Source organism: Pantoea dispersa (genome assembly GCF_019890955.1).
Taxonomy (GTDB): domain Bacteria; phylum Pseudomonadota; class Gammaproteobacteria; order Enterobacterales; family Enterobacteriaceae; genus Pantoea; species Pantoea dispersa.
The window spans coordinates 1-115,343 of record NZ_CP082348.1; the positions used below are offsets into that span (position 1 = coordinate 1).

At 52.3% G+C, this 115,343-nt stretch carries 107 protein-coding genes, 15 pseudogenes and 1 riboswitch; of the genes and pseudogenes, 63 read left to right on the top strand and 59 right to left on the bottom strand.

What is annotated here, in order from left to right:
• Positions 1–139 precede the first annotated feature (139 nt).
• From K7H94_RS22000 to K7H94_RS22040, 9 genes and pseudogenes are all read right to left on the bottom strand, one after another.
• Positions 140–532, bottom strand: coding sequence for a hypothetical protein (locus K7H94_RS22000; RefSeq protein WP_222952475.1), 393 nt, complete (start codon positions 530–532; stop codon positions 140–142).
• A 201-nt stretch (positions 533–733) separates the two neighbouring features.
• Positions 734–1,303, bottom strand: coding sequence for a hypothetical protein (locus tag K7H94_RS22005; RefSeq protein ID WP_222952476.1), 570 nt, complete (start codon positions 1,301–1,303; stop codon positions 734–736).
• Positions 1,300–1,449, bottom strand: a complete 150-nt coding sequence (locus K7H94_RS23085; protein WP_059012506.1) for a hypothetical protein — start codon at positions 1,447–1,449, stop codon at positions 1,300–1,302. The genes K7H94_RS22005 and K7H94_RS23085 overlap by 4 nt, the downstream gene beginning before the upstream one ends.
• Positions 1,450–1,532: 83 nt before the next feature.
• Positions 1,533–1,895: a hypothetical protein gene (locus K7H94_RS22015; protein WP_222952477.1), complete on the bottom strand. Its 363-nt coding sequence runs from the start codon at positions 1,893–1,895 to the stop codon at positions 1,533–1,535.
• An 897-nt stretch (positions 1,896–2,792) separates the two neighbouring features.
• A complete protein-coding gene (locus K7H94_RS22020) occupies positions 2,793–3,179 on the bottom strand; it encodes a DUF1380 family protein (protein ID WP_222952478.1) in 387 nt (128 codons plus the stop codon).
• Between the two features lie 43 nt (positions 3,180–3,222).
• Complete coding sequence (locus K7H94_RS22025) at positions 3,223–3,660, bottom strand: antirestriction protein (protein ID WP_222952479.1); 438 nt, start codon at positions 3,658–3,660, stop codon at positions 3,223–3,225.
• A gap of 450 nt (positions 3,661–4,110) precedes the next feature.
• Complete coding sequence (locus tag K7H94_RS22030; protein ID WP_222952480.1) at positions 4,111–4,332, bottom strand: hypothetical protein; 222 nt, start codon at positions 4,330–4,332, stop codon at positions 4,111–4,113.
• 20 nt (positions 4,333–4,352) lie between these two features.
• Positions 4,353–4,582: pseudogene (locus tag K7H94_RS22035) on the bottom strand (DNA methyltransferase); the annotation flags it as partial.
• 434 nt (positions 4,583–5,016) lie between these two features.
• Positions 5,017–6,024, bottom strand: coding sequence for a helix-turn-helix domain-containing protein (locus tag K7H94_RS22040; RefSeq protein ID WP_222952482.1), 1,008 nt, complete (start codon positions 6,022–6,024; stop codon positions 5,017–5,019).
• Positions 6,025–6,330: 306 nt separating this feature from the next.
• On the opposite strand from K7H94_RS22040, the gene oxdA reads away from it, so the two are divergent.
• The 11 genes from oxdA (at position 6,331) to K7H94_RS22095 (ending at position 15,079) form a co-directional block, all read left to right on the top strand.
• Positions 6,331–7,377: an aliphatic aldoxime dehydratase gene (gene oxdA, locus K7H94_RS22045; RefSeq protein ID WP_222952483.1), complete on the top strand. Its 1,047-nt coding sequence runs from the start codon at positions 6,331–6,333 to the stop codon at positions 7,375–7,377.
• 39 nt (positions 7,378–7,416) lie between these two features.
• The gene (locus tag K7H94_RS22050) at positions 7,417–8,283 is read left to right on the top strand and encodes a transporter (RefSeq protein WP_088516863.1); all 867 of its coding nucleotides are present in this window, start codon (positions 7,417–7,419) and stop codon (positions 8,281–8,283) included.
• A 113-nt stretch (positions 8,284–8,396) separates the two neighbouring features.
• Entirely contained in the window at positions 8,397–9,911 is a 1,515-nt protein-coding gene (locus K7H94_RS22055; RefSeq protein ID WP_222952484.1) for an amidase, read from the top strand.
• Between the two features lie 50 nt (positions 9,912–9,961).
• Positions 9,962–10,606 carry a nitrile hydratase subunit alpha gene (nthA, locus tag K7H94_RS22060; RefSeq protein ID WP_222952485.1) on the top strand — a complete coding sequence of 215 codons (645 nt, stop codon included), beginning with the start codon at positions 9,962–9,964 and terminating at the stop codon, positions 10,604–10,606.
• Positions 10,606–11,265, top strand: a complete 660-nt coding sequence (gene nthB / locus K7H94_RS22065; RefSeq protein WP_088516866.1) for a nitrile hydratase subunit beta — start codon at positions 10,606–10,608, stop codon at positions 11,263–11,265. The genes nthA and nthB overlap by 1 nt, the downstream gene beginning before the upstream one ends.
• Entirely contained in the window at positions 11,262–11,696 is a 435-nt protein-coding gene (locus K7H94_RS22070; protein WP_088516867.1) for a nitrile hydratase accessory protein, read from the top strand. Before nthB ends, K7H94_RS22070 begins: the two co-directional genes overlap by 4 nt.
• A gap of 28 nt (positions 11,697–11,724) precedes the next feature.
• Positions 11,725–11,934 (top strand): CbtB domain-containing protein, encoded by a 210-nt coding sequence (locus K7H94_RS22075; RefSeq protein ID WP_088516868.1) that lies wholly within the window; start codon positions 11,725–11,727, stop codon positions 11,932–11,934.
• A 10-nt stretch (positions 11,935–11,944) separates the two neighbouring features.
• Positions 11,945–12,709, top strand: a complete 765-nt coding sequence (locus K7H94_RS22080) for a CbtA family protein (RefSeq protein WP_222952486.1) — start codon at positions 11,945–11,947, stop codon at positions 12,707–12,709.
• Between the two features lie 3 nt (positions 12,710–12,712).
• Positions 12,713–13,273 (top strand): histidine phosphatase family protein, encoded by a 561-nt coding sequence (locus tag K7H94_RS22085; protein ID WP_222952487.1) that lies wholly within the window; start codon positions 12,713–12,715, stop codon positions 13,271–13,273.
• 994 nt (positions 13,274–14,267) lie between these two features.
• Positions 14,268–14,576 carry a hypothetical protein gene (locus K7H94_RS22090; protein ID WP_222952488.1) on the top strand — a complete coding sequence of 103 codons (309 nt, stop codon included), beginning with the start codon at positions 14,268–14,270 and terminating at the stop codon, positions 14,574–14,576.
• A 239-nt stretch (positions 14,577–14,815) separates the two neighbouring features.
• Complete coding sequence (locus K7H94_RS22095) at positions 14,816–15,079, top strand: biofilm development regulator YmgB/AriR family protein (protein ID WP_088516871.1); 264 nt, start codon at positions 14,816–14,818, stop codon at positions 15,077–15,079.
• Between the two features lie 24 nt (positions 15,080–15,103).
• Here K7H94_RS22095 and K7H94_RS22100 read toward each other — a convergent pair whose 3' ends face one another.
• Positions 15,104–15,274, bottom strand: a complete 171-nt coding sequence (locus tag K7H94_RS22100) for a hypothetical protein (protein ID WP_167347705.1) — start codon at positions 15,272–15,274, stop codon at positions 15,104–15,106.
• Positions 15,275–15,540: 266 nt separating this feature from the next.
• Positions 15,541–15,663 (bottom strand): hypothetical protein, encoded by a 123-nt coding sequence (locus K7H94_RS23200; protein WP_254919502.1) that lies wholly within the window; start codon positions 15,661–15,663, stop codon positions 15,541–15,543.
• Positions 15,664–16,345: 682 nt separating this feature from the next.
• Here K7H94_RS23200 and K7H94_RS22105 point away from each other — a divergent pair.
• Positions 16,346–16,600, top strand: coding sequence for a biofilm development regulator YmgB/AriR family protein (locus tag K7H94_RS22105; protein WP_182059014.1), 255 nt, complete (start codon positions 16,346–16,348; stop codon positions 16,598–16,600).
• A gap of 231 nt (positions 16,601–16,831) precedes the next feature.
• On the opposite strand, the gene K7H94_RS22110 is transcribed toward K7H94_RS22105, so the two are convergent.
• The gene (locus tag K7H94_RS22110) at positions 16,832–17,092 is read right to left on the bottom strand and encodes a hypothetical protein (RefSeq protein WP_088516874.1); all 261 of its coding nucleotides are present in this window, start codon (positions 17,090–17,092) and stop codon (positions 16,832–16,834) included.
• Positions 17,093–17,365: 273 nt separating this feature from the next.
• Here K7H94_RS22110 and K7H94_RS22115 point away from each other — a divergent pair, with 273 nt between their 5' ends.
• The gene (locus K7H94_RS22115) at positions 17,366–18,526 is read left to right on the top strand and encodes a diguanylate phosphodiesterase (RefSeq protein ID WP_222952489.1); all 1,161 of its coding nucleotides are present in this window, start codon (positions 17,366–17,368) and stop codon (positions 18,524–18,526) included.
• Between the two features lie 39 nt (positions 18,527–18,565).
• On the opposite strand, the gene K7H94_RS22120 is transcribed toward K7H94_RS22115, so the two are convergent.
• A complete protein-coding gene (locus tag K7H94_RS22120) occupies positions 18,566–18,868 on the bottom strand; it encodes a hypothetical protein (protein ID WP_088516875.1) in 303 nt (100 codons plus the stop codon).
• A 225-nt stretch (positions 18,869–19,093) separates the two neighbouring features.
• Between K7H94_RS22120 and K7H94_RS22125 the strand changes: the two genes are divergently transcribed.
• The 3 genes from K7H94_RS22125 to K7H94_RS22135 all read left to right on the top strand — a co-directional run bounded on the left by K7H94_RS22125 (position 19,094) and on the right by K7H94_RS22135 (position 20,079).
• On the top strand, positions 19,094–19,399 hold the full coding sequence (locus tag K7H94_RS22125) for a hypothetical protein (protein WP_222952490.1): 306 nt from the start codon (positions 19,094–19,096) through the stop codon (positions 19,397–19,399).
• Between the two features lie 140 nt (positions 19,400–19,539).
• On the top strand, positions 19,540–19,800 hold the full coding sequence (locus K7H94_RS22130; RefSeq protein WP_222952491.1) for a hypothetical protein: 261 nt from the start codon (positions 19,540–19,542) through the stop codon (positions 19,798–19,800).
• A gap of 81 nt (positions 19,801–19,881) precedes the next feature.
• Positions 19,882–20,079 carry a hypothetical protein gene (locus K7H94_RS22135; RefSeq protein ID WP_039337089.1) on the top strand — a complete coding sequence of 66 codons (198 nt, stop codon included), beginning with the start codon at positions 19,882–19,884 and terminating at the stop codon, positions 20,077–20,079.
• A gap of 218 nt (positions 20,080–20,297) precedes the next feature.
• Here the strand turns inward: K7H94_RS22135 and K7H94_RS22140 are convergent, their stop codons facing one another.
• From K7H94_RS22140 to K7H94_RS22165, 6 genes are all read right to left on the bottom strand, one after another.
• Complete coding sequence (locus tag K7H94_RS22140) at positions 20,298–20,564, bottom strand: biofilm development regulator YmgB/AriR family protein (RefSeq protein WP_222952492.1); 267 nt, start codon at positions 20,562–20,564, stop codon at positions 20,298–20,300.
• A gap of 144 nt (positions 20,565–20,708) precedes the next feature.
• Entirely contained in the window at positions 20,709–20,987 is a 279-nt protein-coding gene (locus K7H94_RS22145; RefSeq protein ID WP_222952493.1) for a hypothetical protein, read from the bottom strand.
• 105 nt (positions 20,988–21,092) lie between these two features.
• Positions 21,093–21,335 (bottom strand): regulatory protein YcgZ, encoded by a 243-nt coding sequence (ycgZ, locus tag K7H94_RS22150; protein ID WP_039337534.1) that lies wholly within the window; start codon positions 21,333–21,335, stop codon positions 21,093–21,095.
• A gap of 280 nt (positions 21,336–21,615) precedes the next feature.
• The gene (locus tag K7H94_RS22155; protein WP_222952494.1) at positions 21,616–21,870 is read right to left on the bottom strand and encodes a hypothetical protein; all 255 of its coding nucleotides are present in this window, start codon (positions 21,868–21,870) and stop codon (positions 21,616–21,618) included.
• Between the two features lie 473 nt (positions 21,871–22,343).
• Entirely contained in the window at positions 22,344–22,526 is a 183-nt protein-coding gene (locus tag K7H94_RS22160; RefSeq protein ID WP_222952495.1) for a con-10 family general stress protein, read from the bottom strand.
• Between the two features lie 265 nt (positions 22,527–22,791).
• Positions 22,792–23,409, bottom strand: a complete 618-nt coding sequence (locus K7H94_RS22165; protein ID WP_222952496.1) for a hypothetical protein — start codon at positions 23,407–23,409, stop codon at positions 22,792–22,794.
• A gap of 191 nt (positions 23,410–23,600) precedes the next feature.
• Here K7H94_RS22165 and K7H94_RS22170 point away from each other — a divergent pair, with 191 nt between their 5' ends.
• The gene (locus K7H94_RS22170; RefSeq protein ID WP_222952497.1) at positions 23,601–23,840 is read left to right on the top strand and encodes a biofilm development regulator YmgB/AriR family protein; all 240 of its coding nucleotides are present in this window, start codon (positions 23,601–23,603) and stop codon (positions 23,838–23,840) included.
• Here K7H94_RS22170 and K7H94_RS22175 read toward each other — a convergent pair.
• Both K7H94_RS22175 and K7H94_RS22180 read right to left on the bottom strand, forming a co-directional pair.
• Complete coding sequence (locus tag K7H94_RS22175; protein ID WP_222952498.1) at positions 23,830–24,144, bottom strand: hypothetical protein; 315 nt, start codon at positions 24,142–24,144, stop codon at positions 23,830–23,832. The two genes, K7H94_RS22170 and K7H94_RS22175, sit on opposite strands and share 11 nt — an antisense overlap.
• A gap of 498 nt (positions 24,145–24,642) precedes the next feature.
• Positions 24,643–24,777 (bottom strand): annotated as a pseudogene (locus K7H94_RS22180) (DNA polymerase III subunit theta); the annotation flags it as partial.
• Positions 24,778–24,835: 58 nt separating this feature from the next.
• Here K7H94_RS22180 and K7H94_RS22185 point away from each other — a divergent pair.
• Positions 24,836–25,503 (top strand): annotated as a pseudogene (locus tag K7H94_RS22185) (SOS response-associated peptidase family protein).
• Positions 25,504–25,607: 104 nt separating this feature from the next.
• Here the strand turns inward: K7H94_RS22185 and K7H94_RS22190 are convergent.
• A complete protein-coding gene (locus K7H94_RS22190; RefSeq protein ID WP_222952499.1) occupies positions 25,608–25,880 on the bottom strand; it encodes an XRE family transcriptional regulator in 273 nt (90 codons plus the stop codon).
• A 568-nt stretch (positions 25,881–26,448) separates the two neighbouring features.
• Between K7H94_RS22190 and umuD the strand changes: the two genes are divergently transcribed.
• The 5 genes and pseudogenes from umuD to K7H94_RS22215 all read left to right on the top strand — a co-directional run bounded on the left by umuD (position 26,449) and on the right by K7H94_RS22215 (position 30,836).
• On the top strand, positions 26,449–26,898 hold the full coding sequence (umuD, locus tag K7H94_RS22195) for a translesion error-prone DNA polymerase V autoproteolytic subunit (RefSeq protein ID WP_021507970.1): 450 nt from the start codon (positions 26,449–26,451) through the stop codon (positions 26,896–26,898).
• An 8-nt stretch (positions 26,899–26,906) separates the two neighbouring features.
• Positions 26,907–27,134: pseudogene (locus tag K7H94_RS22200) on the top strand (Y-family DNA polymerase); the annotation flags it as partial.
• Between the two features lie 73 nt (positions 27,135–27,207).
• Entirely contained in the window at positions 27,208–28,191 is a 984-nt protein-coding gene (locus K7H94_RS22205; RefSeq protein ID WP_222952500.1) for a tyrosine-type recombinase/integrase, read from the top strand.
• Between the two features lies 1 nt (position 28,192).
• A complete protein-coding gene (locus tag K7H94_RS22210; protein ID WP_222952501.1) occupies positions 28,193–30,310 on the top strand; it encodes a tyrosine-type recombinase/integrase in 2,118 nt (705 codons plus the stop codon).
• Positions 30,311–30,434: 124 nt separating this feature from the next.
• Positions 30,435–30,836, top strand: a complete 402-nt coding sequence (locus tag K7H94_RS22215; protein WP_222952502.1) for a VOC family protein — start codon at positions 30,435–30,437, stop codon at positions 30,834–30,836.
• 166 nt (positions 30,837–31,002) lie between these two features.
• On the opposite strand, the gene crcB is transcribed toward K7H94_RS22215, so the two are convergent.
• The 6 genes from crcB to K7H94_RS22245 all read right to left on the bottom strand — a co-directional run bounded on the left by crcB (position 31,003) and on the right by K7H94_RS22245 (position 35,171).
• Positions 31,003–31,377 (bottom strand): fluoride efflux transporter CrcB, encoded by a 375-nt coding sequence (gene crcB / locus K7H94_RS22220; protein ID WP_010260804.1) that lies wholly within the window; start codon positions 31,375–31,377, stop codon positions 31,003–31,005.
• Between the two features lie 12 nt (positions 31,378–31,389).
• The gene (locus K7H94_RS22225) at positions 31,390–32,091 is read right to left on the bottom strand and encodes a 2,3-bisphosphoglycerate-dependent phosphoglycerate mutase (protein WP_222952503.1); all 702 of its coding nucleotides are present in this window, start codon (positions 32,089–32,091) and stop codon (positions 31,390–31,392) included.
• A 43-nt stretch (positions 32,092–32,134) separates the two neighbouring features.
• The gene (eno, locus tag K7H94_RS22230; RefSeq protein WP_088515996.1) at positions 32,135–33,424 is read right to left on the bottom strand and encodes a phosphopyruvate hydratase; all 1,290 of its coding nucleotides are present in this window, start codon (positions 33,422–33,424) and stop codon (positions 32,135–32,137) included.
• A 15-nt stretch (positions 33,425–33,439) separates the two neighbouring features.
• Positions 33,440–33,865 carry a universal stress protein gene (locus K7H94_RS22235; protein ID WP_222952504.1) on the bottom strand — a complete coding sequence of 142 codons (426 nt, stop codon included), beginning with the start codon at positions 33,863–33,865 and terminating at the stop codon, positions 33,440–33,442.
• Positions 33,862–34,770: a DHHA2 domain-containing protein gene (locus K7H94_RS22240; protein WP_222952505.1), complete on the bottom strand. Its 909-nt coding sequence runs from the start codon at positions 34,768–34,770 to the stop codon at positions 33,862–33,864. Before K7H94_RS22240 ends, K7H94_RS22235 begins: the two co-directional genes overlap by 4 nt.
• Positions 34,771–34,848: 78 nt before the next feature.
• A riboswitch (Fluoride riboswitch) is annotated at positions 34,849–34,918 on the bottom strand.
• Between the two features lie 49 nt (positions 34,919–34,967).
• Positions 34,968–35,171, bottom strand: a complete 204-nt coding sequence (locus K7H94_RS22245) for a hypothetical protein (RefSeq protein WP_245001442.1) — start codon at positions 35,169–35,171, stop codon at positions 34,968–34,970.
• A 130-nt stretch (positions 35,172–35,301) separates the two neighbouring features.
• On the opposite strand from K7H94_RS22245, the pseudogene umuC reads away from it, so the two are divergent.
• A pseudogene (gene umuC / locus K7H94_RS22250) lies at positions 35,302–36,344 on the top strand (translesion error-prone DNA polymerase V subunit UmuC); the annotation flags it as partial.
• 315 nt (positions 36,345–36,659) lie between these two features.
• On the opposite strand, the gene K7H94_RS22255 reads toward umuC, so the two are convergent.
• The 3 genes from K7H94_RS22255 to K7H94_RS22265 form a co-directional block, all read right to left on the bottom strand.
• A complete protein-coding gene (locus K7H94_RS22255; protein ID WP_059013031.1) occupies positions 36,660–36,899 on the bottom strand; it encodes a hypothetical protein in 240 nt (79 codons plus the stop codon).
• A gap of 83 nt (positions 36,900–36,982) precedes the next feature.
• Positions 36,983–37,216 carry a plasmid partition protein ParG gene (locus tag K7H94_RS22260; RefSeq protein WP_222952539.1) on the bottom strand — a complete coding sequence of 78 codons (234 nt, stop codon included), beginning with the start codon at positions 37,214–37,216 and terminating at the stop codon, positions 36,983–36,985.
• Positions 37,217–37,238: 22 nt separating this feature from the next.
• Positions 37,239–38,386, bottom strand: a protein-coding gene (locus K7H94_RS22265; protein WP_222952506.1) for an IS3 family transposase whose coding sequence is annotated in 2 segments (ribosomal slippage) — positions 37,239–38,149 and positions 38,149–38,386 — 1,149 coding nt in all. Because the reading frame shifts where the segments join, the coding sequence is not laid out codon by codon here.
• Positions 38,387–38,442: 56 nt separating this feature from the next.
• On the opposite strand from K7H94_RS22265, the pseudogene K7H94_RS22270 reads away from it, so the two are divergent.
• Positions 38,443–39,150: pseudogene (locus K7H94_RS22270) on the top strand (DinB/UmuC family translesion DNA polymerase); the annotation flags it as partial.
• Positions 39,151–39,345: 195 nt separating this feature from the next.
• Here K7H94_RS22270 and K7H94_RS22275 read toward each other — a convergent pair.
• The 3 genes from K7H94_RS22275 to K7H94_RS23090 all read right to left on the bottom strand — a co-directional run bounded on the left by K7H94_RS22275 (position 39,346) and on the right by K7H94_RS23090 (position 40,681).
• The gene (locus K7H94_RS22275; protein WP_059012908.1) at positions 39,346–39,645 is read right to left on the bottom strand and encodes an XRE family transcriptional regulator; all 300 of its coding nucleotides are present in this window, start codon (positions 39,643–39,645) and stop codon (positions 39,346–39,348) included.
• Positions 39,642–40,001 (bottom strand): type II toxin-antitoxin system RelE/ParE family toxin, encoded by a 360-nt coding sequence (locus K7H94_RS22280; protein ID WP_125311853.1) that lies wholly within the window; start codon positions 39,999–40,001, stop codon positions 39,642–39,644. The genes K7H94_RS22275 and K7H94_RS22280 overlap by 4 nt, the downstream gene beginning before the upstream one ends.
• 230 nt (positions 40,002–40,231) lie before the next feature.
• Positions 40,232–40,681 carry an AbrB/MazE/SpoVT family DNA-binding domain-containing protein gene (locus K7H94_RS23090; RefSeq protein ID WP_245001443.1) on the bottom strand — a complete coding sequence of 150 codons (450 nt, stop codon included), beginning with the start codon at positions 40,679–40,681 and terminating at the stop codon, positions 40,232–40,234.
• Between the two features lie 49 nt (positions 40,682–40,730).
• Here K7H94_RS23090 and K7H94_RS22290 point away from each other — a divergent pair, with 49 nt between their 5' ends.
• A complete protein-coding gene (locus tag K7H94_RS22290) occupies positions 40,731–42,032 on the top strand; it encodes a hypothetical protein (RefSeq protein ID WP_222952507.1) in 1,302 nt (433 codons plus the stop codon).
• Complete coding sequence (locus K7H94_RS22295; protein WP_088516990.1) at positions 42,029–42,667, top strand: LysE family translocator; 639 nt, start codon at positions 42,029–42,031, stop codon at positions 42,665–42,667. Before K7H94_RS22290 ends, K7H94_RS22295 begins: the two co-directional genes overlap by 4 nt.
• Here the strand turns inward: K7H94_RS22295 and K7H94_RS22300 are convergent.
• Positions 42,638–43,456: a helix-turn-helix transcriptional regulator gene (locus K7H94_RS22300; protein WP_059012900.1), complete on the bottom strand. Its 819-nt coding sequence runs from the start codon at positions 43,454–43,456 to the stop codon at positions 42,638–42,640. The genes K7H94_RS22295 and K7H94_RS22300 overlap by 30 nt on opposite strands.
• A gap of 992 nt (positions 43,457–44,448) precedes the next feature.
• Between K7H94_RS22300 and K7H94_RS22305 the strand changes: the two genes are divergently transcribed.
• From K7H94_RS22305 to K7H94_RS22320, 4 genes are all read left to right on the top strand, one after another.
• Positions 44,449–45,657: an AAA family ATPase gene (locus tag K7H94_RS22305; RefSeq protein ID WP_065647942.1), complete on the top strand. Its 1,209-nt coding sequence runs from the start codon at positions 44,449–44,451 to the stop codon at positions 45,655–45,657.
• A complete protein-coding gene (locus K7H94_RS22310; RefSeq protein WP_125311850.1) occupies positions 45,654–46,628 on the top strand; it encodes a ParB/RepB/Spo0J family partition protein in 975 nt (324 codons plus the stop codon). Before K7H94_RS22305 ends, K7H94_RS22310 begins: the two co-directional genes overlap by 4 nt.
• Positions 46,629–47,899: 1,271 nt before the next feature.
• Positions 47,900–48,928: a RepB family plasmid replication initiator protein gene (locus K7H94_RS22315; protein ID WP_222952508.1), complete on the top strand. Its 1,029-nt coding sequence runs from the start codon at positions 47,900–47,902 to the stop codon at positions 48,926–48,928.
• Between the two features lie 1,105 nt (positions 48,929–50,033).
• Positions 50,034–50,198, top strand: coding sequence for a hypothetical protein (locus tag K7H94_RS22320; RefSeq protein ID WP_222952509.1), 165 nt, complete (start codon positions 50,034–50,036; stop codon positions 50,196–50,198).
• Between the two features lie 529 nt (positions 50,199–50,727).
• Here the strand turns inward: K7H94_RS22320 and K7H94_RS23095 are convergent.
• The 5 genes and pseudogenes from K7H94_RS23095 to K7H94_RS22345 form a co-directional block, all read right to left on the bottom strand.
• Positions 50,728–51,096, bottom strand: a pseudogene (locus K7H94_RS23095) (HAD hydrolase family protein); the annotation flags it as partial.
• Positions 51,097–51,184: 88 nt separating this feature from the next.
• Positions 51,185–52,474 (bottom strand): MFS transporter, encoded by a 1,290-nt coding sequence (locus K7H94_RS22330; RefSeq protein ID WP_222952510.1) that lies wholly within the window; start codon positions 52,472–52,474, stop codon positions 51,185–51,187.
• A complete protein-coding gene (locus K7H94_RS22335) occupies positions 52,471–52,965 on the bottom strand; it encodes a NanQ anomerase/TabA/YiaL family protein (RefSeq protein WP_222952511.1) in 495 nt (164 codons plus the stop codon). Before K7H94_RS22335 ends, K7H94_RS22330 begins: the two co-directional genes overlap by 4 nt.
• Positions 52,966–53,040: 75 nt before the next feature.
• Positions 53,041–53,964 carry a dihydrodipicolinate synthase family protein gene (locus K7H94_RS22340; protein WP_222952541.1) on the bottom strand — a complete coding sequence of 308 codons (924 nt, stop codon included), beginning with the start codon at positions 53,962–53,964 and terminating at the stop codon, positions 53,041–53,043.
• 44 nt (positions 53,965–54,008) lie between these two features.
• Positions 54,009–55,205: a PfkB family carbohydrate kinase gene (locus tag K7H94_RS22345; protein ID WP_222952512.1), complete on the bottom strand. Its 1,197-nt coding sequence runs from the start codon at positions 55,203–55,205 to the stop codon at positions 54,009–54,011.
• Between the two features lie 649 nt (positions 55,206–55,854).
• Here K7H94_RS22345 and K7H94_RS22350 point away from each other — a divergent pair.
• Together K7H94_RS22350 and K7H94_RS22355 are read left to right on the top strand one after the other, a co-directional pair.
• Positions 55,855–56,285: pseudogene (locus K7H94_RS22350) on the top strand (ABC transporter permease subunit); the annotation flags it as partial.
• Between the two features lie 391 nt (positions 56,286–56,676).
• Positions 56,677–57,348: a hypothetical protein gene (locus tag K7H94_RS22355; RefSeq protein WP_222952513.1), complete on the top strand. Its 672-nt coding sequence runs from the start codon at positions 56,677–56,679 to the stop codon at positions 57,346–57,348.
• Positions 57,349–57,538: 190 nt separating this feature from the next.
• Here the strand turns inward: K7H94_RS22355 and K7H94_RS23240 are convergent, their stop codons facing one another.
• Entirely contained in the window at positions 57,539–57,733 is a 195-nt protein-coding gene (locus tag K7H94_RS23240) for a hypothetical protein (protein WP_338047896.1), read from the bottom strand.
• A 159-nt stretch (positions 57,734–57,892) separates the two neighbouring features.
• Positions 57,893–58,315: a resolvase gene (locus tag K7H94_RS23245; RefSeq protein ID WP_338047897.1), complete on the bottom strand. Its 423-nt coding sequence runs from the start codon at positions 58,313–58,315 to the stop codon at positions 57,893–57,895.
• Positions 58,316–58,664: 349 nt separating this feature from the next.
• Between K7H94_RS23245 and K7H94_RS22365 the strand changes: the two genes are divergently transcribed.
• Entirely contained in the window at positions 58,665–60,011 is a 1,347-nt protein-coding gene (locus tag K7H94_RS22365; protein ID WP_222952514.1) for an RES family NAD+ phosphorylase, read from the top strand.
• A 594-nt stretch (positions 60,012–60,605) separates the two neighbouring features.
• On the opposite strand, the gene K7H94_RS22370 is transcribed toward K7H94_RS22365, so the two are convergent.
• On the bottom strand, positions 60,606–61,607 hold the full coding sequence (locus tag K7H94_RS22370) for a ParA family protein (protein ID WP_222952515.1): 1,002 nt from the start codon (positions 61,605–61,607) through the stop codon (positions 60,606–60,608).
• An 891-nt stretch (positions 61,608–62,498) separates the two neighbouring features.
• Positions 62,499–62,657 carry a type II toxin-antitoxin system YhaV family toxin gene (locus K7H94_RS22375; protein ID WP_222952516.1) on the bottom strand — a complete coding sequence of 53 codons (159 nt, stop codon included), beginning with the start codon at positions 62,655–62,657 and terminating at the stop codon, positions 62,499–62,501.
• 1,369 nt (positions 62,658–64,026) lie between these two features.
• Between K7H94_RS22375 and K7H94_RS23340 the strand changes: the two genes are divergently transcribed.
• Positions 64,027–64,200 (top strand): DUF1524 domain-containing protein, encoded by a 174-nt coding sequence (locus K7H94_RS23340; RefSeq protein ID WP_222952517.1) that lies wholly within the window; start codon positions 64,027–64,029, stop codon positions 64,198–64,200.
• 639 nt (positions 64,201–64,839) lie between these two features.
• Entirely contained in the window at positions 64,840–65,874 is a 1,035-nt protein-coding gene (locus K7H94_RS22385) for a tyrosine-type recombinase/integrase (RefSeq protein WP_222952518.1), read from the top strand.
• Between the two features lie 8 nt (positions 65,875–65,882).
• Here K7H94_RS22385 and K7H94_RS22390 read toward each other — a convergent pair whose 3' ends face one another.
• From K7H94_RS22390 to K7H94_RS22405, 4 genes are all read right to left on the bottom strand, one after another.
• Positions 65,883–66,458, bottom strand: a complete 576-nt coding sequence (locus tag K7H94_RS22390) for a VapC50 family PIN domain-containing toxin (RefSeq protein ID WP_222952519.1) — start codon at positions 66,456–66,458, stop codon at positions 65,883–65,885.
• Complete coding sequence (locus K7H94_RS22395) at positions 66,455–66,913, bottom strand: excisionase family DNA-binding protein (RefSeq protein WP_222952520.1); 459 nt, start codon at positions 66,911–66,913, stop codon at positions 66,455–66,457. Before K7H94_RS22395 ends, K7H94_RS22390 begins: the two co-directional genes overlap by 4 nt.
• Positions 66,914–67,373: 460 nt before the next feature.
• Positions 67,374–67,661, bottom strand: coding sequence for a type II toxin-antitoxin system RelE family toxin (locus tag K7H94_RS22400; protein WP_222952521.1), 288 nt, complete (start codon positions 67,659–67,661; stop codon positions 67,374–67,376).
• A complete protein-coding gene (locus tag K7H94_RS22405) occupies positions 67,658–67,909 on the bottom strand; it encodes a type II toxin-antitoxin system Phd/YefM family antitoxin (RefSeq protein WP_222952522.1) in 252 nt (83 codons plus the stop codon). Before K7H94_RS22405 ends, K7H94_RS22400 begins: the two co-directional genes overlap by 4 nt.
• Positions 67,910–68,704: 795 nt before the next feature.
• Here K7H94_RS22405 and K7H94_RS22410 point away from each other — a divergent pair.
• The 21 genes and pseudogenes from K7H94_RS22410 to K7H94_RS23260 all read left to right on the top strand — a co-directional run bounded on the left by K7H94_RS22410 (position 68,705) and on the right by K7H94_RS23260 (position 95,733).
• On the top strand, positions 68,705–69,634 hold the full coding sequence (locus tag K7H94_RS22410) for a type VI secretion system protein TssA (protein WP_222952523.1): 930 nt from the start codon (positions 68,705–68,707) through the stop codon (positions 69,632–69,634).
• A gap of 22 nt (positions 69,635–69,656) precedes the next feature.
• A complete protein-coding gene (tssB, locus tag K7H94_RS22415; protein WP_222952524.1) occupies positions 69,657–70,196 on the top strand; it encodes a type VI secretion system contractile sheath small subunit in 540 nt (179 codons plus the stop codon).
• A gap of 2 nt (positions 70,197–70,198) precedes the next feature.
• Positions 70,199–71,719 (top strand): type VI secretion system contractile sheath large subunit, encoded by a 1,521-nt coding sequence (gene tssC, locus K7H94_RS22420; protein ID WP_222952525.1) that lies wholly within the window; start codon positions 70,199–70,201, stop codon positions 71,717–71,719.
• A 73-nt stretch (positions 71,720–71,792) separates the two neighbouring features.
• Positions 71,793–72,311, top strand: coding sequence for an Hcp family type VI secretion system effector (locus K7H94_RS22425; protein ID WP_222952526.1), 519 nt, complete (start codon positions 71,793–71,795; stop codon positions 72,309–72,311).
• A 61-nt stretch (positions 72,312–72,372) separates the two neighbouring features.
• Positions 72,373–72,807, top strand: coding sequence for a type VI secretion system baseplate subunit TssE (locus K7H94_RS22430; RefSeq protein ID WP_222952527.1), 435 nt, complete (start codon positions 72,373–72,375; stop codon positions 72,805–72,807).
• A gap of 17 nt (positions 72,808–72,824) precedes the next feature.
• On the top strand, positions 72,825–74,657 hold the full coding sequence (gene tssF / locus K7H94_RS22435) for a type VI secretion system baseplate subunit TssF (RefSeq protein WP_222952528.1): 1,833 nt from the start codon (positions 72,825–72,827) through the stop codon (positions 74,655–74,657).
• Positions 74,650–75,588: a type VI secretion system baseplate subunit TssG gene (gene tssG, locus K7H94_RS22440; RefSeq protein ID WP_222952529.1), complete on the top strand. Its 939-nt coding sequence runs from the start codon at positions 74,650–74,652 to the stop codon at positions 75,586–75,588. Before tssF ends, tssG begins: the two co-directional genes overlap by 8 nt.
• Before the next feature lie 15 nt (positions 75,589–75,603).
• The gene (locus K7H94_RS22445) at positions 75,604–78,153 is read left to right on the top strand and encodes an AAA family ATPase (RefSeq protein ID WP_222952530.1); all 2,550 of its coding nucleotides are present in this window, start codon (positions 75,604–75,606) and stop codon (positions 78,151–78,153) included.
• A 21-nt stretch (positions 78,154–78,174) separates the two neighbouring features.
• Complete coding sequence (locus K7H94_RS22450) at positions 78,175–80,247, top strand: type VI secretion system Vgr family protein (protein ID WP_222952531.1); 2,073 nt, start codon at positions 78,175–78,177, stop codon at positions 80,245–80,247.
• Positions 80,248–80,260: 13 nt separating this feature from the next.
• Positions 80,261–82,417: a DUF2169 family type VI secretion system accessory protein gene (locus tag K7H94_RS22455; protein WP_222952532.1), complete on the top strand. Its 2,157-nt coding sequence runs from the start codon at positions 80,261–80,263 to the stop codon at positions 82,415–82,417.
• Positions 82,414–83,508, top strand: coding sequence for a pentapeptide repeat-containing protein (locus K7H94_RS22460; RefSeq protein ID WP_222952533.1), 1,095 nt, complete (start codon positions 82,414–82,416; stop codon positions 83,506–83,508). Before K7H94_RS22455 ends, K7H94_RS22460 begins: the two co-directional genes overlap by 4 nt.
• Positions 83,501–84,067, top strand: coding sequence for a DUF3540 domain-containing protein (locus K7H94_RS22465; protein ID WP_222952534.1), 567 nt, complete (start codon positions 83,501–83,503; stop codon positions 84,065–84,067). The genes K7H94_RS22460 and K7H94_RS22465 overlap by 8 nt, the downstream gene beginning before the upstream one ends.
• Positions 84,068–84,069: 2 nt before the next feature.
• A complete protein-coding gene (locus K7H94_RS22470) occupies positions 84,070–84,435 on the top strand; it encodes a PAAR-like domain-containing protein (protein ID WP_222952535.1) in 366 nt (121 codons plus the stop codon).
• Positions 84,436–84,934: 499 nt separating this feature from the next.
• Positions 84,935–86,290: a type VI secretion system baseplate subunit TssK gene (gene tssK / locus K7H94_RS22475; RefSeq protein ID WP_222952536.1), complete on the top strand. Its 1,356-nt coding sequence runs from the start codon at positions 84,935–84,937 to the stop codon at positions 86,288–86,290.
• Positions 86,287–87,780: a DotU/TssL family secretion system protein gene (locus K7H94_RS22480; RefSeq protein WP_222952537.1), complete on the top strand. Its 1,494-nt coding sequence runs from the start codon at positions 86,287–86,289 to the stop codon at positions 87,778–87,780. The genes tssK and K7H94_RS22480 overlap by 4 nt, the downstream gene beginning before the upstream one ends.
• A gap of 13 nt (positions 87,781–87,793) precedes the next feature.
• Complete coding sequence (gene tssM, locus K7H94_RS22485; RefSeq protein WP_222952538.1) at positions 87,794–91,216, top strand: type VI secretion system membrane subunit TssM; 3,423 nt, start codon at positions 87,794–87,796, stop codon at positions 91,214–91,216.
• Between the two features lie 29 nt (positions 91,217–91,245).
• Positions 91,246–91,593 (top strand): DUF6277 family protein, encoded by a 348-nt coding sequence (locus K7H94_RS22490; RefSeq protein WP_222952410.1) that lies wholly within the window; start codon positions 91,246–91,248, stop codon positions 91,591–91,593.
• Positions 91,594–91,878: 285 nt separating this feature from the next.
• Positions 91,879–92,121 (top strand): hypothetical protein, encoded by a 243-nt coding sequence (locus tag K7H94_RS22495; RefSeq protein ID WP_222952411.1) that lies wholly within the window; start codon positions 91,879–91,881, stop codon positions 92,119–92,121.
• A gap of 517 nt (positions 92,122–92,638) precedes the next feature.
• Positions 92,639–92,983: pseudogene (tnpB, locus tag K7H94_RS22500) on the top strand (IS66 family insertion sequence element accessory protein TnpB).
• 49 nt (positions 92,984–93,032) lie between these two features.
• Positions 93,033–94,529 (top strand): annotated as a pseudogene (tnpC, locus tag K7H94_RS23345) (IS66 family transposase).
• Positions 94,530–94,732: 203 nt separating this feature from the next.
• Positions 94,733–95,733: pseudogene (locus K7H94_RS23260) on the top strand (acyltransferase family protein).
• A 185-nt stretch (positions 95,734–95,918) separates the two neighbouring features.
• On the opposite strand, the gene K7H94_RS23105 reads toward K7H94_RS23260, so the two are convergent.
• The 3 genes from K7H94_RS23105 to K7H94_RS23115 all read right to left on the bottom strand — a co-directional run bounded on the left by K7H94_RS23105 (position 95,919) and on the right by K7H94_RS23115 (position 97,013).
• Positions 95,919–96,269 carry an integrase core domain-containing protein gene (locus K7H94_RS23105; protein WP_245001444.1) on the bottom strand — a complete coding sequence of 117 codons (351 nt, stop codon included), beginning with the start codon at positions 96,267–96,269 and terminating at the stop codon, positions 95,919–95,921.
• 9 nt (positions 96,270–96,278) lie between these two features.
• Positions 96,279–96,557 carry a hypothetical protein gene (locus tag K7H94_RS23110; RefSeq protein ID WP_245001440.1) on the bottom strand — a complete coding sequence of 93 codons (279 nt, stop codon included), beginning with the start codon at positions 96,555–96,557 and terminating at the stop codon, positions 96,279–96,281.
• Between the two features lie 189 nt (positions 96,558–96,746).
• Positions 96,747–97,013, bottom strand: a complete 267-nt coding sequence (locus tag K7H94_RS23115) for a transposase (RefSeq protein WP_245001441.1) — start codon at positions 97,011–97,013, stop codon at positions 96,747–96,749.
• Positions 97,014–97,317: 304 nt separating this feature from the next.
• Between K7H94_RS23115 and K7H94_RS22525 the strand changes: the two genes are divergently transcribed.
• Entirely contained in the window at positions 97,318–98,526 is a 1,209-nt protein-coding gene (locus K7H94_RS22525) for a glycoside hydrolase family 5 protein (protein ID WP_222952414.1), read from the top strand.
• A gap of 308 nt (positions 98,527–98,834) precedes the next feature.
• Here K7H94_RS22525 and K7H94_RS22530 read toward each other — a convergent pair.
• Positions 98,835–99,928, bottom strand: a protein-coding gene (locus K7H94_RS22530; protein WP_245001445.1) for an IS3 family transposase whose coding sequence is annotated in 2 segments (ribosomal slippage) — positions 98,835–99,697 and positions 99,697–99,928 — 1,095 coding nt in all. Because the reading frame shifts where the segments join, the coding sequence is not laid out codon by codon here.
• Positions 99,929–100,965: 1,037 nt separating this feature from the next.
• On the opposite strand from K7H94_RS22530, the gene K7H94_RS22535 reads away from it, so the two are divergent.
• Positions 100,966–103,266 (top strand): ATP-binding protein, encoded by a 2,301-nt coding sequence (locus K7H94_RS22535; RefSeq protein WP_222952415.1) that lies wholly within the window; start codon positions 100,966–100,968, stop codon positions 103,264–103,266.
• 92 nt (positions 103,267–103,358) lie between these two features.
• Positions 103,359–105,671: an ATP-binding protein gene (locus K7H94_RS22540; RefSeq protein WP_222952416.1), complete on the top strand. Its 2,313-nt coding sequence runs from the start codon at positions 103,359–103,361 to the stop codon at positions 105,669–105,671.
• On the opposite strand, the gene K7H94_RS22545 is transcribed toward K7H94_RS22540, so the two are convergent.
• Together K7H94_RS22545 and K7H94_RS22550 are read right to left on the bottom strand one after the other, a co-directional pair.
• Positions 105,637–106,341: a response regulator gene (locus K7H94_RS22545; RefSeq protein ID WP_222952417.1), complete on the bottom strand. Its 705-nt coding sequence runs from the start codon at positions 106,339–106,341 to the stop codon at positions 105,637–105,639. The two genes, K7H94_RS22540 and K7H94_RS22545, sit on opposite strands and share 35 nt — an antisense overlap.
• 118 nt (positions 106,342–106,459) lie before the next feature.
• Positions 106,460–107,648, bottom strand: a pseudogene (locus K7H94_RS22550) (IS3 family transposase).
• A 190-nt stretch (positions 107,649–107,838) separates the two neighbouring features.
• Here K7H94_RS22550 and K7H94_RS23120 point away from each other — a divergent pair.
• A pseudogene (locus K7H94_RS23120) lies at positions 107,839–108,819 on the top strand (IS3 family transposase); the annotation flags it as partial.
• Positions 108,820–108,886: 67 nt separating this feature from the next.
• Here K7H94_RS23120 and K7H94_RS22565 read toward each other — a convergent pair.
• The 5 genes from K7H94_RS22565 to K7H94_RS22585 all read right to left on the bottom strand — a co-directional run bounded on the left by K7H94_RS22565 (position 108,887) and on the right by K7H94_RS22585 (position 113,486).
• Entirely contained in the window at positions 108,887–109,606 is a 720-nt protein-coding gene (locus K7H94_RS22565) for a fimbrial biogenesis chaperone (RefSeq protein ID WP_222952420.1), read from the bottom strand.
• Between the two features lie 161 nt (positions 109,607–109,767).
• The gene (locus tag K7H94_RS22570) at positions 109,768–110,298 is read right to left on the bottom strand and encodes a fimbrial protein (RefSeq protein WP_222952421.1); all 531 of its coding nucleotides are present in this window, start codon (positions 110,296–110,298) and stop codon (positions 109,768–109,770) included.
• 35 nt (positions 110,299–110,333) lie between these two features.
• Positions 110,334–110,858 (bottom strand): fimbrial protein, encoded by a 525-nt coding sequence (locus K7H94_RS22575; RefSeq protein WP_222952422.1) that lies wholly within the window; start codon positions 110,856–110,858, stop codon positions 110,334–110,336.
• 244 nt (positions 110,859–111,102) lie between these two features.
• Entirely contained in the window at positions 111,103–111,201 is a 99-nt protein-coding gene (locus K7H94_RS22580) for an FKBP-type peptidyl-prolyl cis-trans isomerase (RefSeq protein ID WP_222952423.1), read from the bottom strand.
• A 1,676-nt stretch (positions 111,202–112,877) separates the two neighbouring features.
• Positions 112,878–113,486 (bottom strand): helix-turn-helix transcriptional regulator, encoded by a 609-nt coding sequence (locus tag K7H94_RS22585; RefSeq protein ID WP_222952424.1) that lies wholly within the window; start codon positions 113,484–113,486, stop codon positions 112,878–112,880.
• A 977-nt stretch (positions 113,487–114,463) separates the two neighbouring features.
• Here K7H94_RS22585 and K7H94_RS22590 point away from each other — a divergent pair.
• Positions 114,464–114,693: pseudogene (locus K7H94_RS22590) on the top strand (transposase); the annotation flags it as partial.
• A gap of 200 nt (positions 114,694–114,893) precedes the next feature.
• Positions 114,894–115,109, top strand: a pseudogene (locus K7H94_RS22595) (Tn3 family transposase); the annotation flags it as partial.
• Positions 115,110–115,343 lie beyond the last annotated feature (234 nt).

Consider the following 115,343-nt stretch of genomic DNA (forward strand, 5'->3'; position numbering starts at 1 on the left):
AGGAGGGAAATGGCAGAAGCACAGCAGCAGGAGCAAAGAGAGCAGGACAGCCCGATGTCTGTCTCACATGAGTAAGCGCACGCGACGGAAGAAAGCCGGTGCGTCAGCACAGGGTTTTTTACCGGCTTAGCCGTGGGGTTTATCCCTGCGCGCGCGTCCTGATGCGGTACAGCGAAACCGCCACGATGGCCGCACCCATTATCATGGCCAAAAGCGGCAGCAGCAGCCCGTGGGATGCAGAGTACAGCATGTCAGCGCCTGCCGGTCCGCCCGCCGCCGGGTCAGCCAGCAGGTTCATTGCGCCCCACACGCACAGAAACACGCCGCCCACCGGAACGGTCAGCGCAAGGAGTTTAATCACTGCCCAGTCACCTGCGGGCTGTGGGTGCTTTGAGGCCAGCAGGCGCGCCAGCACGAAGCACATCGCGTAGCCGCACCAGTATGTCTGGCTTATATCGCCCGGCACCACGAACCGGAAGGCCAGCGCATAACTCAGGCTCAGCAGGGAACCCAGCATCAAAAAACTCATCATCGTCTCCTCGCGCGCTGCGCGGTCAGGCATCATTGAAATTAAAATGTTCTGCAGGTGTTTTGCCACTTAAAGATGGCCAGTGCTATAGTTTTCATCGGGAACACCGGAAGTTCCCCCAAAGTCAGCTGTAAAACCGCCCGGCACTGCCGTAGCGGGCGGTGGAATCAGGCAGGGGGGTCTCCTCCCCTGCCTTTTTTCGTTCTAGTCTGTGACCTTCCGGTTATAGACCACCTTCCAGTCATGGTACGCCGCGCAGTCGCGCAGCGATTCAATGCGCACCACGTTCTCCGCCACGCCGTTCATCATCAGCACGCGCTCGATGCCCGTAAACCAGTCCTCCGCCGGGTTGAGCGGGAACCACAGGTTGCTGTTAATGCCGCTCAGCAGCGGATCGTTGCCGATGTGGATACCCCTCCCGTATCGGGTTTCGCTGCCGGTCACAATCAGCTCGCCGCGCAGCTCGCGCGTGACGGCGCAGCGCGCCAGTTCTGTGACCACGTCATCCCAGCACCACTCTTTGTCCTCCGGCACCGGCAGCTCGACGCAGCGCAGATGCTTGTTGCCCGCCCGGGCGGTGCGCTGTGCGAGCCCCAGCACCGACGGTTCGTTACTCTCGCCATCCGCACCGGTGAGCCAGAATCCGTTGTAATAAAAGGCTTCGTCGCCGTTGTCCAGGCGGATAAAGCAGAAATCGCCCAGCGCACGCGTGATGTCGGCCTGCGTCACTTTTTGCTGCGCCGCGTCCGGGGACAGTGTGTTTTGCACGCTCATGACTGTACCTCCAGCTGCTGACGCACGGCGCGCATGAAGTGCGGCCAGCTGCTGAACGTCATTTTCGGGACGCGCACGCCGCGACCGCTGTTAAAGCTTTTTACAAACGCCTGCGCCTGTGCGACGATTTGCGGGTCAAAATTCATATAACTCTCCTGAGTCAGGGTTTTGATGAGGTCGCCAGTTGCGTCTGGCGACCGTTGAGAAGGCAGGGGCAACCCTGCCTTTTTTACGTCTGTGTGTCGTCGGGCTCCATGCGGAGGCTGATATCCGTCAGGCGTGCCGCCAGTGCGCCGCTCGCCCGCCCCCAGATCACCTCGCCCCGGCTGCCGAACTGCGCGTGCACGATATGGCTCGCCACAATCCACGCGCGAAACGAGGACAGCGGCAGTGCGCTGTCCTGCACGGTATCGGCAATCTGCTGCGCCATGTCGTGTAGCGTGAGCCGCAGGTGCTCGTGCTCCTCGCGGGCGCTGAGGCGGTGCTTTCCCAGCTCCGTCAGGGTCGCCAGACTTTCTGCCAGGCCCGGCGTCAGGCCCGGGATTTCTGACTGCGTGGCCGCCAGCGCGGCGGCGGTATACGGTTCTTTCATCGTGTCGCTCCTTTAGTCAGTTTCCGGTGTGTCATTGCCGGTTTCAGTGCACGTTTGCCACGTGCATCGCATGGCCGTTCCCCCATGTTTTGGGAGATTCTGGCGTGGCGGTTTTGACGTTGACGTTGTGTGTGTTCATGGCATTTTTCCTGCTCAGGTGGGTTGTCATGTTTCGGTCGATCCAGTCGCGGCGAAGGGCAAAGGAGCAACGACGAAGAGAGGGCATAAAGGGGCGACGACGAAAAGTTTTTGCGGCACCAGGCAAAAAGTTTTTGGCGGCGTGCACTTCACCCCTTTCTGCCTGAACCGGCGGTGCTACGAACGGCCCTCCGCGCCTGGACTGACCGGAGCAGGTCCGCCGCGCGCGAAAACGGCAAGAACACACCCCGGACGGCTTTGCCGGTCCGGTCCTCAGCGGCCACGGCTTTATATGGCCAGTGAACGCGACGGCGCAGCCGTCTGCAGCCGTTGACCCTGGACATCAGCCCGAAACCGCTCGCGGCCGAAACCCGCAGGGGTTCGGTGGCGCTTGGCGGCTTTGCCGCTTAGCGACATAGGGCTGGACGACCCGGCTTGCCGGGAAGCCGAAGGTGGCCCCGGCTTTTGCTGTTGCTTTTGCTGTTGCTGTTGCTGTTGCTGTTGCTGTTGCTGTTGACTGACAGCGAACTGATTTCATCGATTAAAATCAGTCACATGTGAAAGATCTGTCTGTCATTTCATATCAAGCTGACCAGTAATGGCGGCGGAGCGGTCGCCGCAGGCGGCCAGGGGGGTTTACGCGCGCTCAGCCGGGTCCGCTGCCGGACGCGGGCCCCCCTTTCGGCCCCCCGCTGCGCTCACTGCTCAGCACATTCATGGCCTGTCACGTTTATCTGGCCAGTACTGTCATAACCGTTTTCATTGCCTCGTTTTCGACCGGCCAGTGACGGGACCGGCACCAGGCCCGGCCTGAGCATCTTTTAACCGCATAAAATCTTCTGCCACACTCAGCACCGCCGCCAGCGCGCCGGCAGGCACGCTTACTTCGCGCATTTCCTCCCGTTCTTCTTCACGCAGGTTATTCAGCATGTCCCTTACCGCCTCCCGGCCGATACCGTACCGGCGGTGATCACCTTCGTCGGCAATAAACGACAGTACCCGGCCGGCCTCTCTTTCCGTGATATCCATACACTCCGCTGCGTTCATCACGTCATCCATCCTCCAGATCAATACTGAAAGCGGGTTTTCTTCATCAAACAACTCAGTCAGGCGCGTGCTGATCTCTTTTACAGTGCCGTGCATCATGTCTTTTATCCTCAGCGGGCGGCAAAGCCGCCCGCGTAGTTAATCAGTCCAGCGCGCGGAAAATGGCGTCAGCTTCGTGATGCTCACCGGCGTAGTTCATCAGCTGCCGGTGGCGCTCGCAGTAGTGCGCACAGAGTTCTTCCTCATCGTGGCGGTCATACATCCAGCTCCGGTAATTGAGAACCAGCGCGGTGATGATGATCCCCGCCGCCTCCGCGCTTACGTCCAGCTCGCTGTAATTGCCCGGATTTGAAAAGTGCCAGCGCGCCTCCCCTTCCGGCTTCATAAAGCCGCCGCCGCCGGGCAGCTGCGCGAACTCCCATACGCCGCCGTCATAGTCGCTGAGAAAACGATCGGCATACTGGTATATATTGAGTTCGGCGCGCATGAAATCGCCGGCAAAAAGCATCGGCAGAAAGCGCATTTTCACGTAACCGTCCAGGATTTGCGCCGGCTGGGGCGCGTACAGTGCTGTGTTCATCAGAAACCTCCGCAGTCAGAGTGGATAACCGTTCCGGCCTGTGCCGTGACTGAATGACAGCCCGGCGAAAAGCGGAGTGTTCAGGAGCGACGCCGCAGGCCGCAGCGCAAGCGAGCGGGAGGCGGGATAACGGACGGCGGCGACGCGAAGCATGAGCGGAGGCGCGACGGGAGTGAGCCCGCCGGAGCGAGTGCGAACGGGCGAGGACGGCGAGCGAAGCGATCTCTTGAACACGCAGCGGCCGGGCTAAAGTGAAGTCACGGCACCGGCCGCAGACCGCACGTTTTTCCTCCCCCGCCGCAGGCGGCATGAAAGCGGCGCGCAGTAACATCCTTTTCCTCTCAGTCCTGTCCACAGCCGGCGTGCATATCAGCGCCGGAACCCTGTGGATAAAACTGGCCCTGCCGTACGCCGGCAGGGCTTTTGTATTTTGGTTATTTATTAACCACCCTAGCGATAGTGTTTCCGGATCTGCGCCGCGCGCCGGTAGAGTTCCACCAGGTCGTTGTCGATTCCCTCAGTGAGTAAGCCGGTCATGCGCTGCTCCAGGCTGGCACCGTGCCAGAGGTGGCGCGCTGTCATGTCGCGCAGCCGCAGATGAAACTCATACAGCGATTCTTCCAGGTCTGCCACGTCGTCGGCCAGCGCGTTTTCAGGGGTTTGTGTACTCATGTTTTTCTTCTCCGTAATGGTCAGGCGGCGCGCGCGCTGCGCCGGGCGTAAAGGCGTCGCAGGCCGGCGGCGTGGTACTGCTTCAGCAGCTCAATACCGATCCAGCGGCGCCCACATTCCTCGGCGGCCACGTAGGTCGAACCGCTGCCGGCGAACGGATCCAGCACAATGGCGCCCGGCTGCGTAAAGGTTTCGCTCAGCTGGTGCAGGGCGCTGAGCGGCTTTCTGTCGGGTGTCGGCGGTAACCTGTACGCTGTCGCCGTGCATAAATCGAGACATAGTAATGTCTCCTGAGTATGAAGGGGCATCGGTAGTGGTGCCGTGACCTCCACACAGACGGGCGACCAGCGGAGCAAACAAGGGCAGACGCGCAAGCCGTACGCGCCGCCGGAGCGGACTGAATGTCCCGCGCGCGGCGGGGAACGGGTGTGCAGTTGTGTTTAACGCCAAGATATTTCACTATGAACAGTGAATAAACGCACCGTAGGGGAAGTATTTTTCCTTCGCCTGATGGACAAATCAGGATACGTTCAGGGATGAAAAGCTGCACTGGCTTTTGATGTAAGGCTGAATGTCTATGAATATATCTGAAGTAAATAGACGCTATTTCTGCCCATTCAACAGCAGATATGAAGAAAACTAAGCTTGGTGCATCGACGCACGATAACACTTCTGGTCAGTTAATTAGCCTTCAGCAGTATTACCATGCACTGAAAATCCGCCCATGTTAATCACGCATAAGTTCGCTTTCATTACTGAGCTGGGCGTTACTCCGAAAGCCTTACGGAATGCATGACTGAAATGAGTCAAATCAGAGAAACCGTGGTCAAGGGCTATCTCTGAAACACTCCGTGCACCGCCCTGACCAAGGGCGTTTCTGCAGGCGACCAGACGTTCCTGCCATATAACAGCAGCCGGGGTTTTCTGATGGCGGGCAAAAGCTCGCGTTACAGTGCGGACGGACACATGATGTGCTTTCGCAATGCTTTCCAGACTGAGTTCAGGGTTCTTCAGATTACGACTGATATAGTTACGTACTCTCGCGTACAAATCGCGTTCAGAAGCGACTTTGTCTGTGCTCTGAAGTTCAAGACTCAACGTCAGCAGGTCCAGTATCGTCTGCGAAAAGCGCCCAGCCATTTCCGGGTTACACGACAGAAAGGAATTATTCGCGGCCAGGCAGACTATTTCCCGGAGTGGGGTTACACCGGGGCGGTTTTTATCAAGGATTGTGGCGGTCATCAGCTCCATGGCTGAAGCCTGCCCTTTGAGAAGGTGACGCGGAATACGGATCAGATGATTATGGTTTCCGCCAATGCTGAACCGAAAGGTCTGAGCCGCATCATAAAGCACCAGGTCTCCTGCTGACAGACTCGTCCTGCGACCGCCCTGTTCAAGCTGACCATACCCCCCCTGAATATAGCCCAGCCACAGGTCATCCTCCGGCCCCGAGCGCACATGATGTGCCTTTCTTTCCCAGTGGTGCAGGGTTGAACTAAGGGTGCACACATCTACCAGCCCTATTTCACGCACCGCGAGCTCACCACTGAATCTGCCATCAGCCTGAGGCTTGCCATCTGAAGGAATACAGTGACGAAGAATAACGTCATGCCAGTAATCAAAGCGCTGATGGACTGCAACCTCTCCGGTTGAATACCGAATTTCTCCATGGAGTGCGGAGTGATTGTTCACAGCGACACCTCATATAAACAGGCGGATAATTAATGGTTGTTCCTGAGTGTAAGCAATTTCCGCGCCATGCTTTCACCCCAGACTACAGGCATTAACCGACGCTGTCAGAAGTGTGTCAGCCTCCCCGGTGCACTTATTCAGGGCACACCCGCACCCATTCTGTTCAGATTTAATCCGCAGTAACGCAATCGCCGGCGTGTCCGCAACAACCAGCTGATTGTCCTGCTCAGCCAGGTAGACAGAAAAAATCTCCTTAGTATCGGTGTTGGGAATATTCATCACTGAAAAAACTTACCGGAGAGTTTTATGGAATCAGCCATCGACAAGCACCTTAAATGCCCCCGCACGCTGTCCCGCCGGGTTCATGATGATTACGAACCTCCTTTTCCGATGTTTGTCGGCCGGGCCGATAAAGAGCTGACTCAGGTCGTCATGGCCTATCTGGGGGTGCAGTTTCATGAAAAGCATCGGCAGAAAGCGGTATCAGCCATGCAGCACATGGCCGACAGCTTCAGTCTGGATTACGGTCCGGAGCACCATGACATAACCTTTCATGTCGATAACCAGGGATTCGGGAACTTCATTGTGGTGGGCTACTGGCGGGATCCGTCAGCTTATTGCCGCTGGCTGCGCCTGCCAGAGATCGAAAACTGGTGGTCATCAGACGAACGTCTGAGTGATGAGCTTGGCTATTTCCGGGAAATCATCGCACCGCGCGCCGAGCAGTTCGAAACCCTGTATGCCTTCAAAGAAGACCTACCGGGCGTCGGGGCCCTTATGGACAACCTCAGCGGTGAGATTCAGGAACACGGCTACTGGGGATCGGTGCGCGACCGGATCCCGGCCTCACAGAATGACTGGCTGCGGCCTGACGGCGAGTTGCGCATCATGGCAGGCGATCCCGCAGCCGGAGGTCGGGTGGTCGTGCAGGGTCACGACAACATTACGCTTATCCGCTCCGGCCAGGACTGGGCAGAGGCCGATGAACAGGAGCGCCAGCTTTACTTCAATGAGATGCTGCCGCCGCTGCAGGCAGGCATGGATTTTCTGCGTGACGAGGGACACGCTCTCGGCTGCTACAGCAACCGCTTTGTGCGCAACGTTGACCGTGACGGAAACCTGCTGGATATTGCCTACGATATTGGCTTCTGGCGCTCTCTGGACCGGCTTGAGCACTGGGCCGAATCCCACCCCACCCATCTGCGTATCTTCACTACCTTCTTCCGCGTCGTAACCGGCCTGCAGAAGCTGCGGCTTTACCATGAGGTTTCCGTTTCAGACGCCCGTTTTCAGACCTTTGAATACATCAACTGCCATCCTGGAACCGGGATGATGCGGGACGCTAAGCGCTGAGAAAAAATAATCAACAACGTCAACACTCTGGGGGGTTTTATGCACGCATTACGTTTCAGCGCGCCAGCGCTCATGCTCGCGTCTTTGCCTGCTTTCGCGGTGGAAGTAGCGCCCGGTGATTACAGCCAGTTTCCTGACGGCACGACCGTAGGACTGCTTTACTACCAGCACGCATCAACCGGCTCGGCCCACTCGCGCGGTAACAAAGTCAGCTCTGATTACAACCTGACCTCTGATATCGGCATGCTGCGTCTGCTGCACACCGTACAGATTAGTGAATCGGCAACGCTGGACCCGCAGTTCCTTTTGCCGTTTGGGCGAATTTCAGGCGGTGGGGAGGCTGCTTCGCTTGGCTCAGTCAGCGGCACAGGAGACCTGATACTGACCGTTCCTCTGAAGGTCAGGCTCAGCGACGGTGGCGACATCTTTGGTTTTTCACCTTATCTGTACGTGCCCTCGGGTAGTTACGACCATAACGATCCCCTGAATCTGGGCGAAAACCGCTGGAAAGTGGATCTGCAGGCCGCATGGGTGAAGTTCTTTACAGAACACTGGGCGCTGGACGTGGTGGGCGATGGCATCTGGTACGGGAACAACAGTGACTATGGCCCCGGTTCATCACGACTTGAACAGGATAACGCCTGGGCCGCACAGATTATGGGGCGGTATATGCCCGATCAGACGCTCTCCTTTGGGCTGGGATTCGGCCAGACCTGGGGGGGCGAAACCACCGTTGATGGTGTGAAGCAGGATAACCCGACTCAGACCACGAATATCCGCCTGACTACCACGAAATTTGTCACCCCACGCGATCAGTTCCAGATTCAGCTGGGGCGGGATCTGCGCGTGGAGAATGGCGCAGAAGAAAACTTCCGTCTGAACCTGCGCTACGCCCGCGTTTTCTGAACGTGTCTTTCCTGACCAGCTGAATGTCCTTCTCAGCCAGGTTATGGGGAGTCGACCGCGTTATGTTCAGAGCAGGAAATCAGTCTTTTAATATCTTACATGAGGAACAGAGAATGGCCATTGAACGCCCAGATGCCAGCCAGCTACAGCAACTTGCACGCCAGCTTCATCTGACTCTTTCTGAGAGTGAAGCCGCTGAATATCTTTCCCTGATGCAGCCTAACCTTGATGCCTATGACCTGATAGAGGGTTTAACGGATGAAATTCCACCGGTTGAGTATCCGCGCGGAAAAGGCCATAGCCCCGCAGGAACTGAGAATCCACTAAACGCCTGGTATTACAAAAGTGAGGTAGCGGGAGCACCCGATGGCAGGCTGAAGGGAAAAACCGTGGCGCTGAAGGACAACATCGCCCTGGCTGGCGTCCCGATGATGAACGGGGCCACCTCGCTTGAGGGGCATATGCCCGCCTTCGATGCGACCGTGGTAAGCCGCCTGCTGGACGCCGGCGCAACCATTCTGGGTAAGGCCACCTGTGAACATTTCTGCCTTTCCGGCGGCAGTCATACCTCCGATCCGGCGCCCGTCCACAACCCCTGGCGTCAGGGACACAGTGCCGGAGGATCCTCTTCGGGCAGCGCCGCGCTGGTTGCTGCGGGTGAGGTTGATATGGCAGTGGGCTGCGACCAGGGCGGTTCTATCCGTATTCCCTCCGCATTCTGCGGCACCTACGGAATGAAACCCACCCACGGGCTGGTCCCCTATACCGGTATTATGCCCATTGAGGCCACTATCGACCATGCCGGACCCATTACCGCCAGTGTGCGTGACAACGCTCTGATGCTGGAAGTCATGGCGGGTCCTGACGGTTTGGACCCGCGGCAGTACAGCCCGCGCAGCGGTAACTATACCGCCGCGCTGGAGAAAGGAGTCAGTGGACTAAAAATAGGGATTGTGACGGAGGGGTTTGGGCTACCTAACCTTCAGCCAGCGGTCGCGGAGAAAGTCCGGGCGGCGATAGATCGCCTGAAAAGCCTCGGCGCACAGGCAGGCGAGGTCTCGGTGCCGGGGCATACGCTTGCCGCCGCGCTGTGGTCACCCATCGGCTGCGAGGGCCTGACGATGCAGATGATGCATGGCAACGGCATGGGGTTTAACTGGGAGGGCCTCTATGATGTTGCCTTGCTTGATAAACATGCCGGATGGCGTGCGAACGCAGACTCGCTCTCCCCCTCTCTCAAAATCTGTATGCTCATCGGCCAGTATGGCCTCTCGCGCTACAACGGCCGTTACTACGCTAAAGCCCAGAATCTGGCCCGTCGTGCACGCGCCGATTACGACCGCGCCCTGAGTGACTTCGACCTGCTGGTCATGCCTACCGTGCCGGTTACGGCTCCGCCCCTGCCATCATCTGACTGTTCGGTAACGGAATATATCTCCAGGGCGTTTGAGATGATTGGCAATACTGCGGCCCTTGACGTGACCGGTCATCCGGCCATGTCTGTGCCCTGCGGGCTGGCAGGGGGACTGCCCGTTGGCATGATGCTGGTAGGCCGTCACTATGCTGAAAGCACGATTTATCAGGCTGCCGCCGCGTTTGAGGCCAGCGGCGACTGGAAGCAGATGTAATAACCGGGCCGCAATGTCCGACACCGTTTAATAACACCCGGAGAAGAACGATGGCACATGACCATGACCATGAGCACGACCACACCGAGCCCCCGGCAGAGATTGCGCTACGGGTGAAAGCGCTGGAGTCATTACTGACGGAGAAAGGGCTGGTTGACCCTGTTGCGCTGGATGAACTCATCGACACCTACGAACACCGCATCGGGCCGCGAAACGGCGCCCGCGTGGTGGCGAGGGCCTGGACCGATCCTGACTATAAGGCCCGTCTGCTTGAACACGGTACCGAGGCTATTGCCGAGCTGGGTTTTTCCGGCGTACAGGGCGAGGACATGATGGTGGTTGAGAACACGTCAGACGTTCATAACGTGACCGTCTGTACGCTGTGTTCCTGCTACCCCTGGCCGACGCTGGGCCTGCCGCCGGCCTGGTACAAGTCCGCGCCTTACCGCTCGCGTATCGTTATTGAGCCGCGAAGCGTCCTGACTGAGTTTGGCCTGAACATCAGCGAGGAAAAGGAAATAAGGGTATGGGACAGCAGCGCCGAACTGCGCTATCTCGTGCTGCCAGAGAGACCAACCGGCACCGCAGGCTGGAGTGAAGAGCAGCTCGCTAAGCTGGTGACGCGCGATGCCATGATAGGCACCGGTGTTGCCCTGCAACCCGACGCTCTGAAAGACATTACGGAGGATGTGTGATGAACGGAATACACGACCTGGGCGGAATGCACGGCATGGGTGCCGTCATTACTGAAGAAAATGAACCGCCTTTTCATCACGAATGGGAGCGACGCACCTTTTCATTATTTGCCTCCCTGTTTGTCGGCGGCCACTTTAACGTAGATATGTTCCGACATGCCATTGAGCGCATGAACCCGGCGCACTATCTTGAAGAAAGCTATTACGAACACTGGATGCACGCTTTCGAAACGTTGCTGCTTGAAAAGGGGGTAATAACCCCGGAAGAGCTGGCTGGCATCCAGCAGCCGGGAGAAGTGTCTGCTGATATCCCCGTATTACGCCAGGAAATGGTGCAGGCCGTCATCATGACGGGAGCATCAGCCCGGGTTGAGACAGACATTCCCGCGAGCTTCAGGGCGGGCGACCGCGTAAGGGCAAAAAACATCAATCCAGCCGGCCACACCCGCCTCCCGCGCTATGTACGCGGAAAAACCGGCACGATTGTCATTGACCACGGCGTATTTATTACCCCGGACACCGTGGCACACGGCCTTGGCGATCATCCGCAGCACGTCTACAGCGTCAGCTTCGACGCCACAGAGTTGTGGGGCAAAAACGCGCCGGCAAAGGACACTGTGCGCATTGACCTGTGGGACGATTATCTGGAGGCGTTATGAGTACCTTAACATCGGTAAGGATGAGTGAACCTGGAGCAGGCAGCGCACCGTTTGAGCACCCTTGGCAGGCGCAGGTCTTTTCCCTGGTCGTCTGCATGCATAAGGCAGGGCTGTTCAGCTGGAAGGCCTGGGTCGATGTTTTCAGTGCAGAAATTAAAGCGCACCCGGCGCTGGCGCATGAAAGTGTCAATGATGCCTATTACCGCCAGTGGGTGGCCGCAACGGAAAAGATGCTGATGTCCCTGCAGATGACCGGCGAGGCAGAGATAAGCAGCCGGACAGAGGAATGGCGTCAGGCATATCTTAACACTCCCCATGGCATGCCGGTGACGCTTACCAGCGCAAGCTGTCCGCCTGAGCATATTCACCACCACCCGGTGCAGCGTGTCCCCGTGGCAGTCAGCCCGGGTACTGTACGAACTGATTCCTGAAGATTTTGCATCCAGATGAGGACAAATTATGGAACACATTGTTGAGAATATTCATTCAGAGCACTCCCCTATTCCGCTCAGCGCAATCCTGCCCTGGAGCGCATTTATCACCCTGATGGTGCTACTGTCGGTCTATTTTATCGGTGCTGAGCAGGGGGCAACTGCCGTCTTCTCCGGCAATCAGATCCATGAGTATTTCCACGATGCCCGGCATCTGCTGGGATTTCCCTGCCACTGAGGACAGACACATGACCGGAAAGCTGTTGTTGAACGGAATGTTCGCCGGAATGCTGGCGGGTATCGTTGCCTTTGGTTTTGCCCATTTTCTGGGGGAGCCGCAGGTTGACAAAGCCATAGCCTTCGAAGAAACGCTCAGCGCAAAGCATGCCAGCAGTGATAGTGAACATCATCATAATCATGATGACGGGGGCGAGGTTTTCACCCGCGATACACAGTCCGGCGCGGGCCTGCTGAGCGGGATGATATTGTTCAGCGCCGCAATGGGTGGAGCACTGGCGCTGGTATGGTCGCTATGCTGGCAGCGTACCGGTCCATCCAGCGCAAGAGCGCTTGCGCTGATACTGTCGCTGGGGGGATTTCTGTTTATGAGCCTGATGCCGGGGCTGAAATATCCGCCCAATCCGCCGGCGGTGGGTGATGCAGCTACGATTGGTTACAGGACGATGCTTTACTTCATCATGCTGCTGGTTTCAGCCGCGATTGTTTTTACGGCAGCCTGGAGTGCGCATCAGCTCCGGACACATATGGGCAACTGGAATGCAGCGCTCTGGGGTTTCCTGGCTGGCCTCACGATGCTGATTGTGGCCTGTCTGCTGATGCCGGCGGTAAATGAAATACCTGAAGGCTTCTCTGCAGACGTTCTCTGGCGCTTCCGGTTAAGTGCTTTCGGCACGCAACTGGTCATGTGGTGTACAACCGGACTTTTGTTTGGCTGGATGACAGAAAAGAGCCTGAATAAAGTCAGGCTTCGTTTTGCGCCTGCAGGCGACTGAAGCGTGAACGCGGTGATGCACCTTATCTGCCAGGGCGAAACCCTGGCAAACCGCTACACGCGTTTTCCGGCGAATGACGAGCTCAGTGAGACAGCAAGTGCAGCCCTGAACAAGATGAAGGTAAATATCAGAGCCGGGAGTAAAATATGGCTCGCTCCGGAGATTGCAGCCCGACAGACTGCCGCCGCATTAGGGCTAAGGGGAGAGGTTGTTGCTCATCTGGCGGAGCCTGACTATGGTCACTGGGCGGGCCTGCCTGTAAAGCAGATTATGAAGGATAACAGTGCAGCATTTCATCGCTGGCTGTCGTGTGACGCACCGCCGGGTGGCGAGAGTATCGCTGCGATTATATCCCGCACAAGTGAATGGCTTTCACGAAATGCGGGTGTGCAGGGGGACCACTGCGCGATTGCATCGGCAGCGGTTATTCGCGCAATCATAACGGGTCTGCTGGATGCGCCATTGAGTGCATTCCAGCGGATCGATATTGCGCCAATGAGCAGAACAATTCTCACAAGTACCGGGAACCGCTGGAATATCTGCACATTAGGTGAAAAGTTATAGTTTCTAAATAATTTTATTTCTACTAATGAAACAATCTATGACGCATCGTGCGGCTAAGATGTCTGGCCAGGGCTCCCGGCTACAGTGCGGACAGCCCGCAGTCTCCAGCCAAAGGAGGGGGAGCGGCATAGAGGCGTAGCGCAGCGACTGACTTATTCACTCCAGCAGTAATGCACTGACTGGCCCGCTCCGTTCAGTCGCGACGTTCGTCTGAGCACCAGTTGAACATCCGGTGGCAAAGCCAACTGGAAGAGGCAGCCAAACTCCACGCCTGTTCCTGGATGGCGTTTAATTTTATATAATGGTTAATATCGAAAAGTCCTGCGCCGTATAAGTGATTAACTGAGGGCTATGTTAAAACGTAAAGTAATTCCAGCAGAATGGACACCGGCAATATAATGCCGCTCACAGGAGTCAGAACGGAAATATTTTACTGTCTGGGCAACTGGCACGCTATCGTGCTGGTATATCTGGCACACACCAGGGACACATATTCGTTTAAATTATGAATAATATTTCGGTATGAATCAGAGGCAGTGACGGGCATCTTTTCTTCAGTCAGGACTCACTTCAAAATTAAAACGAACCCCTTAAAGATATCGCTCATTATCATTTGCTGGATACCCCGCGCGATGAATACACTCCTGCCAGCTTAAGGCGCCCGAAGAGTTGTATAAGCATGATACGTTTTATGGTGAACCTGATACGGGCAGACGGGTCCTGCCAGCCTTGTGAAAGTATTTCTACGTGCATGGTCTGACACAAGAACACCTGAAGCTAACGCACCCGAAATCCGTATAACACGAAAACATAATCAGATTACTTCCATAAACAGCCGCACATCAGTCACTTATATCAAACCACAAAGGTTCATTATATTTTACCTTATTTATCTATAGGTCATGACGACAGATGGAATTTAATTAATCCCATCCCATTTGCTATAATTAAGATGTGGTCAACATCATTCTCATTATTTAAGCGAGGTGTAAACGTGTTGTACAGCGAAGACATGACCGGTCACGCAGTTATTGGTGAAGCAGCTGTCAATCTTGCCGTGCGTGAACAGGAAATAACCGTTGACTCTCTCCTGACGGAGCTTAACGTTATGCTGAGAGCTGAGGAGCTCAGCAGTCGTATTGCCCGCATCAGTGCGGCAATAGCCTGGCTGCGTGATTTCCGCACCGCGGGCGCCCGCGGCGGCGCGGCTCAGAGCTGGATGCTCTCCGATGCTGGAGACCTCAGTGGCGGCGGCGAGGCGACCATTCGCCTGCAGGCTTATGAAGACGATGAGATGAGATAACTACTCCACTAAGGCGGGCGACGGGCGCCCGCTCTGCTTTGTGCATTAAAGGCTCAGCTGGATGCTGAGTCACACAGAGTAGCCCGGTTAACGAAGCGCTTTTCTGCCTCCCCTCCTATAATGATACTGACGCCAGGCCTGCGCTGCGGATGCAGTTCACCCGGCAACACAACAAAAATCGCGTCATTCTTTCCAGCGCCGTCATCCGCTCAGGTTGAGCCGGCAGGGACCTTCACAGCATGAAAAACACAAATTCCGTAACCGTCATTCGCGACCGCCTGCAGAACTGTGGCGAGGCGCTGGCGGCAGAGCGTGGCGAGCTTGAGGCGGCCATTAAGGCGATTCTGGCCCCGGGCGGCAAGCTGACCAACAAAACGCTCATCATGCACGTCATTCGCGAGCTTGAACGCGAGCAGGACGCGCAGCGGCAGGCGGTGCTGCGCAACGTGCTGGAGCTGGTCGTGACCCACACGCCGGACGACGCCGGCGGCCAGGCTGTGTGAGGCTGGAGCCGGGTAAGGGACCCTTCAGTTCATTTTCCCCGCAAACAGCCGGATGGCCCGGTTGCAGGCCTCGCGCAGGGTAACATCGGCGCTGGACTCCTTCAGGCGCCAGAGCGTACCGATGAGCTCGTGCGGGTTCACTGACTCGCCCCTGCGCAGTATCTGCCTGATGGCCAGCCCGATGGCTTCGTGCATCAGGTCCTGTATCTCACGTTCGTTTTTCAGATGCGCTCCGCTTATTGGGGATATATACAGTGTATCGCTTTAAGCGGTGCGCATAAATACGTACGAAAAAAAACCGCCCGGAGGCGGTTAAATAAGGGGGATGGCACCCCGGTCGGGCGGGATATCTCTGTCGCCGCCCGGCACCTCGTCCTCGTGACCGGGCTCGGGTACCCCGTCCGGCAGGGGCGTGGCGTCATCAGGCATCGGGTGTTCAGACATGCAGAGCTCCCGTGGGGCTACTTCCCACCCTTCTGCTTCATGGTGTCGCTGTCCCTGGTGTCTTTTTTGTTGCCCGCGGGCAGCTTGCTGTGGTCGGCGTCTTTGCCATCCTTCACATTTTTATCGTTACGGTCAGCCATGGTTACCTCCGTCACCCGGTATCGGGTAACGTTAAGTTTAGGTCCGTGACGGTATCTGACGTGAAGAATTTTCCGTTCTGTGACTTAAGCGTAAAAACGACCCGTTACGGGGCCGGCAAAAGCGTGGAGTCCCCCGTCTCAGTCATGCTGTCGTCTACGCACAGCCGGCAGATGGAGGCCCGTACGCTCAGGCGCTGTGACGCAATCTGATACGCGTGCCGGTAACTGATGGCCGAGCCCAGAAACCGTCGCTCCGGGTGGTCTTCGAGGCATACGCACCCTTTCACGTGAAGCGGGTCCTGCTGCCCCATCCTGAGCAGATAATAAAACTGTCACATATCTCACTTCCTTCCCTGTTAAAGCAGCCACTGTATGCCTGGTTATATAACGGACGGAATTAATTTCTGTCGCGATTTAAGCAGCACGCAGGGGTGACAATAAAGCCAGTTCCCCACAACGGACGTTGACTGCCTTCAGTCCGCTGTTGTACCCACATAAATGATTTTCCGCATGCATTGCCCACCCTCCCCCGCTTTTTTCCGATTCTTACGCTGTCCGCTCCGCGCCTCGTTTACTGCCATATACTTGACTAATCAGGCGGGTATTTCACAGCCGGGGCACGCCGGTCACCCTCTTTTCCATCGCCTGTTGCAGCACACATTCAGCCAGGGACCTTCACAGCATGAGAAATACGAATTCGGTCGCACACATTCAGGCCTACCTGTCCGGTACCGGTAACCGGTTTAAGTCAGAAAAAGAGACACTGGACGACATCATCCGCACCATCCTTGCAGAGGGAGTACCGATCAGTAACAAAACCATAATCATGCAGATCATGAGACAAATTACGGATGAAACGGACGGGAGCAGGCAGGAAACGTTGCGCATACTTCTTCAGCTGGTCGTGGGATATACGCCAGACGATCCCGGCATCTGAAGGGGGACTTGCTGTCGGTCACGCACGGTCGGCAGAAGCAGCTTCCTTTCATTCAAAACAGCCACTGTATGCCTGAATACATCGCGGGGAAATGTCTGTGTCGGTTTAAGAACAGAACTATCGGAGGGTGTCGTCCCTGACAGGTTCTCCGGCCGGTACACGCCTGAGCGCGACCGCTGAGGTCATCTTCATCGTCGTCTTCCGGCCAGAGCCGGACTACGTCCTTTGGCGTCAGTTCTTCTCGTCGTTCAGGCCCGCAAGGGTCTGCAGGTACGGCACGTGCCGGACGGCCTGCTCCGGCTCGTGAAAGCTCTTCAGCCAGCTTCTGGCTTCGGATATTTCAGTGAGCCGGTTATCGCTGCCACCGGCCTCCGCCATGTGTCCGAGCTCGGTAATAAGCGATTGCACGCTTATTTCCTTTTCGCCCAGCGCCAGGCTCAGTGCCGCTTCGCCAATAATGACGTGCCCTTTCCCGTCGTGTTGAATAGACAAATTTACTACCTCCGTTTTACGTTGATGACAGCCTCACGTCACACTGTAGACCCCGCCGACGAAAGCGCCCGGAGGATATTCTGAAAAACCCTTATTCCGTAATAATTTATTTCAATAATTATGATGAGAGAGCTCCGCGCGTAAGAATTTATCGTTTCTGACGCTCCCTGACGTTCATTCAGCCTGTCACCCTGCCCGTTACCGGTGCGGTTTGAGAAAGCGCGCCGGGCTGCTAAGGTGCCCGTGACAATCTGCGGCAATACGGAGCCTCAAATGCTTACAACCATAATTTACCGGAGCCACCTCGACGATGAGGTGCCCGTCCGCATCCTGCCGGGCATGGTGGAGAAGGCCAGCCTGCTGAACGCCCGGCATCAGGTAACGGGCATCCTGCTGTTTAACGGTACGCACTTCTTCCAGATCCTGGAGGGCCCGGAGGAGGGCGTGCTGGACATCTACGCTCGCATCTGCGCCGACCGGCGCCACCACAACGTGGTTGAACTGATGCGCGACTACTCACCGTCACGTCGCTTCGGCAATCACGGCATGGAGCTCTTCGACCTGCGCCACCACGACAGCGGCAGCGTGCTGCAGGCGGTGCTTGACCGCGGCACGTCTAAATACCGCCTGACCTATGACGATCGCGGCCTGCAGTTCCTGCGAACCTTCGTGGAAGCCCGGGAGAAAGAGAACTATTTTGAGGTCCTGCCCGCCGACTACTGGGACTTTGTGCCGGACGAGAACGGGTCACCAGCCCCCGCTGCGGGCGTCACCTTCCGCCCGGTGATCGACCCACTCGGCCGTGAGGTCACGGCCCTTGAGGCCCTGCCCGGTGACGCGCCGGCGGGGCTCTCCGGCGAGGCGCTGTACGAGCACAATCTCGCGGCGGTCACCGGAGCGCTGAACAGGGCCGGCAGGTCGTGCCCGGACGACATCATGCTGTACGTCAGCATTCTGCCCATGACGCTGGTCGCGCTGCCGGACGCCGTGGGCCGGCTCGTGAGCGCCATCGACAGCGCCGGACTGGTGCCGCAGCAAATTATACTGGGCGTCAGCGAGACGGAGGTTATCTCTCAGCTGGAAGCATTTTCCGCAGCGGTGCGGCAGCTGAAGCAGGCCGGTATCAGTCTCTCAATTGATAACTTTGGTGACGGCTCAGCCGGGCTGTCGCTGCTGGCGCACGTGCAGCCGGACCGCGTACGCATCGGCGCCGGGATCGTGCGCAACATTCACCGCAGCGGCCCCCGTCAGGCGGTGGTGCACGCGGTGCTGCGCTGCTGTTCAGCGCTGGAGATCAACGTCATCGCGGCAGGCATCGAGCAGCCGGAGGAGTGGATGTGGCTGGAGGCGGCCGGGGTCACTGATTTCCAGGGCGCGCTGTTCACCGCAGAGGGCGCGGCCGTCGCCTGGCCGGAGACCCGCGAGGCCGTATGAGGCAAGGTGCAGAACAGGGGGCCCGCTGGCCCCGGATGATTAACAGGCGGCGGCCTGCTGAGGCGGATGCTGCGCGGCCATGACGGCCGCCGGCACGTCGGCCTTTTCCTGCCGCAGGGTTCTGCCGCGGTTGGCCTTTTCAAGCCAGGTGCGGAAATGCGTCATCATCGCCGCCGCGTGCTGCGCGTCCGGCGTACGGTAAATCAGCAGCCGGCTTTTGGTCTGGTTTGTGCAGTCGATGGCGTAAATCTCAATGCCGGCGTCGCGCTGCTCGCTTTCAATTGCTGTAAAATGCATCTGAGGCCAGCGGTTCACCTTCAGCATAAACTCACTTAAAATCATTTTTTTTCCTTTTATTGTTTTAAAAACGGTACTCTTTCACTGGTCCGCCCAGTGTAGAAAGGGTTGCAGACTCTGCAAGCCGTCAGCGGGATATCAAGCGTAAAGGTTTCGTAAGCCCCCTGTCTCAGCACCGGAGATAACTGCAGCATGCGCCAGCGGGAGATCTCCGGCAATCTGCCGGTGGGCTATCAGTGCAACAGGCAATAACACACAGGAGAGGCAGCCATGCTCAGCGAAGACAGGCTAAGCCACATCGCCGGTCATCCGGACAGCCATGACGCAGAGGCCGTGGCGATGGCGCAGGAGATCCTGCAGCTGCGCCGCACGCTGGGCGCGCCCTGGGCCGTGGTACAGCCGCTGGGCGCGCTGTATGTGGAGGACGGGAACGCGGCCATGATCTGGCCGGCGAGCCTGGCGGAGCACGGCGACGTCTGCCTGTACCGCCTGGAGAAGCCCTCTCCGGTGGCGGAAGCCGCGCCGCCCGCGGCAAAGCAGCGCGGCCGGAGAAAGAAAATGCCGGCGCAGGAGTAAGTTCCCCTCATAACAGCGCGACCGTGCCGCGTCCTGACGCTGTGTCGGAAAAGTTTTCTGCATGACAGAGTCCCCGTTCATGTTCGGGCCCGCTGCGCTGTGGTAAGCTCTGCGCCCGAAACCTGCTGCCGGATAACCCCATGAAAAATGACTTTGAAGAAAAAATGGCCGACATCATGATTGGCGAGGCCGTTACGGCGCTGCTGGACGAGGACGTCGCCATCAGCTGGGCCGTGCTGACGGAGCGCCTGCGCGCGGCTATTGAGCATGAAACGGATGAAGACCGCGTTCGCGCGGGGCTGCGCGCTATTGAAGAAGTCCGGCGGGAAATGCAGATTCGCACCGGTGAAAAGACCGGGGTGACCGGCGCTGACGGTCTGTCAGCGCAGAAGCTTCACTAAGGTCACCCGGGGCGCTGCGGTATCCCCGGGGTCGCCTTTCTGATATACTGTACACTTATCCACCTTACGGACGGAGGTCATATGAACGATGACACCACCGCCGAAGATATCTACGCCGTTATCGGAACGGTCGTGGCGCGCCTTCTTAAGCCGGACCAGCACCTTACCCTTCACGAAATTACCAGCGCCCTGCACGGCATGGGCGAAGCGGCCGGCGCGGCGGGCGTGCGCGAAAGCTGCGAACGCGCCGTCAGGCTGCTGGCTCAGCAGATGCACTGACCTTCGGATTACTCCCGTTCTGACGTGCACCGCGCGCGTAATGACGGTGACGTGCCACACTGAGAAGTGTGAAATCGTTTAAACCGGGAGATGCCTGTGAAAGTCTGGATTGCCGTTACCCTCGCCGCCGCCGTCAGCTGCTCCGTGTGGGCCTCAAAAGGGGGATTCGACTCCCCGGCAGCGCTGGCCGCCGCGCACGCTGTGCAGCAGAAGTAGCCTCAGAAGCCCTCGTCTTCGGGCGTTTTACCCACCACGATTTCCAGCGCGCTGCGCAGCACGTCAAGCTCGACCACGTCTGAAGTGCTCTCGAGCTCGGCGATAAGATAAAGAATGATCGCTTTGCTGGTGACCTTTTTGCCGTGAATAACGATGTCGCGGATGACGGCGTCCAGTACGGCGGTCTCGGCGGCCAGCGCGTCGCCGCCGCTGCGGAAGTGCTGGATGATGTCGGCTTCGGTGGTGGTGTGATGTTCGTTAAGCTGCATGGTGTTATCCGTCAGGCCCTGCGGGCAAAGGTGGCCAGGCTGATGCCTGAAATAAAAACGGCCACCCTCCGGTGGCCGCGTCCTGCGGGCGTCCTGCCGCTCTCCGCGGGTGCGGATATCAGTGCTTCTGAATATCTGTCACTGTCATTTCTTAACGTTGCTGACCGGGCCGCTCGGAGCATTCAGTGCCAGCACGTCTGCGTCGCGGCTCTCGCGCGACTGTGCAAATTCACTCTGCACCTTGCCCAGCGCCAGGGCGATGGCTTCACGCCTTACCGGATTCGTCTCGCCGCCGCTCATGGAGCGGAGCTGTCTCGCCACGCCGTCTGCGCTGATGTGATCTTCACTGCTCAGCAGTGCGACGACGGCTTCGCCCAGCACAACGTCGGCGAGGCGCGTTAAGGTTAGATCTGTATTCTTCATACCCGCATCTTCCGGCTCATGCCCCTCCGGGCAGGATGGCAGGACGGCCATTCCGGGCGGTCCTGAAGGCACGCAGCGGTCGGCGCTTCATTACGGCGGGGTAACTCAGCGCTCAAAGAGCATGCCAATAAGCGTCTGGTAATGACGCTCTTCTTCCAGGCTGGATGCGACTTCGAGGCGGCGCAGCAGCTTGGTGCAGATGGCCTTACGGTTAAGGTTCTTGCCTGCGCGCAGGATTTCAACGACAATCTGCCCCAGCGTTTCCTGCTGGGTCGGCGCCGATGCCTTGCTGAAGTAGTGCGCAATGTCGCTGGCGGAATCCGGGAATCTCGTATTGCTCTGACGCATGGTGAACCTCTCGGTGGTTAAAATGTAGTCGGCTCTGTCTGACCGTAAAGTTATACAACCAAATCAAACTTGTACAGCAATTGTGTTGTTGTACAGCTTATCTTTTTGTGCAAAAAGTGCTAGATGTTACTTAACAGTAACTTAGGTGAGTATCAGCGCGCGAATGATGAGCGGGTTAACGAAGGGGTTGTACAGCGGTCAGAACAGCATGGTCAGCTCAGGGGCCGGGGCACAGGAAAGAAGCCTGCCCGGTGTCACCCGGACAGGCGGAGGGGTGTCTTCAGTGCCTGAAGCCGCGGCCCGCTGCAGTGATCCATCTCAGCTCGTCCCGGTTGCCCGGTAATGACTCAAACCCGCGGAGCCAGCGTTTCGCCCCTCTTATCTGCACGCAGCGCGCAGGATTTTTCTCGGCGGCGGCCATCTCAGCCAGCTCGCGGATAAGCGAGCCAACGGTAATGTCCGCATTATTCATCGCCAGATGAACCGCCGCTTCGCCAATAATCATCTGGTTCTGGTCATGGTTATTATCAGGCATGCTCTGCTCTCCCTACGCCTTATTACGGTATTTCAGTGTAGTCGCTTAAGGGACTGAAAACCGGTTCCGTTTAAATACTTTCCGCGCATTATCCCGTCAGTCAGAATTACGCTCAGCCGCACAGCGATAAAAAAAACCCTGAATTCAGATGCCTGACAGGTTATCAGAGGTAACTGTCGGAAAATACTGAATAAACCTTATGTGTGGTCTGAAATCGTTTTCATCCTGAGGTGCAGCCTGAGCATGTCTGTGTTTCGGGATTTAATTTCAGAAGAGGATTTAACAGAGCCTGAAAACAGGGAGGATAGCCTGCAGGGTACTGACTGCTAATATGCGCCGCGTATAAGAAAAATCAGAGGATAAGTCCGGGTGGTTATTCTTCTTCAACATCAGAGATAATTAGGAAATAAAGATTCCCTAATTAAGCACGCCGGGATAAAATTTACTTCCGGCGCGCGTCCTTGTGGTTTTATTTAAACTTCAGGTTTTGGGCCCCGCCGGCTGATAAGCCCGCCTTTACGGCCGGCCTCGCGCGCGCGATCGGGGCAGTTTTTGAAGTTGCCGCCGCTGGCGGCGCCGCCCTTGCTGCCCGCCTCAGAGGCGCGTGCCGGGTCGGCCGCGAAGTTTCCGGCTCCACCGCGTCTTACTGATGTCATGATGTGTTCCTCAGATAGGAGTTGTCCTTTATATCAGACGGTTATAGTGTGGCACGTCTGTACAGGACTGCCTGTCTTCAGGACACTTTTTTTCAGGGGTATGACGGCGGACACGCATTACCGGGTGGCTGAATCTGAAATACGGGCACGCCGGACCCTCGCGCTTGCGACTTCAGCGATATGCGCCAGGCTGTGTGAGCGGAACGGCGCGTGACATCCCTCCGGGTGGAGAGTTGTTCTGCTGGCGCGCCGTGCCGCATTCGTATTACTTCTGCGCAGCGTTCAGGGGGTGCGTGCTGATGACAACCCGTCGCCGCAGGTGGCTTTCAGGCTCCGCGCCCCAGCAGAAGGCGGCCCAGTGGCCGCAGAACGCCAGCCAGCTGCGCACCGGGTGGAGGCAGCCCGACTCGCCCGTGCCGTCCCATACGTACACGTAGTGCTCCGGGTCGCGCAGCGCCCAGGCCACCATCCCCTCCCACATCACCTTTGCCGCGTTCGTCTGCGCGCTGTCGGTAATAATAATCGACCAGCGATGCAGAAAATGGCAGAAGAACCGGCGCGCAAGGCCGTGCACCGCCCCCTCGTGCTGCGGCTGGCGGGTGCGCCAGACCATGACCTGTATGCAGGCGCGCTCCGGCGAGGTGAAGTCTTCAGTTTCTTCCAGCCTCACCGCATACACGGTCTCCGGCCCGGGCTCCTGCGTGACCAGCCTGAACTGTCGCTCTGCTCTGTTCTGCCAGAGGGCGTAGCCGAACGGCGTCACAAACCCGGGCAGCGTAAACGGCTCCACGTCACGGGCAAGAAACGCGCGGGTGTCGGCCCGGTTGGTGTCTTCCGGATTCAGTACCTGACTGAAGCTGGTATCGGGCAGGGTAATGCGCATGCTGTCATCCGCCGTTACTTTTCTGTTCACTGAGCCTCCCGGATAACCTGAGCGTTAATTTATGTCGCTGAATTGTCTGCAAAAACGAATGGTGCTGTTTAAAAGACAGCGCACCGCAGGATTACTGCTGTACACGCGCCTTCACATCGGTTACTTTGCGCCCGACCTCATTCACTACGCACGGGTATTTGATGCGACAGGACGGACTACCGCCGGAAAAAGAAGCCGGATTGACCGGTTATTTCAGCCAGGTCACTCACCCCTGCCAGATTGAGCTGCTGGGCCGCATCACCGTTGAGATCCTGCGACAGGAGCGGCGGCTGACGCGAACCGCTTTATGCCTCAAGTTGATAGCGCGCCTCGATGATTCCGGCGATGAGGCTGAGGCGGAACACCTGACGGCTCTGCTCCGGATGCTGTTTAATCGCTGAGTCCGGGATGTACTGCCGGCAGGGTGCCGGTTAAGTTATGTCCGCCAAAAAAAGAGAGCGGCAAACGGAATGCCGTGCAGTCATTGCGCATAACAACGGTTCGCAGATGCCGGTTACAAATAAACCAGACCTCGTCTCGGTCATTGGAAAGAATGAAATACGCGTCAGACGTTTCCGAAGGGTTAAAGCATCCCAGCGCCCGGTAGGCCGTCGTGAGGCTGAACCCTCTCAGCAGCGGCAGCGGCAGCGGCCCGCCGGTCAGCTCTTCCACCCTGAGATACAGACCCTGTTCCATCCAGAGCATGGCCACCTCCGTAGCGCATCTTCATTCTTCAGTAAAAGTTACGGTGCCGGGTGCCTCCCGGTGATTCAGAAAGGCTACCACCTGAATCGCGCTTTTGTTCCTGCTGTACCTGTGTAGCCTGGCCCCGTCGCACAGAGGGATTCACCGTGTTCAGAGCATAGCAGCCCGTTGGATTTTATTTTCTGACTTCTAAAGAAATAGCCAGACAGGCCCATGGTTACTGCGGCAGATGTCCAGTCAGAACCATTTTTTGGCACGCTTTTCTGAACAGAGTCATGAAATTTTCGGATCATATGAACCGGGCAGGAATGGCCGTTTAAACTGTGCGGCTGCTTTACTCTGACGTCTGGGTATTTGCATTCACCTGGCTATCCGTTTGCGTTTTACCTGACCATGGCAAAAAAAATTGCCACTGATGCTGAGGTGGTACTCATGGCATTGCGTGACCGGCAGCTAAGTGCCAGTTATAGTCATTCGAACCCTGTAATACTCGCGCTACGCTTCTGACTGCTGACGCTCTACCTCTGCCGGGTTCACCGGCAGATTCAGGCGTTCTTTGTACGCGACACCGGCCGCGGCTAAATCCACGCTGATCCGATCGCGCTCTTCCCGGGGCCGGGCGGCAGGGTTATGACATGATAATCCCTCCGGACAAAAGTATACCGCCTATGCTGAATAGCAGGAGGGGCTTATGTGTGGACGATTTGCGCAGTACAGCAGCAGAGATGACTACTTTGACGCTTTGGGTATTGGCCCGGAAGAACTGACCCGGGATGCTGAACCCATTGCCCGGTACAACGTGGCGCCGGGGACTAAGGTTCTGTTGCTCAGTGAGCGTGACGGCGAGCTGAAGTTTGATCCTGTTTACTGGGGCTACGGTCCGGAGTGGTGGGATAAACCGCCGCTCATCAATGCCCGCAGCGAAACGGCTGCGACAGGGCGAAGCCCCTGTGGGAACACGGGCGGGCCATTGTGCCGGCATCGGGCTGGTTTGAGTGGAAAAAAAGCGGTGCCAGGAAACAGCCCTACTTCATTTATCACCGAAACAGAGAGCCGCTTTTTTTTGCGGCCATCGGGAAGCCGCCTTTTGACCGGGAGTACGGGCTGGAGGGTTTCGTCATCGTCACCGCAGCCAGCAATCAGGGGATGGTCGATATACACGATCGCCGTCCTCTCGTGCTGAAGGCCGACGCGGTCCGGGAGTGGCTGAGTCATGACACTTCGCCGGCGCGCGCGGCAGAAATTGTGCGTGACGGCGCGCTACCTGAGTCCGTCTTCACATGGCATCCGGTAGCGGCAAAGGTCGGCAACGTTCACAACCAGGGGCCTGACATTATCCGGAACACCGGCGATGGCTGACAGAGTGTCCGGACATCTGCTTATGCAGGGTGCCGGTACGGGCTGCAGTTTATTTACCCCCTGGTGAAGGCGGAGAATATAATCCCGTACCGGCACCGGTTAATTTAGCACGGTGGTGTCCCGTCGCAACCGGCCTGAGCGTCAGCAGCTGACCTGGCCCGCATCCAGATGGCCTGACGGGTGAGCCAGAAGCCGGGGGAATAAAATACGGTGCCCAGCTGCTCCGCCAGCGTCTGCGTCACCGGCAGGCGCCCCGCCAGGAAAGCCCAGGCGATATCGCTGTCCAGCCCGCAGCGGTCACACAGCTGCGTCACGGAGATATCGTGCTCCGTCAGAAGATAAGCGAGAAAGCGGGCGGGAGAGGTGTGGCCATCCATAGATTGCCCCGGAAGCTGATGAGGAGTTTCATCCAGATTAGAACGGTCCGTCAGGCCTGCACAACGGGTCCGGAAAAAAAACCTGCCGTTAACTGCCAGCCCGCCACGCTCGCCGCAGTCACGGCTGAGGCGTACCGCAGCAGCGCGAGGAACGAACAGTCGTGCCGAGGAAGCGTCATTTCACCGATGCCGGCATGGACTGCTTATCACCGATGCCGGCATGGACTGCTTACGCACGTTACGCTTATTCTGCATTTCAACAAAACCAGCCCGGCCACAGAGCGCCGGGCTGTTACAGTATAACCGGAAACGCCTCTCCACGTCTGCCGGCCCTGACCTGAGCATAGTGGCGCCGCTCAGTATCAGCCAGGTTGACCTTCATAAAAAATTCACCGGCGGGTCAGTCAGATGGCTTCGCTTCGGCGCCAACCCGTTTCGCTCCCTCTTGCCAGATAATTCCGCCTCAATAACACTGTACATATAAACAGTAAAATAACAGGAGGAATTTTATGCGCGATTTACTCAGCTCTTTCGCAGTCGCACTGCAGCATGGCCGGGGCAGCAGATCATGAACCCGGGTAGCTATACCGCCGGCCTGACGCTGCTCTGGCCACCCATTTTTACGCCGAGGGTCAGGGTACCGCTTTATGCCGATCCGTGCGCCGCCGGCTTCCCCTCCCCTGCACAGGATTACGTCGAGAAAGAGCTCGATCTGAATGAGCTGTGCATCCGCCGGCGCGCCTCAACTTTCTTCGTGCGCGCCAGCGGCAACAGCATGCGTGACCTGGGCCTCTGCGACGGCGACGTCATGGTTGTTGACCGGGCCGAGGAAGCCGCTCACGGCGATATCGTGATTGCCGAGGTCAACGGCGAGTTTACGGTCAAGCGTCTGCAGCTGCAGCCCAGGCTCGCGCTGCTGCCCATGAATCCGGCCTACCCGGTGATCTACCCGGAGGAGCTGCAGCTGCTCGGCGTCGTGACCTGGTTCTTTAACAGCACCCGTGCCCGCCGGAGGTGATCATGCCCATGTTTGGTCTGGCCGACGTTAACTCCTTTTACGCCAGCTGCGAGGCGCTCTTCCGCCCTGACCTGCGCGGCAGGCCGGTGGTGGTGCTGAGCAACAACGACGGCTGCGTCATCGCGCGCAGCGCCGCTGCCAAAAAACTCGGCATAAAGATGGCCGCACCGTGGTTTCAGATCAAAAATGAGGGATATCCTGAAAAGATTCATGTGTTTAGCTCAAATTATGCCCTGTAGTAAGTTAAGTGGAATGCAACATTGAGTGAGTAAACTTTGAGCAGCGATATTGCTGTCAGAGGAGAACACAATGCTGATTCCACCGGATGAACATGCTCTGTTACTGGCTGAGCGCTGGCTGAAGCTTTTATCAAATCTGGGTCGCGCGCAGGCCACGCTCACAGCCTACCGCAATGCCCTCCACCATTATTTTACGTTCTGCAGCCAGAACGGAATTGCCCCTGAAAAGGCCCGGTTTGAAGATCTGGCCGCCTACATCAGCCCTCAGCTGCCCGGCATGCCGTTACCCGTGGCCAGCGCCACGCTTCAGCTGCGCCTGTCTGCGATCCGTCTCTGGTATGACTTTCTCATGTATCTGGACCTCTGCACCGTCAATCCGCTGCCCCGCTCCGGCACGCCCGGCATGCTGAATTCCGGCAGAGGGCTGGTTCCCCGCGTCGTTAACCTGCCGCGCATTCCTGACGATACGCAGTGGCAGTCTTTTCTCTTTCATGCCGCCGCTTCCCCGCTGCGTGACCGCCTGATGCTGGCATTGACTTATTACGGCGCGCTGCGGCGGTCTGAAATTACCTCACTGAGTATCGAAGACATCGACTTTGCACACCGGCTCATCCGCATCCGGGCAGAAACCACCAAGAACCGGCGTGAGCGTATTGTCTGTTACAGCCCGGCCGTTGCACCCGTGCTGGCGGCCCACCTTATGCAGATGAAGCGGGCAGGAATCATCAGAGGTGCCCTGTTTCGTTCTGAGTCGGATCGTAATCAGGGCGCACCGCTCTCATTCTGGACCTGGAGCAAAACGGTACGGGAATGGGCACTGATTTCAGGGCTATCGGATATCTCAACCCATACCTTCCGCCACCTGCGCCTCACACATCTGGCGCGCGCAGGCTGGAAGCTGCACGAGCTGGCTACCTATGCGGGACACCGCGACCTGGCCACTACGCAGATTTATATCCACCTTTCGGGCCGCGATCTTGCTGGCAGGATGGCGGGCGCGATTGAAACGGCAGATCTCAGAATGGCGAACCTCATTTTCAGCGCGGAGAAATAGCATGAGCACTCAAAGACCGATTGAATGCAACTGGCGTCCGTTCGACATGACTGAATACCGGCCTGAAACGTCACTGAGTTCCGCTGAACAGGTGGCGCTGGCCAGCTCCCACAGCCGGTCCGGTATGTTACGCATGGATCCCGTACCAGACCTCATCAGGCCGATGACGGATATTGCCGCCGGAAGCGGAAGTGGCAGCAAAATCGCCGGGCTGGTGATAGCCAGGTTGCTGCGCGAAATGCATGTAACCGGCCTGCCCTGCTGGTGCTGGCCGCAGGAACGCTGGCTGACGCTGTGCCGGGAAGTCCGGGAGGGCCGTCCGCTAATGGCCGCTTTTGCCTGGCATCTGGCGGATTTTCATGATCCGCTCAGCCTGCCCGATATCCGAAAACCGGCACTTTATGCCTCTGCCATCTTTGGCCAGGCTTTTTATCACCATGAACTGCAACGGCTGACCGATACGCTGACGTCTCTGGGATATGCCCCGGCCAGCCAGAAAAATCATGTCTCAGGCATACTGGCCACGCTGATGATCGTGAACAGGGATCCCCGGCTTGAGTCATTTACGCCGGAACTGCTCTGCCAGGTCCAGTCCGGCATGGACGCGGGGACTTCCCGGTATGTCGGTCGCGTTTCACACGCACTCGCCGCGCTGGGTATTTTCAGCGCACCGATGAGGATGAGAAACTACACGCAATGGTATGAAAAGCCTGTCGAAGGAATCGACCCGGCCTGGGTACACTGGTGCCGCCGCTGGCGCGAAACGTCGGTTCTCAGGCCGCGCACCCGTGAAAACCAGTACAGCTTTATTCTGCGCTGCGGCCTCTGGCTGGCAAAGGGGCATCCGCAGGTGCGGGAACCGGCAGACTGGACAATGGAAACCTGCGCCAGCTTTATTGCGGCGGTAGGCCGGATGAACGTGGATGAGCTTCAGCTTGGCACGGAGAGGGGTACCAGAAAATCGGCTCGCTCCGGCGAGCCCATGATGCCGCATTCACGGGCGCATTTTATCTATTCACTGCGTCGTTTTATGATTGATTATGAAAACTGGGGCTGGGGCCGGCTTCTCTTCAGCCCTTCCCGTCATCTTTCCACGCCCGACACCCCCCTGTTCCGCCGTGGGGTCAATCCACGGGTGATCGACGATCCGGTCTGGCTTAAACTCATCTGGGCAAGCCTCAATCTGCGTCAGGAAGACCTGCTCACTGAAATACATTATCCGCTGGCCATGTTGCAGGCGATGGCCGTTATCTGGACCCATGCAGGGCTGCGGAAAAACGAATTGCTCCGTCTGACGACAGGATGCATCACGCCGCAGGCGGATGAAATTGTGAAGGAGGACGGCAGCATTATCCCGGCCGGAACGCTGTGCTACCTGCATATCCCTGCCGGGAAAACCTCAAAAGCCTTTGTTAAGCCGGTAGCAGTTGTGGTGAAAAAATACGTCGATCTCTGGCTGGATGAGCGCCCTGCAGAACAGGCGATGTTGGCCGACGATCGGACGGGTGAGAAAGTCCGGCTTCTGTTTCAGTACCGCGGTAAGCCTGCTGGCGGCACCATTCTCAATAACACAGTAATACCGATGCTGTGTGCACGAGCGGGCGTACCCTTAAAGGATAGTGGCGGAACCATAACCAGCCACCGGGGACGGGCCTCTGCGGTGACCGCGCTGGCCAGCGTGCCGCAGGGCATGTCGCTGTACGAACTGATGCAGTGGACGGGACACTCAACGCCTCAATCCACCATGCATTATCTCCGCATCCGTCCGACTCAACTGGCTGCCTCATTCGTAAAAGCAGACAGGATTGCTCACATGATAAGCGTGCTCATTGACCACGATCCGAAAGCCGCCAGCCTGACAGGCCCCGCGACGTACTATGATTTGGGTGACTCATACTGCACCAATCCCTTCTGGAGCAGCTGTCAGCACCGGATGGCCTGCATCGGCTGCGATTTCAACCTGCTTAAAGACAGCGCGCGCGGGCTGATACTGGAGAGTAAAGCATCCATCCGGCGTTACCTCGAAGAGGTTCCGCTCACTCCCGATGAGAGAGCCATACTGGAGCAGGATGCTGAAAAGGTTGGGCATGCTCTCACAAGACTGGGGCCACAATCCTGACGGATCAGATGCCTACAATGTCCGGCCTGAGGGTATCGGTGCAGAATCAGTACAGACGACCGAACGTCGTATTGATATAAATTTGATTATAGTGGGCGTTATGCCGTAACTGATGGAGCAGCAGATGAGAAAACAGAAGCGATGTATGGGGTATGTGGCTGTCGTTGTCGATGACTACGATCGTGCAATTGAGTACTACACCGATAAGCTGGGCTTTACCCTGATTGAGGACACGCCGCAGCCGGGTAAGCGCTGGGTCGTCGTGACGCCGGACCCTGACAGCGACTGTGCTATTCTTCTTGCCCGCGCGTCGAATGACCAGCAGGAAGGCTTTATCGGCAACCAGTGCGGCGGGCGGGTTTTTCTGTTTCTGCAGACCGACGACTTCTGGCGCGATTACAATGCTATGAAGGCAAAAGGCGTCCACTTCTGTCAGGAGCCGCGGGAGGAAGAATACGGAATGGTTGTCGTGTTTGAGGACCTCTATGGCAATCGCTGGGACCTTTACCAGAACAGGCAGACCTGAAACACTGTCTCGACAGTGTCCCTGATTTAGGGGAAGCATTACAGGCGTAACCCTGCCGGGTCAGGCCTGCAGAGAGCGATTCTGAACAGTATACTGAACTGTCTGACCTCAGTGCAGCGGTCGCTGCACTGAGGTCTCCCCTGGATTATAGGCCGTACGGTCCGGGTTAACCACACAGCGTCATGATATAAAATCCGGCCGCCGTCATGGCCAGCGAACCCAGCACGTGTATCAGCACCGAGGCGGCTGCCCAGGCATAGCTGCCTGACTGCAGCAGGGCAAAAACCTCAGCTGAAAATGTGGAGAATGTCGTCATTCCGCCACACAGCCCGGTGGTAATGAGCAGCCGCCAGGCCGGATCGAGGCCGGGATGGCGCAGAAAATACGCCAGCGCCGCCCCGATGATAAATCCACCCAGCAGGTTGACCAGCAGCGTCCCCGGCGGCAGGTCCGGAAAAAGCGCGTTCAGGCGTGCGCCCAGCTGCCAGCGGATTACACACCCTAAAGCACCGCCGGTGATGACGGCAAAAAGCTGATTCACGTTCACTCCTGTTTATTTTTTTATATTCAGAACATAACGGGACACGACCTGTGCGGCCTCATCCATCTGGTATACGGCCGGCACGCCGGTCGGGATATGCAACTGAGCCACGCTGTCGTGAGGCATGCCGTCCAGAAAGGCGGTCAGGGCGCACAGCGTGTTGCCGTGCGCCACAATCAGAACGGTACTTCCGCAGCGCAACTGTGGCACCACAACGTGGTGCCAGTACGGCATGACGCGACGCAGGGTCATTTCCAGGCTTTCCGTTGCAGGCAGGTCGGCCAGCGCAACGCGGCGGTAGCGCGGGTCCCGACGCAGCTGCGCCGGAGCCTCCGCGTCCGCGGGCGGAATACCGCTGAAGCTTTTGCGCCAGAGCCGCACGGTCTCTGCGTCCATCAGCCGGGCAGCCGCGTCCTTGTTCAGCCCCTGCAGCGCACCGTAGTGGCGCTCGTTCAGCCGCCAGCTTTTTTCCACGGGCGTCCAGCTGCGGTCAAGACGGTCCAGCACCCGCCAGACCGTATGAACACAGCGCGTCATCACCGAGGTGAAGACCCGGTCGGGCATCAGGCCCGCTGCCCGCAGCGCGTCACCGGCCCGGTCGGCCTCCTGCCGCCCCCGGTCCGTCAGCGGCACGTCCGTCCATCCGGTAAAAAGGTTTTCCCGGTTCCACTGGCTTTCGCCATGACGCAAAAGGATCAGCGTTGCAGGTGCCACAGGCAGTGCTCCCGTGCCGGACGGGGACCGTCCGGCGGATGCATTACGTGCGGCGCACAAACGCATGAAGCCCCGCGTAGTGCGCATCGTCACCCAGCGCCTGCTCGATGCGCATCAGCTGGTTGTACTTTTCCACGCGTTCGCCGCGGCACGGCGCGCCGGTTTTCAGGTGTCCCGCGCGCAGTGCCACCGTCAAATCTGCAAGGAACGTGTCCGTCGTTTCCCCGCTGCGGTGGGACATGAACGCGCCCCAGCCGTGCCGCTGGCAGAGCGCCACGGCGTCCAGCGTTTCGCTGAGCGAGCCTATCTGATTGAGCTTAATCAGCGCGGCGCTGGCGAGGTTTTCGTCTATGCCGCGCTGGATGTACTTCACGTTGGTGACAAAAAGGTCGTCGCCAACCAGCTCGGCCCGGCCCGCGAGCTGCTGGTGCAGATGCTTCCAGCCCGCCCAGTCGTCCTCGGCCAGGCCGTCTTCCAGCAGGATGACCGGAAACTGGTCCATCAGCTCGCCGTAGTACGCCGTCATTTCCGCCGCGCTCAGCGCGCTGCCCTCGGTGCGCAGATGATACTGACCGTCAGCGTAAAACTCACTTGAGGCGGGGTCCATGCAGATGCTGATGTCCTCTCCGGGCCGGTATCCCGCCTTCTCAATCGCCTGTACGATAAACGCCAGCGGGTCGCGGTTCGACGACACGGCGGGCGCAAAGCCGCCTTCATCGCCCACTGCCGCCGAGAGGTTTTTGTCCAGCAGGATCTGGCGCAGCGCCTGGTAGACCTCGCTGCCCTGACGTACGGCCTCGCGCAGCGTGGGCGCGCCGTGCGGGGCTATCATAAACTCCTGGAAGTCCGCGCCCTGACCGCGGGCGTGCACGCCGCCGTTGATGATGTTCATGCACGGCACGGGCAGCAGGTTCGCCTGCAGGCCCCCCAGGTAGCGCCACAGCGGCTCGTGCGAGGCCTGAGCCGCCAGCCGGGCCACCGCCAGCGACACGCCCAGAATGGCATTGGCACCCAGGCGACTCTTGTTCTCCGTGCCATCCAGCGCCAGCATGATGTTGTCCAGCTGACGCTGTTCGCGCACGTCGCTGCCGCGCACGGCCTGGCAGATTTCCGTATTAACCGCCCTGACGGCATCCAGAACGCCTTTGCCGCCAAAACGGTGTGCGTCATCGTCGCGGCGCTCTGCGGCCTCGCGCGACCCGGTGCTGGCCCCGGAAGGCACCGAGGCGCGCGCCATCATCCCGTCCGCGGTCCGGGCTTCGACTTCAACCGTGGGGTTGCCGCGCGAGTCAAGAATTTCCCGGGCGGTCACGTTATCCAGTGTAAAATGCATGGTGTTTCTCCCGGTTCAGTCAGTCAGGTGAGTGATAAGCACATCCACCGTAAGGTGGTTGATGTATTCCGCCGAGCGGGAGGTGAGCATTCCCATAAAGCGGTTGCGGTGCCCGGCAAGCACGAGGTCCACGCCCAGCTCCGCGATGCACCTCTCCACGTCCTCAAAACGGTGCATGGTGACCAGTTCCCGCGTATCGACCGCCTCAGACACTGAAGCCGCCAGCTCGCTCAGAAACGCTTTAGCCTTCACCACCTCCTCCGACACGACGTCGTCCAACAGGCTGTCGGACGCGTAGTTCATCTCCCGGTAGTCGTCGCTGATGTGCGCCAGGGTAATTTTCATGCCGAGCGGCTGCGCCAGCGCGACCGCCCGTTTCAGCAGAAGGGTGCCGTCGTCTTTATCATTCACAAGTATCAGTGCGTGGGTGTAGCAGGTCATAATGAACTCCCGTTCTGGTTAAGGCGGGACTCAAGCCACGGCAGAAGCTGTTTTTTGCGGCTGAGCATGCCCGGTACGGAGCAGGAGGCGGCGTTAACGCTTTCCCGCCCGGCGAAGTAAAGCGTTGAAAACCCGGCGCGAATGTCGGTCAGCATCAGCACCGCCAGGCCGGCACCCGACTGGTCTGCCAGATACGCCAGGGCTGCGAGCAGGTCGTCCATCACAGGGGCAACCTGTGTCGGTGAGCTGACCTCAATCTGGGCAATGCGCACGTCGGTGCCGGCAATGACGAAGGCCTTGAGGTCCCTGTCCAGCAGCTGCTGTGCGCTGAGGCCGGTGACGTCTGTTTTTGCGGTGAGGAGGTCACGGGCGAAGGCTCTGCGGTTTACACCGGACAGCACGCCCAGTTCGGTCGCCGAACGGATATCGTCTTCGGTGGTGGTCGGCGAGCGAAGATTCACGGTGTCACTCAGGAGTGCGCCCAGCAGAAGCACGGCGAGCGTCGGGGGCAGCGCGCGACGCGCCTGAGTGTCCATCAGCAGCCAGAGCAGGGTGGCGCTGCTGCCAGTCGGGCGAATGTGCACCTCCGGCGGCAGTTGTGTTATCAGCCCGCCCAGCCGGTGGTGGTCAGTGATGCCCACAACGTTGCTCCGGAGCAGGTCGTCAGGCCCCTGCGCCGGCTCTGTGAAATCGACCAGCCAGACCCGTTCATCCTGTAAAGGAATATCAAGCAGCGGCGGCAGCGTGAGTCCGGCGCCGTCAAAAATAAAACGGGTTTCGCGGTTAGCCTCGCCGAGACGCCATGCGCGGGCGTCCATGCCGCGCCCGGTCAGCCAGTGCGCGGTGACGACGGCCGTACAGATAGCGTCGCTGTCAGGATTGATGTGGCCAAAAACGTGTATCAAGGGTCTCTCCCCATAAAGGGAAGTACGCAGGCCGGGAGGAAAGTATGGACGGCCTGACGCACCTCCTGAAAATCAAGAGTCACATCAGGCGTCATCAGCTCCGGAACGGAGCGGTTGGGAAAGGTGGAACGCCATCACCCTGTACTGTGAGTATAGAACCGGACGGAAAACCTGTCAGTATTATTCTGCTGGCGCCCTCAGCCTGCCAGCGCAGCGTGGGCCTCGCGAAGCACCCGGCGAATGTTTTCCGGCACCGCCGGACTCGTGCAGAGCGACAGCGGGCTGGAGTTCGGCATCACCAGCACCGAGACGCCGGGTCGCAGGGAACTGAACGTCCAGGGGGCCTGAGCCGCTACGGCAACGGCCAGCACCACCACGCGCTGCGCGGGCAGATACGCCAAAACGTCCTTAAGTCAGACGCAGTCGACATGGATGACTGCAGCAATTTAAGTCTGAATAAGTAAGGCTCTGGATTTCAGGCCATGAGGTATAGTCGCTCATTTTTTTGTTTAAATTGCATTCCACATAAACCACTCGTTATCGAACAGGGTCATGATGGCACTGGAGGAAATGACACCGAAGGTTGAGCAGTACTCAATTGACGAGATGTTCCTCGATTTAACCGGCATCGATGGCTGCGAGGACTTTGAGCACTTCGGCCGACGCCTGCGCGCCCACGTGCTGGCCACGACCGGTCTGACCGTCGGCGTGGGCATGGGGCCGACAAAAACCCTGGCTAAGTCGGCGCAGTGGGCCAGCAAGGAGTGGCCGCAGTTCCGCGGGGTACTGGCACTGACGCCGGATAATACGAAGCGTACCGCGACGCTGCTGAACAACCAGCCCGTAGAGGAGATATGGGGCGTTGGCCGGCGCATCGGCAAGCGGCTTAACCTGATGGGCATTGAAAACGCCCTGCAGCTGGCGCGCGCGCACCCTGCCCTCATCCGAAAAAACTTCAGCGTGGTGCTTGAACGCACCGTTCGCGAGCTCAACGGGGAATCGTGCATTCCCCTCGAGGAGTTTGCGCCGGCGAAACAGCAGATCGTCTGCAGCCGCTCTTTTGGTGAGCGCATTACGACAAAAGTGGCCATGCAGGAAGCATTGTGTCAGTACGCCGCCCGTGCGGCGGAGAAGCTGAGAAATGAGCGCCAGTTCTGCCGGCGCATCAGCGTTTTATCCAGACCTCGCCGCACGCGCAGGGAGAAGTCTTCTACGGTAACAGCGCCGGCGAGAATCTCACCCTGCCCACGCAGGATACGCGCGACGTGATTGAGGTGGCCATGCGATCGCTCGACCGCATCTGGCTTGAAGGGCGACGCTACATGAAGGCCGGCATCATGCTCGATGACTTCACGCCAGACGGCGTCAGTCAGCTGAACCTGTTCGATGAGGATAAGCCGCGGGCCAACAGCGCGCAGCTGATGAAAGTACTGGACGGCATCAACCAGTCCGGGCTCGGCAGCCTGTGGTTTGCGGGTCAGGGCGTGAATACAGAATGGAAAATGAAGCGGGAGATGTTATCTCCTGCCTGGACAACGCGCTGGAGCGACATTCCCGTTGCTCGGGTGCTCTGAGATACCACGGATGTTCCGGACGTTTCAGGGTCTCGGTCGGGGAGCTGCTCTCCTTACTGGTTATAAATCCAGAATTCATCCATGAGTAAGAATGGAAGCCCCGGTTTTTTGTCCCTGAAGTAACACCCCCGGGGCAGTCTGTCGCCAGGATGCAGCTTCCGGACCCACTCGTCAAACGCGGGACGCCGCCGGCGAACGTTGCCTTTAAACATATCTGCAGACTGGGTGATTGTAGTCATTACCCTTCCCTGCCCGCGGACCTGCTTAAACAGTTCATGCATTAACATTATTGACTCTCCATCACGCTGCAATCGCTCAGCGTGATTTGTTTTGCTTCCAGCTGTCGTTGGCCATGAATGCCGCGCGCGAAACGCAGCCCCCCCACAGCAGCTGAAGGCCAATTTTGATCAGCTCGCTGGCGTGCGGCAAGAAAAAGAGCGGCACGATGAACAGGGCACTCAGGAGAAAGCCCCATTCAGCAGCGCTTTTGCTGTCTTTGCCATCGAGCTTTCTAAGCCCCATAAATCCTAAAATTAAAGTAACCAGTCTGTTCATTATGACCTTCAGATTCAGTGCCCCTGACATCTTCTCAAATGGCTTGTAACTTTATAGCCAGCAGATTAATCATGGGATCGCTTTTATTCGTTTTCTTTAAGCCAGTCATCAACAAGATGGTTGATGACGTCTGTCATAGAAGTACCTTTTCTGGCGCAAGCAGCCTTGAATCTCAGGTGCTTTTCCTCATCAAAATTGACGTTAACACGCTTAGTTTTTCCAGTCACAACTGGAGGGGTGACAACGTTTTTAAGATCTCTGTTTTCACCAAAAGTCATTTTCTTATTACTGCTGCTATGAGCCTTTTCAAGCGCCATGTAATGAATCGCCACGGATAATCTAGACACTTTCGAGCCGTTGATAATATTTGTTTTCGTATTCAGTTGGTGGCATCTGATCGCTCGAGCCATGCCGACGCTTACTGTTATAAAACATTTCGATGTAATCAAAAATATCACTGCGGGCTTCTTCCCGTGTTCCGTAGATCTTTTTCTTAATCCGTTCGCGTTTCAGTAGCTGGAAAAAGCTTTCCGCAACCGCGTTGTCGTGACAGTTACCGCGACGACTCATGCTGCCTTCCAGACCGTGTGATTTCAGGAACGATTGCCACTCATGGCTCGTGTATTGACTGCCCTGATCAGAATGAACCAGTACCTGTTTTTGAGGATTACGCCTCCACACCACCATTAATAATGCGTTCAGGACAATCTCTTTTGTCATGCGGGGTTGCATTGACCAGCCGACAACTTTCCGGGAGAACAGGTCAACCACCACGGCCAGATACAGCCAGCCTTCGTGAGTTCGGATGTAGGTTATGTCCGTCACCCAACGCTCATCTGGTGAGTCCGGATTGAACTGCCGCTGGAGCCTGTTCGGTACCACGATGCTGGCTTCGCCTTTACGTGCCCGTGGGCTACGGTACCCAACCTGAGCTTTTATACCGGCACGCTTCATCAGCCGCCAGACCCGGTTCACTCCGCACTGCTGCCCGCTATCCCGCAGGTCCAGATGGATCTTGCGATAACCATAGACGCAGCCAGACGCAAGCCAGAACTGTTTGATCTGCCCGGTCAGCATCTGGTCTGCCTGGTGACGCTGTGAATGTGGCTGCTGAAGCCAGACATAAAATCCACTCGGATGGACGTCCAGAACCCGACAGAGCAAACGAACAGGCCAGCAACGGCGGTTGTCGCGGATAAAGGCGTACCTCAGTCGGACAGTTTTGCGAAGTACGCCGCGGCTTTTTTTAGTATGTCTCTCTCGTCGGTAACCCGCTTCAGCTCTTTCTGGAGTCGGCGGATCTCGGCCTGAGCATCTGACTGTTCTTTATTAGTGGATGAGTCCGGGCCGTACTTCTTTATCCAGGCGTAAAGACTGTGGGTGGTGATATCGAGACGTGTTGCAACGCTGGAAACAGAATTACCGCGATCAACAACCTGTTTGACTGCTTCGATTTTAAACTCTTCGGGATAACGCTTACCGCTCATGGGCACCTCTCTTTAAGCCATCTTAAATGACTCCGAGGTGTCTGTTAAAGCCGTGGCGATTCATCTGCAAAAGACTCAACCTGATGGGCATTGAAAACGCTCTTCAGCTGGCGCGCACGCCCCCTGCCCTCATCCGAAAAAACTTCAGCGTGGTACTCGAGCGCACCGTGCGAGAGCTCAACGGGGAATCGTGCATTCCCCTCGAAGGGTTTGCGCCGGCGAAACAGCAGATCGTCTTCAGCCGCTCCTTAGGGGAGCGCATCACGACAAAAGTGGCCATGCAGGAAGCGCTGTGTCAGTACGCCACCCGGGCGGCGGAGAAGCTGAGAAATGAGCGCCAGTTCTGCCGGCGCATCAGCGTTTTTATCCGGACCTCGCCGCATGCGCAGGGAGAAGTCTTTTACGGCAACAGCGCCGGCGAGAACCTCACCCTACCCTCGCAGGATACGCGGGACGTGATCGGGGTGGCGATGCGATCGCTCGACCGCATCTGGCTTGAAGGGCGGCGCTATACGAAGGCCGGCATAATGCTCGATGACTTCACGCCCAACGGCGTCAGTCAGCTGAACCTGTTTGATGAGGATAAGCCGCAGGCAAACAGCGCGCAGCTGATGAAGGTGCTGGACGGCATTAATCAGTCCGGGCTGGGGCACATGTGGTTTGCCCGTCAGGGTGTCAGCAATGAGTGGCAAATGAAACGCGAGATGCTTTCGCCGGCATGGACCACGCGCTGGGATGACATTTCAGTTGCCCGCGTATTATAGCCGGGCAAGCAAACGGAATATCTCCTGTTTTCTTTTCAGAGAGGCCTGTATGGCAAATTTTCTACCGAACAGGCTCAGAAGCCGGGCATAACACCCTTGATTTGCGTTACTATCAGGGCCAGCGCTCACCGGCACTTGTCGAAAAAATGCGTCAGGCGTATTTCCGCTAACGCACCTTCCAGATATCAGCATCAGTCAGAGGGTAAAATCGACGTGCTCGCCGCCAGGCATATTAACTCCAATCGTCAGCTGACCGCCAAGGGCTTCAACATAACGTTTGAGCGTGGCAATTTTCAGATCTTCACCGCGCCCTTCAATAGCCGCTACGGAAGGCTGTGCAATACCCATGGCTTCAGCCTGCTGCTTTTGTGTTTTCGACAACGCCTCACGCAGTTTATACAGCTGAGAATCAAGTCGCATTGCCGCGACTTTTTCATGTACCTGAGTGAGTTCTTCAGGTGTCAGATCAGCCATCAGGTCATCAAGCGTTTTCATTTCCCGCTCCGTTTCAGTCGGTCCAGATGTCGGTGGTACTCATTTTCCGCTGTTTTAATCATGGTCTTGTAGAAGCGCTTTTCATCTGCGCCTTCTTTATTACCCGCACATAGGACAATGGCTTTACGCATAGGATCAAACACAAAGAACCCTCTTACGGGCCGCCCGTTGCTCTGCACCCTCAGTTCTTTCATGTTCGGGATTTTTGAGCCGTAAAGCGTATCCACATGGGGCCGACCAAGATGCGGACCTTCCTGCTTCAGAAGGTTCAGTGCGGCAAGCACATCCAGCTGCATCGCCCTGTCCTGCTCTTTGAGCCATTCCGCGAATAAATCCGTGGTTTCAACGAGCCACACATGTCCACCTTTATATATTACAGTCTATACATCATATATATCATAGTCTATTTTTTCAATACCGCCTTCTGTCTACCATAGCAAAATGGTTTATAGCCAAGCTTTCATTCCCGAGCAGGCGGCAGGCCGTATAAATGCAATACGTCGGGCATCAGGCCGACTGAATGCGCTCAGGGTAAGCGTCAGGCCCCGGCCTGCTAAACACCATGTATGTCCTGCACGCAGAACCCTCAGATTGATTCTTTGCCCTGCGGCGCGTCATTAAGTCCGTCGTGACTTTCTTCGTTAAGATAGCTGAACTCACTCTGATCAATACCGGACAGCAGATGCGCCAGCGTTTTACGGCCGCGGGGCAGGCGCGAAGCAGGTGTCAGTGACACTATCTCACCCTCGACGGTGACGTTAAACCGTATGCCAGGTGTCCAGCCGGCCCGGTCAGCCACATCATTCGGAACCATGATGAATAAAATACCGTTCTGCTGACGTAATGTCAGGTCTGACATATTTCCTCCCCTTCTCATGTAAGAAAAAGCATTCGCCGCCGGACAGGCGATATCTGACTTCAATTTGAGGTTAATAAGGTCCATTCTCAGTAGTAACAAGACACTGTTATTGTCTGAATGCCTGCCCGTTAAATTGATCTGAGGATACAGCGCAATTCTTTCCAATACCGAAAACATGCGGACTGGTTAAGTGAGTGTCTCGTTAATCATTATGGAAGGGAATTTCATGTTTACGACCCCATTCTGGCCTGCTGCTGATTCATATCACATTCATATGATGAATATTCCTCTGCCAGACTCACTTTCTCCGGCTGTGCTGGATCTTATCCATCAGGCTACTCGGCTTGCCGATGCGGCAAATCATATCCATCCAGTTGCCACGCGAACCGGCACCACATTGCTTCAGTCCGTTGAAGAAAAGCTCAGCATTATCTGTTTTAAGCTCGCCCGGGAATTTACTGACCCGGACACCCGAAAAGCATTGCAACTGCGCGCTGATGTTCTTTCAGATCCCCTTACCGCAGGCGAACTGCTCCCGCAGATAGCCGGTCTTGATGAACAGGAGCTGGTGCAGGGTATTGGTTATATGTCGACATGGGTGGGAAAATCCAGGGCACAGCATTATTCCGCATGGTTTGGATTACCCAATCACGGACTGCAGGAAGTTTCCGATGTGGTGGACGAATTTTTTTCAGATAACCTGGCCTGGCTGCAGCGCCAAATTGATGAGCGGCTGATTGCCCTGCCCGGCTGCCGTTACAAAATCGTTGACCTGTTTGCGATTGCCGGCGAAGCCAACAGCTATCCAAAACACTTTGCTTATTTCTTCCCTGAAGACGAGGGCGTCAAGTACGCGCCTCAAAAACGCACCATCGTGTTTGCAAATACGTATATCAATCTGTTCGAACGTTTCGCCCGAACCCAGGCTTCTCTACTCGGCTGGCAACAGAATGTTATTCCGGAAAGCAGCATCTGTGCCCGTCACTTGATTGCGTGGTTCAGAGGTCACGATTTGGGACATTCCATTGTCATTGAAAAAATGAGGTTCGGCAGCCTGAGCAAGCAGGACCGGTGGGGATCCATGGTCATTCAGGAGGCGCTGGCTGACGTGTTTGGCCTTCTGATGTGCCTGACTGAGGATTCCCGTCAGGCATTGCAGTTGGATGAAACGCACCAGTTGAGAGTATTTATGCTGGAGATGCTTCGGTATCTGCGTCGTGGTCCCTGCGACTATCCCGATGCCGGTGCAGCGTATATTCAGCTTAAATGGCTGACGGAACATCAGTGCCTGTACTGGAATGGAACCCATTATGAAGTAGATGTTGCCAGGGTTAAACCTGCTTTAACCGCGCTGGCCAGTGCGATGACTCACTCTGTTCTTCAGGGCGATACAGGAAAAGCCGTGGAGTTCCTTCAACGTTATTCACCGCATCATCAGCGTGAAGAAGCTGCAATGCTGGTCAATCGGCTTGGCAAAACGGTCGACATGATTGAATACGACCAGAAGATTAAAGGTTTTATATTATGATCGAATTCTCAAACGGATTTTTGCTAAGTTTATCGCTGTGTCTCGATATCGGCATTGCCAATATCGCAATGATTACCCTTGCCATGCAGCGAGGGTATTTCCATGGATTCTGGCTGGGTATGGGTACCTGCGTCGGTGACCTAGCCTATGCATTACTGGCGCTAGCAGGAATGGCAGTACTGCTTCAGTATGAAGTGGTTCGCTGGGTGCTATGGATAGGCGGTGGAGCCCTGCTGTTATGGTTCGCCGGTAAAATGCTGGTGGCTGCATACCGAAAGGCAGCAGAACTTAATGTAAACGAATCTCATCAGGCTCGCCCGCTCCTGCGGGAGTTCGGGCGGGGTGTTGTGCTAGCCATGTCCTCGCCCACAGCCATCTTGTGGTTTGCCACCGTGGGCGGTGCGCTGATTTCCCGGATGGGCCATCATAGCCTGACTGGCACATCGTGGTTTCTGAGCGGGTTCTTTATTGCAGGTATGTTCTGGACATGCGTGCTTTGCCTTGTCGGGAGCTTCGGCGGCAGAATGCTTGGTCAGCGGCTGCTTAAATATTCCTACATCGCCTCGGCCCTTATCTTCAGCTATTTTGCGCTCTATGTCATTGTGTCAGGATACCGGGAATTTATGGTAGCCTGAACAGACCTGCGAAGCATAGTGATGGGGCGTCGTCCCCATTACTTTGCGAAAGGCATTAATGAAATGACTCTGATCGTAAAAACCCAGCATTATTGCTGCATCAAGTGGATGAACGTTTCTGCGAAGTAAGTCACGAGCATGATGCAGGCGAAGCTGCATGTGGTACTGCAGGGGCGGCATACCTGTATGCCGGGTAAAAAAACGCACAAGGTGATATTTACTCAGCCCCGCCATTTGCGCAAGCCTAGCAAGCTGGGGTTTTACGCTGAGATTTTCTCTCAGGTATTCAATCACAACGTTAATTCTTTGTTCATCATTGCCCTGCAGTAATGCCGGGCTCTCCAGTAGTTCGCCGCACAGCAACATCAGCTCCTGCTCTTCATTTGCCCCTTCACCTTCGCGCGCGGAAGCTGCAAACCGGTACAGCGCATTAAACAGCCGCCTATTTTCGATAATGCCTTCTCGTAGAACTGGCGCCTGGCTGTCGCTGCATATATTGTCCTCATCAGCCAGAAGCTTCATGACGCTTTGGGGCATGTGCACGCTGATAAAATCAACGGACTGACTGTCAAAACGCGACGCCTGAATGGTCCCCGGATTATATAAAGTCACCTGCCCACTTTTAACGTATGCGGTTTTACCTGCCAGCCAGATTTCCTCCACCCCCGTCAGGTTGGCGCTGATGACATATTCATCATGAAGATGTTTTGGGAAGCCAGCATTACAGGCACTGACGCGTGAGCATTCCACGCCATTGCGGCTGAACCACTCTGCAGACTGTAGCGACAAATTTACGGGCCTTATGCAGTGAAGGTGAATGATTATTAACGTTTACTAAACCACTCCCTGCCATTTTTTTCAACTGTCCGCAACAAAGCTATTAAGATGCCTGAACTTCTCTGAAGCTGACTGTCCTCCTTTCAGAGGATAGCTGAGTCGATATTATTACTTTCAATCTTTCTATCCCTTTGCCTGTATAAAAGAGGGCAGGGCGAAGCCCTACTTTCAGTGGTGCATTTGGCAAGTGACGGGTGAATTCAAAGGCGCTATTCCAAGGCCTTCTTCTGCAGCCTGACGGCAATCACTCTCTCCTTTACTGTGTGACACCCTGATTGCCATACGATTACAGACCCTGCTGTTCAGTCAGCGGCAACAGTGGCAGAGCGGTCGCCTCAGCGAGCCCCCCTTTAAATCTGTGTCTATGGATGCGTTCACGAATCTAACACTTGCAGATTATCTTCGCTGCGATTAATCAGGCCAGTACGATGGGTCAAGTCCCAAACAGCATTCCATTTCTTGTACGAATTCTACAAGCCCGGGTATGAATACAGGAATCAGAAACCTGTTGGCGGTGAATAAACGCCAGGCTAACTTTCACTGCCCATAATGCTTGCCCGTAGTGGCCTTAAAATCGCGAGTGTCACGCATCTGACAATCGCGTTAAAATCCTGATTAAACCATGAGTAGGCAGTAAATCGGCTGGGAATTTCACATTGAAATAAATAACTAAAAATATTATAAATCAGAAAGTTAACAATGAAATCCGCATGGGAATTTCATTATTATTTCAGGCTAATTTACGTCAGATCCAAGACAGGCAAAGGGCAGGGGGCTTGCGGCATTCCACCCGCTGCATGTCACCTGAGCCCCCTGTAAAAGCGGTATAAGAGACAATAAATCCACGCAACACTCAAGTACAACTTTTTGCTAAAAACAGAAAAATATTGTACAAAACATTCATAAGTGTACACTAGCTAAAATAATTGTCAGCGGAGCGGATGATGAAAAGTAACTACGGTGGAGTAGATGAAACTGCGCGCAGAGCGAATGCTATGTTGCGCAGCATGAGTGATGACATTATCGATAAGCGGCAGGAATTCGGTCTTGATCAGTTCTATCAGACATTCACGCGTAATGCCGTAGCCAATCTGCCTAAGCTCAGCCGCCGCGCTGTTGAGCAGGCCATTGAAGAAATGGAATCAAAAGGGCATGTATTTGGCAAAAAGGATGCCGGGAATGCGAAACATTACGCGCTGACTGTTCAGGACGTTGTTGATATCTACGCTCACCGGAAAGTGCCTAAATACCGTGACATCCATAAGGGCGAAGGCCCGTTTGTGATTTTCGTCGTGAACCTCAAGGGTGGGGTGTCCAAAACGGTCAGTACGGTGACGCTTGCTCATGGGTTACGCGTTCACCCTGACTTACTGCAATATGATTTGCGCAATCTGGTTATCGATCTGGATCCTCAGGCATCCAGCACCATGTTCCTTAACCAGGCTAACAGCATCGGGTCGATTGTCGAAACCGCCGCTCAGGCCATGCTTAATGATCTTGATGCGCAACAGCTCAGAGAACAAATCATTAAGCCAACCATTATTCCGGGTGTGGATATTATCCCGGCTTCTATTGATGATGGATTTGTGGCCAGCCAGTGGGATCGCCTGGTTCAGGAACATCTGCCCGGCGTGTTGCCTTCTGAAGTCCTGCGCCGAAACATTATCGACAGGGTGGGAAGCGACTATGATTTCATCTTTGTCGACACCGGTCCTCACCTTGACGCATTCATGCTTAATGCCATTGCTGCAAGCGATCTGCTTCTCACGCCAACGCCGCCCGCGCAAGTGGATTTCCACTCAACCCTGAAATATCTCACCCGCTTACCCGATATGCTGGAACAGCTGGAAGAGGAGGGGATTACACCGCGTATAAAAGGAAATATCGGCTTCATGTCTAAAATGACGTCGAAACGCGATCATGAGATGACGCATGGGCTGGCCCGGGACGTGTTTACGTCTTACATCCTAGATGCCACGCTTCCCCGACTGGATGGGTTTGAGCGCTGCGGAGAAACGTTCGACACCATTGTCAGTGCCGATCCACAGTCTTATCCGGGCAGTTCAGAAGCCCTTAAAAATGCCAAACGTGAAGCCGAACGCTTTACTCAGGCCGTGTTTAAACGGATTGAGTTTGTTAGAGGGATGCAATAATGAAAGAACTGAAGAAAATGGGACGTACCCTGGGTAACTCCAGCTTCAGCAAAATGCTGAGCGAAACGGAAAGTGCCCGCACTTTTACTCTTAAGTCCGCTGCCACAGCGCGGTTTACGCTAACGAAGATTCTGCATGATGACATCGAGACGCAGACTTACGTGGATGCCTCGATTAACGGCCGCGATCAGGCCTTTTTAACTGAAGAATCCGTCAGCGACATTTCACGCACCATTAAACTGCAGCAGTTCTTTCCGGCTATTGGCCGTGAGGTAGACGGGCGTATTGAAGTCCTAGACGGTTCACGCCGCAGGGCCGCATGCCTTTACAGCGGTATGCCATTTGAAGTGTTAGTGACGAAAGACGAGCTTTCACTTTCAGACGCCCGCCAGCTGGCCATCGACATTCAGACGGCAAAAGAGCACACACTGCGTGAATTGGGTAACCGCCTGAAACTAATGTACCCGGAGCATATGAATCAGTCTGACATTGCTGCAGCGGAGGGGCTGTCTCCGGCAAAAGTCACGCGTGCTTTCCAGGCGGCGTCGGTACCAGATGAAGTGATTGCGGTCTTTCCCTCCGTCAGCGAGCTCTCTATCAATGACTATAAGACCTTACTTGATATTGCAGAGAAAGCGGCAAGCAGGCAAATCAGTGTCCAGGAACTGGCAGAGGGCGTGCGTGAACGTATTGCGCATGATGCGCTCACTGAGCACGATGATCCGGCTGTTAAGGCGAAAATTATTGGCTATTTTCGCGCTGCCAGTGCAGAACCTAAGTCAGCACGTGATGCAAAAAAAGTGGTAACCGAAAAAATAGCGGAATTCAGCGATAAAAAGCAGTTTGCGCGGAAAAAAACGGACGCCGAAAAGCGCCTTGTGACGTATGAGTTTTCGCGTCTTCCTGCTGCCTGGCAGGCAGAGCTCGATGATGCTGTGAAAGCCGTTATTGAAAAGATGCTCGCAAAATAATTTTCAATCCAGCGAGAAAAAAAGGGGAGTCACTCCAGTGAGTATCTCCCCTTTCTATTAGATACCCACCAAAAAACCTCTCTAACCTGCTGTTATTTCTAGCCAATCTGGAAAAATTTCAACCTGAAATTCCCATCCCAGAAATCATGTTTCTGCACGGTCTGGCGTTAACAGCCGAGTTAACTACCTCAATCGGCCTAGCCCCTTAATAATCAACATTCAGGATATAGAGAATTATCGATCAAACATGCAGTGGTGATTGCGGGACTCACAATGACCACTTTGAGGGCGTCACACCCATAAGACACAATATGGTCTGTTAACTGGAACCACTGTTCCTTGTCCACGGCTTGACCGATAGGAGAAGGGATATTTGTGGTGTCTCAGCGTACAATTTGATGGCAAATCTTCTGCGATCGTTGTGATGACCGCGCTGATAACGTTGCTTTCTACATCTTATTGGCATGTACAAAAAGTATACTTAAAAGCCTAACAAAATAAAAAATATTATTCATTAACAGACATTTAGAAGCAGAAAGCAAAACTTTTTTTTCACATACCATTTTGTAGACCTTAACAACTGGGATTTTACATCTGAGCATAATTTTTGTTCCTCTTACGATCAAATTACTGCTGAGCGATCGTTTAAGAGAGAAAGTCTGATTAACCGTTACTGTGCGCAAAATAGCAGTCAGAAAATTTCAGAGGTGTCCCTCATGACTTTTCTTTTCAAAGAGTGAGGGTGATAACCCATAGCACTTCAAGGCTTTCATATGTACATAAAAACAGTCTGGTTAAAAGCGGCCTACAGTGACGGTTAATCTGCAGCAGGATCGGCTGTAAATGACCCGTTGATGATTGCGCGGGTTTACCTGTTAAGCAGGGGGGACATGATAGTTATCCACTTATCCACGCGATAGATCCCAATAAATTGATCCTAATGAGATCCTTTATAGATCCCAAAGAGATCCCCGATCGCCGCAGCCCGCGCCAGCTCTAGCCTGAAGGGGGTCCGCATAAGCTATAGCAAGTAAAATATAAGCTATACAGAGATCACAATAAGCTATAGAAAGTAAAATATAAGCTGTAATTAGGAAAACACATAAGCTATAGTGAGTTTACCGCTCATTTTCCCGTTTTGATTGTGGATAACTAATCTGATTGTCTGTCAGAGGTTTACTTCGATCATTGGCGAGTTGTTATCTAACAATTCACAATCTGGATCGGTTGATCATGCTCATCGATCCTCTGAAACGTGTGCAGGAACGCTTGTGGCCAGCGACAATCTTGACTTAACAAAGCTTTTTGAAGAAAAAGACACGAAATCCGGGGAAATCGTAACCCTGACGCCGAATGCCAATAATACTGTGCAGCCGGTGGCTCTGATGCGCCTGGGCGTATTTGTACCTACGCTTAAGTCGTTAAAAAACAGCAAGAAAAACACCTCTTCAACAACTGATGCGACCGAGGAGTTGACGCGCCTGTCTCTTGCAAAAGCGGAAGGTTATGAAAAGGTTGAGATAGTCGGCCCACGCCTAGATATGGATAACGATTTCAAGACCTGGGTCGGGATCATCCATTCCTTTGCAAAGCACAAAGATAAGGTAATTGGCGACAAGGTACAGCTCTCATTTGTAGAGTTTGCCAAGCTCTGCGGCATCCCCTCAAGCCGCTCCTCAAAGCAGCTCAGAGAGCGTATCAGCCCGTCTCTGAAGCGTATTGCCAGCACCACCATCTCTTTCTCTTCAAAAAGCGGCGACGACGCAAAAGAATACATCACACATCTGGTTCAGTCTGCTTTTTACGATACCAAAAAAGACATTGTTATTCTGCAGGCTGACCCGAAGCTTTTCGAGCTCTATGAGTTTGATCACAAGGTGTTACTGCAGCTCAAGGCGATCAACGCGCTTAAACGCCGTGAGTCCGCTCAGGCACTCTATACCTACATTGAAAGCCTTCCCAAAAACCCGGCCCCTATCTCCCTGGCGCGGCTTCGCGAAAGGCTGAATCTGCGCTCTCCTGTGTTTTCGCAAAACCAGACAGTGCGCCGTGCGATGGAGCAGCTTAAAGAGATTGGTTATCTGGACTATAGCGAAGTTCAGAAGGGACGCAGCGTCTACTTCCAGGTCCATAATCGCTATCCAAAGCTCAGAGCGCCCAAGACGGAGCAGCTGGAAGCACCGAAGGCAACAACGAAAACAAAAGAGTCGCTCGATCCGCAACTGCAGGAAAAGATTGAACTTCTTGATAAGCTCGGTATTTCACTTCAGGATCTGGAAAAGATTTTTAAGTCTCAGTAACACATACGCTGTGATGAGTTGTTTTCTTCTCCGGAGAGCAAAGAATCAATGAGGCTGTAAGTACAGCCTTTTACTAACTGGCTGAATTTTATCAATTTTTGGAAAAAATTTACTCACTACAGCTTAGGTTTAGGCCGTAAAAGACGCCTTTTTACTCCTTATAGCTTATATCTATGCGCTGAGGAGTCGAGGTTGCTCACTATAGTTTATATACCCCCTTCCTCTGAAGGTCATCACTCACTACAGTTTATAAAAAACGCATATTACCGTTTTTTCACTCACTATAGCTTATGTAGTGATAACGAGCAGCTGATTACTCACTACAGCTTATGACTGACAAGTCAGAGTCTTTCTTATTTTATTTTATCTTTCTGATTTTAAATGAATTATATGTCATGCCGGCTTCACAGCTACAAAATAGCAGAACTTACATCACTCCCTATAGCTTACATCAACTCACTATAGCTTATGTTTAAACCTGAACTGCCACTCCTTATAGTTTATATAAACTATAAGGAGTGAGTGTAGGCATACTGACCCTTCACAGGTAGACGCACCATGTAAGGTTGTCACGCGCAAGTCACCCGCAGCCGCCATAAAACGCCTCGCTCAGGCGAGCGTGCGCAACTAACTTACTTTTATTCCCACTTTCAAATACGCAGAAATGCACTACGGCATTATCGGTAAGTAAGAGGCATCCCGTCACGATAGCTGGTTAACGCCTTCTGCAACCCTTTGATGCCCTACTGACGCTTGGGACATGCGGCGGTAAAAGCCACAACAGCAATCACAGCGGCACTTTCCACAGCCTGCACACCGATCGGTCCGGCGATTGATAGTTATGCGATTGCTGCCAGACGCCTGCCTTCTCTGAACTTTATCCTACATAGATGCGCGGCAACGGTGCCGGATTTTGCGCCAGCTTCGGGCGTGGTTCTGGCATCCCTGATGCCATAGCTGGTGGGTTTCGCCTCAATTTTGCATTGGCATTATTGCCTTGTTCTGCCTGACGAATGTGACCGGCGTAGATCTAAAGTTCTGAACCAGGTTGAGTAATGGAAAGCGCTGAGAAACCTAGCGGGGGCTTGCGATCGCCGGCACGCTGGTGGCCAATTTCATCCTCACTGAGGCCCGTGCGACGGTTACGCTCAGTGAAATCCGTAGCTATCAGAACAATGACGATCACGCGTCGCTGGGTTCTCGTTTCACGATGTGGAAGACGGGGCTGCTGGCGCTTGAACTCTACCGGCAAGTCGGCAAGCACCACTGAACCCTTGCGGGTTTCGGCCGATAGCGGTTTCGGGCTGATGTCTGAGGTCAACGAATGAGGATGGCGCAGCCGGCAGGTTTACCGCAGTATTGAAACAGAATACATACTTTCTCACCGGACCGATCGTCCGCGAGCATGGCCTGTTCTGCCGAACGCTCATCCAGCCAGATGTCGACGTATTTTTTTCATTACGGCCGCCACCGGTTTAACAAAGGCTTTTGAGGTTTTTCCTGCAGGGATATGCAGGTAGCACAAAGTTCCTGCCCGGATGACGCTGCCGTCCTCCTTCACAATATCGTCTGCCTGCGGCGCGATACATCCGGTAATCAGCCGGAGCTGTTAGCTCTTCCTCAGCCCCGCATGAGTCCAGAGGACGGCCATCGCCTGAAGCATAGCGAGGGGGGGAATGTATTTCATTCAGCCGGTCTTCCTGACGCAGATTCAGGCTGGCCAAGATAAGCTTCAGCCTGACCGGATCGTTAATAACCCGGAGGTTGACGCCCCGTGGGAATAGCGGAGTGTCCAGTGTGGAAAGATGACGGGCAGGACTGAAGCGAAGGAAAGATTTATCGAATGCCTGATAATGCACGCCGAGGTCACGCGCCAGCTGTTCCTGGTAGAAGATGTCATCGAAGCTTAAAGTCTTTTCGCTACGACGTCGTCGTTATCCGGACTGTGCACCAGCGCGCCGTTATTGATAATGCAATATTGGCCGGGCTGCTGCATATCAGGTTCCATCAGATAGCGCTCGACACCCACGAACGGACGACCGGTCGCCAACACAATGGACACCCTTATCACGCGCTCGGCTAATCGCTGATTTCACTGCCGCTATGATCTCATGCTGTGGGTTGAGCAGTGTGCCGTCCATATCGATAGCAATCAATTTTATCGCCATAACATCCTCGGTTAAGTCAGAGTTTGTTTAATGCCAGCCCGATTCAGCTCACATTGACCATTTAATCGACAGAGGACGGCATCTTCAGTTATTTCACGGCAAGTGGCTTACGCACAAACAAGCCATAGCTCAATGCGCCCAGCATCAGCAAACCCGCCCCCAGCAAGAACACATTAGTAAATTTGCCGGTGGTATCAAGTATAATGCCGGTGACAATGGGTGCCATTGCGGCACCAAGAAAGCCGCCAAAGTTTTGAATCGCACCCAGAGAGGCGACCTGAGATTTTGGTGCGATATCGCTAGCCAATGTCCAGAGTGCGCCCTGTGGCATCTGTGAGCAAAAGTAACCCATGGCCAGCAAGCCAATCGCCAGTGGCGTGCTATCTACAAACGGAATGGGTGCCACGAAGCACGCAGCTAAGGCAGCGCCGGTTACAATCGGAACCTTGCGTGCGGTAATCGCTCTTACGCCGCGACGCACCAGGCGATCGGACAACATGCCACCAACCAGCACGCCCAGGATACCCGCGAAGAAAGGAATTGAGGCGAGCCAGCCTGTCGCTTTGAGGCTGAAACCAAGCGATTTTTCCAGGTAACCTGGCAGCCAGGTGAGATAGACCCAAATGGTAAACATGATGGAGAAGTTACCGATCACCATAAACCACGTGGTGCTATGGCGGAACAGTGCGCCCCAACTGGCCTGCGCTTTTTCTTCCGGTGCAGCCACACCTTGATGGCCCGCATGCAATAGCGCATCTTCACGCGCATTCGGATCGCGATAGAACTTCCACCATGCCAACAGCAAAGGAATGCCCATTAAACCAATGGCGACAAACATACCCCGCCAGCCCAAGGTTAGCAGCAACATGGTCAGAATCGGTGGGGCAATCGCATTGGCAATTTGTGATCCTGTATTGATGACCGCGGTGGGTAAACCACGCTCTTCATCACCAAACCAACGATGAGTAATCTTGATTCCCGAGGTGAAAAACGGCGATTCGGCGATGCCCAACATCATACGCAAGCCATAGAAAAAGCTGTAACTGTTCACAAATGCCGCCAGCACGGTAAACGTGGACCATAATCCTAGCGCCCAAGAGAACATTTTCCTTGGGCCAAACTTATCGACTAGCCAACCAGCAGGCAGGTTCGCCAGCGCGTAGGGCCAGAGAAACGCGGAGAGCAATAAACCCATTTCGGTTTGTGAGAAGCCGAATTCAGCGGCAATTGTGGTGTTAGCGATGCTGAGGTTGGCGCGGTCAAGATAGTTAACCACAGCCGCCAGCAGCAAAAGGAGCACAATGCCCCAGCGCAGTTTGCCCACTACCGTTGTCGGCGCGAGAGTAGCGTCAGATATCGTATGCGAGGAGGGTTTCATGATACCTCCTGCGGGGCGGCGAACAAGTCGAGATGAATTTTAATCACCGCTTTACGAATGCGCTGCAAGTCTGGCGCTGCACAGCATGGGCGATGCACATCGTGAGGGAAAAACAGCGCAAATTGACCGGGCGTAAGCGTAATCATCGATTCATCAATGGTGTCCTTATAAAACACCACATCACGCTCACTGCGCAGATCTTCAGTAATGAGATGTTGTGGATGGGCACGCGCCACACCGATGTTTTCACGTCCTTCCAGTAAATATTGGATATCAACATAGTTAAAGTGCGATTCCGCGCGACGATCGCTCGCCGGTTCGGTCTCCATTTCCTGCACCAGACAGAACATTTGATTATTGGGGAGTAAATCGTATTTTCCTGCCTCCAGTTGGCTAAAATCGGTATCCGCAATCCAGCGAATGGCCTGGTCAACTATGGGATGAAAAGCGTGGCGCTCTCGCGGCCAGTCCAGTCGATCGCATACAATCATGATGTTTTCCCGTATCGTTATCGTTAGTGGGTGTTCAGGTACAGTGGGAGGATAAGCATCCTCCCTGCAGAGGCTTTATTTGGTTACACGTGGCTGCCACAGCGCGCTGCCATCCCGGATTTGATCGAGTAGTACGCCCAATCCCCAGAATTTTTCCAGCACGTTGTCTTTATTCACACGGCAGTGCTCAGAGGCAAACGTGCCGAGGCGCTGATGATAAATTTTGGCGTTTTTCGGATAGCCAAGAGTTTCCGTCACGGCGCTTAATGACAGGAACAGTGACAGTTCATGGGCTTTCTCCGGTTGCTGTACCCCGTGGTGATACAACCAGTGATACAGACCCGGATGGAAATTAGTGAAGACACCGCTGAACCCTTTGGAACCCGCCTGCATCGCTGGCCAGGCAATGGCTGCATTAGCATTGATCACCGCCAACGGAGTGCCTTCTGCCAGCTTGACGCGACGCTCCACTGTGGGCAGATCGCAGCTCACATCTTTCAGCACCGCGAAACGACCACTGTTGGCGCAGAAGCTGAATTCTTCATCAGTTAACAGACGACGATAAGGTGCAGGGCACTCGTAAAGTCCCAACGGCAGGTCGGCAGGTAACGCTACCAGCAGCGCATTGAGATGGGTAAAGAAGGCTTCACTGCCTTGATTTTTCGGATCGAGATGATTGGTAACCAGCACCAACGCGTCGATGCCCGTTTTGGCCATGGCTTCCAGCTCGGTGATTTGCGCGGTCAAGTCATCGCTGATGTGGCCAGATGCAATCACTGGTACACGCCCCTGCACCTTATCCACCACGAAGCGCGCCAGATCAACACGCTCGTCCAGACTGAGATATTGCATCTCGCTTGACTGGCAGACGGCGAATAGTGCATCGACACCTTCTTGCAAATACCAGTCAATCAATTTCTCCAGTCCGGGGTAATCAATCTGGTTATCAGCAGTAAACGGGGTCAGCATGACCGGAACAATTCCTTCAATCTTTTTCATCATCTCTCCTGCCAGCGGAAGGCCGCTGTGATTAGTTGTCTGTTTTATCGTTGTTGAAGTCTGGCAAGCACCTGCTGACGATCGGGCATATTGCTTGCTCCTTCTCGCTCAACAGCCAGTGAAGCAAAGGCAGAGGCCCAGGTTGCGGCCTGCACCAGACTTTGTCCCTGAGCCAGGGCCGCAGCCAGCGCGCCATTGAAAGCATCCCCTGCACCAGTGGTATCTACGCTCAGCGCCGGAAATGCCGGAATATGGTGGAATTGTTGGTTATCAAACAGCAGAGCACCGCGAGAACCCATGGTGATGATTAGTCTCCTTGCGCCCAGCGCAATAATGGCCTGCGCCGCCGCACGTGCACTCGGGAGATCAACGATTTCAATGCCAGACAGGCGCGAAGCCTCTGTTTCGTTTGGCGTGAGAACATCAATCATCGGCAAACAACTCATCACGTCGACTGAAAACGGTGCGGGATTCATAATGACGCGGACGCCCAGAGTGTGGGCGAGACGGATGGCGCTGCGTGTAGCCTCGAAATTGTTTTCCAGTTGAAGCAACATCACGTCGGCATCCATTAACTCGTGCGTTAACTCGGCAATCTCTTCATCTGTTACGGTTTTATTCGCACCCGAGTAGATCGCAATCATGTTCTCGCCATTTTCCTGCGAGACGTAAATGATGGCGCTGCCGGTGGGTTCGGTATCTGTCTGGTAGAGGCGGAAAGAGTGAATGTCGGAGGCTGAAAGGTGATCGAATGCAAACTGGCTGAACTGGTCAGTCCCTACTTTGGCAACAAAATGGACTCGTGTACCGGCACAGCTGGCGGCCATTGCCTGATTGGCACCTTTGCCGCCGGGTCCCAGCGTGCTTCCCAACGCCATCAGTGACTCGCCACTTTGTGGAAAGCACGCCACTTTCGCTACGATATCAACGTTAAATGCGCCAAGGATGCAGACTTTCCCCTGCTTACCCGACGATTTAACCGATGCTTTGCGTGATTGCAGACGTTGAAGCAAAACTTCGAAGTTACCGCTTTCGCTGATGAGTTTTTCTTGCAGATTACGGCGTAAGGCAATCGCACCGCCATAGCAGCGTTGTACTAAACCCTGTTGCGCCAATGCACTCAAATCAGTGCGAATGGTTTCCCTTGTCACACCAAGTTCGCTTGCAAGTCCATTCACCGTGACGCGTTCGTGTTCATCCAGCCATTGCAAAATTTGGCTGCGTCTTTCTTCCAAAAACATGCGCTTTCCTCCGCTTCGCCCGCAAGCGTAAGGGAGACGGCTATTTATGAAAGTGATGCGGATCTCAGCAATCGGGTAAAAACGGAAGCAAACAAAAACTAAGTGAGAATCGCATTCAGATCGTATTGACGTACAGGCAAAGGTAAGCTGGACCTTCCATGGCAGATGTTCATGAAACCGGTTCACCGGCGAGTCCTGGCTAGGGCCGATTACTTAACGCAATCTTCAGACCGCCGCAGCGCGCCGTAGTCGGTCAACGCCAGCATCAGGCGGTCACTAAGCGGGGAAGCTGCGGCAGTAAAAAGAAAAGACTGCCACTGCGCATCATCAGGAATGCTAGCCAGCTTTACGACGCGGGGAACCAGTCCCCGGGCAGAACTCAGAGTGCCGGAGCGGGGCAGAGGTTTAACCTGGCAAAGGTCCAGATTTGTCAGAAAGTCTTACCAGAGGCGGATTGCTGACAGGCGAAGCTGGAGCGTGGCGCTGGCCGCGTGAAAAGGCATGCCGAGTAGTTGAGGCTGATGTAGTCAGCCTAGTCTTCAAACCGGGCCTTTTCAGGCTCAATTCCGTGGAGGCAGCAGAACGCAAAATAATGGCGAGGGCACTGCGATATGCGGTGAGTGAGGCATGCGCTCGCCCCAGATCGGATAACGCCCACTCTCTGTCGAACTGGATGATCATCATTGTGGCGCTGAGTGCCCGCGTCGCTGCATTTCAAGCTGAAGTGTGGAAGGTGCGCTAAACTCGTTCGACAGAGGACAATCCGACGCCGCTTTGTCGCTTGGCTTTAGCGGCGGACAGCGATTCCGTCGGGTGATGTTCCCGCAAATTATCGTGGCGGCGATCCCCGATCTGGCAAATGCTTTTATAGTGATCATGAAAGCGCGTTCGCTGGCATTTGCCATCGAAGTAGTTGATATCTTTGCTCAGGCACAACTAACGGCGGCACTGAGCTTCTACTATCTCGAAGCCTTCCTGATTGCAGTGGTGTTCTACATGGTAATTGTCTATGTGTTCACTAAGATTGCCGACAGGATTGAGGCAATGCTGCGTGCGCGCCTGATGATTAGCGTGCAGTAATTTAAAACCAGCACGGGGGCGTACTCATTACTAACATCAGGGTGTATTAATCAACGGGGAGCAGCTCAGGGGATTTCGTGGTGAATGGCCAGGCATCGTCTTAATAATGGGGCATTTTTATTGCCTGAATCCACAGAAATAGCGCATTCGACTTCAAACTGCAGTTATGGCGTCTTGCGCTTATCATGACCGCTAGCCACAGCCAATATGAACAAAGATGCAGGCACATTCTGCAGCCCGGGTAAACGGGATCGGATTCGACCTGACGGTATCGCTGCTGACTCAACAGCAAATCATAAAAGCTGAGAGTTTAAACTGTTCATTAGCTGAATTTATGTTTGCAGAAGACCTCTGATATAGTTCGTTTTTCTCTCCGTACTGACACACTGATATGCTGAATATTATCGAATGGATCCCTGACGGGATCATGAAAAATAAGGTGGCGGCGTGGCTCATCGGCACGGCTGGACTGATGGCCGTCGCGGCTGCCAGTACCTATGCAGCCCTGAACGTCACCACCCTGACCGAAATGAAGGGGCGGATAGAGGGCCTCGTTCAGCAAAATCAGCACCTGACGCAGGACCTGCAGGTTCTGCAGGCGCGCTATGATAATGCAATGGCCAGCCGGGATGAGGGCATCAGTAAAAGGGTCAGCGAAATGTCATCTGTCTGGCGGGACAGCATGAGCACCCTCAGCGCGCGGTATGAAGGAGCGCTGAAAGAAAATCAGGATCTGAAAAATGCGCTCAGTGCTGCAGACAGCGGGGAACGCCGGCGGGCAGCAGAACAGAAAGAGTCACGGCTTAGCGCGCTGAATGCGGCGCTTCTGTCAAACAGCAACCGGATTACTGAGACGCACAAGGAGTTGTATGACACAAGCTCCACCGCGGCCTATTACCAGAAAGAGTGTGAGAAGAATGACGGCGGCGCTTTCTCAAATACCTGTGAAATGGCCTCCAAGTACGGGGCACAGGCGACCTCACTTCGCGAACAGATAGGCTCGCTGGAAAAGAATGCTGAAATTCTTAACGAACAGATCCTTGCGCTGGACAGCAAAGGATAGAAGAGTGACCCGGATTGACGCCTGTCAGATCAGCATCAGCGGAGGCGCTGTCCGGGCATGGGAAGGGAGAAAGCCCTTACGCCAGACAGACGCATCCGGGCTGCAGCAGGATCGGCTCAGCCATGGAGGGGATTCGTATCTGAGCCAGAGTCCGGATCCGCAGCGGCCGGCATGGACATCCCCCCTCCCGTCAGCCCCGTGAAACAACGGTACCCGGCAGCCGCCGCCGCGCGGCCTCGCCCGGATACATAGAGAACCGCACGCCGAGCTGGCGGGTGACGTCCAGCGCAAACACCCGCGTATACCACTCGGTAGACTTCGCGTCCCTGTGGCCCATCAGCATCTGGTTCACCTTCTGCGGCACCTGGTGCTGCACCAGATGCATGGCAAATGAGTCCGGGCGTCAACGGCCGGATGAAAAACGTCACACCGTCTCGCGCGGCGGACGCAACCGCCTGTGAAATCCAGCTGCGCGCCGTGTCCTCGCTCTTTATATCCCACAGCCGCGCGTCCGCAGCCGGCTGCGCCGTCGCAAACCACTCCCTTAAACGCTGCACAAAGCCCGGATCGGTGAGCGGCACCGCCCGCGCGCGGCCTCCTCGAGGCGGCGCTGCTTGAGCGTCCTCAGCACCACGAACGGCGAGGAGAGTGGCGCGCCGGTGAGCGGATCGTTCAGCACGAAGTTCTCTCTGGCCAGCGGCTGGATTTCATTGAGCCGGCCGCCGGTGTTCCACAGTGCATCGATGAACAGCCGTTTTCGGAGATCGGGTACTTTTGAGAGCAGAACGGCCACCTCGGGGGCAAGCAGGTAGCGGGGCATGTCGGTGCCGTACGCGGCTGCCAGATTGCGCAGCGCCACCGCGCTTTCGTAGTCAAAGTAGCGTGCGGCGCCCGTATCGGCTAAAAAATGACTAGTGGCGTCGCTACGTGAAATCTGCGCCATTTCGTGGGGTTGATGTGTGCCCAAACTTTCAATCTCCGTTGCCTGGCGTTGTGGAACGTATTTTCCCCCGTCAGTCCAGCGAAAACCACGGGAATAAATCGATCCATCACGGGTCCTGCTCGGATCGGTTTTCCGGCTTTTATCCCGTATAAGGAGAATAACCTGGACGAAGAGGATTAAACAGCGCGGCGATGGCGTGCGTAACGTACGCTTTTTTCACGGTAACCTGCTGACGTAATAAGGAAAATACCGGGAAAGGCGGGGCAGGGGACATGCCAGGCACTCTTGGCTGCATGCCTGGCCGAACACGGAAATGCCAAAGAGAGGTTTCAGATGTATTCTGTAACGCAAGGTAAAAAAACTGGGAGGCTACATGGAAGAGGAAAAAAACATCTGCCACAGTTGTGTGGGAGATCCGTATATTAGTAAAGAGATCAAAAAAATTGGCAGCACTGAAGATCGCTGTAATTACTGTCATACCAGAAAAAAAACTTTACCGCTCACTGAACTGGTGGAACCTATGCACAGGGTTTTCCAGCTGTTTTATCGGGTGCGTTATGATGCCGATCTATATCCTGGGTATAGTCTGGGATATACAGCTGAAGATATTATTTCCGAAGAATTAGGAGTGGATGGTGATATTTCAGAAGACATTCACGCGGCCTTAAAGGAAGAATTTAACGATTATTATGACGAAAATACCTACAATGAAAGTTATTTATATAGAAGAACAGACTTCACATCTGGGATACTTGAAAAAAAATGGGATGAAGTAAAGACTTCACTTCAGAGTGAGGCACGATTTTTCAATAATCATGTGAAATTTTTCTTTGAGAGAATTTTCAACGGACTGGAAAATTTACAGACAGTGCAGGGCAGAAATGCCGTAACTTTCATCGACAGTAATGCGACCATTTTCAGGGCGAGAAAATTTGACAGCTACGAGCAAGTTGAAGAGGCACTTCAGCATCCTGAGAAACACTTCGGGCCTCCACCTCACTCTAAGGCAACGTCAGGGCGCATGAATGCGCAAGGGATCCCTGTTTTTTACGGGGCCACCACCCCGGATATCGCGATTGCGGAGGTCAGGCCCGCCGTGGGGAGTTATGTTGTCGTGGCAAGGTTCATTCCTGTGAAACCGCTGCGCATCCTCGAAATGTCTGCACTGGATGGGCTGGTAGAGGTTAGCGGAAGCCTGTTCGATCCCGACATGGAAGAAAAAATAAGTACTGCTTCATTTCTGCGAAAGCTGTCCCGCAAACTGACCCTGCCTGTATCAGGAAACTCAGATAATGAATATCTGATTACTCAGGCGGTAGCGGAGTATCTTTCTGTCGCCTATGATCTCGATGGAATCAGTTTTAAGTCAACACAGCAAACCGCAGAAAAAAATAAAAACTCAAATCCTTTCAATATTGTCCTCTTTAGTAAATCATCATCTGTCCAGAATGCAGACAGTAACGGCCAGCATTATTCCGTAAGCCTTTTCGAATACGATCACGATGAATATGGCTCTCATTCATGGTTAGAACCGGTAATTAATAAAATAGAAAATAATTCAGAAAGAATTTCCTTAAAAAGAAAAAACAGTTTCGGATTTAAAGACTATTCACTGCAGCTGGATGCCGGTGGGCTTGTTTTTTACAGAATCAAAGGCGTGATGTTCCAGACAACGGAATATCCGGTCAGACTTGGCCATCCCATAGTCTCAAAAAAATGAGAGGGGTAATGATTTTCTTTTCACTAGCTTACATTCTGGTAAAGCTCAGCCTTCGAGGATCAGCGAAAGTCGGCCATCACAATACCAGATGTCTTTGCTGTATGCCTGGAAGAAATGAGAAATACGACCGCAGAGAAGAGTTCGCTGGAAGCCGGCGTGAGAATCAGTAGATCGCATGCTGCCGGAAAATCCGCAGGGCGGTCAAGCGCAATTTTCGCTTTCTGGAAATATGCCTTAAAACTAAACAAAACAGCAGGCGGGGCAGGGGGGAAGCGAGCCGCAACAGATCCGTTTATGCTTAGAAAGGAAATACGTAATTATGATCGGATACCAGATGTTGTTATTCGTGCTGTTAATCTCCCCTGACTACCTTTTTTCAAATTTTTAAAAACGGAAAGCCTATACAAAGCGGTCAAAAAAATGAAAAGCAAAGTCAGATACTATCTGGTATTATTTTAGTTAGATTTCAAGAGTGGCGAAATAACAATACTTCAAAGTGTTCATTCCGTGAAAACCTTTTATTAATATTCGCCCGAATGACGGGCGAAAATATCATGAAAAACATGCAAAACTATGAAGGTATTTTAGTGAGAGCTACAATCTTCTTAGCAAACTCTTCAAAAACCTTCCTAAAATCATCCTGACTTTTTTCATATTGACTAAAATTTTACCGCCCTGTTCAATCTCCGCATCTACTAATTCGAAAACTGGAGTCTTATGCTTTTGCGATTGAGCAATCAGAGAATTAAAATCAGATATATTAACAATATTATAAGGCTCATTATTTTCAAAAAAACATTCAGCCCCATCTGTGTCTATAATCATTTTTTCTTTTTGCAATACTGGTACTAATTCGTTATGTACTGAGCTATGTATGACATCAATCCATTTTTGAAAGGATTTCGCTGGCGCATTACTTCGTGGTCGATATTTTTGTGAAAGGAATCCAATGAATTTTGGTGGATTCGTTGGAACAGGATACGCCAGTCCTTCTTTTCTGAAAGAATTAATAGATTTATTCCAGCTCGGAATAACCTCTGATAAGGATTTTATGGCTTGTTTACAAAAGAAGTCCGGGGTTGTAGGCACTAAGAAATAGTCACTACTCATGAAAAGACATTGGTTTAGGGCCCCTACACTAGGACTCATATCGATAAGGATATAGTCAAAATCATAATCTTTTTTGGTTGTCCTTAAAACTTCACTCAAACTTCCTGGCATGTTTCTTACAGCAGGGATACCTTCGCTAGCAGTTAATGCAAATGCCAGTTGATTCTCAAAACCAGATAGTTTCAAATTACCACAAAGAAGATATAGGTTTTCGTTTTTAGTAGGGATGGGATTAGCTTTTTTTACACCTCCTAGCATACCTTTCTCTAATGGCTCTATACATGAGTAAATATCTATGCATTCTTTTCCATTATAAAACCCCTCTGCTTCATCATCACCTATAATTAAACTTGTGAGATTGCATTGAGGATCGGTGTCAACTATCAGGGTTTTTAACCCCATATTGGCAAGCATCCATCCAAGATGGTAAGTTGTAGTGGTTTTACTAACACCACCTTTATGGTTAAACAGAGATAAAATCGGCATATGATTCCTTAATTTAATGGGCGCCAGGATCTTTAAAGTAACGTATCCCCTTGGTTAATATAAAAATTTTTAGAGTTTATAATAATTAGATAATGCTAGTAACAACATTATCATGCACCTGTTGTAAATTCGCGTCTAGCAGAAGATTAGAAATTAATTAGTTTGACCTTTACGCAAAATCGTAACAGCTTCATCACTTGGTATCTGAGGCTGAACCCGATGCATTGCCACAATGTCCAATACATCCATCATGTATAGATCTCCGTCAATTTTGCTATCTACTGCCCGAGCAGACTCCGCAGCGCCTTGAGCAGCGTACCGCCGCTGAGCATGTTCATGGCATAAATGTGTCGGAAGGTATGCATGGCCCTGACGCAGCAGCTCCCACTTCCTCGCTCAGCTAGGTGCTCAACATACGGTCGCTGATTTTTACAGCCGGACCAATTTAGTCCGGCCCGTTCTTTCGCTGTGCCGCTCCATCGGAATGCGCAGACGTTAAGCAGCAATATGTGTTGTCAGCCGCAGGTCGATAACGTCTTGAATTACTCTAGGCCGGTTAACATCGTTCATCGCAAAGCACTCCGAAACGTAGGCCGTCATCAGTTGCGTCCTCAGCCGGTAAGCTTCTGAAAAAGGGAGATAAAGCGGACATCTCAATATAGCCAGGGGCGGACATCTGAATTTAGCCGTTACCGCTAAATGGCGCATAATGCTATTTATGTTAAATATGGTGTCTGGTCGTGCACTCAAACTACCATCAGCCTATCACCTCCCGTTATCAATTAATTCCACATCAATCCGTAACCAGAGTTTATTCTGGCAACGGATTTTTACAGTTCCCCCTTTTTGAACCGAAATTCGAATAAGGTCCGATTAAACGATCCGAGTCAATTACTCTGCGAGAAAGCCAGAAATTGATGATCCTGCAGTTGCAGATTTTGCCTGACGTAGAAGTTTATCCCAATTATCCGGAGGATGGCCCGCGTTCAGCATCCCGATAAACACTTTATATGCATCCGTTTTAGAATCATATATAGTGGATATACTCACCTGGCTTCAGATGCAGGGCATCGCGTATTGCTACCGGGTTCGTGGTCTGACTGCGTTCGGTGAGCCGTGACTCAGCGCGCAGTGATACGTCCGCCATATTTAAGTTAGTCGCCATCGGTGTACCTCTTTACTTCCATCCCTCAGCGTAAGGGGCGAATATGCTTCGCCGGAAGATTTATTCCATCGCTACCCGGCACACTATCTAAGACAATGCCTGGATTACCAATCCGCCAGGATTTACACACTGTGAGTGATTTTATTTTCGAACAGGAGAATGATAATGCATTTGCATTATGTAATGCAAATGCATTGAAAAAGTGATACACGCAAAATGAATGTGAGTCCACAAACAGGAAGGCTTGGCCACATTTTACTTTTAGCCACGCTTAAACGTCTCGGCCGACCTATCTGAACATCCTCCCTGTACGATCGAAGGTTAAGCTGAGGCCTTTCAGGCGGACGGCTTAGGGCATTGTTCTTGCACAATGCGCAGCGATTCAAAAAGATGTGACGATACATGCGTGCATGTCGTATTGCTTCAGGCAGGATCCATTGCGCCAGATACTACGGCGGTATGTGAACCGCTATGATATCCGGCATTCACTGATGAATTGTATGACCTGGAGCAGAATTCGAATTAGAAATGACTGATGTTGATAATACCTAGTCACAACATGTGCGCCGCAGTAGTCGAAGATGCTGGGGTAAATCATCATAAATATGTTAGATTTACTTATTGTTACAATTATCACTTTACGAACCTAAAGCGATTAAGTCATATCTTTTATCTGTCCTCAATTGAGATAAGCGATTCGTACTTAGTTGCATTTAATCAACGGCTTCGATAAACATGTGCTTCTGTAACTTAATAATGTGGAAGGTATAAAAACGCTTCACTTAAGATGAAATTTTTTATATGTTACTGTTAACAAGGTATTTCCATTTCTTTTAACTACCAACCTGCTCGGGAAATTTAATGGACTTAAAATAATAAAAATTCGTGGATGGCAAAAAACACGTGTACTTTTACTTGAGGTTCTTAACGGAAATTATCAAGGTAAAGATATTGTCCAATGCATAAAAAGCATCGAGCGGTTATTATTGATCCAAACTTTAATATATCGACAGTATCTTTGTGAAGCTGGAGAATTACTCCACTTTCCCTGTATTTAAAGCGACATAAAGACATTACTCAAATCACCTCAAAGATTAGATCTATGGGGGATACTCTTATCAAACTTTTAGATGTCCCAGGCGCAGTCAGGGAAAACTTCAAAAATAGAGATTTCTACACTTGGCCAAGCATTCGTTATTTTTTGTATCAGTATGAATATAAATTGAAATCTGAGACTAAAAATTTAGAGATAAGTTGTCTTGGGATGAGTTTTCTAAAGTCGAACAGGAACGCGATTTCAAAACTGTTGAACATATTTATCCTCAAAGACCAAAACACAAGTATTGGGTCGATCTCTACAAAGGGTTAACTATTAAACAAAAAAGAATGTTACGAAATTCCCCTGGTAATTCAACCCCTCAAAGATAAATATTAAAGAAGAGAGTTTTATTTTGAATTTCTTGGCCTTAACTTCTGATTAAATCAAGGTCAATCTCAAAAGGTTGTCTTTTTTTAAAGGAACTAATAAAATGATATTTTATAATATATTTTTTGATGATGAATTTCTTATAAGCATTATTCACCCTCTTGACTATGTTGCTGTGAGATCTGGTTCTGAACTAAAATTCCACTAAATTATTAAGTTATGATTGTCAATATATAATTATATTTAACCTTTTATCAGTCAACTTCGTGCATCCTCCAAGCTTATGCGGGCGATAGGTCGAACTCCAAATTCATATAATTGTAGTTATATGAAGTCTTACAGCTCTTAACCTCAACTTACATCAAACCACTACCTTAATTCACTAACCTTATATAATTACCATTATATAAGGCCAGACACCGGCGCAGAAACGCGCTATCATCAGGATCCGTGGCGGATCCTGACCTATGCGGCCATTTATACGAAACGGCGCAACCTCGATCCCACCCGGCTGAACAGGCGCTGAGCGCAAACGGCTAAAATTCCGGCAGCGCTACGTAAATTCTGGCGAATAACTGCCCTGCCGTTTTCTCAGAATTCACGTAGCGTTGCCTCTTAATAAATGGGCGAAACGGGTCAACATGAGCGAACTCTCCGGTTTTAACGGTGTTGCCCTTACCGGCAGCAACGATGAGGATCTCACCGCGAAGCTGGCCGCGTTCGTCCGGCACCGCGAGGCATTTTCACCTAACACGTGGCGGCAGCTGCTGAGCGTGATGCGGATCTGCTGGCGCTGGTCGCAGGAAAACCGGCGCACCTTTCTGCCGATGTCACCCGCGGATTTGCATGACTACCTCCTTTACCTGCAGGCCACCGGGCGGGCTAGTTCAACCATCGCGGTGCACGCCGCGCTTATCGCCATGTTACACCGTAACGCAGGACTGGTCCCTCCGACCGTTTCACCTGACGTTGTGCGTGCCAGAAAGAAGATCAACCGTACGGCCGTCGTCTCGGGTGAGCGCACCGGCCAGGCGGTACCCTTCTGCCGGCCGGATCTGAACCGTCTTGATGCGGCATGGAACAACTCGCCCCGGCTTCAGCACCTGCGTGACCTCGCCTTCATGCACGTGGCCTACGGCACGTTGCTGCGTATGAGTGAGATATCCCGGCTGCGGGTGCGGGATATCTCACGCGCGGCCGACGGGCGCATCCTCCTGGACGTTGGCTGGACCAAAACCATCCTGCAGTCGGGCGGTATCGTTAAGGCCCTCAGTGCCCGCTCTTCCGGACGGCTGATGGCGTGGATCAACGCCGCCGGTCTGGCTGGCGAACCTGATGCGGTGTTGTTCTGCCCCGTGCACCGGTCAAACAAAGTTACCGCAGTCGCAACTGAGCCTATGAGCGCGCCGTGTCTGGAAGACATCTGGCGGCGTGCCCGACGTCAAGCGGGTGCGGTGACTCCGCTGAAAACGAATAAAGGACGCTACTCCAGCTGGAGCGGCCACAGCGCCCGGGTCGGTGCCGCGCAGGACATGGCGAGAAAAGGGGTCTCCATCGCGCAGATTATGCAGGAAGGCACCTGGACACAGACGCAGACGGTGATGCGCTATATCCGCAGAGTCGATGCGCACAACGGGGCCATGGTCGGACTGATGGAGGATGAGGACTGGCAGTAATAATCCTGTTAAATCAGTGCCGTCAGAGGACGCAGGCGTGAAACGGTTTCCGGCAGCTGCTGGCTCAGCAGGCAGTCCAGAAATTCGTCAGGAGTGAATGGCGGGGATTTCAGGCTGGCGCGCTGGCGGCGCGCGGCATCGAGAACCACAGCAATGTCCAGTTCGGTCAGATCTGTAATAAAGCTGTCTGAATGAATCGCCCGCAGATTCCAGGTTGCGAGAACATCGTCAGGAAAATCCTTCAGATTAAATGTGACAATGCCTTCAGCCTGGGCAACGATTGCGGCAGCGACAACGTGACGATCGTCTTCATCAGGCAATCCCCTGATGGATTCAGTCAGAGACTGATACCCTGTTACGAGAGCATCGGGCACGTGGCGATCCATCAAGGCACGGACCCGCTGAAGCTGAGCCCGGTTCAGTTCGGTGCGATTGAGCAGCACGTTACGGATCCACTCTTCGTGTATGTCTTCCGTACATCTCGCGCGAAACTGTCCGCCGGCAGCAAGATGCATCAGGAAGCTGCGCAGAGGTGCAGGGGAGAGAACGCAGGCGTCAAATATGACGGTATAGCCAGAACTCATTCGTAACCTAGCCCCAGTTCCTGGTCGAGCGCGCCCAGCTCAACAAGTGCATCATGCCTCTGGTTCATCAGTTTTTCGCGGTAGGCTAGCGCGTCCACGTAGCGGATTTTACGGCGGTTTCCCGCACGGTGGTAAGGCAGTTCATCGTTGTCCAGAAGCCGAATCAGCGTCGGACGCGAAATATTTAAAAGGTCGGCCACTTCCTGCGTAGTCATTTCGGCCCCTACCGGAACAAGGCGCACGGCGTTCCCGTTACCGAGTTCGGTCAGCACGTCAACCAGCATACGAAGCGCGCTGACCGGAATGCTGACATTGTGGATCCGGCCACTTTTGTCAGTGAGTGAAACCTGCTGAGACTCTGCGCGTGTTTCAAGGACGGCGGAGAGCTCCCTGCTACACAGGCGCGCAATTTTCGCTTCCTGCAGAGAAGGAGGCTTATTCTGAAGTTGTGTCATTTAAACACCTCCTGTACCTGTTATTCGAAATTTTCGCAAATGCTGGCGCCTTATGCAACAGCATTATGGTGTGATGGTGTGGATTAATGCCCTGTGCTATGCAGCCCGGCCGCGCGGGCATGACTGTGAGGTCTGTTTACCGGATGTGCTGATGCCATGTCCATAGACTGTTATACGAAGGAGGCGGAGCCGTCAGGCGATAATCGTTTACACCGCAAATACCCATAGTGTCTGGCTGGTCAGTGACTGCAGAATTATGCGCAGTCTGATTTCTGCAAACTCCTTTGAAATGCTGAAGATGGCTGCCATACCCGAAATGAAACTCTTTTATAACGGAAGTTATTAACGCCGGAAACGGCATTAACTGATGAGGGGGTTCCACAACATATAGAGGTTAACCTGTACCTGCCGTATGAAGCAGGGTGTCAGGATATATGGACAGGCCTGTTAGCCCGGCCGTTTAGCGCATTCTTTCGCTGGCAAGTTTGTATACGTCGCTGCGCTCACGCTTGCCCACGGCAACTACTGCGATAATAAGCTCATCGTCTGTCACCTGATAGACCAGACGAAAGCCGGATGCTCTGAGTTTAATTTTGTAACAGTCCTTTATGCCGCGGAGCTTTGCTGAAAAAATATGGGGGTTCTCACAACACTTTTTAAGCTTTCGGGCAAACTGCTGCTGAATAGCCTTGTCCAGCTTGTGCCATTCTTTCAAAGCATCTTCTCTGAATTTAACCGCGTAGGTCACAGAAAGGCGTCCAGATCAACGTCATGCAGCGGCTGCTGGCCACGCCCCCTGACAAGTCGGACCAGTTCCTGATCGTCAATGGCATCCAGCATTTGCTCGTAGAGTTCAGCCGGCACGCAGTAAAATGCGGGCTGGTTTCGGTTCAGAATGGCGACAGGAAAACCGTCACCGGCGCTTACGGTAGCCATCGGATTTTTTTTCAGCTCACTTACGCTGGCGCTGGTATCACTCAGGATGATGTGTGGCATAGGCCCTCCAAGACTATTTAACCAGTCTTTATGGTAGCAGTCTCATGACCTGTTAACCAGTCCTAAAAGCATATGTTCATCCGTTATCAGCTGACTGTTTTTCTGCCATATCATCCTTCGCTGCCACGCCCTCTAAGTAAAGAGCGTGCTGTAGATGGAAAACCTCAATTTTCGTTGATCACGATCGAGCTTTTTTGGCAGATAACACCCTATGCTGATCAAAAAATAATACTGTTTTTTGGGCACCTATAACTGATTAACTCCTGTAGTTTACAAATAAATCAATCGACTATTCAAATGTTCTAATGAATTTTGATAACACCTCACTTTTCTTGCACAATTAGCCCTTTTAAATCAAGACAATTCTTATAAGCACTCTAAATAGAATCATTTAAACAGAATTCTTCGGAAGAATCCTATTCGGCACTATGTCAATCACGCCCCACCCCTGTTTTTTTAGCACTTTCATAATTATAGTTATTTTACATCACTAATCGAGCAGTCAGAATTTTCTCTATTGTTAATAGCCTCGCTCACGCAATTAATGCAGTCATGATCTAATTTGAATGCTCGATAAGCTATAGAGCTTATGTCCTGCGAGAGTTTTTCTTCCAGAATAAACAAAAAAATACTTAATATAACGAATATTAAACTTAAATGATTAATAGTTTCTGGCTATTGATTTGCTTGAAATTAATACTGAAAAACATTTAGATTTTTTTGATTAATCCATTTATATTCGAAAGCAGGGAAGGGATTTTATGCTCTGCAAAAATCGTCGGATGGAGATGTTTAATGGATATTAATTTTTACAATAATCTTGAAATTGAATTTGATGAGGCATACAGTGAGATTGAATTTATACTTTCTCAAGCTGATTCAGATGATGACCCATTCAACAATAACGTTTTGCAGACAATTTCATGGCCATCCATAAACACAAAGTGCCAGATTCTGCTTGCCAAAGGTTTAGATTTTCGTGTGTTATTGTGGAAATTGCGAGCAGACCTTAATTCGCAAGGATTTTCTGGATTGTGGGAATGCTTTAGAATACTTGAACAAGCATTCACTCTTTTGCATGAAGATGAACTGAACCGGTTAAATGCAGCTATGAGCTTGTCTTGGCTTACAGGAGGCCAATGCTTATCCACAGTGAAAGCAGCGAAGCTTATCCCGAATTTATCCATTGTCTTTGACCAATTTCAGCAATCTCCGGCAGATTCAGCTAATGCTGTTTTCGCAAATAATTTTTCTGAACAAGTCACGATGCTCGGCAATGTGAATGACTGGTTCATAAATAACAATCTTCCTACTTTAAAAGAGCAGCTTCAGGATGGACTGCGAATACTCGATGCAATAACACAACGCATTAATTCATTGCCTGATGGAATTTTGTTTGATCCCTTTCGATTGCGAAACTATTTGCAAATAAAACTCAAATCTTTACTGAAAATAGATCACTCGATATCGGATGTTGAAAATCCCGCTGCCGGGCTTAAAAACGCGAGCGAGTCACCCTCTGCTCAGCAATTGAATCAACGAAGTGAAGCCGTGTTAATGCTAGATAATGTGCTTGCTTATTTTGATAAGCACGAGCCCAGCCATCCTGCTCCCGTGCTCATCCTCAGGGCAAAGAAAATGATTGGCATGGACTTCGCTGAAATCATCCAGGAATTATTGCCTGAAGCGGTGGAATCGCTTCAGCAATTTGCAGGAAAGTCTTAAATCACCTTGCAAGGAGTGCCTTATGGCAAAAGATTCAAGCTCGCAAAAATTTATTGGCAAAAATAATGCACCCCGCGTCCAGATTGAATATGACGTTGAACTTTATGGCTCCCAGAAAAAAATTGAGCTGCCCTTTGTGACAGGAGTGATGTCTGACCTTTCAGGAGATCGTAATAAAGACCTACTTCCCGTTGAAGAAAGGAAATTTCTAACGTTCGATCAGCAAAATTTCGACGATCGCATGCGCGCAATACGTCCACGTCTTCACTATTACGTTGAAAACACGATGGCGGAAGGCGATGCGCTGCTGAATATCGAACTTGAATTTGAACGGATGGCCGATTTTTCACCGGGAGAAATAGCGCGACGGGTACCTCAGATGGCTGCACTCCTTGAAGCCCGTGAGCACCTGACGCAACTTATTACTTACATGGATGGAAAATCCAGTGCTGAAGAGGTTGTCAGGGCAATACTGGAACAGCCTGACTTCCTGCAAAAATTAGTCGCTGAAGCCAGACAAGCAGCCCAGCCTGATAACACAAACTCGGATGAGGAAGCGTAACCATGACAATTTTGTCACAACAGCGTATCCGGCAATTTGTGAATGCAGACGCTGCGTCGCTGGATGAAGAAAAGGACGAACTTGACTCTCTCCTGAAAAAAAGCTTTCGTCCGATGACAAGTGAAGCATCCAGTGCGGTGCGCCAGTCAATTAATACGCTTGTCAGTCACGTTAACAAGTACAGCGTCAGGGTCAACCAAGATATCTTGTTTACGATCCAGTCAGTGATAGCCGATATTGACGAGAAGCTCTCTCAACAGATGAATGCCATTATTCATCATGAAAAATTTAAAAGTCTTGAAGCTTCGTGGAGAGGTCTGAGCCACTTGGTTGACAACACTAACGTCAGCGAAACCCTTAAAATTCGGGTACTGAACATCACCCAAAGCGAATTGATGGCAAGCCTGCGACGTTTTCGTGGAGCATCATGGGATCAGAGCCCAATTTTTAAGCAAATTTATGAAATGGAATATGGCCAGTTTGGGGGTGAGCCATTTGGATGTTTGATCGGTGATTACGCTTTTGATCACAGCCCTGCCAGCGTGATGCTTTTGAGCGAAATAGCCAAAATCGCTGCTGCCTCCCACTGTCCGTTTATAACCTCTGCGTCTCCAGCGCTGATGCAGATGAATAGCTGGAGTGAGTTGGGCAATCCTCGTGATATAGGCAAAATATTTACTACGCCTGAGTATGCTGCCTGGCGGCGCCTGCGGGAGAGCAATGACGCACGCTACATTGTTCTCACTATGCCAAGGTTTATGGCGAGACTGCCTTACGGAGCAAAAACTTGTCCGGTCGATGATTTTGCTTTTGACGAAACAATCAATCCTAATAATGACGAGGATTTCGTTTGGTCTAATGCTGCTTACGCGATGGGTGTGAATATACACCGTGCATTTCATGAATATGGCTGGTGCTCGCGCATACGCGGCATCGAATCCGGTGGATCCGTCGAAGAGTTACCTGCTTACTCCTTCCCTTCTGAGGAAGGAGGAACAGAGCTAACCTGTCCAACCGAAGTCGCTATTTCAGATCGCCGGGAGCAGGAACTCTCAGATGCAGGCTTTTTACCTCTGGTATACCGAAAGCATTCAGATTTTGCGGCTTTCATTGGTTCGTGTACATTGCATGCACCCAAAAATTATGAAGATGCAGATGCAACAGCCAATGCCCGATTGTCAGCCCGTCTCCCCTATATTTTTGCCACCTGCCGTTTCGCTCATTATCTTAAATGTATTGTGCGGGATAAAATTGGGTCTTTCCGCTCACGCACTGAAATGCAGGTCTGGCTGAACGACTGGTTGATGAACTATGTGGATGGCGATCCTTCGGTATCAACTGAAGCTACCAAAGCCCGTCGCCCGCTTGCCGCTGCGGAAGTCAATGTCGAGGATGTTCCCGACGATCCTGGATATTACCGCGCCCATTTTTATTTACGCCCTCATTATCAGCTTGAAGGCATGACGGTATCACTGCGTCTTGTCTCGAAACTTCCGTCTGCACGAAAGGATGGAGAACAATGAATAACGCCCGTTTTGAAAGGTGTTATTTATACACTCTGCGGCAATCGCCGTCCCTCAATTAAGGAAATGAAATATGGCAGCTCAGGTTGACTATTTTTTAAAAATTGAAGGCGTAGCCGGTGAATCACCGGACCTAAATTATCCAGAATGGATTCAGCTAGATGCATGGCAATGGGCTGAAGAAAATGCAGGTCATTTCTCAACAGGAAGTGGAGGGGGATCAGGTAAAGTCGAAATGAAAGACTTTGAATTCCGCATGCGAACAAATAAGGCTTCACCCAAGCTTTTTTTAATGTGCGCTATGGGGGAACACATTTCTCAGGCCAGACTTGTATGCAGAAAATCAGGCCAGGGTCAGAAAGACTTCCTCACGATAACATTCAGTAACTGCTTGGTCTCTTCGTTCAGGACTGTGGGTAACATGCCGCTTGATTCCATGGGTGTTGAAGCCTCCGACACCGTGTTACCAACGGATGTGATAAAGCTGAACTTTGCTCGTATTGAAGTCGAGTATAAGCCGCAAAATAATGATGGTTCTATGGGCGCCACCATTAAAACAGGTTACGACCTCAAGTTAAATACGCGTATATAAAATAACACTTCTCGCTATGACTATTCATTAGTCAGGGATAGTCATAGCTATAGGATGAAAATTGAAAGCTTCGCATCCTCAATTATTCGATAAGTTAAGCGTATCCTTTCATCAAAAAAGCTGGAAGGAGGCATTAATTCGCGATATAGAAGGTTTGTTGAATAATGCAGCACGAAGCGGAGAGTTATTATTAGACCATTATCCAAACTGCAGGCATTCAGTTCTGAATTATGGGCTGCCCTCAATGAGTCGTCAGCTGCCCATAAATATTGATGCTTTATTGCTGGCTCAACACATACAGAATATTTTGATCGTATTTGAGCCCCGTATTGATCCCCGAACGGTTCGTGTAACACCTGTAACCGAAAAAATGCAGTCACGGGTATTGGCCGTTCTGTTCGATATTAATGGCTGCTATGTCGTACCTGAGCATCAGGCTCCGCTGCAATTGCGTATTGCCCTGGATTATTCCTGTGGCGCAGTGACCATGCTTTAAACAGGGAGCAGAGAGAGATGAACCCGGATTTTCTGACGCTTTACAATGAAGAGTTACGTTATCTGAGAGAAGCAGGCGACGCCTTTGCAAAACAAAACCCTCAGGTAGCGCAATATCTGGGCTTTCATCGTGATGGCACACAAGATCCTTTCGTCGAGCGTTTACTTGAAGGAAGTGCTTTTCTGACTAGTCGAGTACACGAGCGGCTTAATCAGGAGCAGGCCGAGGTAGCACAGAATATGCTGACGCACCTAGCACCAGGCTGGTCTGCGCCTGTCCCGTCAATTACCACATTAGCCCTGAAACCGGACATGGCTTATCCACAATGGGGGGCGGTCACATGCCTGCCGGGAGGGAGTCGTGTGTTGCTGAAAGATCCTTCGCTAGGCGACCAGCCAGCAACTTTTATTACTGCCCATGATGTGAACATCCAGCCTGTTGAAATTGCCCACGCCGCGATGCTGCGTCATCCCCCCGCTTCTCTACCTACTTTAACGGTAAAGGAATTCAGAGAGGCAGAAAGCTGCCTTCACCTGAAACTCAGCACGCGGGGGATTATGCCGTTAAAGGATCTGAACTTTTCACCGCTACGGCTGACCATTGGCAGTGAACTGGTTGTGATGCACAGGCTTTTAACCCTAATGCTGACAAGTACGCTGCGTATTGTCCTGCACGCACAAACGCGCAATGGCCCGATGGTTGCAGTTCTCCCCGCCAGCTCCATTTACCTTGCAGGACTCAATGATGAAAACCTTTTACCACAGGCTATCGGTGAACTGCCGGGAATGCGGTTGCTTAGGGAATATTTCGCCGCGCCAGGTCGTTTTGCAACAGTTCGGATTGAGGGGCTTGGGCCGTTTCTCTCACAAGGCGATCATTGCCATGAATTTGATTTGTTCTTTCTGTTTGACCGCCCTTCAGAAGGTTTAATCAACAGGCTTAAAGCCGAAGATTTCCATCTGCACGCGGTCGTAGCCCTTAACCTTTATGCGCGTTCATGTAGTCCTGTGAACCTTAATCATAACCACACGGAGTATCCACTGGTTGTCGATCGGCTGAATGCAAACCGGTATTGCCTGCACAGCCTCGTCACTGTCAATGCCCGGCTGGATAATCAGGAAAAAATTGCCTTATTGTCGCCCATCGGCCATACCCTCGCCAGCACACAGACTAGACCTGCTTACTGGGCGCTTCACCGTCGCTATTGCCCACAAACAAACACGAATCCCCATTCAAACCTGCCTGAAGAGCAAACATTTTTATCGTTCTCTACCGGACACGGAGGAATAGCGCCTGAACGCCTCCGAACGTTGCTTGTTGAGGCGATGGTTTGTGAACGACACCTGAATCCGGATCGTCTGCAGCAACCGAGCTGGGTTCTGGAGCAATCGATGCCCATTAGTGCCATAACGACGGTTCGTCACCCTAGCCGCCCTCAGCCGGTACCACCGGCTGAGATGAACTGGCTTGCGTTGCAGTTTCTCAACGTTAACCCTCTTCATTACTGCCTGCCTGACGTCAAGGATTGTTCAGAGCTGCTAAGACGCTGGTTGTTGCTGTTCACCGACGCGCGCAGCTCAGCCCAGCGCAAACAGGTAGGCAGTATTCGCCGGGCTTCGATATCTCATCATTTTGAACGCTGGGATGGCAAAGGTCCCCTGTGCTGGACCCGTGGGAGCACGTTATCACTCGATCTTGCAAATCACGATCACGCCGATGAAGGCGGCATGCTGTTTGGCTGGATAGTCTGGCATGCGCTTTCTGATTACGGCGAGCTTAACTACCGCCTCAATCTCGAACTGAAACTGGATGGTGAATTTCTGACGGCACAGGAGGCAGCACATGGCTGATTCACGTATAAGACCCCAGATGGATTTCTTTGCACTTTTGCGGGAAGTCGAACGCAGTGCTCCTGATGCACCCCGGCTGGGCACTCTCAATGACAAAGCATCGGCTCGCCTGCGCCTACAGCAACGAGCCAGTCTCGCATTTGCGCCCCGCGAGGTGGCTGAAGTTCAGGTAAAAGAAAGTGGTGTGAGCATTACGATGCGCCACTTTGGCCTGCTGGCCCCCTATGGGCCATTGCCCCTGTCAGTGACTGAACATGCGCGCAATGAGTTTCTGAGCCACAACAGCATGGCGTTCTGCGATTTTCTGTCGTTACTGACGCAGCGCCACGCCCTTCTCTGGTATCGCGCGTGGAGCCAGCTACACCCTATGGTAGGCTTCGATCGGCCTGATTCACAGAATCGCCTGAAAGCCAAGCTGCTTCAGATTGCAGGCATACCCGAAAACGGCCCTGGATCGAACGCGCATGTCCGCCTGCGTGAAAACTGGCCTGCCGCGTGGCTGCCAGGACGTGCAGCTCTGCGCGATTTGAGCAAGATGCTGAACCACTATTTCGATGTCTCGGTAGAGCTGCATGCTTTTGCCGGGCGGTGGATTGTCCCAATGGAGCAGAAACCGGCGAATCGTCTTGGAAAGCACGCTGCAGTGCGTCTTGGCAAACGCATTTTTGACGCTCAGCACATGCTTCTGATTGAAATCGGCCCTCTGCGTTACCCCGCCTGGCAGGACTGGCAGCGCGGCACCAAAAAGCTGCTTATGCTCGCCTCCATGTGCCAGATGTTTGTCCGCCACCAGTTGCATATCCAGATTGATTTACTGATGAAAACCGCATCCGGTCAGATGCACGCGGGGCCGCGCAGGCTGGGGCGTGCAAGCCTGCTGAAACCTTGTGATGCCCTCATTCGCCAGTGTGTCTGGCAAACCCCTGTTTAACAGAAGGAAGACTGAATGCACTGTTATCGTGAAAAGTTATTTGCAAGGCTGGGAGAACCCGCTTACCAGAGCATGGTTGAAGCAACACGTCTTTGTCGCACTTGGCGCCATGAGTTTGTTGAGCTGGAACACTGGCTGAGATCTTCACTGTCCCATGTCGAGGGGGATCTGCACCTGTTGTGCCGACACTACAAGTTGGATACCGATCTTATCATTCGCGACATCGATCAAATCCTGCAAACGACGCCGGGACGTGTAAATAACGTTGCTGAGCTCTCTGAGTCACTTAAATACGCCATTGAGCGGGGATTTTTACTGAGCCAGCTTGATAACAGTGGGAACGATAAGGTACGGAGCATCCACATCCTCATTTCGCAGCTGGAAAGCAACGGCCATTTCCGCAAACTGTGCCGCCTGAGTGAGGAGTTCAGAAAACTTCCCCTCCCAGAAGTACTTACGCAATGGCCAGATGTACTTGCCGGATCGATTGAACATACGACCACCTCTTCCCAGCCTGCACTCATGGAAGAAAGTACACCATTATCAGGTAACCACGATGTCCTGACGCGCTGGTGTAGCGATCTGACGGAGCTTGCGCGCACGGGGCAAATTGACCCGGTTGTGGGCCGGGATAATGAGCTTCGACAGTTGCTAGACGTGCTGATGCGCCGTCGCCAGAACAATCCTATTCTTACGGGAGATGCAGGGGTTGGAAAGACAGCCGTGGTTGAAGCGCTGGCCCGACTGATTGTCCATGGCGATGTGCCACCCGCGCTAAAAAAAGCGCGTCTGCTTTCACTGGACTTAGGGCGTATCCAGGCAGGAGCTGGTCCGCGTGGTGAATTTGAATCGCGCATAAAAGCGCTGATGGATGCAATACAGTGTTCCGTAGATCCGGTGCTGCTGTTTTGCGATGAAGCCCACGCCTTGATCGGTGCTGGCGGCCAGGCGGGCACCGGGGATGCCGTCAACTTACTCAAGCCCATGCTCGCTAGAGGCGAGCTGCGGATGATTGCGGCAACGACCTGGACGGAATATAAACAATTCATTGAACCTGATGCAGCTCTGACACGGCGTTTCCAGACAATTGTCATTAATGAGCCTGATGCGGAGCAAGCCATTACAATGCTTCGGGCTGTTGCCGAGAAATTTGCCTCACATCATCAGGTGCATATTCGTGACAGCGCCCTGAAAGCAGCCGTAAAGCTTTCGATGAAAAATTTGCCTGAGCGAAAATTGCCCGATAAAGCCGTCAGCCTGCTTGACACGGCCTGCGCCCGGGCTGCACTTGCTCGCCACAGCGAACCGGCATCACTGACGGCTTGCCGTTCGTCACTTTTGTCCCTGCAACTCGAGCGTGAGTCGCTTTTGGCTGAATGCCATTTTCTCTTAGAACCTGACCCGGCACTGGGCCTTCTCGATATTCAAATAGCAGAGGCTGAAGAAGCATTAGCGATGCAACTGGCTGAACTACGTAATACCCGAAATCAAGCTCTGCTGCAGCAGGCGGGTCACGCGCTTTCACCAGCCGTGTCTAAGACGTCAAAGTTAATACCTGCCTGGGTGGACGAGTCTGTGGTAGCCCAGGTCCTCTCAGACTGGACGGGGATCCCTTCCGGGCGAATGCTGCAGAATGAAGTGCAGACGGTCCTTACACTGGAAGCGTCTCTCGGCGAGACCATTTTTGGTCAGCCCATTGCGCTGCAGCAGATTGCGCAGGCCGTGCGCATATCGCGCAGTAACCTTCAGAATCCCGAGCGCCCGCTGGGGGTGTTCATGCTCACAGGCCCCTCTGGTACCGGTAAAACGGAAACAGCGCGCGCGCTGGCTAAAGCCATGTATGGCGGCGAGCAAAGTTTAATCACCTTCAACATGAGCGAATTTCAGGAGTCTCATAGCGTATCAACACTTAAGGGTGCTCCACCGGGTTATGTGGGCTACGGAAAAGGAGGACAACTCACTGAAGCCGTACGCCGCAATCCGTGGTCAGTGCTTCTGCTGGACGAATTTGAAAAAGCGCATCCTGATATCCATGAACTGTTCTACCAGATTTTTGACCGGGGAGAGGCTGAAGACGGAGAGGGGCGCCGGGTAAGTTTCCGGCACTGCCTGATTCTGCTGACCAGTAACATCGGGAGTGAGGAAATCGCCTTTGAAGCTGATAAGGGACTGCCACTTTCCCTGTCTGCACTTCGCCCGATTGCGCACGATGCACTGGCAAAAACCTTTGCCCCGGCGCTGCTTGCCCGCATGACGGTGGTGCCTTACCTACCTCTTTCACCGAGCACTCTAGAGCAGATTGCTTTAAGCAAGCTTCATGAAGTTCACCAGCGGCTTAAGCAATACCACCAAGTCCCGTTACACGTATCCGGCAACGTTCCTCTCTGGCTCGCTGAACGGGTCGCCACACACCCTTCCAAAGGGAGGGCCATTGAATCTTTGCTGCAACAGACCCTCCTGCCTGAGATGAGCAGACAACTGCTCGAACACCAGCGAGACAACGTGATGGTATCGGCCATGCACCTCGATCTTATCGATGACACGCTATCGCTGCGTACTGAATGACGCACTAAAAGGGATAATCAGATGCCATTGATTGAATTAATCAGTAAGGAGCTCACACCGGAGCGTGCTTGGCCACTGTGTTTTCAGGCCGAAGACCCGCTGGCAGGCAATGTGCTTGCTTACCTGGAAATTGCCTCGCCAGAAGCCGATTTTGATTACGGCGAGCTGCTGGGTAAAAAGGTGACGGTGAGCATCGAACAGCAGCATGCCCCGCGTCGCCCGTTTAATCTGTTCATAGTAGGAGGCGAGGACAACGGTCTGCTAGGTCAGCAGTACGGGTACAAGCTTACCCTCAGTAGCTGGATGTGGTTTCTGGCGCAAAACCGAAACTGCCGTATCTTCCAGCAAAAAACTGTGCCTGCCATCATTGAAGATATTTTCGCCGGCTACAGCATTGCCCGCTACCGGCTTGAACTTCAGGACAGCTATCCTCAGCGGGAGTATTGCGTGCAGTTTGCCGAGAGTGATTTTCAGTTTGTGAGCCGGCTGCTGGAAGATGAAGGCATTAGCTGGTACTTCACCCACACCGATGAAGAACACACGCTTGTGATCACCGACAACCAGCAACCCGCCCCCCTGCCTTTCGGGTATGACGCGCTACTGTTCAGCCCGGACGGCGAAGAGCAGCGCGCCATCCGCGAAGGCATTCAGCGCCTGAAACGCACCCGCCAGGCACACCCCAGCGACATCGTCCTGCGGGACTTTGATTATCTGAACCCCCGAAATGATTTACAGACGCGCGCAGAGGGCGTGCCGACAACACCCGGGGATATTCAGCTTGAATGGTACGATTATGCCAGCGGCTACCATGATCGCGATCGCGGCGAATCACTGGCACGCATCCGCCTGCACACCTTTGAGGCTCAGCATCAGCTGCTCACGGGTGAGAGTAACGCAACCGGACTGATGCCCGGATTTAGCTTTAGCCTTGAACGGCATCCCGATGCCAGACGAAACAGGGGTTACCGTTTATTGCGCTGCGAGTACCGTTTTATTCAGGACGGGCCCGACAGCACGGCACAGGGCCGCAATGTGCGCTGCCTTTTCACCGCAATACATGACGATGTGGACTGGCACCCACCGCGCATCACCCCTAAACCGCACGTATCCGGTCTGCAAAGCGCGACGGTCGTTGGCGCCCCCGAAAGCGAAGTGCATACCGACAGCCATGCCCGCATACGCGTGCACTTTCACTGGGACCGTTACAAAACCCGGGAAGAAGACGCGTCATGCTGGATTCGTGTAGTTCAGGCGTGGGCGGGTAAAGGCTGGGGAGTTCTTGCCATGCCGCGTGTGGGCCAGGAAGTGCTGGTGGGTTACATCGATGGCAACCTTGATCGCCCTATGGTTACCGGCATTGTTTATAACGGAGATAACCCGCCGCCATACCGCTTACCTGAACAGATTAACTATTCCGGGTTTGTCTCCCGCTCACTCAGGCAGGGCCAGCCCCAGAATGCCAGCCACCTGACCTTTGATGATAAACGGGGAAATGAGCGCGTCATGCTCCATGCCGAGCGTGATATGCAGACTACAGTTGAGCGTAATAAGGCTGAAGATGTGGACAATGATGCCTATCAGCGAGTCAGGCGCACCATGACTGAGGAGTATGGAAACCATATTGTTCAGCGCAATACCCACTTCAGCACCACAGGGACGCAGGTCAAAGAAGTCGACTGCAGCTTTACCTCGACAAAAACTAGCGTCACCTCCACCGACGAATCCACCAGCTCAACAGGCTCAAGCACCAGCTATACCGCGGTCAGCCGCTCGGTAACAGGCGTCAGCGAGTCAACCACGGGTGATTCAACCTCGCGCACAGGCTCAAGCACCAGCTATACCGCGGTCAGCCGCTCGGTAACAGGCGTCAGCGAGTCAACCACGGGTATTTCAACCTCGCGCACAGGCTCAAGCACCAGCATGACCGGGACGAGCACCAGCTTTACCGGCAGCAATACCGGCTTTACGGGCATGTCCATGAGCACGACCGGTACCAGCATCAGCAGCACGGGGCTGTCGATTGGCTACACCGGTGCGGCGTGGTCGGACACCGGCGTGGACCTGAAAACGGTAGGTATGCAGAGCAAAAACTAATAAGGAAGCGCCAATGAGGATCATAAAACCACAGCAGCTCGCCGTGTTGAAAAGCGGATACCAGATTGGCCAGCAGAGCTGGCTGGGCGTGAGTCTGGTGGCAGGGTGCTGGCTGAGTAAACCTGCACACTTCGCCACTTTCACTCAAATCTGGCAGGCATGGAGTCGCGCTCCGCACGGTTTTCCGGTGCTTGACAGCGCAGAGCCTAAGCCGTTTGCAGAATTTCTACTGGCAGGCATCGTTTCACGTCCGGGCACAGCGGCGCGAGCCGCGGCATCCGTGACAGTCGGTCCGCTTGATCGTCACTGGCAGATAGACGCCGAACGCGATGACAGCGGGCAACTGCTGCCTTTTACGCCCTGCCCGCTGTCCCATGAGCAAACACTGCTTACCGGGGACAATCCATTGGGCGGGTCAGACGCACGCCTGGTAGGCGCAGATGAAACTACGGGACTGATTGCCCCAACTCCGGTACCCCAGCAGTTTCCCTTACGCCAGCGCTGGCTTTCTGCGGTACAGCCTGAAATGCAGAGCGAACATTACCGGCAGCATGTTTTTCCGGGCATGCCGGCTGCACTGGACGCAAGATACTTTCAGCTGGCGCCTCAAAGCCAGCAACTGCAGAGCCCGGCGTGGAGTGCAGGCACACAGATTCATCTCATGGGTTTTAGCAGTCAGGATAGTGCCCAGCATTTTACGCTTCCGGAGATTGAAGCCCGTTGCTTTTATCAGCGTCGGGACACCGCCCCCGCTGCGCTGGATATGCCGCTCAAAACTCTATGGCTGCTGCCTGACAGCAACCTCATTTTACTGGTTTATACGGGCCGGATACCGCTTACCCACCTGCTTGATGACAGTATCGTCACCTTTGCCGCAGCACTAGATAACACTCAGGCAAAACGCCCGGACAGCCATTTTCTGGATGTCTTAGCCAGACGCTCAGCAGCTGATGCCCCTCCTTTTGAGTTTTTATATGACCCAGACCTGATGCCCTCTGGGCTCCCATTGGATGCTATTGTGATTGGCGGGCCCGCGGCGCAGGAAGGGCATCCCTGCGATCAGCGTCTTGTTCAGGAGTGCTATACCCGAATAAATCAGCTCCGCGGACAGGGTGCGAAGAGCGATACAGATATCATACCTCCCGATCTCAGCGAGCTGGACTCGCTCGGCTCAAATGGTCGGGAGCAGTCGCTTTCTGCAGGCCTCACACACCGGGGCAAACATTTCACACTTTCGATGACCGGCTCTTATAGCAACATCCTCTTTCAGGATTGCCGTTTCAGTGACTGTCAGTTCCGCTCGGGCGTGTGGCATCAGCTGCAATTTGAGCGTTGTCGTTTTGAGAACTGTCTGTGGGATGATTTCGCGATAACGGACAGCATGTTAACGCAGTGCACGTTTACTGCGTGTCGATCCGACGGTTTTTCCGTGGATCAGGTTTCCGCACGTGATACGCAGTTTATCGGTTGTGATTTTACCGCGTGGCATTCAAGCGCCTGTCGCTGGGACAACCTGCTTATGCAGCGCTGTCAGTGGCCCGCAGCCAGTTTCAGTAATGACATAATTACTGGATGGACGCTTGATGACAGCACGCTTCCTGATGCGGTTTTCAAAAAAGGCTTGGCCGAGCGCGTACTGATACGAAAAGCTGACCTGCATGGATTGAGAGTTTATCACTGGACACTTTGCAAAGCCTCTCTCGTTAATACCGATCTCAGCAGCAGCTATTTTAGCCACTCGGCTATTGATGGTATGACGTGTGCCCAGGATTGCAACCTGTCCAGAAGCGAGCTAAGTGAGTGTGTGCTTAAAAAAGTGGGGCTGGCACACGGTGATTTGTACGCAACGAAGTTTGAGGCCTGTGCAATAGAGGAGAGCAGCGCGGATGGTGCAAACCTGCGTAAGTCTCACTTTACGCGCTGCGACATGGCCGGTATTCGCCTGCAGCAGGCAGATTTAGATAAGAGCCACTGGCATCAGACCAGCCTGCAGCAAGCCTGCCTGTATAACGCTTCTCTGTCACACGCGGTGTTTACCGACTGCAACCTGACGGGGGCCAATTTCGCCCATACCCATGACACTAACCTTGCCTGTTTTGACAACTGTCTGCTCTCCGCCGCGTGCTGGCTACCGCACCGCAAACAATCCAGCGAGGAGCAAGCACCGTGAAAAACTATCAACAACAGCTTGCCGTACTGCCGGAAGCGAAACGCATCGTAACACACATGCGCTATGAGCAGGCTTCTGAGCTCACGCACCTGTGCAACCACCACTTCACCGACTGTGCATTTACCATACTAGAGCTGGATGAAGCCGAATGGTCCGGGCTTGTTTTTGAGCGCTGCGAGTTCACCCACATCACCTGGAAAAACAGCGGTATGGCAGATTGCCATTTTATTGACTGCCGCTTTGTGCACTGTCGGTTTGAAGGAAGCGATTGCACTGAGTGGATAAGTCATAAATGCCATTTTGAGCACTGTGAATGGTTGCGTACCCAGAGCCGCAAGCTCCTGTTTCAGGACAGCCAGTGGAAGAATTTGAACATCAGAGACTCCATCAGTGAACACTGGAATGCCGTTAACCTCAACATGGACGGGGTTCACCTTCATGGAGGGCAAGCCTGCGACTGGAATCTATGCAGAAGCACCCTCGTGAACTGCCACTGGCAGGACGTTTTACTCCAGCGCTTCGTTACCGGGGAATGCCAGCTTAACGCAGTAAGGCTTGAGCATATCTGTGGTGTCGCGCCCGTCTGGTTTGCCTGCCACTGGCAGGGGTGTGACCTGAGCGGCCTGCATTTTATCGGTGGGAGTTTTCACCGTAATCACTTCAGGCTTTGCGATCTTAACGCAACCCGTTTTTCGGGCACCGTCATGTGCGAGTCAACGCTTGACGCCTGCCTGCTGGATGCTGCGCATTTTGAAGGGATTCAGGGGCAGCATATGCGCATTCAGTCCTGTTCTCTGACAAAAAGCCACTGGGCACAGGCCCATCTTAAGCATGCTGTTTTTGATAGTTGCATCGGAGAAAACTGCACCTTTACTGCCCCAGACTTACGGGGTGCAAACCTTGCTGGGCTACCGTGTTCTGCTTGTTTCACGCAGGCCCGCCTGCACAGCGCACAGGGGGTAACTGAACACGCTGCCTCTGTGCCGGAACCCCACCTGGACGAAATTGCCCGCTGGTATGCAAATGTACAGCCCGGCCCTACTCACCTTCGTTACGAACTTATAGCCACAGGAGCCAGTCGTTATGTCTAATGTTTACCCTCTCCCTGCGCCAGTGCCTTTAGCGGATAAAAACCGCCTCGTTGTCACGCTGTGTCAGCATACCGAAGGAACATTTTATGTTGCTGAGTTGCCCACCCTTTCTGTTCAGGCGGCAGTAAGCTGCCTGATTGCTCCTCAAAACGGGGACTGCGTTGCGGCGCTGAAAGTTGACGACACGCTGTGGGTGACGGACGTGCTGCACTGCGCAGACACTACCCGACCACTCACACTCCGCTCCGCCCACGCTGAGCTCGCCATTGAAGCCGACAGCCTGTCGCTTCGCGCAAGTCAGATGCTCACGCTTGAATCCCCCAAACTCACTCTGCTGAGCCGGACTTCCCGCTGGGTGGCGGAAAAAATGTTGCAGGTCGCTGGACACCTGCAGACCCGATGCCGCAGCGCAGAGCGCCTTGTGCGCGAAAGTGACAGCGTTCGCGCTGAGCATATTGCGCATCAGGCAGAGTCCAGTTACCGCGTTGACAGTGAGCTGACGGCGGTTAATGGTCGAAGTGTGCTGAAAATAGACGGCGGACAGGTTCATGTGGGGTAGATATGACGGCGGCGAATAACAATGCCAGCGGAATGAGTTTTGTGGGGTGTGACCCGATGATCCCGGTCTCAGGCCCCAACACGGCACCCAACAATATGGGGATCCCGAATGTAGCTAACTACTTTTGCTGCGGAAGCAATGAGCAAAACATGGCAACCCTGCGTCTGTCCACCCAAGACGAAGGCGGTGTTGCCGGTGTGGTATCGGGCACGCACTCGGCCGTTATGCAACCGATGCAGGGATCGTTGAAATACTTTATCCAGGGCATGCCCGCAACCCGGCTGGGGGATATGGCCATGACCAACGGCAACAACGCCGTGACGACGCAGATTGTTCCAAGCCAGTTCAAATATTTTATCAACGTATAAGCATCAGGAGTCAGGATGAAGTTACAGGGATTTGTTTCAGTCAGCGCTCTGCTGCTAACGGGCTGCAGCCTGATTCACTCGCCACCGCCGGCCACGGCCACTTCTGTGCCAGTGAAAACGATGGTGACGCTTACCACTGCGATGAACAGCAACCTGACCCCAGCCGGCAAAGCGCAGCCGGTCAGGGTATGCCTGTGGGCCCGGTCACAACCCCGTTTTATACCGTACAGCGCGTATCAAAGCCAGCCCTGCAGGGTATCCGGCAATGAACCGCCTCCGCTGTTTAATGACATTTTATTCCCCGGAACTCAGCAGAGCGTTTTTATCCCCTCCCCGACTGACGTGCCGCGTTGGCTTGTCATTGGCGCCGATTTTCAGCAGCCTGGTGCCACCCAGTCCCTGTTAGAAATACGTATACCCGAAGAAACGAACAGCCGGTTACGTATCTGCATCAGGCAGCAGTCGCTTTTTCTCCACTCGATAATAAGGAATTGATGCCATGTTTCCGACTTCCCGTACGGCCTGGATTGAAGGCATGCTGATGGAGCCACAACATTTTCAGCAGCAGGAGCGTTTTTTTGAACACCAGCTTGCGAGCCGGATGAAGTTTTTGCAGCGTTGGGGCTGGGGATTCAGCCTTTTAGAGGTGAATCAGGCGTTGCTTGAACAGGGGCTGGTGGCCATTACGCGTGCGTCGGGCGTGTTTCCGGACGGCACACCTTTCAGCCTGCCTGAAGAGGGACCGCTGCCCATGCCTCTGCGTCTGGAGCATGTTGTTGCAGGCCAGCAAATCTGTCTAATTCTGTCCATGGATTTGCCAATGAATGCGCTGGCAAACGCTCATGAAAACACACCTTCCGGCCGACTGAATTTAATTGATGCCGACATAGTCGATCGCTATCAGGGCATTGCCAGTCCCGGAACCCCCTCGCAGGTGACGCTGCAGATTGCACAGCTCAACTGTCGCCTGCAGCTCAAAGAGAGCGTTACCGGTGCAGAAACAGTGCTACCTGTGCTCACAATACGGGAACGACGGTCAAATGGATGCCTCATCGTTGATGAAAATGTGCTCCCGCCCCTGCTTGATTATCGTGCGACCGGCTGGTTACCGGATGCGCTGTCAGAACTCACAAGCCTCATCAGGCTCAGGCTTGAAAGTGTTTTCCGTCCGAATATGCATGGCACGATGGGGGGACTGTCCGAACTTCTGGAATTACTGCTGTTGCAGACGCTCAGTCGGGAACAGCTTCAGCTGAATCACCTTTCTCAACAATATCCGGTCCATCCCGAAGCGTTATTTCGCCAGCTGCTGACCCTACTTGGGCAGCTCAGCATTATTCCTGACGGTGAGCGCATATGGGAACGCAGTGACATTCACTACGATCATGCCAATCCATACCCGTGTTTTTTTAATCTATTCAACGCGATACGTCGCGCGTTATCTTTAGTCATCGAAGCACCCGCTGTTGCGCTCACGTTCAGTCAACGTGATGACGACATCTGGATTTGCAATATCGATGCTCAGATGAGGCTCGAGAAAGTGGTGTTCGCCATCTCCTGCGATCTGCCTGCAGAACACCTGCGGGTTTATTTCCCCGCGCAGGCGAAGCTCGGCTCCGTTGAGAGGATTAACCACCTTATTGACCTGCAGCTTCCTGGCGCTCGCCTGATATCAATGCCTTCCCCGCCGCGCCACATCCCCTGGTACCCCAACAGCATCTATTTTGAGGTGGACAACAGTGACGTGATAAGCCGCGAAATGTATGGCGCCTCGGCAATAGCGCTCAGTATCGTGGGCGAATTCCCGGGGCTTCGCTTTGAAGCTTGGGGACTGCGACAGGGAAAAATGGCATGAATGATTTCGAACGTCGCATCCGCGAAGCACTCAATCTGCAGGACGCTGACAACCCTGTTCAGACGCCCAGGCAAATTTTGTCAGGTACCCAGCAGATAACACGGGCAGCCACGGGAGCCCTTGCGGCGGTCAGTTCACTCAAAGGGCCGCTTTCAGTAAATACGAGCAATTCTGGCATGTCAGGTTTTGCTAAGCAGACTGCATCGCCCTTAACGGCAACGCCTCCAGAGGACATAACGGTCCACGCTTCAGTTAATCACATAGGCACGTCTGAACCTGCAAATGCCAGATTGCAACGCCCGGGCATGACACAAAGCGTCTGGGATAACAGCCTTATTGCAGCCGCCTTTCCGCTTTTGATGCAGGTCGCCGATATCAGGCATAACCCTGAGCGCTATGACGCCGTCTGTCGTGCGCAGTGGGGGCGGGAAGCCCAGCACTTTCAGCAAACGCTTATCAAACAAGGTATCCCGTTTGAAACCGTAAACCACCTGACATACCTGATGTTTGCATGGATTGACGAAACGCTTAGTCGACTTAATCTTCCCATCGCGATCACGCTGCTGGTGGAGTTTTATCAGGACGCATGGGGAGGTGAAAAGTGCTTTGAGCACCTGAATGGCTACTGGCAGGATCCGGTTGCGCACCGTGACGTTCTGCAGTTCTACGATCTGGTCCTCTCGCTGGGCTTCTTTGGAAAGTTTGCCATGATCGAGAGGGGGCCATTGTTGCTCGCCGATCTGCGTCATCAGCTGGATTTACTCCTTTATCTTAAAGCCCCCACCACGACCCTGTCCCAAGTCAGTTCCAAACCTGTAAAACGCAAAAAGCAGTATGTGACGCCATTGAAGCTGATGAGGGCGGGAGGGCTTTCACTGCTTCTGGTGTGGGGTATCAGCAGCTGGCTGCTGCATGACGAGGCGCGCGATCTGCGAACGGCCATCGTGGCGTGGACCCCGCCCGAGCCTAAGCGCATAAACATTATGACAACCTTGCCCCAGCCGCTGCCGTCGATTCTCAAGGAAGGCTGGCTGGAGGTACGTAAAGACCCACGCGGCTGGCTGCTGATATTCACATCTGACGGTGCGTTTGCCACCGGTAAAGCCACGCTACTTCCGGAATTTATCCGTAAACGCAACATTGAGCGTCTTGGTGAAGCCCTTTCAGACTGGCCCGGCGATCTAGAAGTTATCGGCCATACCGACAGTGAACCTTTCAAAAAAGACCCTAATGCTTCGAACCTCCGCCTGTCACAGGCGCGTGCCGATGTCGTCGCAACGCGCTTACGCAGCGTGATGAGCAAAGACAGCAAATACGATCGGCAGATACAGATAACTGGTAAAGGAGACAGCGATCCGCTTGCGGATAATGATACAGAGGCCGGACGCAAACGTAATCGCCGGGTAGACATTTTATGGAAAATCGGCGAACGCGCTGCAGGATTGAATCTTGACACTGTTCAGACTGCCCACGCTGCAGGCACGCGATAACTAAGGAAGGGTTATGATTCGACGCATATTTGTAATTTTTTTTGCAGTGATGCTTTGCGCCACCCTCTGGTGGGTTGGCCCCCTAGTGGCCATCGGCAAATGGTGGCCGCTCTCTTCAGAGTGGATACGAGCGCTGTTAATCGCGTTTATTTTGCTCGCTGTGTTCGGTCCCTTTCTGCTCCATGCGTGTGTCCGTGCAACGGGCAGATTGCGCATTGACCTACACAGAACATCCTCGCAACCTGATGTCATGATTCAGCGCAGCCTTGATGCCATGGCAATATTGAAATATGTAAGTCTGGGTGAACAGCGCAGTGGTTTTTCTAAATTAAAGTGGCGCTTGCGCCGTGCCTGGCTTACCGATCGCCCGTGGTTTGTCGTGGTAGGGCCGGACAACAGTGGCAAAACTTCAGTGCTGAGTGAAAGCCAGCAGCTTTTTTTTCAAGCAGACCAGTATGGACGCCGTGCCGTGACCTCACCAGGTACGACCCGTGACGTCAACTGGTGGCTGAGCCAGCAGGCGGTCTGGATTGATACACCGGGCAAATGGAGCCAGTCTTCACCCGAAGGCGACAAAGATCGCAGCGCGTTAATGCGTCTGCTACGTCGGCATCGCGGTCATCCTACCCTTGATGGCATCTTTCTATGCCTTAATGCTCAGACCTTACTTAACGCATCACTTACATATTACAAAGCTTTGGTCGATGATTTACGCAGTCGCCTGCTGGATTTCGCGGCCGAAGCCAGAAGTGATCTGCCCGTTTACCTTCTACTTACCCACCTCGATCAACTCCCGGGCGGAAAAATTCTCCTCCAGTCCATGGATGCGACTCTGATTAACTCCGGTATCGGGTTCAGCCTGACTGACGATAAAACGGACTTACCCACGGCGTTGCAGACGCTACAAGCACGCATGAGTAACTACGTGCTTGAACTGTTGCATCGCGTCAGCACGGATGAAGATCGCCAGCAATTGCTGGCACTAACGGAGGCGCTGGGTAGCTTGTCGGTACCGCTTCGAAATCTCATTTTGCAGGTCTTTCCAGCAGTGTCTGCCGGATACGGTGTCAGGCTACGCCATCTCTGGTTTGGGAGCAGCACGCCCTTAGCTGAACAGAGCGAGACGCTCGCGCCCTGTGATGTCAGCTGCGACGTTTATGTCGGTAGTGGATTATGGCAGGCAGCTTTCAGGCATGCCATCACGGAACGTCACATTCTTCAGTCTGGCAGGCCACCTGGCTCAGCCCTCAGCCGTTTGCGCCGGGGATTCTGCTGGATGCTGTCTGTTGCACTACTTGTTACCAGTTGCCTCTGGTTGCTCAACCGTTACCAGTGGGAGAAGGAGTTTGTCAGTTACCTGAATGCCGCTTTTGATGAAACGCGAAGGCTGGTGATGCAGATTCCCGCGTCGAATCGGCCAGGTGACAACCTAATCGCCGCCTATGAACAACTGGGCTACATTAATGTGCATCTTGAGAATAAGACCACGCCGCTTGCTAATCCCTATATTGAACACCGGCTGCTCAACAAGGCTGTGACGGCAACCTGGCATAGACATTTACTGAAAATTTTATGGCCAGCGATAGAAAGTTACGTGGTCTCAACACTTCATCAGGAGATACAGACGCCAGACAGCGACGTTTACGGAACACTTAAGCTTTACATGATGCTGGTAGAACCGGCACGCCGGGATCCAGCCGCGATGGTCAGCTGGTTTAATACCCGCTGGCATCTGTTTGCGCCAGCAGGCTATGCCAGCAACAATCGTGCGCTTTTTGGGTCACACCTGAAAGAACTGTTTTCCCTGGCAGCTACCCCGGCTTTGCAGCCTGATGCCACTCTTATAAGAACCGCGCGCGTGAAAGCCGCGGAAATCTCGCAGCAACAACGCGTACTGAATCGCCTTAAGGAAAATGCCTCACGTTTTACAATTCCGGATATAACACTGGCCAGCACGGCCGGATCCGAAGTGATGCTTTCTCTGCGGCGAAAGAGTAATTCTACCGTGAATGATGTTGCTGTTCCTGCTTTCTATACCCGTGAAAGCTACAAGGACATAGTTTTACCTTACCTGGAGGAAATGTCCCGCGCGGTGCTGGGCGAAGAGGCCTGGGTGATGGATCACCCTGATGATGCGGCTCTAGTGGAATCTTTAAGTACAGTACAACGACTGATAGCGGATACACGCACACTCTACCTAAATGAATATATCCGCCAGTGGAACCGTTTTGTTAATGATGTGCGAGCAAGGCCGTTGCAGGGCGTTGACGATGCTGCGCAGCTGGCCCGCCAGCTTGCCGAGCCCTCTTCGCCGCTTGCAAACCTGTTACGCGTTGTCACACGTGAAACCAGCTTGAGTGAGCGTCAGAGTGCAGGAGAGTTCGGCTGGTTGGCCAGTCAGCGTGTCAGATTTGAAAAACAAAAAAACAGGCTTCTAGATGAAATCTCGGGTGAACAAACTCGCTTCTCTTCAATACCCGAGGACGCTGTGGAAAACAGGTTCCAGGGCGTGCGACGGCTTGGTGCTGAACTTACCGCCAGTCATACGGAAAATGATGGCCTTATGCGCACTTTCAATGAGCTTTACAATCAGCTGGCTGCATTATCGATTCGCCTGCAAAACGGAGACGTCAAACCCAAGGACGGCGATTTGGACGCACTTAAAATCAATGTCGCCCGTCAGCCAGAGCCTGTCCGAAGCGTGATGATGGATCTTATTTCGCTGGGCAAAGATAGAATCGCTGAGCAGCGCAGACAGATGGTCTCACGCCACACGGCCTCTTTAGTTACAGGAGAGTGCCGTAACGTACTCTCAAATCGTTATCCCTTCGCAAGAACAGCCCGTGCCGAGGTCGGCATAGATGATTTTGCCCGCCTTTTTGGCAGAAACGGCGCGCTTCAGACCTTCTTTAATCAAAACCTGGCGCCGCTGGTGGATACCGACCAGCGGCCCTGGCGGCCGCATGAAAAAGGTATGGTGTCGGATTCAACGCTCCGCGCATTCGAAAATGCAGCAAAAATTCGCGATAACTGGTTCAAAGAAGACAATAAGCCCGGCTTTGGCTTTCTGCTTTCACCCGTCGTCCTTAGCAGCAATATTGCCGAAGCCACGCTGGATATCGATGGTCAGGTCGTTCATTACAGTCATGGCCAGAGTCAGCCGGTTCGGATGGAGTGGCCCGGGCCAAAGGGCGGCAGCTACGTTCGAATAACGTTTCTCACGTCCGGTGGGGCAATACAGACTGCTATCTTCGAAGGCCCATGGGCACTGTTGCGGTTCTATGACGCTGCATCGGTAAGCATCCGCGGACAGGACACGCGTGAACTGACAATTATGCTAAACGACGTCTCTGGCAGTTACCGCATAAACATTCGCGCCCTACAGCAAAATTTCCCTTTGTGGTCAAAGAATTTACGAAACTTCACCTGCCCCTGAGTGGGCGCAATGCGTCAGGAGAGAATAGCATGATTAAAGCCAATATCATTATGGATGCAGTCAAAAGCGGAATCGCAATTTCCCAGAATGTCCAAAACAGCTTTTCAGAGCAATTTGCACAGGCAACACAGACACAAAGCCTGCCGGGAGGCGAAACGGCAAGCACCGTTGCTGAAGGCAGCGGTGCTGCGTGCAGCACAATGACCGACAGGATGAACAGCACGTTAGCCGCGCTGAAAAGCGAACTGGCGGCACACCAGCGAATGCAGCAGCAAGCGATGCCTGAAGATTATGCCGTTGGCAAACACGATTTGCGTGATATGCCTGCCCGCGGATTTCCGGGTGAAGAGCCGTTCAAGGCTGACAAAGGGCGATAGTTTATGATAGCGGGCTTCTGGCCCGCTTAATTTAATCTTGTTAATTACTTCCCGTTATTAAACTAAACATACCAATAACCCTCTCTATTGTTTTCTTTTCCAGAATAAGAACAGTCTGTTGCTATATGAAGCAAGCGAATTTTCGAGTATGTATCCGTAAGTTATTCTGCTAACAATAGGTAAGCTTTTTTTATCGAAATTATCTTTTGAAGTATCACTAAATCATTATGTTTGAAGTTTGCTCATTAAACTATTCATTTGGGAGATCTATCCATGCGACTGTTCATGGATTTCTTTAAATCAAAAATGGAATCTTCCTCTTTTGAGGAGATGCTCTTAATTCCCGCATTTAATTCTGGTGATAAACTGACTCCTGATATTGCGGGTAAACAGTTAAGGCTTGCGCTGGGTGATATTTCTTATAATGTCGGATATTCCGCTAAGAACGTTTTGCATCCAAGCTATGATGAAATGCAATTACTGCTTCATAAGACATTTAGTGCAGAATGGCTGGACAAAAAAATATAATAATTGGGATCTAAGCTCGTGAGTTAGTATTAAAAATAATTTGGTGCATTAAGAGTTGAACTTTAAGCGTACAATGTGAACCATCTGGTCATAATCTGAAGCATACGACAAAGTGGTGTCCACCAAATAAGTAGTGTGAACTAAAGTGTCAGAAATGCAGAACAATGTGGCTCCCGGCAGAACGTAAGGGCTGCCCTAATTATTCTCCTAAGTTTAAGCAGCAGCTCGTTCCGCCTCATGCGAACCCGGAATATCCATTTCGAAACTGGCATTAACGCCAATCTGTTGTCAAATGGTACCAACAATGGCGCGAGGGAAAGCTGCTATTACCTTCTTCTGAGAGCCCTCAGCTACTTCCTGTGACTCTCGATGCAACTGCCGTACAGCCAGAAACGTTCGCAGAGCACCCGGAAACTCTCAACATCAGCTGTGAGGTAACGTTCCGGCACGGGGCACCGGGTCTCAATGGCACTGTCAGCGAAAAGCTTCTGACTCTGTTGATACAGGAACTGAAATGATGATCCCGTTAACTTCCGGAACCAAAATCTGGCTAGCTGCCGGTATCACCGACATGCGCAACGGCTTCAACAGCCTGGCCGCAAAGGTGCAGACGGCGCTGGAAGGCGACCCGATATACGCTCACGTCTTCATCTTCCGTGGCCGCAGCGGCAGCCTGGTCAAACTGCTGTGGTCCACCGGGAATGGGCTATGCCTGCTGACCAAACGGCTGGAGCGCGACCGCTTTGCCTGGCCGTAGTACTGCGATGGTAAAGTGTTGCTGACACCGGCGCAGCGGGCGATATTGCTGGAAGGCACCCACTGGGGGCAACTTAAGCGGCTGCTGTCCTCCCTAACCATGTAGGTCTCTTTATTCTGGTTGCCGCAGAATAAGCCTGGTAAAATACGGGATTATTAACGACACCCCTTCTAACAATATCTTTCTGCTGAAACATCGCCTTGCCGAATACTAAGCACTGAAGCGTGCCCTGCTGGAAAGCTGGCCGACCGGAAGTTCGAGATAGATCCCCCGCAGGCACAACTGGATAAGCTTCGACGGATGAACTTCGCCAACAGTTCCGAAAAGGTCTCCCGCCGCATCGCACAGATGGAGGCTGACCTGAACCGGCTGCTGAAAGAAAGCGATACGCTGGCCGGTCGAGTGGATGCCCCTCCCGTGCAACGGTAGTTGCGACATACCCGTACCCCGAACCACTCCCCCGTGATGAAAAGCGACTGCTGCCAATAGAGTCATGCTGCCTGGACTGCGGTGGCGCGCTGAGCTATCTGAGTGAAGAAACCATAGAACAGCTGGAACTTATACGCAGCGCTTTCCGGTTTATCCGGACCGTACGTGAAAGCATGCCTGTGTTCAGTGCGATGCCATCTTTCAGGCGCCCGCACCTTCACGCAGGGTATGGCCGGACCGGGGCTGATGGCCCACGTGCTGAGCTCAAATTATGCAGAACACCCCCCTATGTAACGCCAGTCAGAAATGTACAGCCGTCAGGGTGTGACAATGAGTCGTTCACTGTTGTGGGCTGGGTGGATGCATGCTGGCCGCTGCTACCGCTGGAAGAGGCACTTCGGGACTATGTTCTGACTGACGGCAAGCTCCACGCCGATGACACGCCCGTCCCTGTGCTGTTGCTAGGTAATTAAGTTAATAAAGATCGGGTGGTTGTGGACCCACATTCGTGACGACTGTAATGCCGGATCAGAGCTGGCGACAGCGGGGTGGTTCGCTTACTCTCCAAACACCCGCAGAGCCATCTAGTTGGTTTCAGCGATGTTCTGCAGGCGGATGTGCGCGCCGGGTTCAACGAGTTGTACCGCGATGGCCGGATAACGGAAGCCGCCTGCTGGGCTCATGCCCGCCGTAAAAGTCGCGATGTGCACATCCGCACGCCATCGACGCTGATGGAAGAAGCTCTGAAACGTATCGGCGGGTTATATGCTATCAAGACGTAAATAAGGTGAACGCCGGCGGAGCGGATGCTTGCCGAACGTCAGCGGAAAACGAAACCGCTGCTGAAATCTCTGGAAAGCAGGCTGCGGGAAAAGATGAAAACGCTGTCGCGACACTCGGAGCTGGCGAAGGCGTTCACGTACGCCTTGAAGCAGTTGCAGGCCCTGACATAGTATGCGTAAGACGGTTGTGCCGAAGCCGCTAACAACATCGCTGAAAATGCGCTGCGGATGGTCAGTCTGGGCCGTAAAATTGGTTGTTCTTCGGTTAGGAGCACGGTGGTGAGCGCGGCGCGTTGCTATACAAACTGTTCGGGACGTGCAAACTGAACGGCGTGGATCCAGAGGGCTACCTACGCTAGGTCCTTGACTTCATAGCTGACTGGCCGGTCAACCGGGTCAGCGAGCTGCTACCCTGGCGCAACACACTGCCAACTGAATAACACCTCCCCGTTAATACGGCTCACGCTGTACGCTTACGTAAGTAATACTTCATCCTCATAAACAAATAGCTGAACTTGTTACGGCAGACTTTCCCATTTAGACTGGCCTCACCTTTTCAGAAACTTCATGAAATCTATACACATTAATGAAAATGCAATTGCAGTCCGTACAGGCTCTGCGCGGACTGGCCGCGCTCTCGGTGATGGCCTATCACTATCGTGAGGAGATTGATGCACAGTATCCCGGTCTGGGAAGTTCCATGTTTAACTGGGGGCTCACCGGGGTAGACCTTTTTTTTGTGCTGAGTGGCTTTGTTATAACGCTCTCAGTTTCACGCATGAATTCCGGAGTTGCGTCAGCGGCTGACTTTCTTAAGCGTCGTGCAGCTCGCCTGTTACCTGCTTATTTTATTCTGCTTGCCATTAACTTCCTGCTTGGCGGAGCAATGGCCACCTTCCACTACCCCGATAAGGTCCTGAATCTGATCAGCGCGCTGACTCTGACCGTTGCTTATACGCAGCACGGACCTTTCTATGTTGATGACGGCGGATTGTATGGGGTCCGGTGGACGCTCAATTATGAGTTTCTTTTTATCTGCTGATGGCCGTATCCCTGCTCACCCGATGGCGCTGGGCTGCATTAGCTGTTCTGCTGACGACACTCCTCATCATCGTTCCCGTCGGCAGTGGACAGAATCTGACGCTGAATACAGCCGGTTATGACTTCCCGCATGGCTACCTGAACCTGATGGGTAACCCAATCATCTGGGAATTCGCTGCGGGAGTAGTGACGGGGCTCCTGTGGCCGCACATGCGCAAATTGCCGGTTGCAGCACGTATTCCGATGCTTGTTGCAGGCACCCTGCTGGCCGTAATTCAGATCGTACTAAATCGCCATGTTGGTCATGGTTTAACTGAATCCGGTACGGTGCTGGCATTGTTATTAGCAGCAGTTGCCTTTAACGATGACTGGCTGGCTCGTATCACGCCGGGTTGGCTGGTATTCATCGGCGACATATCCTTTTCGCTCTACCTGTTGCATATGGTTACCATGCGGGTCGTGAAAAAAAACCTGTCCGTGGAGGGTGTCACGCTTTTTATAACAGCAATGATTGCGTCGGTGTTTATCGCATGGCTGTCTCATCGTTATGTCGAGCCTTTGGGGCAAAAGCTGTTCATGCTCGGGGCGACCTCACGCTCCTAATAAGCATTAGAAGAAATGAGCAGGCGTACCGAAATACGGAATATCTGACGAATAAAAGCGCGTGGAAAATGATTGTCCCCGCGGCATTTCCTCAGAATTTTCGCTAATAAGGATTATAATTAAAAAAACGTCCGAAAGTGACTCTGCCCCGAATATGATCCATGCATAATCAGGAATAACCGGCTTCAGGTTGGTTGCTTATTCTGGCAACCGGCAGATTCTTCGGCAAATTCGGATGGGGTCATCCAGCCCAGCGCAGAATGGGAACGACTCTGGTTATAGTGCGCCAGGCTTCGATTTTGCACCGGGCATCCTCCATCAACATAAAACCAGTTCTCGTTCAGGCATTCCTGCCGCAGCCTGCCGTTGAATGATTCCACCGTGGCGTTATCCGTGGGCGTAACCGGTCGCGAGAAGTCAATCCGGATATCACGTTCGTACACCCATTTATCCAGCATTTTTCCAGCAAATTCAGAACCATTATCAGTTTTCAGTAGCTGTGGCAGCGGTCGCCTCAGCGCTATTTTATTCAGCATCTCAGCCACTTATGAAGACCGCAGGTTCTGGCCCACGCAGATCCCCAGACATTCGCGCGTGTGGAGATCGATTACCGTCAGCAGGCGCAGCCGGCGACCGTCAAACAACGCATCGGAGACAAAATCCCTCCCCCATACATGATTGGGATACAACCCCAGCGGATGTGGCTGCCGTTTCAGCGCAGATTTTTTGCGACGGGGACGCTTTAGCCGCAGCGATAATCCCTGCTCGCGGTCAAGCCGGTAAATGCGCTTGTAATTATCGCGCCAGCCTTCCCGTTTCAGCATGACGTGAGCCATAGTGGACGTGGGTTTCGGCTATCTCCCTGATGCGCAGCCGCAGCGCGCTGTCGTCTGCCGAAACGGAGCGGTACCGTAACGAACTGCGGCTGACCTGCAGCGCAAAGCAGACCTGTCTCTCACTGGCACCGTAGCGGGTCTGCAAGTCCCTGACCCACTCGAGCAGGCGTGCCAGCGTCAGCTCTTTTTTACCAGCACGTCCTGCAGCATGGCCTTGTCGGGGCTCAGATCGGCAACCAGCCTCTTCAGGCGAAGGTTTTCCTCCTCGAGCTGCCGCATATGTTTCAGTTCTGAAGGAGAAATTCCGCCGTACTTATTGCGCCAGATGTAGAACGTGGCATCGGAGATGCCCAGCCTGCGGCAGACTTCCGGTACGGGCGTACCCAGCTCAGCCTGCTTCAGGGCAAAGACAATCCGCTCTTCGATGAATCGTGACTTTTTCATCGGCACAACCTCCGCTTGTGGGGGAGTGAATATCATGCCGGAATTCTGTTTCTGAATGGCGCAGGATTTCGGGTCAGGGTCAACTCAGATTTTATAAATGCAAAATAACAATATCTTTAGCGCATTACTGTCAGGAACAGTCCCAATTACTGCATCATGCCAGAAAGCCTCGGCATTGGAAGCATCCTTAGCTTAGACCCCATTCACATTGGTGGAACTCTGGTTTAATTTGATTAATGCATAGTATTGACTTGCGTGACGACGCCATTACTACATGTAAATCTAGCTGATAAAAGAGAAATTTATGACTCGCCAAAATAAACCTGCAAAGCTGTTCATTCTCACGTTGTTACTGGGCGCACTGACCACCACCGTCGTTCAGGCCGCTGATGAAATCGCTTTCTGGAATACGCCTAAAAAGGGCGGCAACAGCTTTAATCGCCTACCGCCTGACGCAGCCTATTTTGCAGCACTTCGTGCCTACGGTGCGAGCTGGGTACGTCTGTCTTACGATAAATGGCAGCCTGCAAAGCGCGACTTTCTGATAGGCGACGTCGACCATTATCAGGGACTAGTTCCGCAAGACCTGTCAATCTTGAAAGCTACCATCGAAAAAGCCCACGCCGCTGGGTTGAAAGTTGTGATCACTCCTCTCTCGCTACCTGGGATGCGCTGGTCGCAGAACAATGGTGATAAGTTTGACGGGCGGTTGTGGGAAAACAAAAAATACTGGCAGGAGAGCATGAACTTCTGGCGCGATCTGGCTAAAGCATTAAAGGACACGCCTGCCATTGCCGCCTATAACCTTATTAACGAGCCTGCGCCAGAGAAAAATGGCGGCCTGCAGGAACATGCTGCGCAGACAGATAGGCAACGTTGGTATCAGAATCAAAAGGGTAGCTCGCGGGACCTGCCAGCGTTCTATCAAAGAGTGATTCATGCCATCCGTGAAGTCGATCCGCTGACACCGGTCATGGTGGACAGCGGCTGGTACGCCGCCGCCGACAGTTTCAGCTACTGGCCGAAAGCACTCGACGATAAACGCGTCCTTTATAGCTTCCATATGTACGAACCTTATGAGGCGACTAGTGCTCCGAATCTCAAACGTATCAAACCTTACACCTACCCCGGCAAATCGCCTTTTAACGGTAAAACGCAAATGTGGGATGCGAAACGCGTGGCGAATTATCTTCAACAACCGTTTGACTGGGCGAAACGGCAGGGTATTCCGGCCAACCGCATGGTCGCAGGTGAATTTGGTTGTGTGAGAATGCTCAATAGTTGCCGTCAGTATCTGGACGACGTGATCACCGTTCTTGACGAGAATCAGATTCACTGGGCTTTCTATAGTTTCCGCGAGGACAGCTGGGATGCGATGGATTATGAATTAGGGAAAGGCAAAGTGCCGTGGTCATATTGGCAGGCGATTGAAAAAGGTACTCCAGATACGCTAAAACGCCACGCGACGCCAGAGTTTGAGCCGATCAGCCGACGGCTTGCCGGTAGTAAATAGAATGAGCAAATAATAGTAATGCCCTAACGACGGAAGAATGGCGGACACTATCCTGTGTGAAATAGTCCAAGCCAAACGGCACAGAAGGCTGCGTAGTACCAATTTCGACGCGTGAAAAAATGAAGGGAGAAGGGAACAATCATTCGGAGGGGCGGCCTTAAGACTGACAGGTTTGGAGGCGTTTGACTGAAATAGACCATCGACTGAATATTATCAGTTAGCCTTCAGTGAGAGTATACTGGAGTATGATAAAACGCGATTGCTGACGTGGGGCTGGTTTAACCTGCCCCCAGAATTAGATACAACCTTCAGTTAGTAATGTCGGTTGGTTTTTCTTCATATTTCCCGTTTCGCCAGCCCGCTGCAAATTCAGCCGGCGTCAGGTAATTCAGTGATGAATGTGGTCGACACTCGTTATAATCCTGCCGCCAGTCATTAATGATTTCCCGGGCATGTAGAATATCGCTGAACCAGTGCTCATTCAGGCATTCATCCCGAAAGCGACCGTTGAAACTCTCAATAAATCCGTTCTGCGTTGGCTTGCCCGGCTGGATTAAGCGCAACTCAACACCATGTTCAAAAGCCCATTGATCGAGCGCGCGGCAGGTAAATTCCGGACCCTGATCGGTTCTTATCGTTGCAGGATAGCCACGAAACAGCGCAATGCTGTCCAGAATACGTGTCACCTGAACGCCTGTAATCCCGAATGCCGTGGTGATCGTCAGACATTCCTTCGTGAAATCATCCACGCAGGTCAGGCACTTCATCCTGCGGTCGCTGGCAAGTGCATCCATGACAAAATCCATCGACCATGTCAGGTTCGGCGCATCCGGGCGAAGAAGCGGAAGCCGCTCCGTCGCCAGTCCCTTGCGGCGTCGCCTGCGTTTTACACTCAGGCCGTTGAGATGGTAGATGCGGTATACCCGCTTGTGGTTGACATGAAGGCCCTCCCGACGCAGTAGCTGCCAGATGCGCCGGTAACCAAAGCGGCGGCGCTCAAGTGCCAGCTCTGTGATGCGTAGAGACAGCTGCGCGTCAGCAGCCGGACGCTGAGCCGAATAACGGCAGGTCGACAGGGACAGACCTGCCAGCCTGCAGGCACGGCGTTGCGACAGGCCTGCGGCTTCACACATGACTTCCACGGCTTCCCGCTTCTGGTCTGTCGTCAGAACTTTCGGCCCAGGGCCACCTGAAGCGCCTCCTTATCCAGCATGGCTTCAGCGAGCAGCTTCTTGAGGCGGGCGTTCTCCTCTTCAGGCGACTTTAGCCGCTTCACTTCAGGGACTTCCATGCCGCCAAACTTCTTGCGCCAGGTGTAAAAGGTAGCGTCTGAAATGGCATGCTTGCGGCAGAGTTCCCGGGCTGAAACCCCGGCTTCGGCCTCGCGGAGAATACTGATGATCTGTTAGTCGGAAAATCGCTTCTTCATGGGGATGTCCTCATGTGACTGATGAAGACATTACTAACATCGCGGTGTATTAATCAACGGGGAGCAGGTCAGGTTGGCGGCGGCACATACACCAGTCATACCAGCCGCTGCGGGCAATTCTCAGTGTACGTCACATGGGTTTAATGCTGAACTCAACCTGATGCTTTTCGATAAAGACATACTTTATATCAGGCGCCTCGTGGGGATAATTCGCGCCCTTTGGGAGTATGACCAGCTCACCTGACTTAAAAGGACGAAAAGCGTTCAGTCACCATAAGGAACCACGAGTTCCTTCAACGTGCGTATAGAGGAATTAAAACGGTCAAAGCGCGTTATCATTAGCCATCCATTAAGGGTTGTTTCACGAGAGGAGGAATACATGCACTCTGACATGAAAAAATGGGAGGGATAATTAAGGTCACGTCCGCTGATATACACGTTAACACAGCGATTCTGTGTCCCCTCTACCGCACGGATGATGCATCGCGGGCGGCTAAATCTTGAATAAACAATAATAAGGGGTTTCTTAGACACCAATATCCTGCACTTGAAAAGTTGCGCCGACTCTCGAATTTGCTTAACAATAATCTCATATGACATAGTCTGTCCTACTCCTGCATTCTGGTGGAGATGTTAACTGGATGGAAGTCCAGCAAAAGCGCCTGCGTTAACCGGAACTAAGGCTTTTCTGTCCATGTTGCAGAAATGTGATCAGGGTTTGCTTTCATCGTTGATTTTATCGTGGAATCATACGCGTATTGCTCAATATGGCACGACAGCCGAATTTGAGGGGCATCAGGTAATTGTTTCTATTGCCGCGCACTGTGCACCCATCATCATATATATCACTCCCGGATGTCAGATAGTGATGCCGGATGACAAAGTTGACCACCGCGTGAAAGTGAATGTAACGTAGCCGTCTGATGAATTTGACCAGGCGGCACGATATTTGCTTTTTCTATGTCGTCTGCCCCGCTGCTGCCAGCCACCAGTAAAAAGGAGCTAGGTCCATGCGACTGCTGCCACTCTCACTGCTAATTCTGCTGGGGTGCCTGACCGTACCGCTAAGTGCTCAACCTCCGATCTTCACCCAGTCTGAACTGACCTGGATACGGGAACATCCGCGGGTCACTTATACTGTAAAGGATACATGGCCTCAGGAAATTATTGCCCATGGGCAGCATAAGGGCATCAGCCGTGAAGTACTAGATGACGTTTCACGCCGCTCAGGCCTGAGTTTCATCTATGTTCCAGCAGAACAGACTGAACTCACGCCTCCGATGATGATCACTGCAGTTAATTCCGGCCTGCTCAGTGATGCAGAGCGCCAGCGCTGGCTCTTCACCTTCCCATGGGCTAACACTATGCCCATGATCGTCAGCAAAAAGGAAACTACCGACATCCGCACGCTGGCGCAGTTAGAGGGAAAGCACGTTGCGGTGGTAAGTGGATCTGATTATATCCCGTGGCTACGTCACCATAATCCCGGAATCCGACTCAGTGAGGAGTCCGATATTCTGCACGCGCTAAGCACTGTGGATAAAGGAGAGAATCAGGCCGCGATAGCGTCCGGACTTGTGATGTTGCCCATACTTCAGCGCCATTACCTCCACCGTCTGGCCATCGTAGCTCAGGTTCCGGAGATGGCCAGCGGCATCAGCATGGCGGTGAATCCGGCGTATCCTGAACTTCGGGATATACTTGATAAAAGTATGGCCCGTATCAGCGCCGGTGAAGCTCAGGACATGTTTGCACGCTGGATAGGTATTGTAGATATCGGTACCCCAACGTTGATGCTGGTTCTGTGGCAATATCGCTACCCCCTCACTATTATTGTCATCCTTGCCGTCCTGCTACTTATTACCGTCCGGGGCGCACTTATTTCCCGGCGACGTGCTATTCGCAGCGAACGTTACAAGAGCGAATTTTTGGCGATAATGAGCCACGAAGTCCGCACGCCCATGAACGCAATTATTGCGGCACTGGAATTGCTTACAAGGGAGAAGAGTTCGGACCGCGGCAGACAATATGCCGATCTTGCCTATTCTTCATCACAGGATCTGCTGGAATTACTGAACAGCGTGCTTGACCATGAGAAAATTACCCGGAAACAGCTGATTCTCCAGCCAGTGGCCCTTCAACCCTGTGTAGTTCTGGAAGCCATATGTGACACACAGCGTCCCGCCGCACAGCGTAAGGGGCTTTATCTGGACTTTACCAGTTCGCTTCCGGGGAATGATCGGTGGGGCCTTTTTGATCCGAACCGCCTGCGTCAGATTGCTAACAACCTGCTCACGAATGCCATCAAATTTACGGACCACGGCGGTGTGCATATGTCAATAAATGAAAGCGGCGGGTTTCTTAACGTTCAGATTGAGGATACGGGGCGTGGGATCTCCCCCTCTGTGCAGCAGCGGCTGACCCAGGCCTGGCAGCAGGGTGAACATCAGGAAGGAGGAAGTGGGCTGGGGCTATACATCTGCCGTAGCTTGATAGAACAGATGAAGGGACATATTGAAATAGAGAGCGAAATGGGGAAAGGAACCCGGGTAACCTTCTCGCTACCGCTAAACGCATGCGCATCCCCATCCCCTGAAAATGAGGGCTCAGCTGTCCCGACGACATTACCTGATTTTGCTGGCGAGTGTTCAGTCCTATTAGTTGAGGATCATGCTGCCAACCGATACATGTTGGCTGAGCAGTTGACCCGACTGAACTGCCACTATGATATAGCCGAAGATGGAGAGAAGGCGCTGGAGCTTATCGGGGAGGAGCGCTATTACGATATTGTCCTACTCGATTGCGGGCTGCCCGGCATCAGTGGCTACACCGTTGCAAGGCGCCTTCGCCTCATAGAGCTGCAGCAGGAAAGGGAATCGGCAGTGATCATTGCCATATCGGCGCAGGGATCAAGCCAGCATGTCACACAAAGCCTTGATAGTGGCATGAATGATGTGCTCATAAAACCCATCCATCTGGCGGAGCTAGCTGCAATCATGACAAAGTGGTATCAGCCAGCATCCATCCAGAGCGGAGGATCATCCGTTGTGAAAGCTGAGTCATTTGACATCTGGCCAGCCCTACAGGATGACCTTTACGCTTTTAAGATGGCGACAGACGCTGGTGAACGGCAGATGATGATCCATCATGTTCACCGCATCAGAGGCGTTGCGCAGATGTATCAATTGGAAACGCTCGCGGAATATTCTGCTGGTATTGAATTGTCGCTCAGGAAAGGGCTAGCGCCGGAAGCGTGGGAAACGCAGCACTGGATACAGAAGCTCAGCCAGCTAACACATACGGAAAAATGATGATTTGAGAGTGCTCTCGTAGGCTTGAGTCTACTCATTTCGCTCTAATACCACCCACCGCAGCATGCTGAACATGTGGTAAGAGCGAGTATATGATTAACTTCTTGAGGTCCGGCTTAATCATCATTGTCCATATTTTTTTACTAATTAGCCCGGTCAGGGCTGATTTTGAATTGACTGAGCAGGAGCACGCCTGGATTGCTGCGAATCCGGAGATCCCCTACAGTGTTCTACGGAACCGGCCACTGGATTATATCGAAGCGGGCAAACACTATGGCCTGAGTCGCGTTTATCTCGATGAAATTGAAAAGTTGACAAAACTCAGGTTCAGGCCAGCAGCCCCAGGTGAGGTTTCAGCTTTTATTTCCAACATGCCCGCAGACCTATTGTCTCATGAACAGCGGGCAAAGTGGTTGCTTACCCAGCGCTGGGTAACAACAAATGCTCTGATTGTCACCCGCTACGACATGCATAATATTCGGACGCTCGGTCACCTATCTTCGCGGCGCGTGGCAGTCCTAGCCGGCGGCGCGTACGAGCAATGGCTAAAGCGTTTTTACCCTGAAATTACGCTTATATCTCTTCCGGATATCGCTGCACAACTTCAGAGCTTGCTGACAGAAGAAGCTGATGCAGCTATTGGCTCGGACCTGAGCATTATGCCTTTACTGAACCGGCGATATGCCCATAAGCTGGCGGTTGCCGGACAGTTGCCAGAACTGGTAACCGGTTTGCACATGGCGGTATCCCCGGAATGGCAGCCGCTGCATTCAATCATATCGCGTGCATTGTCCAGCATGCCTGCCCAGCAGAGCGATCACCTGTTCAGGCAGTGGGTAGGCAGCGTCAAGACTGGTCAGCTTTCGGCGGACATGATTGTTGCGCTTTACCCAATGGAAATCAGCCTGTTTTTATTAATGCTCTCATGCCTCATTCTTGCTTTGTACCGCGCTCTAATACATCGCCAAAGGGCGGAAACTAGCGAGCGGCGTAAAAGCCAGTTTCTTGCCATGATGAGCCACGAGATACGTACTCCTATGAACGCACTTGTGGCCGCTCTTGAGCTACTGAAGCTGCCGGTAGCCGATGAGCAGCGGGATGAGTATCTTTCGCTGGCGCTGATTTCATCAGCTAACCTACAGGGCCTGCTGAACGACATCCTCGACCACTGCAAACTTGCGCAAAAGCAACTTACGCTTGAGAAACGGTGCTTTATTCTGAGCAACGTAATATATGAGCTGGAGTCAATTCATCAGCCGCTTGCTATGCAGAAGGGACTGTTGCTAAGCGCTAATTTGTCCACCTCGCTTGAAGGTCAATGGATAGTGGCCGACGAGTATCGCCTGCGTCAGGTCATAAATAATCTACTGAGTAACGCCATTAAATTTACTGAACAGGGCAGCATAACGCTTGCCGTAGAGTGGTATCTTTCCGACAAAAGTGAACCTTGGCTGTGTATCAAAGTTAGCGATACCGGCATCGGTATTTCACCGGATATACAGCATCGCCTTTTTGAGGCGTGGACCCAGGCGGACTGCGACACTACGCGCCGATACGATGGAAGTGGACTGGGCCTTTACATCTGCCATGAACTAGTTGAACTTGCGCAGGGCACAATCAGCTGTGAGAGTGAGCCGGGAAAAGGATCGATATTCTCCATTCATCTGCCCGTAACATTTTGTGCGGCGCCAGCACAAAAAACACCTGATGAGACCATCACAAGGTTCAGGGATGACACAAGTATACTGGTAGTAGAAGACCATCCTGCTAACCAAAAAATGCTGGCGGCCCAGCTGGCAAGCCTTAACTGCAGATACGAGCTGGTAAGCGAGGGGGAAGCTGCACTTAAGCTGATGCAGGATGAAAACTACTATGACGCCATTCTTCTCGACTGTAATTTGCCCGACATTGACGGATATGAGGTTGCACGCCGGATTCGCGAGTATGAGCGCAGCTATATGCGAGAGGCGACTCCCATCATTGCCATTTCGGCACTCAGCGGAAATAAACACGAGCAGATGTGCTTTAGCTGCGGAATGGATGTCATGTTGAGTAAGCCGTTATCGCTGCTCTCTCTCAGCAGAGTTCTGGCACAATGGTGCTATCCGGAAATCATGCTGAAACCCCAGCCAGCAACTGTGATGAGCTCCACGGAACTGGAAGGGTACATTATGGAGGACGTTGAGGCATTTATCGCGGCATCGCTGTGCGGCGATAGCCATTACATGTTGCATTATGCGCACAGACTTAAAGGGGTCGCGCAGATGTATAGCCTACAAGGACTTGCCGCAGAGGCCGGTGCGATTGAGCAGGCGCTGCGTGCAGGAGAAATGCCGGCGGCAGCCCAGGCGCAGTCCTGGGCTGATGCGCTCAGGAAGCAGGCTGTTTCAGCAATACATCTTTAATGATAAATAGCTCGTGATCTGCCTTGAGGCCAAGCTTGCGAATGGCGCTCTGCTTCTGGCCACTGACAGTTTTCAAGCTGCGGCTGAATTTTTCGGCAATTTCCGTTACTGTCATTCCTGACAGAAAGCATCGAACCACTTCCTGCTCCTTAGGCGTAAGTGAGGAAAGTGAAAGCGCGCTGTTAATCCTGGCCTCACTGAGTTGCCCAGACAATAGTAATTCTCCATGCTGCTGTTGATCAGCCAGGCGAAACCGCATCTCGGTTTCCAGATACACCTCTCCTCGACTAACCGTAATTATAGCCCGGTGGATCTCCTGTGCCGGGCGGTTTTTTCCAAGAAATCCCTTCGCCCCTCCGCGCAGCGCCAGAGCGACTGTCGCTGGATTGTAATGGGCGGAGACCACAAGGATAGCCACTTTTGGATAATGCCGGGTTAATGATTTAATCAAATCGAGGCCGTCAACATCCGCGGGTGAAAGCTCGTAGTCAATCACGAGCACGTCTGCAGGCGCATCCCTTAACCGGACGATAAGTTCCCGTCCGGAACTATAGGTACCTACCACGTTAAAAAGTGCATTTTCTTCCAGTAAATCCCGCAGACCTCTCAAGACCAGGTCATGATCGTCCAACAGCGCTACGGAAACTTTTCTAAAGTGATGCCTGCTCATAATGTTTCTCACATATCGGTTTTCACCTATAAAGCTATTGTACGCATTTTTAAAGCAAGATAGCCTATCATTGGGATTGGATTCGCCCCTATAACTCCAGACTCAACGACTCTCTTATTTAGGCCTGCCGGCGCCGCAGATATTCCCGCGGTGAACGGTAGCCTAACGCACTGTGTGGATGCCATTCGTTGTAATGTTCGAACGTCATTGCCAGATTCTGCACTGCCGATCGGGCATCCGGACGTGGCATAACGCCGATGTAGTCGCGTTTCATCGTCTTCACGAAGCTTTCTGCTATGCCATTACTCTCCGGGCTTCGTACCGCAGTTCTTTTCGGCTCCAGCCCCGGCAACCGGGCGAACCACCGGGTATCATGTGCTCTGTAGGCCGAGCCGTTGTCTGTCAGCCACTCGATGGGGGCTGGCGGTCCGAAGCGTCGCTCCACCGCACCCAGCACTACGTCCTGAACGGTATCACTGTCGAAGCCACCGGTACCAGCGGCCCAGTGTAACGCCTCGCGGTCACAGCAGTCCAGAGCGAAGGTGACGCGGAGTTTTTCACCGTTATCACAGCGGAACCCGAACCCGTCAGAACACCACCGCCGGTTACTTTCACTGACGGCCACTTTTCCGGTATGCGCCCGACCTGCCGGCTGCATTCTGGGTTTTCGTCCCGGCAAAAACGCATGCTGGCACATGATCCGGTACACCCGTTTGGCGTTGACTACCGCCACTGCCAGCGTCTCAGATTTGCGGCGCAGTAATGCCCAGGCGCGACGGTAACCATAGGATGGCACTTCACCGATAACGCCACGGGTCCGCGCAAGCACGTCGGCGTAATCGGTCTGGCGCTTTTTTCGCCCGTCCTGCCAGTCCCTGGGACGATGCTTCAGAACATGCAAGTGCGCACGCGAGACCTGGAGACAACGACTGACGAAGCTCAGTCGCCATCCCCGGGCAATAAGGGCGCGTGCGCTATCCACTTTATTTGGCGACCATACTCGACGGCTTCCTTCAGCAGCTCGTTTTCCATGGTCTTTTTACCCAGCAGCCGCTGTAGTTCTTTGATTTTTTTCACTGCTGCAGCCAGTTCCGAGGCGGGAACAACATCTTCGCCAGCCATGTTCGCGGTGAGACTGCCTTCCTGGTACTGCTTTCGCCAGGCGAAGATCTGTTTTGCATTCACACCATGAAGCCGTGCAACATGGGAAACGGTCATACCTGGCTGAAGCGTCTCTTGAACAATGGTGATTTTTCCTGTGGAGAACGGCGCCTGCGGCGCTCTGGTCCCAACAACTCTTCGAACATGCTTATCTCCCGACTGGTCTAATGACTAGTTTTAAGACTAGTCATTAATTTAAGGTGGGTCGAAGTGTCCGGTGATTCAGGGGGCCAGTCTAGGGGTTAGATACAACCAGCCCTGCTGTAATAGCCCCCGTTTAAACCGGACACTTTACCAGTAAGACCTAGGCATAGAACTATGTTTAAGGAGTGTCTTGTGCAAAGAATCGAGGTGATCACTGGCGAGCAAAAACGCCGTCGTTATACTCCCGAAGAGAAAGCCCGTTTTGTTGCGCTCGCCATGCAGCCCGGCTATACCGTTTCACTCGTTTCCCGTCAGTATGGCATTACTCCCAGTCTTCTTGTTAAGTGGAAACGACTCATGAATGAAGGTGGAAAGTCTGCTATCGCAGCCGGTTACGATGTCGTCAGCGTCTCTGAAGTTTAAGCGATTGAAAAAAAGGTAAAACAGCTTGAGCAGATGCCGGGACGTAAGACCATGGAAGCCGAAATCCTACGGGACGCGCTTTAGATAGCGCAGGCAAAAAAGTTGATATCGCGCATGCCATTGCTGCCACCGGACGATACCCCCTCATCCGAATAGCCGAAGCGCTCCGGGTGTCGCGTTCGAATCTGTATGAGCGGCTGCAGGGCGGTCGCCCGGTCCGGGCTGCACGCTACAGCAAAGAGGATGACGCTCGTCTGTTGCCGCTTATCCGCCAGATATGCAGTCAGCGGGCGACGAACGGCTATCGTCGCGTGACAGCGCATCTCAATCGGGCCCTGAGAACAAAAATGGCGTGTAAACCCCAAACGTATTGACCGGATAATGCAGGTAAACAACCTGCTGCTGGCAAAATCAGGCCATAAAAAGCCGGAACGCCATCATAGTGGTAACGTCATTACCCTTAAGCCGGATATGCGCTGGTGCTCAGATGGCTTCGAAGTCCGCTGCTGGAATGATGAAGTTGTGCGTGTGGTGTTCAGCCTTGATTGCTGCGATCGCGAAGTCATCAGCTGGTCGGCGACAACGGGGGACATAAAGAGCGTCATGGTGCAGGATCTTCTGACAGAGAGCGTTGAAAAGCGCTTTGGAAATACGCTTTACCTGCCCCATGCAGTTGAGTGGCTGACCGATAATGGCAGCTGCTCATGTTATTCACAAAGAAAGGAAACTGTACGTTATGCCACTCACTTAAAGGTGGCGTTATTTTTTTTCTTACTATCATTGAGAATATCGCGCCTGTGTAACTGATGGTTTTTAACTAGATATCAATGTTTTTCTTCATCACCGGCATCGTTCCACCCATATCGTTAATGCTGCGATACTCAACCTGTGAACCATTAATGGAAGCGTCTAAATGATAATTTTGACTCTGGAATGGTGGCACCATAGCGCTTACATCTTTGATTTCTTTTCCGCCTACGCTAATTTTATTGAGCGTGACGTAGTAGGGTGTCGGATTGTTGACTTTCAAAGTTGAACCACTGCGTGAGAAGGTCAAATCACGATAGGCATCTGACGACTTACCTTTCAAGTCACTAGGACGGTAGAACATTTTTATTTTCAAAACATAGGCGAATGAAATAGTATTCTTTCCTGTATTCGACTTTGACTGTGACGGAATAGCTTTAACATTAATCCAAAACGCCGATTCTCTATCCTTTGGCAAGTCACCACCTGTTTTTACGATGCGGAGCGTGTTCTTTCCTTTATCCTGCCGATAAAGAGGCGGCGTTAAAACAAAGGGCGGCTTAGCCTTATTATTCACCTCGTCAATGTTAGATAACCACGACTGAGCTAAGAAAGGAGCATTTTCCGCTGAATTAATCACAGTAATATTAGCTTCTTTGTTAATCGCATTGTAAATAACACGCGTAGAACCCAGGCTGAATCCACCTTTATCATCTACAGCATTAGCTACTAAAGGCGCGACTGTAAATAACAGGATCATGCCTTTGATAAAGGATAATATCTTCAACATTTAACTAACCTCAAATATTTTTTTTGATATATATGCAAATGAGCTTTTATTTTACAGGCGCAAATCAATAAGCACGCTTGCTAATTGCAGAATTATCTGACATTGAAAGAAGCCGCAATATTTCTATGCGGCTTTGCGCTGGATTTCAAACCGGACCGAATTTATTGCATTGCAAGCGCAATCGTTGCAACTGAATTAATATCACCAGCTACGGGAGTTACAGAACCTACACGGTAGGCTTTAACGTGTGCAGTAACCGTACCCTCACCATTGGCTGGAACAAAATTTGATGACCACACAGTTCCACCGCTATTGACACGACTATCATCAGTTTCAGTAATGCCAAGAAGCACACCGGTAGCAGTACCTGTGTTTGCAAGATATTGTGCATCTCCAGCATCGGGAGTATAGGTAAATTTAACACCAACATTAGAAACTGAGCTTGGGCAGCTATCAATATCAAAGCTGAAGGCTTCTTCGCCCACAACCTGCCCCGGCGATGCAGCAGCCAAATCAGCTGTGATGATATTAGTCATATTGATAGTTTGATTCAAATGTTCAGATTTAATAACGCAAGTTGTATCTGCAACCGATGCATTGATAGTTAAAATACCGGTATCATCAGCCATAACCGGAGAAATAGGACTTAATGCAATCAATGCAGCTCCAAATGGTAAAAATTTCAATTTCATGACTATTCCTTGATTGTTTTATTCGTATGACATTGTCAAGTTGACAAGAGCGACATAATTTCCTGACACGACGGTTGCAGCCCCGCCTTCACTGGTATACCTAGAGCGAAATAAGCTATTTGTAAGATTAAAATCAGCTGCCCCCCAGATAAGACCTTTTCAATTACCGCTCCTTTACGAATAGCGTTATTATTATCATCCGGATTGTATAGAATAGTTCCTATCCCTCTGGCATCAGAGCTGGTCTCTGGAACAAGACTGCCCCATTCATTGGCCTCATTGAAGTCAAAAGCAAGACTTGCTTTATTCAAATTAGCTGGACAACCTGTGACGCTGATAGTTATTGGTTTATCCTCAATTCTGACTCCATGATTAAGAGCTTGTATGTCAGCTCTGTTAACAGGAGAGAATTTTACATTCGAAGTTAATCCAGAAATAGTACAACTCGTATCTGTCACGTGACCGACAAAGTTAATAGAGCCTGTCGATGCTAAGGCATGACTTGCAGCCGACAGCAGAGTCAATGCTGCAACGGCGGTGCATAATTTTCTAAATTTCATATTTCATTCCTGAAAATCAAAATTAAAGGTAATTGCATGTAAGAAAATCACTAGTAAAACATGCTCAAGTGTTACAACTTAAGCTAGCTACGCAATAATAATGATTCTGAGGTATTACGCATACGAGAGCACTCTCAAAAAACACAAATCAATCCGAGAATAAACTGCATATCATTGTGGCTTGAGGTAAAGCAACCCAAAAAATCTTCAAGGAGGCAACATTCTACTTTCGACGTCATTACATTTAGAGACTGATTTTAATGTCAAAGATCAAGGTTGCATTCGGGGGAATAAGATTCTCTACACCAATATCACCAAATGCTTTATCTGCCGGCAATGTCACTTTTCTGGGCTATGCAGCAGGAAATAAGTTCTTAATCTCAGTGGTTAATAGGAAAAATTCATTCGGAGAGGCTCAATGTTCAGTAGACATAATATGCAGTCTCCGTATTCTTTTCGCCACAAGAGCACTCTCAAAAAGCATTACGAATCGACACGTGTTGTAGACATCTCAGATGTCAATTTGAAGTGACTCCGAGCCCATAGATGAATCTGAGGAGGACCATATGGGCATGCCTTAAAGATGAAGCTGTCCGCCAGATCACCAAGCGGGACTATTATTCAGCAGCCGAAGTTTCTGAGCTCTAGGCGTCTCACAACACAGCATCTATGCAGCTCAGCCTGCTTCAGGGCAAAAACTATCTGCTTTTCGGTGAATCGTGACTTTTTCATCGGCACAACCTCCGCTTGTGAGGGAGTGAATATCATGCCGGAATTCTGTTTCTGAATGGAGCAGGATTTAGGGTCAGGGTCAAACGTGCTACAGAGATTTTTCGAATAGCTACGATAACTGCTCAGGAATTTCAAAAATGATCGGATGCCTCGAAAGATAAAAATATCGTCTTCACAGGCATCATCACATGCACTCAGATAATGGTGGATGAAACAACAATTACTTGCGACAGCCCCGCTCCATACTTCATATAAGATTCAAACTTAAAAAGTTGCGAAGTATCTTTACTATACGGACATGGCTCATAGGGAATGTAACAGTGATGACATTATAGAAAACACGGTATACTTGCTAATCTTGGATTGGGTCGCAAGCCAATCTGTAAAAATATTAACATTCTCGTTAATGATTGAAGTTTTGAAATTAAATAGCTAATACTCAATCCTGAATATATCTGTCAATAATTTTGCTGATGGCTCGACAACTTCCATAGACCTCAGTGTAACAATCATGATCATCTCTTAATTCATCATGGACATAACCGAAAAAAAATATTGACGCTATAACGGCACCGAATACAAAAGAGAAAAAATGACCTGTAAGGTTTTTATAGTAATGCCTTCATCTTCATTATTATTGAGCATCATGCCTCCGTTATAAAATATCTATCCTTGATAAATTTAGAAATAAAAGCAAATGCAATAATCTCGTAACGCAACATGTATATACTCGTTTTCAAAATTATGCAAATAATATCCATTCTTTATGTTAAATATCTAATTTTAGCAATTGATTAACTTAGTGATAATTTCAATCATAAATACCTGATTTGTTAAAATGTGATCCTTGTTTCTTAATTGATTCAAATCCAAACGTAGCTTAGGTGAAGATATGTGTTTTAATGTCAATATTCAAGCGCAGTTTTATATGCTTTATACGATTCAGTTGTGAGATATTCAACTAAATATACATTTGTATAAACTGTCATTTATCAATGTAATAAAAATATCACATTCAAAGGAATGCTTTATATGCTGTGTTTATTTTAATCATCTAAAAATTAATTTATAAAAATCGCCATAAAAAACCAAAAATAAAGTTAGAGCTACTGCCGACTTTTCTCATAAAAAATTAATAAGCCGTTGTATAATCAGTGTAAAAACACGTATCTTGTAATGCTAATAAGAGTTATAACTTGACCTTTATAAAGCTCTCTTTATGCATCTTATTCTATGTGGAACAGCTACAATACACTTATAGATTTTGACTCTCCATTCATAGTAAGGTCATTTTCCTAACTTTAAATCTATCCAAAAAGGTTTGATAAAAGTTAAGAAATATGAGGTTTTTCTTGCCCCTAACTTGTTCATGATGACTTTTATATGGTTGTAGAGAGTTTTTGAGTTTATGCCCAAAATCGAACATATCTCTTTTTGGCAACCAATAGTAATAAGGCATCTGACTATCTGCATTTGTTTCTTTGTCAGATAAACATTATCCTTCACTATTAAAGAAGAATGAAGTTCGTTTAAGCTATAACCTTGTGCTAACAAACGAAAAATTAGTAATGATTTACTCTTAATTATATGTAACGCTTTTCTATAAAGTATATTTACCATTATCTCTTGGAATTTAGTATTACAAATAATTAAAACTTCATTGTTTTTTTCGAAGGTTTTTTCTAATGACTTTATTTTTCCAATGCTAGATTTTTCCCATGAATCTAAATCAATGACTGTCAATCCTACGGAGGGTTTTTTATTTGAAATAAGATAATTAATACTGTACACCTCTATGTTCAATTTATTACCAATAATTTCACTAATACCCTTAATAAGATACGCATTATCTGAGAAAATCTTTATTGGTATACGGTTATCATATCGCTCGCTCATTTTACTCACTCCGCTGACACTTTTAAATAAAAAATACTTCCTCTTGATTTAGAATCAAATTTTTTCAAAAAAATCATGTTAGCCTTGATAACTACTTTAAATGTTAGACTACTTTCAATGCTCTTTTATTAACAAAGAATAAATGAGACTACAATTCATGGTAAGAGCATCCCCTTTATAAAATGGAGATTCTTTCCAAGTTAGTTAAGGTGTATCTATTATCATACTTCTAACTCGCTAGATGTAATTTATGATCCTCTCTAAGAAACCTCTTATGGAACGCATAAGTTTCATCCTTAATTCTTGCATTAAATAATCTTGCTTTTGTGGAGGAAAACCATAAATTTCAGAGGTATGCTAATTACGCACACTCAACGATAGTATAATTAATTGCAAAGCCCAGCTCAAAGCTAATGAATGCTGTGCCTAACTGGCAGTGGAAAAATCCTATAGGGATTTACTATGCGCCCCTTCAAAAATCTAGGTAATCTAGCTGCGTCAGAAATAGCTTGTTGAAGTGAGTGCTTTAAGATTTTTACTTTGCTTTTTATCTTAAAATGATCTTTTTATTTAATGATTTATTGTTTTCCATTTATTATGTGGCATCCTCTCGGATCGTTGTGATAGGTTCACTGCGAAAATAGCAATGAAATTTTCTATACTTTTCTGAAAAAGTAACCAATGCGGATTTTGCATGTTTTTATAAGGTAAAATATATATCAGCTATGTATGCAATAGTTTCACTGCACTTGCCTATTGACAAGATAACTGGAGATGTCTTTATGATAATTTTATTTATCTTTATACTTATTGGGGTTATTTTTTTTCCGTAAAAAGAAATTCAATCACCAAGAAAAGTAAGCGGATCGTTAGTAGAAATAAGAGCGATTAGCATTTTATTATCTTTGACCTGTTTACCGTTGGTTAATACACCTCGATGTTAGTAATGTCTTCATAAGCCACATTAGGACGTCCCCATGAAGAAGCGATTTTATGACGAGCAGATGATCAGTATTCTCCGCGAGGCAGAAGTCGGTGTTTCGACCAGAGAACTCTGCCCCAAGTATGCCATTTTAGACGCCATCTTTTTACAAGGCGCAATAAGTTTGGTGGTATGGAAGTTTCCGAAATGAAGCGGGTCAATTCACTTGAAGAGGAGAGCGCTCGTCTCAGGAAGCGGCTCGATGTAGCTATGATGGATAAGGAATGCCAAGCTTAATGAAAGTAAGTTCAATGGGTCGATGCAACGCTATTCTTAAAGAAGGGGAACATTGCTATGAAATGAAGAACGCGCATTTACTGCACGTCAAAACAGAAAACGATTATCTGGGACTGATATAAACAAGGTAATTCCCTGCATGATAGTAAGCGTCAGGCCAGAAACGTTTCCTTAACCGCCTTCTAATACTGTTTATGCTGGACTGGTTCCGCTATCTTTCACTGCGTCGTAGAGTTCAGGCAGGACTGAACAAAGGGGAAACCCGGAATGTCCTTTTCAGAGCCGTTTTCATGCATTGTCTGTGCGAAATAAGGGATCGTGGCCTGGAAAACCAGAGTTATCGCGCCAGTGGGCTTACGCTGCTCACCGCCGCGGTCACATTGTGGAATACCAAGTATATAGAATCTGGCGAAACAATAAAAAACTTGCTGAAGGGAAGTATCATTCTTAGCGACCAGTTGATGTCTGCCAGTACAAAAATCATCTTAACGTACAATATTTTCCGTTCCCAAACGTAGCCCTTATGGACTTATTTCACGTAATCCATTTGGCTGGGCGATGTCGTTTTCCTCCTAATCATCGCTGACAGGCAAAGCATAATCGATGACTTGGGAACGTTGAAAGAAACTGATAAACGT

What these genes read in the sequence shown, in the direction of transcription:
- K7H94_RS22000 (WP_222952475.1), bottom strand. Translation starts at nt 532, where the DNA reads ATGATGAGTTTTTTGATGCTGGGTTCCCTGCTGAGCCTGAGTTATGCG.
- K7H94_RS22005 (WP_222952476.1), bottom strand. Translation starts at nt 1,303, where the DNA reads ATGAGCGTGCAAAACACACTGTCCCCGGACGCGGCGCAGCAAAAAGTG.
- K7H94_RS23085 (WP_059012506.1), bottom strand. Translation starts at nt 1,449, where the DNA reads ATGAATTTTGACCCGCAAATCGTCGCACAGGCGCAGGCGTTTGTAAAA.
- K7H94_RS22015 (WP_222952477.1), bottom strand. Translation starts at nt 1,895, where the DNA reads ATGAAAGAACCGTATACCGCCGCCGCGCTGGCGGCCACGCAGTCAGAA.
- K7H94_RS22020 (WP_222952478.1), bottom strand. Translation starts at nt 3,179, where the DNA reads ATGATGCACGGCACTGTAAAAGAGATCAGCACGCGCCTGACTGAGTTG.
- K7H94_RS22025 (WP_222952479.1), bottom strand. Translation starts at nt 3,660, where the DNA reads ATGAACACAGCACTGTACGCGCCCCAGCCGGCGCAAATCCTGGACGGT.
- K7H94_RS22030 (WP_222952480.1), bottom strand. Translation starts at nt 4,332, where the DNA reads ATGAGTACACAAACCCCTGAAAACGCGCTGGCCGACGACGTGGCAGAC.
- oxdA (WP_222952483.1), top strand. Translation starts at nt 6,331, where the DNA reads ATGGAATCAGCCATCGACAAGCACCTTAAATGCCCCCGCACGCTGTCC.
- K7H94_RS22050 (WP_088516863.1), top strand. Translation starts at nt 7,417, where the DNA reads ATGCACGCATTACGTTTCAGCGCGCCAGCGCTCATGCTCGCGTCTTTG.
- K7H94_RS22055 (WP_222952484.1), top strand. Translation starts at nt 8,397, where the DNA reads ATGGCCATTGAACGCCCAGATGCCAGCCAGCTACAGCAACTTGCACGC.
- nthA (WP_222952485.1), top strand. Translation starts at nt 9,962, where the DNA reads ATGGCACATGACCATGACCATGAGCACGACCACACCGAGCCCCCGGCA.
- nthB (WP_088516866.1), top strand. Translation starts at nt 10,606, where the DNA reads ATGAACGGAATACACGACCTGGGCGGAATGCACGGCATGGGTGCCGTC.
- K7H94_RS22070 (WP_088516867.1), top strand. Translation starts at nt 11,262, where the DNA reads ATGAGTACCTTAACATCGGTAAGGATGAGTGAACCTGGAGCAGGCAGC.
- K7H94_RS22075 (WP_088516868.1), top strand. Translation starts at nt 11,725, where the DNA reads ATGGAACACATTGTTGAGAATATTCATTCAGAGCACTCCCCTATTCCG.
- K7H94_RS22080 (WP_222952486.1), top strand. Translation starts at nt 11,945, where the DNA reads ATGACCGGAAAGCTGTTGTTGAACGGAATGTTCGCCGGAATGCTGGCG.
- K7H94_RS22095 (WP_088516871.1), top strand. Translation starts at nt 14,816, where the DNA reads ATGAAAAACACAAATTCCGTAACCGTCATTCGCGACCGCCTGCAGAAC.
- K7H94_RS22100 (WP_167347705.1), bottom strand. Translation starts at nt 15,274, where the DNA reads ATGCACGAAGCCATCGGGCTGGCCATCAGGCAGATACTGCGCAGGGGC.
- K7H94_RS23200 (WP_254919502.1), bottom strand. Translation starts at nt 15,663, where the DNA reads ATGGCTGACCGTAACGATAAAAATGTGAAGGATGGCAAAGACGCCGAC.
- K7H94_RS22105 (WP_182059014.1), top strand. Translation starts at nt 16,346, where the DNA reads ATGAGAAATACGAATTCGGTCGCACACATTCAGGCCTACCTGTCCGGT.
- K7H94_RS22115 (WP_222952489.1), top strand. Translation starts at nt 17,366, where the DNA reads ATGCTTACAACCATAATTTACCGGAGCCACCTCGACGATGAGGTGCCC.
- K7H94_RS22120 (WP_088516875.1), bottom strand. Translation starts at nt 18,868, where the DNA reads ATGATTTTAAGTGAGTTTATGCTGAAGGTGAACCGCTGGCCTCAGATG.
- K7H94_RS22125 (WP_222952490.1), top strand. Translation starts at nt 19,094, where the DNA reads ATGCTCAGCGAAGACAGGCTAAGCCACATCGCCGGTCATCCGGACAGC.
- K7H94_RS22130 (WP_222952491.1), top strand. Translation starts at nt 19,540, where the DNA reads ATGAAAAATGACTTTGAAGAAAAAATGGCCGACATCATGATTGGCGAG.
- K7H94_RS22135 (WP_039337089.1), top strand. Translation starts at nt 19,882, where the DNA reads ATGAACGATGACACCACCGCCGAAGATATCTACGCCGTTATCGGAACG.
- K7H94_RS22140 (WP_222952492.1), bottom strand. Translation starts at nt 20,564, where the DNA reads ATGCAGCTTAACGAACATCACACCACCACCGAAGCCGACATCATCCAG.
- K7H94_RS22145 (WP_222952493.1), bottom strand. Translation starts at nt 20,987, where the DNA reads ATGAAGAATACAGATCTAACCTTAACGCGCCTCGCCGACGTTGTGCTG.
- ycgZ (WP_039337534.1), bottom strand. Translation starts at nt 21,335, where the DNA reads ATGCGTCAGAGCAATACGAGATTCCCGGATTCCGCCAGCGACATTGCG.
- K7H94_RS22155 (WP_222952494.1), bottom strand. Translation starts at nt 21,870, where the DNA reads ATGCCTGATAATAACCATGACCAGAACCAGATGATTATTGGCGAAGCG.
- K7H94_RS22160 (WP_222952495.1), bottom strand. Translation starts at nt 22,526, where the DNA reads ATGACATCAGTAAGACGCGGTGGAGCCGGAAACTTCGCGGCCGACCCG.
- K7H94_RS22165 (WP_222952496.1), bottom strand. Translation starts at nt 23,409, where the DNA reads ATGCGCATTACCCTGCCCGATACCAGCTTCAGTCAGGTACTGAATCCG.
- K7H94_RS22170 (WP_222952497.1), top strand. Translation starts at nt 23,601, where the DNA reads ATGCGACAGGACGGACTACCGCCGGAAAAAGAAGCCGGATTGACCGGT.
- K7H94_RS22175 (WP_222952498.1), bottom strand. Translation starts at nt 24,144, where the DNA reads ATGCTCTGGATGGAACAGGGTCTGTATCTCAGGGTGGAAGAGCTGACC.
- K7H94_RS22190 (WP_222952499.1), bottom strand. Translation starts at nt 25,880, where the DNA reads ATGGATGGCCACACCTCTCCCGCCCGCTTTCTCGCTTATCTTCTGACG.
- umuD (WP_021507970.1), top strand. Translation starts at nt 26,449, where the DNA reads ATGAACCCGGGTAGCTATACCGCCGGCCTGACGCTGCTCTGGCCACCC.
- K7H94_RS22205 (WP_222952500.1), top strand. Translation starts at nt 27,208, where the DNA reads ATGCTGATTCCACCGGATGAACATGCTCTGTTACTGGCTGAGCGCTGG.
- K7H94_RS22210 (WP_222952501.1), top strand. Translation starts at nt 28,193, where the DNA reads ATGAGCACTCAAAGACCGATTGAATGCAACTGGCGTCCGTTCGACATG.
- K7H94_RS22215 (WP_222952502.1), top strand. Translation starts at nt 30,435, where the DNA reads ATGAGAAAACAGAAGCGATGTATGGGGTATGTGGCTGTCGTTGTCGAT.
- eno (WP_088515996.1), bottom strand. Translation starts at nt 33,424, where the DNA reads ATGCATTTTACACTGGATAACGTGACCGCCCGGGAAATTCTTGACTCG.
- K7H94_RS22235 (WP_222952504.1), bottom strand. Translation starts at nt 33,865, where the DNA reads ATGACCTGCTACACCCACGCACTGATACTTGTGAATGATAAAGACGAC.
- K7H94_RS22255 (WP_059013031.1), bottom strand. Translation starts at nt 36,899, where the DNA reads ATGAACAGACTGGTTACTTTAATTTTAGGATTTATGGGGCTTAGAAAG.
- K7H94_RS22260 (WP_222952539.1), bottom strand. Translation starts at nt 37,216, where the DNA reads ATGGCGCTTGAAAAGGCTCATAGCAGCAGTAATAAGAAAATGACTTTT.
- K7H94_RS22275 (WP_059012908.1), bottom strand. Translation starts at nt 39,645, where the DNA reads ATGAAAACGCTTGATGACCTGATGGCTGATCTGACACCTGAAGAACTC.
- K7H94_RS23090 (WP_245001443.1), bottom strand. Translation starts at nt 40,681, where the DNA reads ATGTTTTCGGTATTGGAAAGAATTGCGCTGTATCCTCAGATCAATTTA.
- K7H94_RS22290 (WP_222952507.1), top strand. Translation starts at nt 40,731, where the DNA reads ATGTTTACGACCCCATTCTGGCCTGCTGCTGATTCATATCACATTCAT.
- K7H94_RS22295 (WP_088516990.1), top strand. Translation starts at nt 42,029, where the DNA reads ATGATCGAATTCTCAAACGGATTTTTGCTAAGTTTATCGCTGTGTCTC.
- K7H94_RS22305 (WP_065647942.1), top strand. Translation starts at nt 44,449, where the DNA reads ATGAAAAGTAACTACGGTGGAGTAGATGAAACTGCGCGCAGAGCGAAT.
- K7H94_RS22330 (WP_222952510.1), bottom strand. Translation starts at nt 52,474, where the DNA reads ATGAAACCCTCCTCGCATACGATATCTGACGCTACTCTCGCGCCGACA.
- K7H94_RS22335 (WP_222952511.1), bottom strand. Translation starts at nt 52,965, where the DNA reads ATGATTGTATGCGATCGACTGGACTGGCCGCGAGAGCGCCACGCTTTT.
- K7H94_RS22340 (WP_222952541.1), bottom strand. Translation starts at nt 53,964, where the DNA reads ATGAAAAAGATTGAAGGAATTGTTCCGGTCATGCTGACCCCGTTTACT.
- K7H94_RS22345 (WP_222952512.1), bottom strand. Translation starts at nt 55,205, where the DNA reads ATGTTTTTGGAAGAAAGACGCAGCCAAATTTTGCAATGGCTGGATGAA.
- K7H94_RS22355 (WP_222952513.1), top strand. Translation starts at nt 56,677, where the DNA reads ATGCTGAATATTATCGAATGGATCCCTGACGGGATCATGAAAAATAAG.
- K7H94_RS23240 (WP_338047896.1), bottom strand. Translation starts at nt 57,733, where the DNA reads ATGCATCTGGTGCAGCACCAGGTGCCGCAGAAGGTGAACCAGATGCTG.
- K7H94_RS22365 (WP_222952514.1), top strand. Translation starts at nt 58,665, where the DNA reads ATGGAAGAGGAAAAAAACATCTGCCACAGTTGTGTGGGAGATCCGTAT.
- K7H94_RS22370 (WP_222952515.1), bottom strand. Translation starts at nt 61,607, where the DNA reads ATGCCGATTTTATCTCTGTTTAACCATAAAGGTGGTGTTAGTAAAACC.
- K7H94_RS22385 (WP_222952518.1), top strand. Translation starts at nt 64,840, where the DNA reads ATGAGCGAACTCTCCGGTTTTAACGGTGTTGCCCTTACCGGCAGCAAC.
- K7H94_RS22390 (WP_222952519.1), bottom strand. Translation starts at nt 66,458, where the DNA reads ATGAGTTCTGGCTATACCGTCATATTTGACGCCTGCGTTCTCTCCCCT.
- K7H94_RS22395 (WP_222952520.1), bottom strand. Translation starts at nt 66,913, where the DNA reads ATGACACAACTTCAGAATAAGCCTCCTTCTCTGCAGGAAGCGAAAATT.
- K7H94_RS22405 (WP_222952522.1), bottom strand. Translation starts at nt 67,909, where the DNA reads ATGCCACACATCATCCTGAGTGATACCAGCGCCAGCGTAAGTGAGCTG.
- K7H94_RS22410 (WP_222952523.1), top strand. Translation starts at nt 68,705, where the DNA reads ATGGATATTAATTTTTACAATAATCTTGAAATTGAATTTGATGAGGCA.
- tssB (WP_222952524.1), top strand. Translation starts at nt 69,657, where the DNA reads ATGGCAAAAGATTCAAGCTCGCAAAAATTTATTGGCAAAAATAATGCA.
- tssC (WP_222952525.1), top strand. Translation starts at nt 70,199, where the DNA reads ATGACAATTTTGTCACAACAGCGTATCCGGCAATTTGTGAATGCAGAC.
- K7H94_RS22425 (WP_222952526.1), top strand. Translation starts at nt 71,793, where the DNA reads ATGGCAGCTCAGGTTGACTATTTTTTAAAAATTGAAGGCGTAGCCGGT.
- tssF (WP_222952528.1), top strand. Translation starts at nt 72,825, where the DNA reads ATGAACCCGGATTTTCTGACGCTTTACAATGAAGAGTTACGTTATCTG.
- tssG (WP_222952529.1), top strand. Translation starts at nt 74,650, where the DNA reads ATGGCTGATTCACGTATAAGACCCCAGATGGATTTCTTTGCACTTTTG.
- K7H94_RS22445 (WP_222952530.1), top strand. Translation starts at nt 75,604, where the DNA reads ATGCACTGTTATCGTGAAAAGTTATTTGCAAGGCTGGGAGAACCCGCT.
- K7H94_RS22450 (WP_222952531.1), top strand. Translation starts at nt 78,175, where the DNA reads ATGCCATTGATTGAATTAATCAGTAAGGAGCTCACACCGGAGCGTGCT.
- K7H94_RS22455 (WP_222952532.1), top strand. Translation starts at nt 80,261, where the DNA reads ATGAGGATCATAAAACCACAGCAGCTCGCCGTGTTGAAAAGCGGATAC.
- K7H94_RS22465 (WP_222952534.1), top strand. Translation starts at nt 83,501, where the DNA reads ATGTCTAATGTTTACCCTCTCCCTGCGCCAGTGCCTTTAGCGGATAAA.
- K7H94_RS22470 (WP_222952535.1), top strand. Translation starts at nt 84,070, where the DNA reads ATGACGGCGGCGAATAACAATGCCAGCGGAATGAGTTTTGTGGGGTGT.
- tssK (WP_222952536.1), top strand. Translation starts at nt 84,935, where the DNA reads ATGTTTCCGACTTCCCGTACGGCCTGGATTGAAGGCATGCTGATGGAG.
- K7H94_RS22480 (WP_222952537.1), top strand. Translation starts at nt 86,287, where the DNA reads ATGAATGATTTCGAACGTCGCATCCGCGAAGCACTCAATCTGCAGGAC.
- tssM (WP_222952538.1), top strand. Translation starts at nt 87,794, where the DNA reads ATGATTCGACGCATATTTGTAATTTTTTTTGCAGTGATGCTTTGCGCC.
- K7H94_RS22490 (WP_222952410.1), top strand. Translation starts at nt 91,246, where the DNA reads ATGATTAAAGCCAATATCATTATGGATGCAGTCAAAAGCGGAATCGCA.
- K7H94_RS22495 (WP_222952411.1), top strand. Translation starts at nt 91,879, where the DNA reads ATGGATTTCTTTAAATCAAAAATGGAATCTTCCTCTTTTGAGGAGATG.
- K7H94_RS23105 (WP_245001444.1), bottom strand. Translation starts at nt 96,269, where the DNA reads ATGCTGAATAAAATAGCGCTGAGGCGACCGCTGCCACAGCTACTGAAA.
- K7H94_RS23110 (WP_245001440.1), bottom strand. Translation starts at nt 96,557, where the DNA reads ATGCTGAAACGGGAAGGCTGGCGCGATAATTACAAGCGCATTTACCGG.
- K7H94_RS23115 (WP_245001441.1), bottom strand. Translation starts at nt 97,013, where the DNA reads ATGAAAAAGTCACGATTCATCGAAGAGCGGATTGTCTTTGCCCTGAAG.
- K7H94_RS22525 (WP_222952414.1), top strand. Translation starts at nt 97,318, where the DNA reads ATGACTCGCCAAAATAAACCTGCAAAGCTGTTCATTCTCACGTTGTTA.
- K7H94_RS22535 (WP_222952415.1), top strand. Translation starts at nt 100,966, where the DNA reads ATGCGACTGCTGCCACTCTCACTGCTAATTCTGCTGGGGTGCCTGACC.
- K7H94_RS22540 (WP_222952416.1), top strand. Translation starts at nt 103,359, where the DNA reads ATGATTAACTTCTTGAGGTCCGGCTTAATCATCATTGTCCATATTTTT.
- K7H94_RS22545 (WP_222952417.1), bottom strand. Translation starts at nt 106,341, where the DNA reads ATGAGCAGGCATCACTTTAGAAAAGTTTCCGTAGCGCTGTTGGACGAT.
- K7H94_RS22565 (WP_222952420.1), bottom strand. Translation starts at nt 109,606, where the DNA reads ATGTTGAAGATATTATCCTTTATCAAAGGCATGATCCTGTTATTTACA.
- K7H94_RS22570 (WP_222952421.1), bottom strand. Translation starts at nt 110,298, where the DNA reads ATGAAATTGAAATTTTTACCATTTGGAGCTGCATTGATTGCATTAAGT.
- K7H94_RS22575 (WP_222952422.1), bottom strand. Translation starts at nt 110,858, where the DNA reads ATGAAATTTAGAAAATTATGCACCGCCGTTGCAGCATTGACTCTGCTG.
- K7H94_RS22585 (WP_222952424.1), bottom strand. Translation starts at nt 113,486, where the DNA reads ATGAGCGAGCGATATGATAACCGTATACCAATAAAGATTTTCTCAGAT.